Consider the following 89,043-nt stretch of genomic DNA (forward strand, 5'->3'; position numbering starts at 1 on the left):
TCGCCGAACTCGCCCTTCAGAGTCTTCTTGCTCGTGCCGTTGCGGGTGTTGCCGCTGGCGTTGGCCACGGCGTCATGGCGCTCGTGACCCAGGTGCTCGGTCAGCTCTGCTTGCAGAGCCTTCTCCACCAGCAGTTTGGTCAGTTGCTTGAGTAAGCCGTTCTCGCCAATCAGGTCTTCAGGCTTCTTGTAATCGGCCAGCAGGCTGGTCAACAGTTCTTGCGGTACTTCGTGCTTCTTGGTTGTCATTGTGTTTGCGGACAAGCAGGCTATCGCCTGCGATGGATTGTCCGTTTACACAAAATTCTGTACACCCTCTGCCATTGACTGCTCAGTTCCAAACCCTAGCGAATACAGAGCACTACGAACAGAGTTATCGGACATCGGCCTTTCATGGTCACGCTGTCCTGAAAAAACATAAATGCCACGCCCCGTAAAAGCTTGCAGGTTTCGCAGCAGCTCTACAGCCTGCATCGGCAGCGGAACCACATGTGGTTCACCCTGCTCTTTTTCTACCTTTGTTCGCTTCATCTTCATGCTAGGAATCGTCCAAAGCGCGGCGTCAAGGTCCACCTCTGCCCATTCCATTGTGCGAAGGTTTCCAGGACGCTGGTATAGCAAAGGTGCCAGCAAAAGCGCCGTTCGCACGGTGTGACTGCCTTTGTAGACATGCATCGCGCGCAGCAATTCACCAAATCGCTTTGGCTCAACAATTGCGGGAAAGTTTGTTCCCCGGTACGGAGTCAGTCGGTTCTTCAATCCGACGGTGATATCGCGCCGGGTGTTCCCCGCTGTGGGCAACCAGTAGCGCCAAATCTGACGGCACAGCATCAATGCACGATCTGCCGTTTCCAAGGCCCCCCGCTCTTCAATTTTTTGCAGTGTCGCAAGCAGCTCCATTGGCTCAATACTGGACATTTGCCGGTCGCCAATCCAGGGAAATAGATCGCGCTCCAATTGCCGTTTGGTACGCTCGGCATGGGTATCACTCCATTGATCAACCTGCCGGCCATGCCATTCGAGCGCAACAGCCTGAAAGGTATCTCCACCATTTCGAGATCCCTTCAATTTTTCGAGCTTGCGTTCTTGAATGGGGTCAACGCCATCTGCCTTTTTCAACTTGGCGATATCGCGAGCCTTGCGCGCATCAGCCAGGCTCTGAGCAGGGTAGCTCCCCAGCGCCATCCGCCCTTCCTTGCCGTCAAAGTAGGTTTTCCAGAACCAACGCTTGGAACCGGATGGACTGACCTCTAGGTACAGGCCAAGAGAATCGGTGAAGCGCGCTCGCTTCTTATCTGGGGGCAGGTGGCGTTCTTGCATTGTTTATCAGTCAACATGTCCAAAGCTCCAAGCGGGGAACAGGCAAACCGGGGAACAAACCCCGTTATATGCACTTTACAGGGTTTTGTTCCCCGATACGTTCCCCGGTCAGCGCTTGGCTGCCATGGGACCTCATTGGACTAGATTGGATTGCAAGTTATTGATTTTTCAAAGAAAAAAGGCGTTCACTGGACTTCAGTGAACGCCTTTGGACAGTGTGGTGGTGGAGCTGGCGGGAATTGAACCCGCGTCCGCAAGCCTTCGCCGGGCAGATCTACATGTTTAGCACTCTGTTTTGAATCTCGCCTCCTGGATCGCGCAGATGCACGCTATCCAGCAAACCAGCCCCCTATTGTCTTGCCACGCATTAAGGAGCCCAATGCGCGACCAGCTGATGTAAATTCCCTTGCAGCCGGGAGGTATTGCTACCCCCTTGCCCAGCCCATCAGCGTGCTGTTGCAAGGCTCACCGGATTTAAGCGGCGAGTGCGAAACGTTCGTCGTTTGCAGTTAGTTTTTTGAATGGAGATTAACGAGCATCAATCAAGCTCGACATGCACCACGCCGGTCCCGAACCCACGTCGAAACCAGGACAGCCCCGTAAGCCTATAGTCTACCTTATTCCTAGCAATGTCAGAAGCTCAAGCGGGGCCGCGATCTGGGCGTCGGCATTCCACATCTCCGTCTCATGTTGGCTGCCCAGATAGCCATAGCAGGCTGCCACGGTCTTCATGCCGGCAGCCTTGCCAGCAAGAATGTCTCGCTCGTCATCTCCCACATAAACGCATAGCTCAGGCTCGATACCCAGGCGGGATGCCGCCTCAAGCAGTGGTGCTGGGTGGGGCTTGGCGTGTGGTGTGCTATCCCCGGACACAATGGCTCCAGCACTCGCGAACAAGGACATGTTTCGAGTCAAGGGATCGGTAAAGCGCATGGATTTGTTGGTGACCACACCCCAAGGCATGGAGCCAGCTTCGAGCTTGGCCACGAGTTCAGCGACCCCCTCAAAAGGGTAAGTACGCTCCGTCATGCAGCACTCGTAGTTTTGAAAAAACTCTTCGCGCATGTCAGAAAACTCTACTGAGTCAGGCGTAATCCCAAAACCCACGTCCAACATGCCACGTGCACCAGCACCGGCCATAGGGCGGTAGTTTTCAAAGGGCAGGGATGGCAGACCGCGGTCCAAACGCATCTTGTCCACTGCTGCCCCAAGATCGGGCGCGCTATCAATGAGCGTGCCATCGAGATCGAAGAGCACGGCCTGAACATGACCCCACATGGTTTACTCCTCGGGCCTGCGCGCAGCCAGCATGTAATTCACCGAAGTATCAGCACCAAGCCAATAGCGTCCTGTGATCGGGTTGTGCTGCATTCCCTTGCCGGAGTGCAGCTCAAGACCAGCTTCGCGCACAAAGTGCGCCAGCTCGCTGGGGCGAATCAGCTTCGCATACTCATGCGTCCCTTTGGGAATCATCTTGAGCAGATATTCAGCAGCCACGATGGCCAACCCAAAGGCCTTAGCATTGCGGTTGATTGTGGAAAAAAATACCCATCCGCCTGGTCTGACGAGCTGCGCACAAGCTTTGACGACGGAGGCTGGATCAGGGACATGTTCAAGCATTTCCATGCAGGTCACCACATCGAAAGAAGCCGGCCTTTCCACAGCCAGGCGCTCCACGCTGAGTTCGTGATATTGAATATTGGGCGTACCTGCCTCCAGAGCATGCAACTGGGCCACACGCAATGCCTTGGATGCAAGGTCTATGCCCATGACCTCGGCAGCTCCCTTGCGTGCCATGGAATCGGCCAAAATCCCCCCCCCACAACCTACATCAAGCACACGCTGACCTTGCAAGGATGCAAGGCCGTCGATCCAGTCCAGCCTCAAGGGATTGATCTGATGCAAGGGTTTGAATTCACTCTCAGGATCCCACCAGCGATGGGCGAGGCTGGAGAATTTTTCTAATTCGGCCGGATCGGCATTAATGGCATTGCTCATGTCTTGATTGTGCGCGATTGCACAAAGGTTTCAGGCATAAAAAAAAGCCCCGTTGCCGGGGCTTTCCAGAAAGCAATCTCTACGATTACTGAGCAGCGCGGGTACCGACCACTTCGATATCCACGCGACGGTTCTGTGCGCGACCTTCCTTGGTCTTGTTGTCGGCGACGGGCTGCTTCTTGCCCTTGCCTTCAGTGTAGACGCGGTTCTTTTCGATGCCCTTGGACACCAAATAGGCCTTCACGGCTTCGGCACGACGCACCGACAGCTTCTGGTTGTAAGCATCAGAGCCCACGGAGTCGGTGTGACCCACAGCGATCACGACCTCCAGGTTGATGTCCTTGACCTTGGAGACCACGTCGTCCAGCTTGGCCTTGCCTTCGGGCTTAAGCACAGCCTTGTCGAAGTCGAAGAAAGCGTCAGCCGAATAGGTAACCTTGGTCGAAGCAGGTGCGGGCGTGGGTGCAGGAGCAGGAGCTGGTGCAACAGTTGCAGGAGCAGGAGCCACGGCAGGAGCAGCCACGGGCTTCAATGCGCCGTCGCAGTCAGCAGCAGCGGTAGCAGGCGTCCAGTTGGCATCGCGCCAGCACAATTCATTGGTACCGTTCTTCCACACCAGCTCGCTGGTGCCGTTCTGCCAGTTGTCGATGGTCTTGCCACCATCAGCAGCCTTCACTTGTGCACCAGCGGCAGTTGCAAGGGCGGCAGAGGCAAACAACATCGCCACTTTGTTCAGTTTCTTCATGGTTCTCCTCTTGGGGAAAAAGCCGCAGCAGGGCTGCGAATCTGTGGACGTCATTAGTGACCATCACCAAAAACGCTGTTTTGATTGTGCCATACGTAACATGCTATCGGGCTGCGAAGACTATCTCAGCAAGTAGGACAGCAGCGGAATTGCCAGGATATGTTGCTAGGCTGCTACAGGCCATTGGTCCTAAAATGGTCATTTCTCTGCCATCCAAGTATCGCAAGACATGACCCAGTTTGCCAAAGAAACCCTGCCCATCAGCCTCGAGGAGGAGATGCGCCGCAGCTATCTGGATTACGCCATGAGCGTGATTGTGGGCCGCGCCCTGCCCGATGCACGCGATGGACTAAAGCCCGTGCATCGCCGCGTGCTCTATGCCATGCACGAGCTCAACAATGACTGGAACCGCCCTTATAAGAAGTCGGCGCGTATTGTGGGTGACGTCATCGGTAAATATCACCCGCACGGCGACAGCGCGGTGTACGACACCATTGTGCGCATGGCCCAGGATTTCTCCTTGCGCCACATGCTGGTCGATGGTCAGGGCAACTTCGGCTCCGTGGACGGTGATAGCGCGGCGGCCATGCGCTATACCGAAATCCGCCTATCCAAGATAGCGCATGAAATGCTGGCCGACATCGATAAAGAAACGGTAGATTTCGGCCCCAATTACGACGGCAGCGAACGCGAACCTCTGGTATTGCCCACGCGACTGCCGAATTTGCTGGTCAATGGCTCCTCGGGCATCGCCGTGGGCATGGCCACGAACATCCCGCCGCACAACCTCAACGAGGTTGTCGATGCTTGCCTGCACTCGCTGCAGAATCCCGGCGCCAGCGTGGACGAGCTCATGGAGATCATCCCCGCACCGGACTTTCCCACGGCCGGCATCATCTACGGCATCAATGGTGTCAAGGAAGGCTATCGCACGGGGCGCGGCCGCGTGGTCATGCGCGCCAAATGCCATTTCGAGGACATCGACCGCGGCCAGCGCCAGGCCATCATCGTCGACGAGCTGCCCTACCAGGTCAACAAGAAGACGCTGCAGGAGCGCATGGCCGAGCTGGTGCACGAAAAGAAGATCGAAGGCATCAGCCATATCCAGGACGAGAGCGACAAATCCGGCATGCGCCTGGTGATCGAGCTCAAGCGCGGCGAGGTGCCCGAGGTCGTGCTCAACAACCTCTACAAGCTCACCCAGTTGCAAGACACGTTCGGCATGAACATGGTGGCCTTGATCGATGGCCAGCCCAAGCTGTGCAATCTCAAGGAGCTGATCGAAGTCTTTCTGCAGCATCGCCGCGAAGTGGTCACGCGCCGCACGGTGTTCGAGCTGCGCAAGGCGCGCGAGCGCGGCCATGTGCTCGAAGGCCTGGCCGTGGCGCTCGCGAATATCGACGACTTCATCGCCATCATCCGCAACGCGCCCACACCGCCCGTGGCCAAGGCCGCCCTGATGGAGAAATCCTGGGACAGCCAGCTGGTACGCGAGATGCTCACGCGTACGCGCGCCGATGGCGGCTTGGTGAATGCCGACGATTACCGTCCCGAAGGTCTGGAGCTGGACTACGGCATGCAAGGCGATGGCCGCTACCGCCTGTCCGAGACCCAGGCCCAGGAAATCCTGCAGATGCGCCTGCAGCGCCTGACCGGCCTCGAGCAGGACAAGATCGTTGCCGAGTACAAGGACATCATGTCCGTGATCGAGGACTTGCTCGACATCCTGGCCAAGCCCGAGCGCGTGTCCGTGATCATTGGCGATGAGCTCACGGCGCTCAAGGCCGAGTTCGGCCAGAACAAGAAGGGCGAGCGCCGCTCCAGCATCGAGTACAGCGCGCAAGACCTGTCCACCGAGGACTTGATCACGCCCACCGACATGGTGGTCACGCTCAGCCACACCGGCTACATCAAGAGCCAGCCCCTGTCCGAGTACCGGGCGCAAAAGCGCGGCGGGCGCGGCAAGCAGGCCACATCCACCAAGGAAGACGACTGGATCGACCAGCTCTTCATCGCCAACACGCACGACTACCTGCTGTGCTTCTCCAACCGCGGCCGTCTGTACTGGCTCAAGGTCTGGGAAGTGCCCGCGGGCTCGCGCGGCTCGCGCGGGCGCCCCATCGTCAACATGTTCCCGCTGCAGGATGGCGAGAAGATCAACGTCGTGCTGCCGCTCACAGGCGAGTACCGCAGCTTCCCCGCCGATCACTATGTGTTCATGACCACCTGCATGGGCACGGTCAAGAAAACCGCGCTGGATGAGTTCTCCAACCCGCGCAAGGCCGGCATCATCGCCGTGGGCCTGGACGATGGCGACTACCTGATCGGCGCGGCGCTGACCGACGGCCAGCACGATGTGATGCTGTTCAGCGACGGCGGCAAGGCCGTGCGCTTCGACGAAAACGATGTGCGCCCCATGGGCCGCAATGCGCGCGGCGTGCGCGGCATGAACCTGGAAGAAGGCCAGAGCGTGATCGCCATGCTGGTGGCCGAGGACGAGTCGCAATCCGTGCTCACCGCCACCGAGAACGGCTACGGCAAGCGCACCTCCATCGTCGAGTACACGCGCCACGGCCGCGGCACCAAGGGCATGATTGCAATCCAGCAAAGCGAGCGCAACGGCAAGGTCGTGGCCGCCACGCTGGTGCGCGCCGATGACGAGATCATGCTCATCACCGACACCGGCGTTCTGGTGCGCACGCGCGTTTCCGAAATCCGCGAACTCGGCCGCGCCACCCAGGGCGTGACACTGATCTCGCTGGACGAGGGCGCCAAGCTCGGCGGCCTGCAGCGCATCGTGGAAAACGATGCCGAGGTGGACACCGAGGCCGACAGCGCCGAAGAAGCCCCGGACGCCGGCAATGCCGCAGGAGCCGAGGGCTCCGCCAGCGCCGCAGCACCGACCGATCCCGAGGTCTGAAAAGCCTCCACCCCATCGCCCCTGCCTCAGCGCAGGGGCATGTATTTTGATAGCATCAAGCGCTTGCCATATCGGCGCCTGCCCGTGATCTGACCGAGAATTCCAATGAATCGTCCCTTTAACTTCTCCGCGGGCCCGGCCGCGATTCCCGTCGAAGTGCTGCAGCAGGCAGCCGCCGACATGCTGGACTGGCAGGGCTCGGGCATGAGCGTCATGGAGATGAGCCACCGGGGCAAGGAATTCATCAGCATCTATGAGCAGGCCGAGGCCGATCTGCGCGAGCTGCTGGCCGTGCCGCCCGAATTCAAGATCCTGTTCATGCAGGGCGGCGGCCTGGCCGAGAATGCCATTGTCCCGCTCAACCTCTCGCGCGCGGGCGCCGTGGACTTCGTGGTCACCGGCGGCTGGAGCCAGAAATCGGCCAAGGAAGCGCGCAAGTACGCAAGCGAAGTGCGGCTTGCCGCCAGCGGCGAGCAGGCCGGCTTCACCAGTATTCCCGCACCGTCGAGCTGGCAGCTCGCGCGCGGCACCAGCTATGTGCACATCTGCAGCAACGAGACGATTCACGGCGTGGAGTTCCAGGAGCTGCCCGACCTCAAGGCCCTGGGCTGCGATGCGCCCCTGGTGATCGATTTTTCCTCGCACGTGGCCTCGCGCCCCGTTGACTGGAGTCGCGTCGGCCTGGCCTTTGGCGGCGCGCAAAAAAACCTGGGCCCGGCGGGCCTGACCCTGGTCATCGTGCGCGAAGACCTGCTCGGCCACGCCCTGCCCACCTGCCCCTCGGCCTTTGACTACCGCGTCGTGGCCGACAACCAGAGCATGTTCAACACACCGCCGACCTGGGGCATCTACATCGCCGGCCTGACCTTTCAATGGCTCAAGCGCCAAAAGGAAGGTGAGCTCACGGGCATCGCTGCCATGCAGGCACGCAATATTGCCAAGGCCGAGCTGTTCTACAACTTTGTGGACCAGTCGCAGTTCTACCTCAACAAGGTCGCAGGCAACTGCCGCTCGCGCATGAACATACCGTTCTTCCTGCGCGACGAATCGCGCAACCAGGCCTTTCTGGACGGCGCCAAGGCGCGCGGCCTGCTGCAGCTCAAGGGCCACAAGTCCGTGGGCGGCATGCGCGCCAGCCTCTACAACGCCATGCCCCTGGAGGGCGTACAGGCCTTGATCGCCTATATGCGCGAGTTCGAGCAAAGCCAGGCCTGACATCCCGGGGCCAAGCCATCAAACACAAAACATGAGCTGCCAGCGCATGCAGGGCAAGGATCTCCGCAGTATTTCATCTTGCAACCCTTGAACAACGTGCGCGGCACGCTACGCATTTGAGAGACTCATGAGCACAGAACCCCAAGCCAGCAGCGATTTGCTGCAACTGCGCACGCAGATCGACTCCCTGGATCACCAACTGCTGGACCTGGTCAACCAGCGCGCCCGCGTGGCCGAGCAGGTGGGCGAGCTCAAGAAGCGCGAAGGCTCGCCGTTCTTCCGCCCCGACCGCGTGGCCCAGGTGATCCAGAAGATCGAAGCCGCCAACCCCGGCCCGCTCAAGAGCGCCCACGTCTCGGCCATCTGGCGCGAGATCATGTCCGCCTGTCTGGCGCTGGAATCGCCCCAGCGCGTGGCCGTGCTCGGCCCGGCCGGCACCTTCTGCGAGCAGGCGGCCGTCGAATATTTCGGTGGCGCGGCCGATCTCATGTACTGCGCCAGCTTTGACGAAGTCTTTCATGCCACGGCCGCAGGCAGCGCGCAGTACGGCGTGGTCGGCATGGAGAACTCCAACGAAGGCGTGGTCACGCGCTCGCTGGACATGTTTTTGCACACGCCCTGCCATGTGGTCGGCGAAGTCAGCCTGCTGGTGCGCCACAACCTGCTGCGCTCCAGCAACTCGCTTGAAGGCATCGAGGTCGTGGCCGCCCACCCCCAGGCCCTGGCCCAGTGCCAGGGCTGGCTGTCCAAGCACTTGCCGCATGCCGAGCGCCGCCCCGTCTCCAGCAATGCCGAGGGCGCACGCCTGGCCGCGCTGCACCCCGAGATCGCGGGCCTGGCCGGCGAGCGCGCAGCCCAGCAGTTCCACCTGCACGTGGTCGCGCATGCAATCCAGGACGATGCCTACAACCGCACACGCTTTGCCGTGATCTGCCTGCCGCACACGCTGGCCACGCCCGAGCCCAGCGGCCGCGACTGCACCAGCCTGGTCGTCTCCGTGCCCAATCAGCCAGGCGCCGTGCACGATCTGCTGGTGCCGCTCAAAAAACACGGCGTCTCCATGACCCGCTTCGAATCGCGCCCCGCACGCACCGGTCAGTGGGAGTATTACTTCTACATCGACCTCGAAGGCCACCCCAGCCAGCCCCATGTGAGCGCGGCCCTGCAGGAGCTGCGCGGCCTGTGCGCCTTCTACAAGGTGCTGGGCTCCTACCCGGTGGCCAAGTGATGCAGGCTTTCGAACAACTGGGCGTGATCGGCTGCGGGCTCATGGGCGGCTCGTTCGCGCTCGCGCTCAAGCAGGCCGGCCTGGTCAAGCGCGTGGTGGGCTACAGCAAATCGCCGTCCACCACCCAGCGCGCGCGCCAGATGGGCGTCATCGATGTCGAAGCGCCTTCGGCCCTGATGGCGGCCTCGGGCTCGGACCTGATCCTGCTGGCCGTGCCCGTGGCGGCCACCGAGCCCACGCTCAAATCCATCAAGCACCTGATCACGCCCAAGACCCTGGTCATGGACGTGGGCTCGACCAAGACCGATGTGGTCCAGGCCGCACGCCTGTCGCTGCGCGACCGCCTGGGCAGCTTTGTGCCCGCCCACCCCATCGCCGGCAAGGAGCTTGCGGGCGTGGAGCATGCGGATGCGCAGCTCTACCAGGGCGCCCAGGTCATTCTCACGCCCACGGAGCGCACGCTGACCAGCCACCTCAAAAAGGCGCAGAAGCTTTGGGAAAAGCTGGGCTGCAAGGTACGCGCCATGTCGCCCGAGGCGCACGATGCGGCTCTGGCTGCGGTCAGCCACCTGCCCCACCTGCTGGCGTTTGCGATGATGCAAAGCCTGCTGTCCCAGACCAGCGGCGACGAGATGCTGGCCCTGGCCGGCCCGGGCTTTCGCGACTTCACGCGCATAGGCGCGGGCGACCCGCGCCTGTGGAGCGACGTGCTGCTGGCCAACCGCGAACAGGTTCTGGCCCAGTCGCGCCACTTCCGCCAGGCACTGAGCGAGCTCGAAGCCCTGATCGAGGACGGCAACCACCAAGGCCTGGAAGACCGGGTCACCCTGGCCAGCGCCGCACGCGCCCAATGGCGCATGAGCGGCCACTGAAAACATCCCCGCTGCGCAGGCGCGCCTGCGGACATATAAAAAGAGAGCTGCTACCGCAAGCTACAAGGTGATTTCAATACGAAATCAACCTTTAATCCAATGAGAGCAAGTGGTAGGCGCTCTCTTTTTTGAATAGTGCAAACCACTGCAACCCATCAACTGCCATGTTCAGCACCGCTTTTCTAGATCTTCCCGCACTTGCCCAGGCCCAGGGCGAGGTCAGCCTGCCGGGCTCCAAAAGCATCTCCAACCGCGTGCTGCTGCTGGCGGCGCTCAGCCAGGGCACCAGCGTCATCCACGACCTGCTCGACTCCGACGACACGCGTGTGATGCTGGCCAGCCTGCAGCAACTGGGCTGCAGCGTAAGCCCGGCCAGCATCACGCCCGGCCAGCCCGTGCACATCACCGGCCTGGGCGGGCAGCTGCCGCCAGACACGGCCGCCCGCCTCTTTCTGGGCAATGCCGGCACGGCCATGCGTCCCCTGACCGCAGCCCTGGCCGTGCTGGGCGGCAGCTTCGAGATGACGGGCGTGCCGCGCATGTACGAGCGCCCGATCGGCGACCTGGTGGACGCGCTGCGCCAGCTGGGCTGCCGCATAGACTACCTGGGCAACACGGGCTTTCCGCCGCTCAGCATCGGCGTGCCCGATTTCAGCCAGCTGGGCGATGCGCCCATCCAGGTGCGCGGCGATGTCTCCAGCCAGTTCCTGACCTCGCTGCTCATGGCCCTGCCCCTGCTGGCCACCGGGCGCGACATCCACATCGAGGTCGTGGGCGAGCTCATCTCCAGGCCCTACATTCACATCACCCTGGCCTTGCTGGCACGCTTTGGCATTGCAGTCAGAAACGAGGACTGGCAGCGCTTCGTGATTCCTGCAGGCAGCCGCTACCAATCGCCTGGCGAGCTGCACGTGGAGGCCGACGCCTCCTCGGCCAGCTACTTCATCGCCCTGGGCGCCATCGCCTCGGAGCCGGGCCTCAGAATCCTGGGCGTGGGCGAAAACTCCCTGCAGGGCGACATACGCTTTGTGGAAGCCGCCCAGGCCATGGGCGCACGCGTGGAAAGCGGACCCAACTGGCTGCAGGTCGGCCGTGGAGCCTGGCCGCTCAAGGCCATCGACCTGGACTGCAACCACATTCCCGACGCGGCCATGACCCTTGCCGTGATGGCGCTCTACGCCCAGGGCACGACCCGCCTCACCAATATCGCAAGCTGGCGCGTCAAGGAAACCGACCGCATCGCCGCCATGGCCTGCGAGCTGCGCAAGCTCGGCGCCGTTGTCGAAGAGGGCCAGGACTGGATCAGCATCACGCCGCCTGCCGGTATCGCCGATTGGAAGGCCGCCACGATCCACACCTACGACGACCACCGCGTGGCCATGTGCTTTTCCCTCGCGGCCTTCAACCCGGCGGGCCTGCCCGTGCGCATCGAAGACCCGAAATGCGTGGCCAAGACCTTTCCCGACTATTTCGAGGCCCTGCTGTCCGTCTGCAGCACGGCGCGCGAACGCATCCCCGTGATCTGCATCGACGGGCCCACGGCCTCGGGCAAGGGCACGATTGCAGCCGCCGTGGCCCAGCGCCTGGGCTACCACCTGCTGGACTCGGGCGCGCTCTACCGCATCACGGGCCTCGCGGCCTCGCGCGCGGGGCTGGCGCTCGATGAGGCCCATGCACCGGCCATTGCCGAGCTCGCGCGCGCGCTGCCCGTGCGCTTCGCGTCCGGGCGCATCTGGCTGGGCGACGAAGACATCAGCCAGGCGATTCGCACCGAAGAGGCCGGAATGAACGCCTCGCGCGTCTCTGCACTGCCCGCCGTGCGCAGTGCGCTGGTGGACCTGCAGCTCTCGTTTCAGCAACTGCCCGGCCTCGTGGCCGACGGCCGCGACATGGGCACCGTGATCTTTCCCCAGGCTGCGCTCAAGGTCTATCTCTGGGCCTCGGCAGCCTGCCGCGCCGAGCGGCGCCATAAGCAATTGATATCCCAGGGAATATCAGCTAGAATTGACGCCCTTCGGGCGGACCTTGAGGAGCGCGATGCGCGGGATATGAACCGCAGCGTGGCGCCGCTCAAGGCCGCCGAAGATTCCTTGCAACTAGACAGCTCTGCGCTTTCCATAGACCAGGTCGTGGAGCGCGTGCTTTCCTGGTGGCAGGAACGCCAGCCTTTCGGCCGGGCCTGACGGCCCGGCTGGAGAGCCGGCAAACCGTCCTTCGAGTCCAGGCATGGAAAGACCCCCTGCCGGATTCGCAGGTTTATTGACCCTAACCCCGTGGGCACGAGCCCTCAAACCCTCCGCAGGCAGTCTTAGAAACGCTTGGCAATGGTGCCAACGGAAACCTGCTTGCGGTCAAGGAACTACATGTCTGAATCTTTTGCCGCCCTTTTTGAAGAGTCGTTGACACGCACCGAAATGCGTCCCGGCGAAGTCATCACCGCAGAAGTCGTGCGCGTCGAGCACAACTTCGTGGTCGTGAACGCTGGCTTGAAGTCGGAAGCCTATGTGCCGATCGACGAATTCAAGAACGACCAGGGCGAAATCGAAGTCCAAGTGGGTGACTTCGTGTCCGTGGCCATCGGCTCCATCGAGAACGGCTACGGCGACACCATCCTGAGCCGCGACACGGCCAAGCGCCTGGCCTCCTGGCTGGCTCTGGAAAAGGCTCTGGAATCCGGCGAGTTCGTGACCGGCACGACTTCCGGCAAGGTCAAGGGTGGCCTGACCGTTCTGGTCAACGGCATCCGCGCCTTCCTGCCCGGTTCGCTGATCGACACCCGTCCGATCAAGGACCTGACTCCCTACGAAAACAAGACCCTGGAATTCAAGGTCATCAAGCTGGATCGCAAGCGCAACAACGTGGTGCTGTCGCGCCGCGCCGTGGTGGAAGCCTCCATGGGCGAAGAGCGCGCCAAGCTGATGGAAACCCTGAAGGAAGGCGCCATCGTGCAAGGCGTGGTCAAGAACATCACCGAATACGGTGCGTTCGTGGACCTGGGCGGCATCGACGGCCTGCTGCACATCACCGACATGGCATGGCGCCGTGTGCGTCACCCCTCCGAGGTGGTCACCGCTGGCCAGGAAATCACGGCCAAGATCCTCAAGTTCGACACCGAGAAGAACCGTGTCTCGCTGGGCCTCAAGCAAATGGGTGACGACCCCTGGATGGGCGTGGCTCGCCGCTACCCCTCGGGCACGCGCCTGTTCGGCAAGGTCACCAACATCGCCGACTACGGTGCGTTCGTGGAACTGGAGCCCGGCATCGAAGGCCTGGTGCACGTCTCCGAAATGGACTGGACCAACAAGAACATTGCTCCGACCAAGCTGGTTGCCCTGGGCGACGAAGTCGAAGTCATGGTGCTGGAGATCGACGAAGACAAGCGCCGCATCTCGCTGGGCATGAAGCAGTGCAAGGCCAACCCCTGGCAGGAATTCGCGCAAAACACCAAGCGCGGCGACCGCGTCAAGGGCCCGATCAAGTCCATCACCGACTTCGGCGTGTTCGTGGGCCTGGCTGCCGGCATCGACGGCCTGGTGCACCTGTCCGACCTGTCCTGGAACGAAACCGGCGAAGCCGCTGTTCGTAACTACAAGAAGGGCCAGGAAGTCGAAGCCATCGTGCTGGCCGTGGACGTGGAGCGCGAGCGCATCTCCCTGGGCATCAAGCAACTGGACAGCGATCCCTTCACGACCTTCGTGACCGTGAACGACAAGGGCCAGACCGTGAGCGGCAAGATCAAGACCGTGGACGCGCGTGGCGCCGAGATCGATCTGGGCGAAGACATCATCGGCTACCTGCGTGCCTCGGAAATCTCGCGCGACCGCGTGGAAGATGCTCGCTCGGTGCTCAAGGAAGGCGACGAGATCACGGCCGTGGTCGTGAACGTGGACCGCAAGACCCGCAACATCCAGCTGTCGATCAAGGCCAAGGACCAGGCAGACCAGCAAGAAGCCATGGCTTCGCTGTCGGCTCAGTCGGCCAAGGAAAACGCTGGCACCACCAGCCTGGGCGCCCTGCTGCGTGCCAAGCTGGACAACTCCGACAAGTAATCAGCCCCGGCTGATTGCTGACTGCTAAAGTCGGATGCGACGGGCGCCTTCCGGGCGCCCGTCGCCATTTCAAATCTTTGCTTCTTGAATAGCCCATGACCCGATCCGACCTCGTAGAAGAACTCGCCGCCCGATTTGGCCAGTTGGGCCAGCGCGATGCCGAGCTTGCCGTCAAGACCATTCTGGACGCTGTCAGCGATGCACTGGTGCGCGGCAACCGCATCGAGATCCGGGGTTTTGGCAGCTTCTCGGTCAATCATCGTCCCGCCCGCATGGGCCGCAACCCGCGCAGCGGCGAGGCCGTTCATATTCCGCCCAAGCGCGTGCCCCACTTCAAGCCCGGCAAGGCCTTGCGTGAAGCCGTGGACCTGCAGCCAGGCCAGACAGAAGCTCCTGCCGGCACCTGATCCAATACCCCTGAAAAGCAGCCATGACCCGCATGGCAGCATGCAAGGCTCTAGAATTGGCCGAGCCATACAAGGGAATGCATGAAATATTTTCTGTGGCTGCTCAAGGCGGCCATTTTTTTTACGCTGTTCGCTTTCGCACTGAACAATCAGCAGGACGTGACCGTACACTTTTTCTTCGGTACCTCCTGGACCGCAGCCCTGGTACTGGTGGTTCTGGCGGCCTTCACCCTGGGGCTGATGGTCGGCGTGCTGGGCATGGTTCCGCGCTGGCTCAAGCTGCGCAATGCCACACGCTCTGCCCCCGCCGAACATGCCTCCTCCGCGGCCAAGCCCGCCACCTCTTTGTCCGACGACTCGCATGGAATTTGACCTCAGCTGGATGCTGCTGGGCCTGCCCCTGGCCTTTGTTCTTGGCTGGCTGGCCTCTCGCTGGGATCTGCGCCAGATACGCGCCGAGAACCGCCAGGCCCCCAAAGCCTACTTCAAGGGCCTGAACTTCCTGCTCAACGAGCAGCAGGACAAGGCCATCGATGCCTTCATCGAGGCCGTGCAAAATGACCCCGACACCTCGGAGCTGCATTTTGCGCTCGGCAATCTTTTCAGGCGCCGAGGCGAATACAACCGGGCCGTGCGCGTGCACGAGCACCTGCTGTCGCGCGGCGACCTCTCGCGCAGCGACCGCGACCGCGCCCAGCACGCACTGGCCCAGGACTTTCTCAAGGCCGGCCTGCTCGATCGCGCAGAAGACGCCTTGCGCCGCCTTGAGGGCACGGGCTTCGAGGCCGAAGCCCGCCTGGCCTTGCTGGCGATCTACGAACGCTCGCGTGACTGGCCCCAGGCCTCGGGCATCGCGCGGCGCATGCAGACTTCGGGCCAGGGGGACTTCAGCGCCCGCCTCGCCCATTATCTTTGCGAAGATGCCGACGCCGTACTCGCCCAGGGGCAGCAGGCAGAAGCCCTGGAGCGCCTTGAACAGGCTGTGGCCACCGCGCCCCAGGCAGCGCGGCCGCGCCTGGCCCTGGCCCAGCTCCAGCACCGCATGGGCCAATCGGACCAGGCCCTGCAAAGCCTGCAGGCCCTGGCCGAACAGGCCCCAGCGGCCCTGCCTCTTGCAGCTGGCCTGCTGGTGGACCTCAGCGCTGCCACGGGCCAGCGTGAAGCCATTCATCAACTGCTCAACAGTCACTATCAGCAGTTGCGCTCCCTGGACCTGCTTCAGGCCCTGGTGACCCTCGATGCCCGGGAGCAGGACGCCAATGCACCCGGGCGCACACGCCTGATCCAGCACCTGGAGCATGAGCCTTCACTGGTGGCTGCCGCCCAATGGCTGACCGAGGAGAAGCTCGCGCACGAGGAGCACCACCCAGCCATACAACGGGCCCTCGACCACGCCGCCAAGCCGCTCACGCGCTACCGCTGCGCAGCCTGTGGCTTCGAGGCACGCCAGCATTTCTGGCACTGCCCGGGCTGCCAAAGCTGGGACAGTTATCCTGCGCGGCGCGTTGAAGAACTTTGACGCTGGCACAAAGCCCTGCCCGATGGCGGCCTCGTCAAGGCCTGCGTAATATGCATCAGGGCCGCAGCGGTTGCGGCTCTTCTTCTTTCAAGGAGCCAACTATGTTCGCAAGACTGATAGCAGGTTTGGTCGCTTTGATCTGGTCGGCCATGGCCCTGGCCGCCGTGGACGTGAACAAGGGTAGTGCCGCAGATCTGGACTCGGTCAAAGGCATCGGGCCAGCCATGTCCAGCCGTATTTTGGAAGAGCGCAAGAACGGCCAGTTCAAGGACTGGACAGACTTCATCAGCCGCGTCAAAGGCATTGGCGACGCCTCTGCAACCAAGCTCTCGGCCCAGGGGCTGACGGTGAATGGCGGCAGTTACCAGGGAGATGCCACAAAGGTCGCCAAGCACAGCAAAGCCAGCAAGGCAGATGCCAAACCTGCCGCGGTCAAGGACAGCAAGGCCAGCGCCAAGCCCGCTCCGGCACCCAGCGGCAAGACAGGAGCGAGTAGCTGAGCACATCGCCAGCTCCTTCTTGACCAACCCGCCCAGGCGGGTTTTTTCATGCCTGATACCGGAAGTTAGGATACTTTCCCGTCTTGGCACAGAGATTTTTTATAGACTTAATTCATTGAAGGCACACGCCCATAGCCCGCAACACGCTCAGGTTTTTATAGCAGTGCGACAAAGGCTTGCCCGTAGAATCAATCGCCCATGCCCTTGATTACCCTCATTCTTTTGCCGTTTGTCGGCAGTCTTGTCGCCGCCTTGCTGCCAGCCAACGCACGCAATGCCGAGTCCACCCTCGCCGGTGCGATTGCCTTGCTCTGCGCGATACAGGCTGGCCTGTTGTTCCCCGAGATCGCCGACGGCTCGGTCATCAGGCAGGAAATCGAGTGGCTGCCCGCACTGGGGCTGAATCTTGTGGTCCGCATGGACGGCTTTGCCTGGATGTTCTCCATGCTGGTGGCCGGCATTGGCTCGCTGGTCGTGCTGTACGCGCGCTACTACATGTCGCCGGCCGACCCGGTGCCGCGCTTTTTCTCGTTCTTTCTGGCGTTCATGGGCGCCATGATGGGCGTGGTGCTCTCGGGCAACATCATCCAGATTGCGTTCTTCTGGGAGTTGACCAGCCTGTTTTCGTTCTTGCTGATCGGCTACTGGCACCACCGCAAGGATGCGCGGCGCGGTGCACGCATGGCGCTCACGGTCACGGGCACGGGCGGCCTGGCCATGCTCGCCGGCATGCTGGTACTCGGCCACATTGTGGGCAGCTACGACCTCGACAACGTGCTCGTTGCCGGCCAGCAGGTGCGCGATCATGCGCTTTATCTGCCTGCATTGGTGCTCATCTTGCTCGGAGCCTTGAGCAAAAGCGCGCAGTTCCCGTTTCACTTCTGGCTGCCCCACGCCATGGCGGCGCCCACGCCGGTGTCGTCCTATCTGCATTCGGCGACCATGGTCAAGGCCGGCGTCTTCCTGCTGGCACGCATGTGGCCGGTGCTGGGCGAGACCGATGCCTGGTTCTGGCTCGTGGGCGGCGCCGGTACGGCCACGCTGCTGCTGGGCGGCTATCTGGCCATGTTCCAGCATGACCTCAAGGGCTTGCTCGCCTACTCGACCATTTCACACCTGGGTCTGATCACCCTGCTTCTGGGTCTGAACAGCAAGCTGGCTGCCGTGGCTGCCGTTTTCCACATCATGAACCACGCGACCTTCAAGGCCTCGCTGTTCATGGCGGCAGGCATCGTCGACCATGAGAGTGGTACGCGCGACATCCGGCGCCTGTCGGGCCTGCGTCACATGATGCCCATCACGGCCACGCTGGCCTGCGTAGCCAGCGCGGCCATGGCCGGAGTGCCGCTGCTCAACGGTTTTCTCTCCAAGGAAATGTTTTTTGCGGAAACCGTGTTCCTCGATGCCGCCCCGTGGGTACGCACGGCCCTGCCTGTGGCGGCCACCGTGGCCGGCATGTTCAGCGTGGCCTATTCGCTGCGCTTCACGGCCGACGTGTTCTTCGGCCCCAAGGCCATGGATCTGCCCCATACCCCGCACGAGCCCCCGCACTGGATGCGCGTACCCGTGGAGTTGCTGGTGCTGGCCTGCCTTGTGGTCGGCATCCTGCCGGCCTGGGCCATGGGCAGCTTTCTGGCAGCCGCAGCCACGCCCGTGGTCGGCGGCACCCTGCCCGAGTACAGCCTGGCCATCTGGCACGGCTGGAACATGCCGTTGATCATGAGCCTGGTGGCCCTGATAGGCGGGGTCATGCTCTATGTGATGCTGCGCTGGCAGCGCCAGATGGGGCATATCGAAGAGGTCCCTTTCCTCGGTTCATTGAGCGGCCAGCGCGCCTTCGAGAACCTGCTCGCACGGCTGTCGCTGCTCGCGCGTGCCGGCCGCAGAGGCCTGTCCACCATGAGGCTGCAGTGGCAGATGCTGTGGCTGCTGGGCCTGACCGTGCTGGCCGCCGTCCTGCCGCTGTGGCTGCAGGGCATGGAGCTCGGCGGGCGCGGGCTGCTGGCCACTTCGCCGGATTTTGTGCTGCTGTGGGTCGTGGGCTGCCTGTGCGCCCTGGGCGCGGCCTGGAAGGCCAAGTACCACCGCATGACGGCGCTGATCATGCTCGGCGGTGCCGGGCTTTGTGTCTGCCTGAGCTTTCTGTGGTTCTCGGCCCCGGACCTGGCCCTGACCCAGCTCGTGGTCGAGGTCGTGACCTCGGTGCTCATGCTCCTGGGCCTGCGCTGGATGCCCAAGCGCGACAAGACCGTGATGCCCCAGCCCTCCACCCTGCTGCGCGCACGTGCACGCCGTCTGCGCGATCTGCTGCTGGCACTGATTGCAGGCGTGGGCATGGCCTGGCTCGCCTTTGCGATGATGAACCGCCCCTTCTACGACGGCGCCTCCACCTTCTTCCTCGAACGCGCACTCAGCGAAGGCGGCGGCACCAACGTGGTCAACGTCATGCTGGTGGACTTCCGCGGCTTCGACACCTTTGGCGAAATCGTGGTCCTGGGCATTGTGGCCCTGGTGATCTATGCGCTGCTGCGGCGCTTTCGACCGGCACGCGAGACCCTGGACCTACCCGAGCAGCAGCGCTTCGTGCCAGGCGATCTGCGCACCGACCTCGTCAACCCGCGCAATGCCGGCGACACCGCCATCGGCTACCTGATGGTGCCTGCGGTTCTCGTGCGCCTGCTGCTGCCGTTTGCGGCCCTGGTCGCGGCCTACATCTTCATGCGCGGCCACAACGAGCCCGGGGGCGGTTTTGTCGCCGGCCTGGTGTTCTCCTCGGCCCTGCTCATGCAATACATCATCTCGGGCACGCAGTGGGTCGAAGCCCACCTGCCGCTGTTCCCGCGCCGCTGGATAGGCGTGGGCCTGCTGTTCGCGCTGGGCACGGGCCTGGGCTCCATCGTTGCCGGCTACCCCTTCCTGACCAGCCACACCTTCGATTTGACCCTGCCGCTGGCCGGCGAGGTGCATATCGCCAGCGCCCTGTTCTTTGACATCGGCGTGTTTGCGCTGGTCGTCGGAGCCACCTTGCTCATCCTCACGGCGATAGCCCACCAATCGGTGCGCAGCCACCGCTACCACGCCAGACTCATGGAAGAACAACAACAACAGGCCCAGGAGGCCGAAGCGGCCGTGCAGCAAGCCACGGCAGCGGCACTTGCACGAGGAGGCCTGTAATGGAGATCGTTCTGGCCATTGCCATCGGCGTGCTCACAGGCTCGGGCGTGTGGCTGCTGCTGCGCCCGCGTACCTACCAGGTCATCATGGGTCTGTCCCTGCTGTCCTATGCCGTCAACCTGTTCATCTTCAGCATGGGCCGCCAGGGCCTGGCGATCAACAAGGCACCGGTGCTGATCAACGGCATTCCCCAGGATCTGGCCCATTACGCCGACCCCATGCCCCAGGCCCTGGTGCTCACGGCCATCGTGATCGGCTTTGCCATGACGGCACTGTTCCTCGTGGTGCTGCTGGCCTCGCGCGGCACCACGGGCACTGACCATGTGGACGGAGCCCATTCGCGTACCGAGCAGGAGATGTCATGAGCGAATTCACCGCCCGCCTCATGCCGCACCTGATGCTGGCACCGATTGCCCTGCCCATGCTCACGGCAGCCTTCATGCTGCTGCTGCGCGAAGAACACCAGCGCCTGAAGCTGGGCCTGGGCCTGTTGTCGGCCATTCTTGGCCTGGCAAGCTCGATCCTGCTCATGGCCTGGGCCGACCAGGCCGGTGCCACGGTCAACCTCGGTGTCTACCTGCCCGGCAACTGGCCCATGCCCTTCGGGATTTCGCTGGCGCTGGACCGGCTCACGGCCCTCATGCTGGTGCTCACCCACAGCCTGGCGCTGGCGGCCCTGGTCTTTTCCAGTGCGCGCTGGCATCGCGCGGGCGTGCACTTTCATCCGCTGTTCCAGTTCCAGCTCATGGGCCTGAGCGGAGCTTTTCTCACAGCCGATCTGTTCAACCTGTTCGTGTTCTTCGAGATCATGCTCGCTGCCTCCTACGGCCTGCTGTTGCATGGCTCGGGCCGCACGCGCATCCAGGCCGGCCTGCACTACATCGCCATCAACCTCGTGGCCTCGTCCCTGTTCCTGATCGGCGCCTCCATGCTTTACGGGCTCACCGGCACGCTGAACATGGCCAACCTTGCCCAGGCCATTCCCCAGGTCGGCAGCGCCGACCGCGGCCTGCTGCATGCGGCAGCCGGCATTCTGGGCACGGCCTTTCTGATCAAGGCTGCGATGTGGCCGCTGAACTTCTGGCTGGTGCCCGCCTACAGCGCGGCCACGGCCCCGGTCGGGGCACTGTTCGCGATCATGACCAAGGTCGGCATCTATGTGATCCTGCGCCTGTGGACCTTGCTCTTCAGTGCAGAAGCCGGCCCCTCGGCGCTGTTCGGCAGCGCCTGGCTGATTGCGGGCGGCATGCTGACCATGGCCTTTGGCGCCATCGGCATGCTGGGCTCGCAGCGCCTCACGCATATCGCGGGCTTTGCGGCCATTCTGTCTTCGGGCACCTTGCTGGCTGCGGGCGGTTTTGGGCAGAACGCGCTCATGGCCGGCCTGCTGTACTACCTGCCCAGCTCCACGCTGGCCGTGGGCTCGCTCTTTCTGACCGCCGACCTCATAGACCGCTGGCGCAGCAACGGCCTGAGCGGCGAGCCCTATGAGGACGATGAGGCACCGTTCCTGAATGCCGAGCTGCTGCCCTCGGAAGGCTTCAACCTCGACGACGATGAGGAGCTGCTCATAGGCCGGGCCATGCCTGCAGCAGCCGCCTTCATCGGCATAGGCTTTGTGCTGGCCACCCTGGTCATCACGGGCCTGCCGCCGCTGTCGGGCTTTGTGGGCAAGTTCGCAATGCTCACGGCCTTGCTCAACCCACTGGGCCTGGGCACACCGGCCGGCATGGAGGCCGGCTGGGTCGGCTGGCTTTTGCTGGCCCTGATGATCATCACAGGCCTGCTGGCCCTGCTGGCCCTGGTGCGGGCAGGCATACGCCACTTCTGGTCCTCCGATGAGCAGGACACGCTCTCCCTGAGCGTGGCCGAAGGGCTGCCGATTGCGGTCCTGCTGGGCTGCTGCGTGGCCCTGACCCTGCAGGCCGGGCCGGCCATGCAATACACACAGCGTGCGGCCGATGCCCTGCTTTCGCCCGATGTCTATGTGCGCGCCATCATGGAGACCAAGCCCAGACCCAACCCAACCCCGTCGCTCAAGGAGGCGCCATGAGACATTTGCTGCCCGCCCCCTTGCTCTCGGTTGCGCTGGCCTTGCTGTGGCTGCTGCTCAACCGCTCGGCCAGCGTAGGTCATCTGCTGCTCGGCGCCCTGCTGGGGCTGCTGCTGCCCTTGCTGCTGCGCGGCCTGCGTCCCCTGCCGGTGAGCGTAAGCCACCCGCTCACCATCCTGCGCCTCGCGTTTCGGGTGATGCGCGACACCTCGGCCTCCAACTTCAGCGTGGTGCGCTTTTTGCTGTTTCCGCGCCTGCGCAAGCACCAGGCGGACTTCGTCCACATTCCGCTGGAGCTGCGCGACCCCAACGGTCTGGCCGTGCTGGCCATGATCGTCTGCATTACACCGGGCACGGCCTGGGCCGAGATCTCACGCGACCGCTCCATGCTGATGCTGCATGTGCTGGAGGTCGATGACCGCGAGCAAATCGTCGCCCATGTCAAGAAGTACTACGAGCGCCCGCTGATGGAGATTTTTGAATGAAGCCCTGGTTTTACTGGATCTTGGCGCTGGCCCTTTTCCTGCTGATCGTGGCCATGGGCTGCTGCGTGCTGCGCCTGCTCAAGGGGCCACATGCGCAGGACCGCATCCTGGCGCTGGACTGCATGTACCTCAACGGCATGCTGGCCATGCTGGTGCTGGGCATCATGCACACCAGCAACAACTACTTCGAGGCGGCCCTGCTCATCGCGCTGTTCGGCTGCGTGGGCTCCACGGCCATGGCCAAGTTTCTGCTGCGCGGCGAGGTGATCGAATGATGGAACACGACCTTCCGCTGTGGGCGCAGGTGCTGGTGGCCGGCCTGGTGCTGGCAGGCGCCATCGTGGCCCTGCTGGGCTCCATGGGCCTGCTGCGCCTCAAGAGCTATTTCGAGCGCGTGCACTCGCCCTCCATCATCGCCACCATGGCCTGCTGGCTGATCATGCATGCGACCTGGATTTATTTTTCCATGCAGGGCCAGGGCCTGTCGGTTCAGGCCTTGCTGATCGCCGTCTTCGTCGCCGTGACCGTGCCCATCACCACGATCTTTCTCATGCGCGCCGCTCTCTTGCGTTCGCGCCGCGCGGGCCAGGACGTTCCGCCCACACTGAGCTCCATCGTGCTCAACGAGCCCGTCGAGCACCCCGACGCATAATCGCGCATCGCCACCACGCCAGCTCCTGCCATGCTCAATGTCTTTGCAATCTGTGCGGGCGCCTGCCTGGGCGCCCTGGGCCGCTGGGGCCTGGGCCTGTGGCTGAGCACGGGGCCGGGCCTGCCCTGGGGCACGCTGGCCGCCAACCTCATAGGCGGCTATCTGATCGGCGTTTGCGTGGCGCTGTTCCAGGCCATGCCCGAGCTCGATCCGGCCTGGCGGCTGGCCCTGGTCACGGGCTTTCTGGGCGCGCTGACCACCTTCTCCAGCTTCTCGGCCGAGGTGATCGGGCTGCTGCAGCAGCAGCGCTGGGCCTCGGCCCTGGGCTGGACCAGCCTGCACCTGGGCGGCTCGCTGATCATGACGGTCGCAGGTCTGGCCAGCTGGCAGCTGCTTGCGCGCGCCAGCTCTTGATTCATCATAAAATCAGCCTCAATCGCTTACCCAGCAAGCGCCTACAGCTACTTTTTAGATAGCAATCACCGGCCCACAGGCTTGCTGGCAAACCACTGCGCGACGCCCTCAGCCAGACGTTCGAAAACGCTGTCCAGGGTCGGGGCCCGGGCTCCGAACAGTGCGCGCACCACCTCGGCGTTCTCGAACAGGCCGTGCCAATAGCAGCCGGCCACCAGGGCCTGGGGCCCATGCCAGAAGACGCCCGGCACAGGCTCTTCGACCAGGCTGCCCGCAGCCACCATGTCGGGCCGGACCGAGGTCTGGCCATGGCGAATCTCATAGACCCTGGCCCCGGCTCCTGAAAGCGGCTGCAGCACGCCGCCCAGCGCGGGCAGACGCAGCCTGGCGGAGCGAACGGTTTTTTGCTCCGCAAACACCGTGGTCAGAGGCAGCAGGCCCAGACCTGCGGCATTGCCATCCACGCCATGCAGGTCGATCAAGGCCTCGCCCAGCATCTGCAGGCCGCCACAGATGCCGAACACCCGGCCTCCGGCCCGGGCATGGGCACAGACGGCTGCATCCAGGCCCTGGGCACGCATCCAGCCCAGATCGGCGGCCGTAGCCTTGGAGCCCGGCAGAACAATCCAGTCCTGCGCCTTCAGGCCTGCGAGCTGGGCCGGGCTGCGGGCCCAGATCACACGCAGCCCCGGCAGATGCAGGAGCGGCTGGAACTCGTCGAGGTTGCTGATGCGCGGGTAGGCCACAATCGCCATGGTGGTGTGCACGGCCTCGCCTGCACCGCCCGAGCCTCGGTCGTCGAACACGCCATCCTCCTCGGGCAGGCCATGCTGCCACTGCATGGGAATCGTGGCCACCGTGGGCACGCGCGTGCGCTCTTCAAGCATCTGCGGCGCGGGCGCAAGCAGGCTGGCATCGCCACGGAACTTGTTGAGCACAAAGCCCTGGATCAAGGCCTGCTCCCCGGGCGGCAGCAGGGCCCAGGTGCCATAGAGGTGGGCAAAGGCTCCGCCCCGGTCGATATCCGCCACCAGCAGGCAATGCGCGCCGCAGTGCCGCGCAACACGCATGTTGACCACGTCGCTGGCATGCAGATTGATCTCGGCCGGCGAGCCTGCGCCCTCGATGACCACCACATCGTTCTCGGCGCGCAGACTGTCCAGCGCCTGTGCGATCTGCGGCCACACCTGCAGGCTGCGCCCGCGCCAGGGCAATGCCGTGAGCTCTTCGCTGACCCGCCCCAGCAGCACCACCTGGCTGCGCATGTCGGCCTCGGGCTTGAGCAGCAGCGGGTTCATGCGCACATCGGGCGTGCATCCGGCCGCCAGGGCCTGCAGATACTGGGCCGTGCCGATCTCTCCCCAGCCGCCCTCGGGCGTGGCCACGACGCGCGCGTTGTTGCTCATGTTCTGAGCCTTGAAGGGCGCCACCCTGTAGCCGCGCGCCCGGTACCAGGCGCACAAGGCCGTGGCCACCCAGCTCTTGCCGGCGCCGCTGCTCGTGCCCAGCACCATCACGCACAGGGCCGGTCTGTGCCCGGCCGGGGGCAGGGGCAGATTCACGGCCCGGGATTCTTCAGCGGTCATAGAGCTTGCTTCCAGTAGTTCATCCAGGCCTGCTCCAGGGCCAGCTGGGATGCGGGCGCGAGCACGCCCAGACGTACATGGCCGGGCAAGCCGAAGCTTGTGCAGTCACGCAGCTTGAGGCCTTGCTCACGCAGATAGTGCAGGCCTTGCGGCATGCGCGCCTGCTGCACATCCGGCAGACGCGCCACGAAATAGTTCGCCTCATGGCCTTGCAACACCTCCCAGCCCAGGCAGGCGCACAGGGCAAGCTGCTGGGCTTTCCATTCCCGCAGGAGCTCTCGGCTGTGGGCCAGCCACTGCTGGGTTGCAGCCTCGGTCCAGGCCTGCAGCATGGCCACGCCATGCGCGCCCACGGGCCAGGAGCAGGCCAGCGCCACAAGCGCTGCGATCTCCGCATCGCAGGCCGCCTGCGGTGCCAGCACATAGGCTGCGCGCACGCCCGTCAGCCCCAGGGCCTTGTTCGGCGTCCAGATCTGCCAGGCCCGGCCCATGGCCTCGCGCCTGAGCCGGTCATCGATATCCGCGCCCAGCCTCAGCGGGACATAGGCACAGTCCAGCACATACCAGCTGCCAGGTCCTGCCGCCTGCTGCCACAGCGGCCAGACATCCTCGTCCCGGCCCAGGGGGCTGGCAGGTGCACACGCCCAGTGCAGTCCAGGGCCGGGCGGCGCTCCGTTGCCTCGCGGCAGGGTCTTCAACCCCCAGATGCGCGCCGCATGCGCATAGTCGCCATAGTGGTGCTGCGGCAGGCTCACGCCCGCCGCGCCCTCGCGCCGCGCATGGGCCGTGATGCGGTGTATGAACTCGCTTGCACTGGCTGCCACCAGCACCTGCCGCGCCTGCACGCCATGAAATGCCGCCAGACGCGCACGCAGCTCGGTGTAATGCGGATCAGGGTAGTGCGCGGCATGCGCCTGCCCCAGGGCCTGGAGCACCAGCGGACATGGGCCACAGGCATTGCTGTTGGTGGAAAAATCATGGACTGGCGTGCCCTGGGCATCGCTGCCGCCATGAACGGGCAAAGAAAACTGCATCAAAACCTCGCCGCCAATGGGATCACAAGACCCGAAACCAGCACCAGAGCCAGGGCGACGCAGCCGAGCAGCCGCACCACGCGGCTGGCATGGCCTACGGCCTGCTGCAGCTGGAGCGACTGCGGCACACAGCCCCCGGGGTTGAGCACATAGACGCCGGGCTTGCCCAGGCGCACGCCCAGAATCCGGGCCATGGCCCCCATGGGCCAGCCGCCGTTGGGCGAAGGCGTGCTGTGCGCATCGCGGCGCAGGCCTTGCCACTTGGCGCCGGGCGCCACCACAAGCAGCAAAAGCGCCGTGATGCGCGCGGGAATCCAGCTGAGCACATCATCGGCACGTGCCGTCCATTTGCCTGCCCATTGCCAGTAGCGCCGCTGCGCGCCCTGGCCGCGCCAGCCCGGATAGCCCCACATGGCATCGGCCGTGTTCGCCAGGCGGTAGAGCGCAGCCCCGGGCAGGCCCGCAACGGCAAACCAGAACAGCGGAGCGACCACGGAGTCGTTGAGGTTCTCGGCCAGGGTCTCGATCGCGCTTTCACGCACCTCGGCGGCATCGAGCGCGGCCGTATCGCGGCTCACCAGCCAGCGCAGACGCTCGCGCCCCTGGCTCAGGCCTTGCTGCAAGGCAGCCTCCACGGCCAGGACTTCGTGCTTGAGCATGCGCCAGGCAAACAAGGGCTTGAGCAGCACGGCCATCACCAGCGCCTGCAGCCACCAGGGCCGGGACGCAAGCAAGGCCTGGAGCAGGCCATAAACTCCTGAAACAATAGCTGCAAGCGCGCACCAGGCAAGGGCTGCAAGCCAAAAACTCTTGTAATCACGTCGCTGTACGGCCTCTGGATCGGCAGGAGCCACGCGCTGCCCCAGAGCCTGCAAGACCCGGCCCATGGCCACCACGGGATGCAGAAAGGCAGGCGGCTCGCCCCAGAGCGCATCCATGGCCAGGGCCAGCACCACGGCCAGAGCCAGGGCCTCGGGGCCCCAGGGAAGAAACATCATTGCCCGGCCTTTTCGTCCCAGTAGTCTTCGAACAGCATGCTGTCCAGAGGAGCGCGGCCAGCCCATTTCTCCTGCTGCAGCATGGGCTCGGCGTAATAGGCGGCGACCGGCCCCAGGCACAGGACGGCCAGCGGCCGGCTGCCTGCGGGCATGCGCAGCAAGGCGGCCAGGGCATCGGGCTCGAAGAGCGACACCCAGCCCATGCCCAGGCCTTCGGCACGCGCAGCCAGCCACAGGTTCTGTATGGCGCAGGCCGCGGACGCCACGTCCATCTCGGGCAGGGTGCGGCGGCCGAACACATGGGCCTCGCGCCCCGGCGGCATGGCCAGCACCAGCAGCTCGGCCGCATCGAGCACGCCCTGAACCTTGAGTTTCATGAATTGCGGCTCGCGCTCACCCAGCGCCTGGGCCGTGCACAAACGCTCCTGCTCCACCAGCGCATGAATCTGCTCGCGCAACTGCGGGCTGCGCACGCGCACAAAGCGCCAGGGCTGCATAAAGCCCACGCTGGGCGCGTGATGGGCTGCGCGCAGCAGACGCAGCAAGACCGCCTCATCGACCGATCCACCGCAGAAATGCCGCATGTCGCGCCGCTCGTGAATCGCCCGGTAAACGGCTGCGCGCTCGGGCTCGCTGAAAGGCCGGGCGGGTATCGTGTCGTGCGCTGCGGGGGCAGAAGGCGGGGTCGGTTCTTCGCTGCTCATGCGGGGATTGTCGGCCAAGGCCTGCAAGCCCATCCGCCTGCGCCGAGTATTCCCGGTCAGGGCATGGCCATCAAAGGCCTCTTTGCGACAGCATCAATCCTCGATGCCGCGCTGGGCGGGAATGCCGGCCTTGAAGGCGTGCTTGACCAGCTCCATGCGCGTGACAGTATCGGCCATCGCAATGATCTCCTCGGGGCAACGCCGCCCCGTGAGCATCACATGCACGTCGCGCGGACGCCTGGCCAGAGTCTCCAGCACGGGCTCCAGCGGCAGCCAGCCGTAGATCAGCGGGTAGGTGATCTCATCGAGGACCACGAGAAAGTATTCGCCCGACTCTATGGCCTGGCGGGCTCTTTCCCAGCCTTCGCGCGCCAGCTGTGCCGAGCGCTCCTGGTCCTGGCTCTTCCAGCTGAACCCGTCCCCCAGCCCTTCGATGGGAATGCCCAGTTGCTCGAACACACGGTGCTCGCCGAAACGGGCCGTGGGCACCTTCATGAACTGAAACACCTTGACCGCCTTGCCACGCCCGTGGGCGCGTACGGCCAGACCGAAGGCGGCCGTGCTCTTGCCCTTGCCATCGCCGGTGTTCACGAGAATCAGGCCGCGGCGCTCGCCCTCGGGCTTTTCATAGGGTTTTTCGGTTGGGGCTTGTTCTATCTGCATGGCTTGTCACCTCGGGTCACGGACTGGGTCCTGGCACTTCACTGCGCCCAGGTCCTGAACCCGCTGCCCAGAAAGCTGCCAGCCGCGCGGCGCCCAGGGCGGCTGCTGAGGCCGCCCCTAGACATGCTGCGGCCCGCCACTTTAACCGAGATCAGCTGCCGCATCGGCCGATGCCCCCAGCCTGAGCCGCAAGGCATGGACTGCGCTGTCCACCGTGGTGAAGACCGGCAGGCCGCTGGCCTCCTCGCAGGCCTTGCGGGCACGCGCCAGACTGAACTGGGCCAGCGCGATGCGCGTGCAGCCCTTGCCCGCGAGAAACCGGGCCTGCTCGGCCACGAGCCGGTCATGGGTAACCGCATCGCCACGGTGCAAGGCCTCGAGAGCTCCGGCAGCCAGCGCCGGCATCAACTCCACATCGGGGCCGAACTCCTTGGGCATGGAGCTCAGCGTAGGGCCAAAGCTGGCGATCAGGCCCAGCGGCCCCTGCAGGCCCGCACAGGCCTGCGCGATCATGGCCTCGTTGGGTTTGAGCACCGGGATGCGGGAATGCTGCTCGGCCACGGTCTCTATGCAGGGGCCAAAGGCCGAGCAGGTGAACAGTATGGCATCGGCCCCTGTCTCCACCACATACCGGGCCAGATGCTGAAAGCGCTGGTGCATGGCTTCATCAAGCCCACGCCCACTGCGAACCAGATCACTGGAGAGGCTGTCGTCCAGCAGGTTCATGCGCTGGGCCTGCGGCCAATGGCGTGCAAACGCCTGATTGATCGGATCGACGGAGTGGTTGAGGGCATGGATGAGGGCGATTCGGGTCATGAAAAAAAGCAGGCTGAAAAGCCATTCGAATAAACAAGAGTGGACAAGAAACGATGGATCAGGAAATCGGGGCAGTTGCGGCATCGATGGCTTCGGCCAGTCGGCCGGCCATGGTGACCAGCTCGTTGCGCGAAGCCACGAAGGGCGGAGCCAGCAGCACATGGTCGCCCGCCAGCCCGTCGACCGTGCCACCCGCGGGATAGCACAGCAGGCCGCGCTGCATGGCCTCGGCCTTGATCCGGGCATGCAGCTTGAGCGCGGGATCGAAAGCGGTCTTGCTGGCCCGGTCCGCCACCAGCTCTATGCCCCAGAAAAAGCCGCGCCCGCGTATATCGCCCACATGTCTGTGAGCCCCGAGGGACAGGCTCAGCATGCGCTGCAGGAACAGGCCATCCGAGCTCACTTTTTCGAGCAGGCCGTCGCGCTGGATCACGTGCTGTACCGCCAGTGCCGCCGCACAGGCCACGGGATGGCCCAGATAGGTATGGCCATGCTGGAAGAAACCGCTGCCGCGCGACATGGCATCGACAATGTGCTTTTGCGCGAGCACCGCGCCCACGGGCTGGTAGCCGCCCCCCAGGCCCTTGGCCACGGTGATCAGATCGGGCACCACGCCCTCCTGCTCGCACGCATAGAGCGCGCCCGTGCGCCCCATGCCGCACATGACCTCGTCCAGGATGAGCAGCACACCATGGCGGTCACAGACCTCGCGCACGGCCTTGAAATAGCCGGGAGTCGGCATCAGCACGCCGGCTGTGGCCCCGCCCACGGTCTCGGCGACAAAGGCAATCACGCTTTGCGGCTCCTGCGCCTGTATGGCCTCTTCCAGCTCCCTGGCCAGGCGCAGTCCGTATTGCTCGAAGCTCTCGTCCTCGCCCTGATCGCGATACGCATAGCAGGGCGAGACATGCGAAGCCTGGATCAGCAGCGGCGCAAACGGCGCTCGTCGCCAGGCATTGCCCCCGACGGCCAGCGCCCCCAGCGTATTGCCGTGGTAACTCTGGCGCCTGGCAATGAAATGCCGGCGCTGCGGCTGGCCGATCTCCACGAAGTACTGACGCGCCATCTTGAGCGCGGCCTCCACGGCCTCGGATCCGCCGCTGACCAGGTAGGCATGGCTGGTTCCCTCGGGCGCCCCCCGCACCAGGGCTTCGGCCAGGGCCTCGGCCACTTCGGTCGTGAAAAAGCTGGTGTGCGCATAGGCGAGCTTGTCGATCTGGGCATGCATGGCTGCAAGCACATCCGGGTGGCCATGGCCCAGCGAAGACACGGCCGCTCCGCCCGAGGCATCGAGGTAGCGCCGGCCATGGACATCGCGAATTTCCACGCCCCTGGCGGAAGCCGCAACCGGCGGCTGCTGGTGCAAATGGCGGTGGAACACATGGCTCATAACACACCTTATTCAGATCAATTGTTCCAAAAAATTATTTGTTGAAACAATTGATCCGTCAAGTCACAATTCCGTGAAACAGATCTTTCCTGACGTTATCTTTGTCAACAATCCCATGCCCATCTGTGAAGACATACGCCAGCGCTATCCGGACCTGCCCGCCGCCCTGCAGCAGGTTGCGAGGTTTATCCTCGAGCATCCTGGCGAAGTCGTCACATCCTCCATGCGCGGCCTGGGCATGCGCGCAGACAGTGCTCCTGCGACCCTGGTGCGCTTTGCCCAATCGCTGGGATTCGAAGGCTGGCCCCAGCTCAAGCAGGCATTTGCCCAGGATCTGGGCCTGGCGCAGGACAAGGCCTATGGCAGCAAGGCCCTGGCCCTGCTGCAGCGGGCCAGCCATGAGGACCTGGCCGCCGAGAACTTTGCCCAGCAGCAGCGCAACCTGGAAACCACCTTGCACAACCTGGGCGACAAGCTGCAGCACGCCTGCGGATTGCTCGAACAAGCGGCCAGCGTTCATGTCGCAGGATTTCGGGCCAGCTTTGCGGTGGCCTTTTCCTTTGTCTACCTCTACCGGCTGCTGCGGCCCAGCGTGCATCTGATGGACGGCCATGGCGGCACGCTGGAGATGCAATGCCGCGCCTTATCGGCCGGTGACAGCCTGCTGGTCATGGGTTTTGCGCCTTACTCACGCGAGGCACTGATGGCAGCGCAGGCAGCCCAGGCCGCGGGCTGCCGCATTGTGGCGCTGACCGACAGCCCGGCCTCGCCCCTGGCCCTGCTGGCCGACGTCACCCTGCTGTTCTCGCTGCACAGCCAGTCCTTTTTTCCCTCCACCACCGCCGCCATGGCCTTGTCCGAAGCCCTGGCCGAGATGCTGGCCAGCCGCGCAGGCCAGGATGTCGTGGCCCGCATAGACCAGGCCGAGGCCCAGTTGTTCCACTCCGGCGCCTACCTGCAGCGGCCCAGGCCCAGGAGTTCAAGACCAGGCCCGCGCAAAGAAGAAGGCTAACGTCCCGGGCCCAAGGTTTGCCTGTGTTCGAGCCCTTGCCGGACATCCCGGGTTCTGGGCAGGGCCAGCCATTGGCCGTCGATGGAGCAAATGCGCAGCCGGTGCTCGAACACCTCCTCCAGAGCCGCATGCGTGCCCTGGTCGCTGCAAGCGCCCTGGTGCAGGACGCGCCCCTGGTTCAGGATGACAAGCTCCTGAGCCTGCAAGGCCATGGAGATCTCATGCAGCACGCTGATCACGGTGTGCCCGCTCTCGACCAGTGCCTGCACGCATTCAAGCCAGTCGGCCTGGTGCGGCGGATCGAGGTTGGCCAGGGGCTCGTCCATGAGCAGGACCTCGGCCTGTACGGCGAGGGCTCGCGCCAGCAGCACGCGCTGGCGCTCCCCGCCCGAGAGGCTGCCCACGCTGCGCCGGCGCCAGTCCCAGCCCTGGGTTTGATGCAGGGCCTGCTCCACGGCCTCGTGGTCGGCGCGGCTGGGCGCGGCCAGCCAGCCCTGGTGCGGCAGCCTGCCCAGCATCACCAGGTCATAGACCGCCATATCGCCGGCCACGGGCTGGTTCTGGCCCAGCCAGGCCAGACTGCGCGCACGTTCGCGTCCCGGCCACTGTTTCAGCTCACGGCCCAGCAGCTCGATCTCGCCGCTCTGACTCTGGCCTGCGACATCCATGCCGGCCAGAGCCCTGAGCAACGTGGATTTGCCCGCACCATTGGGGCCAACCATGGCCGTCCAGCGCCCGGCCGCAAAGCCCAGCGAGACCTTGTGCAAGATGCGCTGGCCGTGCAGACTCAGGCTTACATCCCTGGCCTGCAAAGCCATGCCCGGCCGGGCGCTTGCATTCTTGCGGCTCATGCTGCCTCCCCGCTGCGCAGTCCATGGCGGCGGTGCATGAGCCACAGCAGATAGCTGCCACCGAGCACGGCCGTGAGCACGCCCACGGGCAGCTCCTGGGGCGCGATCAGCCAGCGTGCAAGCAGGTCTGCACCCAACAGCAAGACCGCGCCCATGGCCGCGCTCAGCACCAGCAGCCAGCGATGCAAGGCCTGAACCAGGGAACGCACCAGATGCGGCGCGGCCAGGCCAACAAAGGCAATGAGCCCGGTCTGGGCCACGGCCGTTCCCGTGGCCAGGGCCAGCAACAGAATCAGCACCATGCGCAGCGGCGCCAGCGGCAGGCCCAGGCTGTGGGCCGTGGCTTCGCCCAAGGCCAGGCCATCGAGCACACGGCTCAGACTCCAGGCCACGCCGCAGCTCAGCAGCAGCACGCCCAACATCAGTGCGCAGGCGCTCCAGCTCACAAAAGAGGTGCTGCCGAGCATGAAGGACTGCATGGCCTGCATGATGTCGGGGTTCATGAGCAGCACCAGCGAAGCCGTGGCCCCGAGCACCACGCCCACGACCACACCTGCCAGCAGCAGACGCATGGTGTTGTGCGCGCCCTGGGCCAGCACCAGGGTCAGCAAGACGGCCAGGGCTGCGCCTGCAAAGGCCGCGCCGGTCACACCCAGACGTGCTAGGCCGGCCAGTGCAAATGGCGACGCCCCCATGGCCGCCATGCTCAGGGCCACGCCCAGCGAAGCCCCCGAGGCACTGCCCAGCAGATAGGGGTCGGCCAGAGGGTTGCGGAAAACCCCTTGTGCCACGGCGCCGGCCAGGCCCAGCAGGCCACCGGCCAGCCAGGCGCCGGCCGTGCGCGGCAGCCGGATGTCGGTCACGATCTGCCAGGCCAGAGGATCGCCATGGGCTTTCCATACGCTGTCCCAGCCGGTGCTGCCTATGCCTGCACCCAGCAGCATCAAAAGCAGGCTCAGCAGCAGCAGGGCCAGGGCCATCCAGGGCGCCGCAAGACCGGTTTGAAGCGTACAGGGCCTGGCTCGGCACTCGCTCATTGCACTCCTCCTGGCTGCTTGAGGCCCTGGCCCTTGTCGCTCAGGCAGCGAGCCATGAGCCAGGCTCCTTCGGCCATGCGCGGGCCCGGTCGGATGAGCACATCCGACTCCTCATGCTTGAAGCGGCAGATGCGCCCTGCCTTGACGGCACGCATGCTGGCCCAGCCAGGATAAGGCAGGCCCGACTGTCCCAGACTGCGCTCTCCGCCCATGATGAAGTCCGGGTTGGCGCGCACCACGTATTCGGGATTGATGCGTGGAAACGACCCCAGGTCCGCCCCAACGATATTGCCCACGCCCAGGCGCGTGAGCGTCTCGCCGATGAACGAGGTCTGGCCGGCCGCATAAGGGCCTCGGCTGGCCTCGAAGTACACCTTGCTGCCGCGCAGCCCTTGCGGAACGCTCAGGGCAGCTTTCTGAATTTCGGCCTCTATGCGGCCCCAGACGCGATCCGCGCCCTGCTCGGCTGGCAGGTCCAGCAGTTGGCCCAGGGTCTGGAGCACGGCCCTGGCATCGGCATGGGTGCGCGGCTCCAGCGCCACGACCTTGAGGCCCAGGGCCTCCATGCGCGTCACCGCCCGGGAGGCCATGGAGACCAGCACCACATCCGGCTTGAGCGCCACGATGGCCTCGATGTTCGGATCGAGCCCTCCACCGACCACCTTCAGGCTCTTGATGTGCTCGGGCCAGTTGGAATAGCGGTCCACACCAACCAGACGCTCGCAGGCGCCGAGTGCACACACGCTTTCGGTCAGAGACGGCAAAAGGCTCACGATGCGCTGGGGTGGACGCGGCAATTGCACGGCCACACCGCGGCCGTCGGTGATTTGTACGGCCTGGGCCAATGTCGGACCAAGCGCCAATGCCCCGGCCAGCACCCATGCCTGGCATTTTTTAAACAGCTTCATGTGAATCATTCATCGCAAAATTCGCGGCCCATCAAGCCGGCGGAAATCCAGCCAGAGGCCGCGAGCAGGATCGAATACCGCGTTTTGCGCAGCGTACAAAACCGGCGCAACCCAAGCCCAGAGACAGCCAGCAAGGGCCGCCCCGCAGCGAGGCTGTCGTCCCCTCCCGCAGAGAGAGGGGGAAGGCGCGCAAGCGACTCAAGACTTCATGGCGCAGCGCACAAAATCGGCACTGCCAAAGCACGGAGACAGCGAGCAAGGGCTGCCGCGGAGCGAGGCTGTCGTCCCCCTCCTGCAGAGAGAGGGGGAAGGCGCGCAAGCGACTCAAGACTTCATCGCGCAGCGTACAAAACCGGCACTGCCAAAGCCCAGAGACAGCGAGCAAGGGCCGCCCCGCAGCGAGGCTGTCGTCCCCTTCCCGCAGAGAGAGGGGGAAGGCGCGCAAGCGACTCAGGGGGTGTTTCATTTGAGCCCCAGCGCCAGCCCCGCACACATCAGCGTGACCGATTCACAGCGTCTGGCCACCTGCTGGTTGAGCTGGCCCAGCGCATCCACAAAGGCACGGACTTCGGAGCCCAGGGGAATCACGCCCAGACCGATCTCGTTGCCGACCAGGATCACAGGACCCGGGGCCTGCTCAAGCGCTTCCATAAAAAGAGCACATTGCGCTTGCCAGTCCTGGGCTAGAGTGCTTTTTGATGCCAAATCATCAGCAGGCATCAGCCAATTCGTCAGCCAGAGCGTGAGGCAGTCTATGACCAGCAGCCGGTGCGGCGCGCTGTTCTGGGCAAGCAGGCCGGCCAGGTCGCGCGGCTCCTCCAGAGTCCCCATGCCGGGCACGCGCCGGGCACGATCGACCTGATGACGCTTGATGCGCGCGCGCATCTCTTCGTCCCAGGCCTGGCCGGTCGCGATGAGTTGGGCCTCGCGCCGTGGAGTGCCCTTCCCCCCCCCTGCCAGCCAGGCCTTGGCCTGCATTTCGGCGCGGCGCGACTTGCCACTTTTTTGCCCACCCAGGATCAGTTCGCGGCGCCAGGGGCGGCCATCGATGTTCTGTTCGTTCAGCATGAATTGCTCGCTCTCAGTGCGCGCCCAGCAGGCCCGCCACGGCGCGTGGCTGCGAGGCAAACCAGGCATGAAAAAAGCTCGCATGCACGCTGCCCAGCCGGTAGAGCGCCTCGCCGCGCCCGGGTTGGGGCTGCTGCCCGGGACGGCTGCTGCGTCCGACCTCGGCCAACGTGGTCTCCATGCGGCTGTAGTGAAAGGTGTGGCCGCGCAGAACGCCCCAGGGTGTCTCAAGCTGCTGCATGCCAAGGCCTGCAAGCTTTGCCTGCATCAGGGCCTGCGCCGGCAGCAGCCCCCAGAGCTGAGCCGTGCGGCCCTCGGCATCGGTCAGGGTCTCGCACAGCGAGAGCATGCCGCCGCACTCGGCCCACACAGGCTTGCCAGCCGCCACGTGGCGCTCCAGATCCTCGCGCAGCACGGTATTGGCGGCCAGGGTTGTCACATGGAGCTCGGGATAGCCGCCGGGCAGCCACAGCGCATCGCATGCTGGCAGGCCCTGCCCTGCCAGCGGCGAGAAAAAGGCCAGCTCGGCCCCCATGGCGCGCAGGCAGTCGAGATTGGCCTCATAGATGAATCCAAAGGCCGCATCACGTGCAATCGCGATGCGTCGCCCGGCCAGCCAGGGCTGGATTTCAGGTATCTCGGTGCTGCCTTTCGCATCGCTGCCTGGCGCAAGGAAATCCACACACCAGTCCTGCCAGCTCGCCTCACCTTGCGGGGCCAGCCAGGGCCTTTGGCCCAAAGGCGTGGCCTGCAGCGCATCGGCAGCCGCATCCAGACGCTGCAGACCGTCATCAATCTCCCGCGCTGCCACCAGGCCCAGATGACGCTCGGGCAGCAGCGACTGCTTGCCCCGACCGACCCGCACAAGCGCGCCCTGCCACAGGCTCTGATCACGCAGACCGCTCATCAGCAGATCCGCATGGTGGCTGCTGGCCACGCGGTTGGCCAGCAGGCCTGCCCAGCGCAGCCCCGGGCGATAGTGCTGCAGCCCATAGGCCAGGGCACCAAAAGTGCCGGCCATGGCTGCCGCATCAAGAACCGCCAGCACATGCAGGCCCAGGAGTTCGGCCAGGTCGGCCGCGCTGGGATTGCCGTCGAACATGCCCATCACGCCTTCAATCAGGATGAGGTCCGCCTCGCGGGCCGCAGCATGCAAACGCGCGCGCGCATCCGTCTCGCCCGTCATCCACAGGTCGATGTTGTGCACGGGTGTGCCGCAAGCCAGTTCATGCCAGTGAGGGTCAAGAAAATCCGGCCCGCACTTGAACACGCGCACGCGCCGGCCCTGGCGAGCATGCAGCCGTGCGAGGGCCGCCGTGAGTGTGGTCTTGCCCTGGCCCGAGGCCGAGGAGGTGATGAGCAGCGCAGGACAGCGAGCCAGATGCATAACAAAAATCCCAGAGGGCCTCGATTATTCGTGGTGCTGCGCTTCACGAGCAGCAGCAGAAAAAAGGGGGAGCCCAGGCCGAGGCCGTGGCTCCGTCACACGAGAGCGCGGCGCAACAACACAAGCGCTCAGTGGGCGCTCCATTTCAGGCCCACATAAACCACACGTCCGGCCGTGGCGTAGTCTCTGGCGAGCGTGTAATCCTTGTCCAGCAGATTGTCCACGCGCGCGATCAGACTGAGACCGCGACTCAAGGTGCGCGAGGCCGAAAGATTGAACAAGGTATAGCCGCCCAGCCGGTACTGGTTGTCCACCTTGTCGTAGCGGCCCGAGGCGGTCTGCATCTCGCCCGTCCACTGCCAGCCGCCCCACCCGCCCTCGGCACTCAGGTTCGCAAAGCGTTTGGAACGGCGCGCCAGCAGCTTGCCCGTTTCCTCGTTGCGCGGATTCTGGAAGTCCAGCGACGCATTCCAGCGCAGGCCTGCGAAGCGCGTGCTGCCAGCCAGGGTCAGGCCTTCGAGCCTGGCACTGGAGACGCTGGAATAGTGCTTGCTTGCCGAGTCGTATTCGATGAGGTTGCTCAGATTGTTGCGATAGGCCACGGCCGAGAAGCTGTTTCCGCCCTGACTCCAGCGCAGGCCCAGTTCGAAGTTGCGGCCCTGCTCGGGCTGCAGATCGGGCGAGCCATAGGTCTTGTGAAAGCGCTGGTACAGCGTGGGCGCACGAAACGAGTTCGCAGCCGAGGCTGTGGCCTTCCAGCCCGGGGCAAATGCGTAGCCATAAGCCGCGCTGCCGGTGTTCTTGCCGCCGAACTCGCTGTCGTCATCATGACGGGCATTGAGCTGCAGCGTATGAGCTGCGCACACATAGCCCCAGCCCAGGGCCAGAGCATTTTGCGAGCGCGTGCGCCGCATCTGGTCCAGATCACGGTTGTCCAGTCTGTCCTCGCGGCGCTCCAGATTGGCGGTCAAGGTATGCGCGCCCTGAACCCATTGGTTTTGCAGCAGATAGCTGCGCACCTGGGTTTCCGTGAGACTGGAGTTCTTGGGCAGGGTCACGGTTTCGTAGCGGTTGTCCGCCTGGCTCAGGCTCAGGCGCGTGCTGTAGCTCGCACTCCACTGGGCCGCCCATTGCAGGCCCATGCTTTGCAGCCGGCGCTTGCTGCGGTCGTCGAGCTGGCTTGTGTCGTAGCCGCTGTTGGACTGGCTGCTCAGTGCCGTGGCCTCGAGCCGGTGATCGCGGCTCATTTGCAGCCCCAGCTTGGCGTTGGCCGCATGCAGGCGATAGTCGTCATCGTCGGGATTGGCACCGGCCGAGGTCTTGGAGTTGAAGCCATCAGTGCGCTCTGTCTGCAGGCCCAGTGCATAGTCCCAGGCGCCTTGCGCGCCCGACAATCCGGCTTCGGCCCTGAGCGTGCCGCGGTTTCCAAGACCCAGCCCCAGGCTGGGGTGAAAGCCTGTTTCACCCTTTTTGGTGAAGATCTGGATCACGCCACCCATGGCGTCCGAGCCATAGACCGCCGCCGCCGGTCCGCGCAACACTTCAATGCGCTCTATGAGCGGCAGGGGAATCGTCTGCCAGTCCATGCCGCCGCTGCCCGACTGCGAGTCCACGCGCACCCCGTCCACAAAGACCGCCGTGTGCTGGGTGTTCGCGCCCCGCAGAAAAATGCTGGTGCTCGAGCCCATGCCACCCGTGCGCACAATCTGCACTCCGCCCTGCCTTGCAAGCACCGAAGCCAGATCGTTGAAGCCGCCACGCTCTATGGCTTCTTTGTCGATGACGGAGACATCGGCCAGCAGGTCGGGCAGCGGCTGGGCGACACGTGTGGCCGTGACCACGGTTTCCGAGAGATGCGCCTGGGAACTGGAGGAGTGGTCCTGCGCCAGGGCCGGGCCGGTCGCCGCGCACAGTATCAGCAGGGCGCTGAAAGGCGTGTCTTTTTCAAACAAACTCATGAGGAAGAGAAAACGAGCGCGCCCTGACCAGCCTCCCCGCCGATCGTGGGCATTCACAGCACCGCAGCGCATGCATGCGCCTGGGCACCCCTGTGTTGGCCGGTATCCGGGCTAGGCGATGACCTCATCCCAGCCTTCCCGGCGCAGCAAAGCGCCAGTGACCTGTCATGGGCTGAGGCGGAGGCTCGCTATGGCTGCGTCATCCGCTCGCTGACCGTTGCGGGGGCAGCGCAGGCGCGGCAGCCGCTGCACGGCCCTGCCTTCCTGCTTCCCGTTGAACTGGGCCGCCTGAACGGCGGCGCCGAGCACCAACGCGGCGCATTGTATCGGGGTCGGACATGACAGGAGCGCGGACGGCTTTCCCAGGCATGGTCGCGGCAAGAAACGGTGCCGTGCCACCGATCAGAGGCACTGGATACACGCCCGAAACCTGCAAAGCGCCCCCTGCCAGGACTGGCTGAGGATTTCGATAATCCCAGCGCCTATCATGGCAAATGTTTTTTAAGCAAAATAGGCAGCCAGCGCATATGGGATGAGCGCTGAGCGCTACGATTTTAGAAAAACCGCCGTCCTGTCCTCGAATACCCGAGCACCATGCTGCTGCCTTGCCCGGCATGTGCTCATGCTTACAAGCTATTGCCCCGATACTACAAGGCCGCAAGCCCTACAATGCCAGAGTCTATGATCCCCCAGTCTTCCCTAGACCTCATCGCAGAGCGCGTGGAGCTGCTACTGGTTCGTCATGAGGAGTTGCTGCGCACCAATGCCTTGCTTGAAGAGCAGGTCGCAGCCCTGACCCAGGAGCGTGATTCGCTGCGCTCGCGACTCAATGCCGCCCGGGCTCGCGTAGATGCGCTCATCGAGCGCTTGCCATCCAACCAGGTGTGAGCCACGCATGTCCATGAAGCAGATCGAAGTACAAATACTGCAGCAAAGCTATGTGCTGACCTGTCCCGATGGTCAGCAGGAGCGCCTGCTCGAAGCCGTGCGCCGGGTGGACATGGCCATGACCCGCATACGCGATGGCGGCAAGATGCGCTCGCGCGAACGCGTGGCCGTTCTGGCCGCGCTGAACATGGCCTTCGACCTGCTGGATCGTGACGAGCAACAGGCCCAGCTTGCCATGGCCCAGGCCGAGATGCAGACCGTGGCTGCAGAGAGCACGCTTCAGGCGACGATTCTTCAGCCTTCGCCTGAAGAAGTGGCCGAGCAGCAGCGCCAGCAGCAACTGGCCGAGCAATTGGTGCTGCGCCTGGATCAGGCTCTGAGCAGCGATAACCGGCTGATTTGAGCCTCGAAATACTCGCACTTTCGACATTGGAATACCGCATTCGTCTTAGAATGAAGTCGTCTGCAAGACCGCCGGGCTTTATAGTTCCTTGAACCAATGCTCATATGAGCCCGGGCTTGGTACATTGCCCTGCAAGCGTGATCGTCTCGCGTCAGACGAACCCAAGACTTGGCTGCCCTCGCCCACCTGAACCCCCGGTTCAGGATGACGGTCCGGTGGTTTTTGCAGACACCTCTATCGACCCGGCGCCCCACGGCTGCCGGGTTTTTCTTTGCCCGCCCCTACCTCTTATGCTTTATCTGGAATTGGCCTTGCTGGGACTTTGCTCTGGTTTCTTGGCCGGCCTGCTCGGTGTGGGCGGCGGCATGATGCTGGTGCCATTTCTGACCTATTTTCTGAGCCAGCAAGGGCTGGGGCCAGACCTGGCCGTGAAGATGGCCATTGCCACGGCCATGGCGACCATCGTCTTCACATCGGTCTCGAGCTTACGCGCCCACCATGGCCGTGGTGCCGTGCGCTGGGACATCGTGCGCAGCCTGGCCCCGGGGATACTCACGGGCGGACTGCTGGCCAGCCTGGGAGTCTTTACCTTGCTGCGCGGCAAGTATCTGGCCCTGTTCTTCGGGCTTTTCATAGGCTTTACCGCCTTGCGCATGCTGAGCGGCAGCAGCCAGCCCAAGGCCAGCCGGGAGCTGCCAGGGCCGCTGGGCCTATACGGAGCTGGCACAGGCCTGGGCTTCATCGCCGGGCTGGTGGGCGCAGGCGGCGCCTTCATCAGCGTGCCCTTCATGACGCGCAGCTCCGTGCCTCTTCACCAGGCCATAGGCACGAGCGCGGCCCTGGGTTTTCCGATTGCCCTGGTGAATACGCTGGGCCTGATTTTCTCGGGCGCAGGCACCATCGGCAGGCCTGCATACTCCCTGGGCTATCTGTGGCTGCCCGCATTGCTGGGTCTGGCCTGCTGCAGCGTGCTCACCGCCCCCATGGGCGCAAAGCTTGCCCACAAACTGCCCATACAAAAGCTCAAGCGCATTTTTGCGAGCCTGCTGCTCAGCCTGGCCTGCTACATGCTCTGGAAGGGCTTGGTTTCCGAAGGCTGAGCTCCCCCTTGTACCTCGGCTGCCTGGGCGGCCTTTTGCACTGCCTGCTGCCAGTTGGCCAAGGCTCCTTGGCCCTGCTGCTGAGCCTGCAGACACTGGGCAAACTGGTCACGCGGCAGGCCTGGCGCGCACAAAAAGCCCTGAAAGTAATGAGCCTGCATGCCCTTTATGGCCGAGAGCTGCTCGACAGTCTCCACACCTTCGGCCACGATTTCCAACCCCAGGGACAAGCCCATTTTGGTAATCGCCCCAACAATGGCCCTGTCCCCGTCATCATGAGGCAGCCCACGTACAAAGCTCTGATCAATCTTGATCTTGGAGATTGGCAGCTTCTTCAGATATGCCAGACTGGAGTAGCCGGTGCCGAAGTCATCAATCACCAAGCCAACGCCCAACTCGGCTATCTGACAGACACGCAGCGCCATTTCCTGAGCTTCCTGCAGCAAAATGCTTTCCGTGAGCTCAAGCTCAAGAAGCTGGGGGTCGAGTTCATAGCGCCTCAACAACTCGGTCAAACGCTGCACAAAGCCTGATTGACGAAACTCCAGAGCAGAGACATTCACCGAAACCTTGATGTCCATGGCCTGCGCCTGCCAGCGCGCAGCCTCGCTGACGGCCTGCTCCAGAACCCAGGCCCCCAGGGCAACAATGTAGCCAGACTCCTCCGCCAAAGGAATGAAGACACTGGGCGAGACTGCCCCAAACTCGGGATCGTTCCAGCGCAGCAAGGCTTCGGCGGCGACGATGCGATCGCTGCCTATGTGCACCTGAGGCTGGAAGTACACCTGCATGCGCCGGTTCTCCAAGGCCTGACGCATCGCATGTTCAAGTTTCATGCGCGACAACAGGCCGGTGCTCATTTGTGGCTGGTAAAAACAGAAGTCACCGCGCCCACGCTCCTTGACGCGATACATGGCCGTATCCGCCAATCGGATCAATTCATCCAAAGCCATGCCATCTCCTGGATACTGGGCAACGCCGATACTGCATTGCACGGAAAAGCCCAGGCCATCCAGCAGAAAAGGCCGCTCCATGGCTTGCAGAATGCGCCTGGCCACATTGGCTGCAAAATCTTCGTTGCAGGCCTGCAGATAGAGAACGAATTCATCGCCCCCAAGCCGGCACAACATGTCCACGGGCCTCAGGCAGTCGCGAATGCGCTGGGCCACCAGTCTCAGCACGCGGTCGCCAAACTGATGGCCCAGCGAGTCATTGATGATCTTGAAGCGGTCCAGATCGATAAAGAGGATGCAAAAAGACTCCTCCCTGATCCTCGCATCACCTATCACCATCTCCACATGGCGCGTAAAACTGAGTCTGTTGGGCAGACCCGTGAGTGCATCGCTGTAAGCCAGTTGTTCTATGCGCTGCTGAGCTTGGCGCTGCTGGGTCAGATCACGCATGAAACCAATGCTTTGCACGATCTCGCCCTGGGTACTGCGTAGCGGCACCCAGGACAGGCGTACCGCGCAGCGCCCTCCCCCGAACTGGCGCAGCCACAGGTCCCCCTCCCAAAAACCGCCCTTTTGCCATAGCAAAGTGGCATGCACATCCAGCGCCTGAGTCTGAGCAGCACCACGCTCGAACAGTTCGACCACCGCCATGCCGAAGGCACCCAGCCCTCCCAGAAGCCTGTCGCAAGCGGGGTTGGTACGAACCACGATCTGTTTGTGATCCGCGATAAAGATGCCATCCAGGCTGGACTCGAATACGCGAGCCGCAAGCGCAAGCCCGGCCTGGGTCTGAGCCTCTGCAGTAATGTCTCGAAACGAATGTATGCGCCCTATGGGCAAGCCGCGCCTGAACTGGGGGACACTGCGTCGCTCAAGCACCGTACCATCGCGCAACTCAAAGACATCACAGGCCTGGAGCATAGGGGCCATCGCAAGCTCGGTGAGTTGCCTGACATAGGCGTCCGGATCACGGACCTGGGCAACAAGATGCGACAAGATCGCAGCGTCATTGCGCTTGAGCAACAAGGTTTCGGGAATATGCCACAGGCTTGCAAAGCGGTGATTGAAGGCTCGGATGCGTCCCTCCTGATCACAGGCCAGAATGCCATCGGCTGTCGATTCCAGCGTGGCCCGCAGCTCGCCCAGAAGTTGCTCGAACTCCGCTTCCTGACGCACCTGTTCACGCCTGTCCAGCATGCTGACCATGAGCAGCGAAGCCTCATTGCCCAGCGTCCTCACGCGCATCTCCACTGCGGCCAGCTGTCCTTCAGCGCGCTTGATTTCGGTAACGAACTGAGCCCCATCAGCCCAGTTGCCGGGGTCGGCCCAAAACGCATGCAATTGAGGCGTTGCGGCAAGCTCATGCACACAAAGTCCCAAAGCCGCCCTGGGCGAATAACCGGTCAAAACCTCACTGCCTTGATTGGCATGCAGGACTTTGAGGCTTTGCGCATCCAGCAACCACAGCGCCTCCTGCAAGGCATCAAGCAAGTCAGGCCAGGCTTTGTCCAGAGCCGCCTTGGTCACGATCGGGCCTTTGACATATCGAGCTTTGCGGCTCTCTCAAAGTAGTAGCAAACATGCCGCCTGGGTGACAAATAATCAAGCACCTCGCACGGCACTTGCCCGGGTGCCAATCCTCTTCTGATACACAGTCCTGTGCCTTGTTCAAGGTCCAATAGGAGCGCATCCTCCACAGGCCTCTGCGTCTGATACAGCATGACCACAGGCTTCAGCGGTTTTTGCACATTGACCGACATCACCATGGCCTGGCTTCCATCACTGAGCTCGACCAGAGATCCTGGCGGGAAAACCCCCATCATCTGGATGAATGCTGTCAGCACCGGTGCAGCAAACCTGTGCTTATGACTGCTGAACAATTGAGCCAATACTTCGTGAGGTGTTTGCAGAGCAACAGCCGCATGTCCTGGATTGCACAAGCGCTCATAGCTGTCGACCAGGGCCAGGATCTGGCCCATCAGATCCATATCCTCTTCCAGCAGATGCAAAGGAAAGCCCGAGCCATCAGCCCACTCATGATGCTGAGCTATGGCTGTAGCCACCTGTGCCGAGAGCCCCAGGCGCATGGCGATGCTCACCGACTCCCCGACATGCCCTTGATAGCGCTTGCGCTGCTCCTCACTGACTAGCGACTGTGCTACCGCCAAGCCGTGCAGATGGCTCGCACCCACAGCTAGCTTTCCCGCATCATGCAGCAAGGCCGCAAGCCCCAACTCACTTAGTTGAACCTCGGTCAAGCCCATGGACCGACCCAGCAGCATGCTGAGCACGGCCACATTCACGACATGCGCATTCTGACCATACCCGACCGCATCAGACAGCAAATGAATTGAAAGCTCGTGTTCCCCCAACAACTCTGCCAGACATTCCTGGATCAAAGCTTCACATGGCTGCCTAGCCTCTTGATCTCCTCTGGCCAGCATCTGAGCCAGACCTTCATAGACCAGCTCTATTTCCTCGAAACGTGCATCGAAATAGGCAATACGGCTACGCCACTGGCGTACATCAAGACCTTTGCGAGCAGCATTCCGACCATGCTCTGAACCGCTGCCGCCCGCCCCCTCGGACAAGCTGCGTTGTGCCTCAGGTGATGCATCATTGCTGAAAGTGGCCCTCCCGGCCTGTCGCCCCCGCCCAAACAGCTGTGGCCAGTTATCGCTTTTGCCGGGAATGCAGCGCACGGATTGCAGGCCAAGAGATCTCAAAGTCTCCAGTTGAGCCTGGCTTGCGATCTTGAAGCTATTGGCAGGGAAAGGATGGTTCATCCAACCCACATCCAGTTGGATGAACATGCCCAGACGCAGGTCTTGGATATCGAGAAGAACGGAGTTGTTTACTCGCGGCACAGGCCAGGACGGATTGAGGGTTTGGCATTTCGGCCAAAGAAGCCTGCATTATCCCCAGTTCCTGACACTTTTTTGCAAAGGAGCGACCCGCAGATAGTCACGTCAACCCTAGGTCCAGCAACATTCCTTGATTCGTCTTCAGCCAGCAGGAAGAGCGAACATACGCTTCAACACCTGATGCAAAAGCCCCATGCCAGGCTTTTCTCTGACCAGTGCAAAGCACCATTGAACACAGGAAAAACCTTTTCTTTCAAGATCAGAAGTGCTTCAGCGGCACCACAGGCTGGGTGTGTAGATCAGGTCCATCCACAAGGCCCAGACCGCCACAGCGACCAGCATGAGGCCCGCCAAGCGCGTTCCCCACTCGGCCCTGGCACCATTCATCCGATCCCGGCTCCAGCGCCACAGCAAAGGAGCTGAAATCAGCCAGAGAGCACTGCCCAAACCGAAGGCGGTCATGACCAAGGCGCCTTGCACAGCGCCACCGCTGAGGGCCGCCACGAGTACCGCCGAATACAAAAGCCCGCAAGGCATTAGAGCCCAGGCATAGCCAGCAACCGCCAGGCCTGCAGGCGCCTTGAGCATGGGCTGCACCTTCTGCCAAGCGGCCCGCCCTGCAGATTCCAGCCAAGCCGGCTGGCGCGCCTGAACCAGCATGGCAAGCCCCCAGGCCATGACGAGCACATGCATCAGGGTCCACAAAGGCTGCAAGGCCGTGGTCTGACTGGTCAGCCAAGACAGGCTTTCCATTGCCATGGCGGAAACGCCCCCCAGACTTGCATAGCCGGCAAGACGCCCACTATGGAACAGGGCTTGCCGAAACCACATGCGGCTTGCCTGACCAGGCAAGGTTACAACGGCCTCCTTGGGCAGCCCTCCCGAAGCGACTATCGAGCATGGCGCCGCACACATGGCCAGGCAATGGGGGCCGCCGACCAACCCCATGATCAGGGCCGTGCCCAACAAGGAAAGCAACATGACTGACGCAACTAAATGATCCGAGAAAAGCGCGCCCTGTTTTGATCTGCCTGAAAGTAACGATCAAACACCATGGCTACAGCGCGCACGAAAAACCACCCCAAGGCCGTAACCTTAAAGCCTTCTTCGTTGATCTGCAGCAACCCCTGGCTTTCAAGATTTTTCAGAGCCTCCATCTCGGAAGGAAAGTACTCTCGGAAATTCAGCAGCCAGGCCTGCTCCATGGGCTCGAACAGAATCGCCCCCTGGCACATCAGTCCCATGATCACGGCTCGGCGCACCATGTCGTCGCGAGACAAGGCCAAACCTCGCACCACGGGCAGTTGCCCTGCGTCAATGGCGTCGTAATACTCCTCAAGGGTCTTTGCATTTTGGCTATAGCTCGCACCAACCTTGCCTATGGCCGAGACGCCAAGCGCGATCAGGTCACAGTCAGGCTGGGTACTGTAGCCCTGAAAATTGCGATGCAGCCGCCCCTGACGCTTGGCAACGGCAAGAGCATCGTCAGGCAAGGCGAAATGATCCATGCCGACATACACATAGCCGGCCTGCATGAACGCCTCAATGGAGCGCGACAGCATGGACAGTTTGGCCTCGCCACTTGGCAAGTCGGCGTCGGCGATGCGCCGCTGTGGCTTGAAGCGCTGCGGCAGGTGTGCGTAGGCATACAGAGCGATGCGGTCCGGCTTCAGTTCATTCACCTTGGCCAGGGTGCGCTCGAAGGACTCAGGAGTTTGTTTGGGCAAACCGTAGATCAGGTCCACGTTGATCGACGCAAACCCCAGCTGGCGTGCCGTGGACACCAAAGAGAAGACCTGCTCCGCCGGCTGCACGCGATGCACTGCAACCTGCACCTGTTCCTCGAAATCCTGAACACCGAAGCTCAAGCGGTTAAAGCCCAGCTCTTTGAGTACAGCCAGGCGCTCATCGGTCACGGTACGCGGATCGACCTCGATCGAATATTCGCCACCAGGCTCCAGCTTGAAATGCTCGTGCAGCAACATTTTGAGGCTGCGCAACTCGTCATCCGACAAAAACGTGGGAGTCCCTCCACCCAAATGCAATTGACTTACAAGCTGCCCCTTTCCGCAGTGGGCAGTATGCAATGCCAGCTCCTTCTCTAGGTAGCGCAAATAAACTGCGGCGCGGTCATGGTGTTTTGTGACTATTTTGTTACAAGCACAGTAATAGCAAAGAGACTCGCAAAATGGCACATGCACGTACAACGACAAGGGCGTAGCCCGCGCGGCCGCACTGGCTTTGCGCTGCTGCAATGCCAGAACATAGTCCTTGGCGCCAAAAGCCTCCACAAATCTATCGGCCGTCGGGAACGATGTATATCGGGGTCCTGGGACATCGAAGCGCTTCAATAGCTCAGGGGTGACTGCTGTCATGTATTTTTTCCTCTATTGGACACAATGTGCCCGAGACCCCCATCCACTGCCTTGATTCACATCAAAAATCAGGCTATCGTCACCTGCGACAATTTGACTCATTTATTCAATTACTTTTCATCTGCTCACCTGCACGATAAAAACTGCGCGTACTGCTGATTTCTGCCCATGATTCTCCAAACCATCAAAGCCTCTTGTTCCACCTGCAATCTGCGCGAGCTGTGCTTGCCCGTGGGCCTGGATGCCGAGCAAATGCAGCGCATCGACGACATCGTGGCCACCAGGCGCAAGATCAAACGTGGAGGTCTTCTGTTTCGCAACGGCGAGGCCTTTACCTCGCTCTATGCAATTCGTACAGGCTTTTTCAAGACCTGCGTCGCTACCGAGGATGGCCGCGATCAGGTCACGGGCTTTCAGATGGCCGGCGAAATCATTGGACTAGACGGCATCGTCAATGAACACCACACCTGCGATGCTGTGGCTCTCGAAGACGCTGAAGTCTGCGTCATGCCTTTCGACAAGCTTGAACAGTTGTCACGTGAAGTCACGGCCTTGCAAAACCATGTGCACAAGGTCATGAGCCGCGAGATCGTGCGCGAGCACGGCGTCATGCTGCTCTTGGGCAGCATGCGTGCCGAAGAGCGCCTTGCAGCCTTTGTGCTGAATCTTGTCCAGCGCCTGCATGCTCGCGGCTTTTCCAAGTCGGAACTGGTGCTGCGCATGACGCGCGAGGAGATCGGCAGCTACCTGGGTCTCAAGCTCGAGACCGTAAGCCGCACCTTCTCCAAGTTTGCCGAGGAAGGGCTTATCGAGGTCAAGCAGCGCCATTTGCGCATTCTGGATACCGATGGACTCAAGTCCATAGTCAACGGCCAGCACTGCCAGGCGTGAACTGAACCGGCATGCGGCAGGGCAGCACCTATCAAAAGGAGTGCTTTCCTGCGCCACCCCTTGGTGGTTAAGGCAGTAGCTCCTGCCTCGCAGACCCCAGCGTCAGCGCCTTATCTCCTGCAGCACCGGAAGGCTCAAGCTCCCCAGCCAGTTGGTCATCAGACTGGAGAGTGCCGTCATGAGCCAGAAGACAAAGAAAGCCAGTGTATATGCACCCTGGCGTGACCACCCCATATCCGCCACCCAGTGCAAATCCAGCGGATCAACAAAGGCAAAGACCAGCATTTCCATGACTGCCGCAGTCAGAAAGGCCGGCCAGACAATCCACATCCAGCGTTGAGCCAACATAGGAGATCTCCTGGTGTTGTTGCGGTGATAAATCATTGTCCCGCGCTGCTATGCCTGGGGACCCTACGGAAAACCCGCGCTCAAACGGGGCCGCCCGGAAAATCTTCCGCACTTTGTTCGATGAAGAAAATCCTGAGATACAATAGCAGTCTGTTCTGTGAACTTTAGTGCTTCACAAAAACGCAGAACAGACATGCGGGAATAGCTCAGTTGGTAGAGCGCAACCTTGCCAAGGTTGAGGTCGACGGTTCGAGACCGTTTTCCCGCTCCAGTTTCAAAAGGGAAGCCAGGGCTTCCCTTTTTTATTGCTGCACAGATCGTTTCAGCGGCTTGCACGATGCATGCAAGTCGCCTAACGTGAGCGCATGGCCCCGATGGTGAAATTGGTAGACACTGCGGACTTAAAATCCGCCGCTTCCGTAACAGGGGCGTGCCGGTTCGATCCCGGCTCGGGGCACCAATCCGATCAGACAACTCTGCCACAGACTCAGACAAGCCGCGCTTGCAGGGCCGCGCAGGGCAAACATGAGAGAATCCCAGCTTGGCTTGGGGGCCAGTTTCGAGTCAGATGTGCTGATTCTGAAATGGCGACTGAACCCAAGCAGTTCGGCCGATCCGGCTGACGCAAGCCCTATCCTCTCACACGAGAACATGCCACATTACAACGCTCCTTTTGAAATCCACGTCCATGGTCAAGTCCTGCTTCGCGCGGATGTCACATACGAGCAGCTGCAGGATGCCTTGAAGCCGTTGTGGAAGTACGCAGGTGCCCGCTCGCTGGCCGATGGAGCGGGCAGCGCCTACGAGGAAGAGCCCGGCATCCAGTTCGACACCAAGGAGCACTTGCTGCAGATGTGCTGGAGCGTGAGTGGCGATAATGACTTTCGTCAATCCCTGGACGATATGTGCATGGGCATCAACGAACTCGCCGAACAAGGCGCGGCCATTGAAGTCACTTTCTACGATACCGAATTTGACGAAGAGGATGAGCCCGAGGAAGCTGAATCTCGCGATGACTTTCTCATGCTGTTCGTAGGCCCGACACCTGCGGCGATCATGCAAGTTCAGCGTGACCTGCTGGTGCAGGATGTGGTGAACCTGATGGAGCGTCACTTCGATGGATCCGAGCTCGGTGGCGTGGTGCAGGAGATCGACAAGCTGTTCTCCCAGCGCTTTGATGCCCTGGTGAGCTCGCTTGAACTCGGCAAGCCTCCGCGTGGCCTGGGCGGATCCGGTACGGGCGGTCATGGTGGTGGTCGCCGTCCTCGCCACCTGCACTAATCCTTTGTGCCCGGGCTGATGACCGGGCTGCACATGGCTTTGCACAGTTCCCCAAAATACAGCGGTGCACTGAACAACACTGCGCCAGGCGGCAAGCCCCCCTGCCATCCGGCCCTGCCCTACCTGTCAGCCTATCCAGCGCCGCTGCGCGAACAAGCCCGTCAATGGCTTCAGCAGGACAAGCTTGAGCCCTGGCTGCTGGACAAACACCCCCAGCCCCACGACCTGCGCACCGACAAGGCCTTGTACGGCTATGTCGCCGAGCTCAGAAGCAGGTATATGCGCAATGCGGCTCAACTGCAGAAAGTCCTCTACGACAGCAAGCTGCATGTGGTGCACAACGCCCTGGGCCTGCATACACGCAAGGCACAGGTACACGGAAGCCGGATCAACACCCGGCACGAGATACGCATCGCTGCCCTGTTCAAGCAGACACCCGAGGCTTTCCTGCGCATGATCGTGGTGCATGAGCTGGCCCATCTACGCGAACCCGAGCATGACAAGGCGTTCTACCAGCTTTGCACGCACATGCTGCCCGACTACCACCAGTTGGAGTTCGAGCTGCGCCTCTACCTCAGCTGGAGCGAACATGCAGGGCGCAGCCTGTGGCAGCCGGATCAGGCTGCGACTGCAGGCTCGGGCACGACAACCGCCGAACAGTCCTGAGCCGGCAGCTCCAGCCAGCGTCGAGCCGCAGACTGCAAGGCTGCCAGCGAGCCCGTGGTCATCAAGTGCATCCGCCCCTGGGCCTTGCCCTCCCCCTCGGCGGCCAGGGCCTGGATTTGCAGCAGCACTCGCCGCGTCTGGCGCGCAACGGCAGCCCCGGTATCGATGAGCTGTATGTCCGGCCCCAGCAGGGCGCGCAAATGCTCTCGCACGAACACATAGTGTGTACAACCCAGGACCAGGGCATCGATCTCCCCCGTCTTGTGCCCAAAATGGCCTAAAGCGCTTGTGTAGCGTGCGCAGAGCGCTCTTATTTCAGTAGTCTCTGGAGACAAGGGCTCGGGCTCTTCCGTGCTTTGCTCTATGGCCTTGGCCAGGCCATCGCAGGCCTGCACATGAAACTGTCTGCCTCCGCCATGCATGGCCAGCAGCTTCGTAAAGCGCGCACTGCTGACCGTGCCGCGCGTTGCCATGACCCCTACATGACCCGTCTGGCTACTCAAGGCTGCGGGCTTGATCGCAGGCTCTACGCCTATCAAGGGCAGGTCGGGCATATGGGCGCGCAGCATTTCCACAGCCGCAGCGGTCGCCGTATTGCAGGCGATCACCAGCGCCTTGATGGCGTACTGCTCCCGCAGATAGTGGGCAATGGCACGAGTGCGCTGCTGCACGAAAACATCGCCGCGCGCATCACCGTAGGGAGCATTGCCACTGTCGGCAAGATACACAAAGCTTTCATGCGGCAGCTCATGGCGCAGCGCCTGCAATACGCTAAGCCCGCCAATACCGCTATCAAAAACGCCAACCGGCGATGTCGAAAAAATCATAAGAACCCACAGAGCACAAGCCAGACCCACAGTATGCGGCCAGCCTCAGAGCTGGCCACAGTTCTCAGAACGTGTTTACGATCTCCTCGGCGCCGCGCCAGTGTCTGTGCGGGATGGAATACAAGGCGCGATACCGCAGCAATAGCCGTGCTATTGCGAGGATTCGCAACGCTGTAGACCGCCCGCAAAGGCACTGGCCCAAAGGGTTGGAGCGAAATCGGGCGATTTCCTAGCGCTAAAGCTTGCTTGCACCCCGGTGCAAGCTGCGCCCCATCGCTTTGAACTCATCCCGATTGCGCTCCAACGCGGCAGCGTAGAGATCGTAAACACGTTCTCAACGCTGCCGCCCCGTGTTGAGCGGCAGCCCGCACTGCGCACAAAAGGCATCGTCGCGGCCGACCTCATGACCTGCCGGGCACTGGCTTGGCTCCTGCAGATCGGGCTTGTGCATGACCGAGTAGAAGATGCAGAAAGCAGCACCATAAAACAGCATCCAGTGGCCCGAGGCCAGCCGGGCCTCCGAAAACCCGCCTGCGGGACTACCACCGGCCAACTGGAGCACGAAATTGAGCAAGGCATAGGCCAGCAGACCATAGGCAGCACCGCGCATCCAGGGCGGGCAGCCGGCCAGCACCTGACGCCAGGAAAGATTCATGCGCTCACTCCGGGTCGCCCGCCTGGCGATCAGTACGGCCGGAAACCAGACCACGAACACGCCCATGGTCAAGGTGGACATGATGTTTTCCCTGAAAGGCTCCAGCACCAAAGGAAGGCCGACAAAAAGCGCCGCCAGATGCGCAAGAAAACTCGTCACCAGACCAGCGCCGGCGAGCAGCATCAAAACAAGCAGCAAGAGATTCATATTCTTCTTCAGGGCAAGCCAAGGATCGCAAGTATCGACCTGAAATCAGGCGGAATCTGCAGGCGCCGCCGAAACCCCGGCCACCCACTGGCTGCGGTTCAGGCGATACAGGCAATGCCGACGCAGCGCATGTCCATCAGGCAAGGCGGGATGATCGAAATCCTGCACCTCGCGCTCCATGCCCAGGCGCCGCATGACAGCCTGCGAGCGCAGATTGGACAAAGCCGTGAACGCAACCACAGACGGCAGCTGCAACACCTCGAACGCATAGGCCAAGGCGATGCGCGCGCCCTCGCTCGCCAGCCCCTGCCCCCAGAAAGGCCGGGCCAGGCGCCAGCCTATTTCCACACAGGGCTGAAAGGGCAAGGCATCCTCGGGCACATGCAGGCCTATGAAGCCCATGAACCGGCCGCTGGTCTTGTGCTCGGCCGCCCAGAAACCCCAGCCACGTGGCTCGATCAAGCCACGGATCTTGTCAGCCATGGCATGGCTTTGAGCACTCGACAGCACGGCAGGAAAATGCTCCATCACATGAGGGTCGGCATTGAGTTGCGCAAACGGTTCATAGTCCGCATCGCGCCATTGGCGCAAAACAACACGCGGCGAACAAAGCTCGACAGGCATCAAAATCTCTCTGGATACGAAATCACGCAAGACTACAGCCAATCCCGATCTCCATTTGGGATGGCGCGGCATCTCTCTCCAAATCAGCGCCGCACAATGCGCTCTTCAGACCCCACCGCCCAAGGCGAGGGTGATGAAGTGCAAGGTGAAGAGACAAGGCGCGATTCCGACCCTGCCGGCAACCATGGATTTGCCGGGCCTTTGTCCTGTACCACGGCCTTTAAGACGAGGGCTCCACTTTCATAATGGGCTGCACCTTCCTATCCAGCCCCGCCATGAGCCCTCATCCACCCATAGCCCACAACACGGAAGACGTGCTGCTCAGTCTGTGTAACTCGGTCTCCCACGTACTGACTCTGGCCACACAGTGCCAGATACGCTATTCGGGAATGGTTCAGCGCATCAACAAGACCAGCCTCAAGCCAGACATAGGCTGCTTCGTTCTTGTCGATGGCGGCTTCTCGGGCCTGGTCATCATCAACTTCTCGGCCGATGCGGCCATGGAGCTCTACCGCAGCTATATGTTGAGCATGGGCATGGGCGAGTCCGACCTCGCGAGCTCCTACACCTCGGATGATGTGAGCAACGTCATGGGCGAGCTCATGAACCAGGTCGTGGGCGACTTCACAAGCAAGGTGCAGCGCGAGCTGCAGACCTACATCACGCAAAGCCAGCCCAAGATGATCCGGCTCAACAAGCAGGTCAACCTCAGCGTGGACGCCAACCTGGACAGCCCCGAAGCCCGGCGCGTGACCTTCTACACCGGCAACCACAACATTTTTTACCTGGAGCTGGCCATGGACCGCACGGAGTTCATCAAGGCCGTGGACTTCGTACCCCAGGACAGGCCCGATCCCGACGCCCTCATGGCCCAGGCACGCCCCGCAACACGCCCTGGGGCCCATGCCGCAAGCCATGGCAATGACAGCCCTGATACCGACGAGCTGCTCAAATCCCTGGGCATGTAGGCCTCATCTACGACCTGCATTCCGAACACTGCCAGCGCCGGGGCCCAACCCTGCGGCCAGTGTTTTTTATCACCTTGGCGACCACGGAGATTTTTGGGTCACCCATATAATTTGAATGCCAACTATTTGAAGATCACATAAATTTCATGCCTCAGCACGACAAGAAGCAGTCCTCCTCTGCGCAGGACTTGCAGCGCCACTTCATGTTCACGCTGGGGCAGGTCAACAAGCAGTGGCGGCGAACGCTTGATCAACTGCTGGCACCCATGGGGCTGAGCCAGGCACTGTGGATGCCGCTCATGCACCTGGCTCGCAGCCCTCAGGCCATGCGGCAAAAGGACCTGGCTCACTCCCTGGGCTTGGACAGTTCGTCCGTCGTGCGCCTGGTCGACGGCCTCGCCACCCAGGGCTGGATAGAGCGGGTGCACGACAGCGACCGCCGCGTCAAAAAGCTGCAGCTCACGCCTGCAGGCCGGGCCCAGGCCGAGACCGTTCAGCAACTGGTACAGCAGACGCGCACCCAAGTGCTGGGCAGCATCCCGGCCGCTGAACTCGCGGCTTCATTTGCCATCATGGAGCGCCTGCTCCAGGCCATGGCCGACCTTTCTCCCGTGGATGAAGCACACGATTCTTCGCAACCGCGACCCCAGCGCTCCCTCAGACCGCACCCTCACACGAACTAGCCCCCTCGCTCAGCCCCCGGTTGTCGACCTGCCTTCAGTCCGTGCCCCCCCAGCTCTCCCCCCGTTCTTCATGCAAAGCACCCCCTCTCGCCGGATGCCGCTGTGGCTTCTGGTCATCGTCACCATTGTCGGCACCCTGGCCATGCACATGTTTCTGCCGGCCCTGCCCGATGCCGGCCTGGCTCTTTCGGCCAGCAGCGGCCAGATGCAGCTCACCATCACGATCTACATCCTGGGCCTGGGTCTGGGCCAGCTGATTTACGGCCCGCTGTCCGACAGCCTGGGCCGACGCCCGATGCTGCTCACAGGCCTGGGCCTATTCTCGCTGGCCAGCCTGGCCGCCGCTGCGGCGCCATCAGCCTCCTGGCTCATCGGCGCACGCCTGTTCCAGGCCCTGGGCGGCTGTGCAGGCCTGGCCCTGGGCCGTGCGATCGCACGTGATACGGCCACGCCCGAGACCGCAGTCAGCAGCTTGGCCCTGCTCAACCTCATGATGATGCTGGGCCCCGGCATAGCACCGGCCCTGGGCTCGGCCATAGATCAGGCCTGGGGCTGGCGCGGCATTTTTGCGTGCCTGGCGGTGGCAGGGAGCATTACCGCAGCAAGCGTCTACAAGCTGCTGCCTGAAACAGGCCGCCCCACAGGCCGGCTTGACTGGCGCCTGGTACGCGACGACTACCGACGCCTGTTGTCCTCGCGGACATTCGTGGGCTTTGCCATTGGCGGCGGCTGTGCCACGACCTCGGTGTACGCCTTTCTTGCAGCCGCGCCCTTCATCTTCATAGACCAGTTGCACACCAGCAAACACGAGGTCGCCATCTATCTGGGCATTCTGATGGCCGGCATGGCTGCAGGCAATGCGCTGGCACGCCAGATGGTGCGCAGCATCGCGCTGGATAGGCTGATGCTCGGCGGCAATCTGCTGAGCCTGGTCGGGGCCATGGCCTTTCTGATCGCAGCCCTGCTGCACCAGCTCACACCTTATCTGGTCGTAGGCCTGATGCTCATGTTTGCCCTGGGCGCAGGCTTGGCCAGCCCCACGGCTTTGAGCCGCGCGCTGAGCGTACAACCCGATCTCACGGGATCGGCTGCCGGCGTCTATGGCTGCACGCAAATGGCTGTGGGCGGCCTGTGCACGCTGGGCGCCAGCTTTGGCAGCGATCCTGCACTGTCGGCAGCGCTGGTGCTGGCCCTGGCCTGCACCCTGGGCCAGTTGAGCTTCAGGGCTGCGCTACGCGCATCCGTACATCCAGGGGTCTCGCACTGAAAGCGTGAGCCCATCGACCATCACGATTCAACAATGCCGAGGACTGAAAGCAAACGCTGCTGCGCTCTATGGCCTTGTACCAGCACCAGTTGCCGCAGTCAGCGTTGCCAAGCAAAACACGCAGACGCGGCATCAGCCGCATCCAGACCTGCTCAATAAGCGACCATATGATCGCCGGGAATGCGATGTCTACAGATTGCCCACCATCTGCTCGGGCACCACCCAGGCGTCGAACTGTTCCCCCGTCACATGGCCGCTGGCAATGGCCGCTTCGCGCAGGCTTGTGCCTTCCTTGTGCGCTTTTTTGGCGATGAAGGCCGCCTTGTCGTAGCCGATGTGGGTGTTGAGCGCGGTGACCAGCATCAGCGAGCGGCCGACCAGCTCGGCAATGCGTTCGCGGTTGGGCTCAATGCCCACGGCGCAATGGTCGTTAAAGCTCACCATGCCATCGGCCAGCAGGCGCACGCTCTGCAAAAAATTGTGCGCCACCAGCGGGCGGAACACATTCAGCTCGAAGTTGCCGGAGGCTCCGCCAAAGTTGATGGCCACATCGTTGCCAAACACCTGGGCGGCCAGCATGGTCACGGCCTCGCTCTGCGTGGGATTGACCTTGCCCGGCATGATCGACGAGCCCGGCTCGTTCTCGGGAATGGACAACTCACCCAGGCCGCTGCGCGGGCCGCTGGCCAGCCAGCGCACATCGTTGGCAATCTTCATCATGCTGGCGGCCACGGTCTTGAGCGCGCCATGGGCATGCACCAGCGCATCGCAGCTGGCCAGCGACTCGAATTTGTTGGGCGAGGTCACAAAGGGGTAGCCGGTGAGCTGTGACAGCTCGGCTGCCACGCCTTCGGCATAGCCCTTGGGCGCATTCAGCCCCGTGCCCACGGCCGTGCCGCCCAGGGCCAGTTCATACAGATGCGGCAGCGCGGCGCGCACATGGCGCTCGCCATGGGCCAGCTGGGCCACCCAGCCGGAGATTTCCTGGCCCAGGGTTAACGGTGTGGCATCCTGCAAATGGGTACGGCCGATCTTGACGATATCGGCAAAGGCCTCGCTCTTGGCCTGCAACGTGGCGCGCAGCTTGGCCATGGCCGGCAACAGCTTTTGCTCCAGGGCCGTCACGGCGGCCACATGCATGGCCGTGGGGTAGACGTCGTTGCTGGACTGGCTTTTGTTCACATCGTCATTCGGGTGCACCAGGCGGCCTTCGCCGCGCTCACCACCCAAGATTTCACTGGCACGGTTGGCCAGCACCTCGTTGACGTTCATATTCGTCTGCGTGCCCGAGCCGGTCTGCCAGACCACCAGCGGGAACTCATCCGGATGCTTGCCGGCAACCACCTCATCGGCGGCGGCATTGATGGCTTTGGACTTTTTTTCATCCAGCAGGCCCAACGCGTGGTTGACGCTGGCCGAGGCTTTTTTCACCTGGGCCAGCGCATGGATGATTTCACGCGGCTGCTGCTCGCCGCTGATGTCGAAGTTCTGCAGCGAGCGCTGCGTCTGCGCGCCCCACAGCTTGTCTGCGGGCACGGCGATGGGGCCGAAAGTGTCTTTTTCCTGGCGGGTGGCGGTCATGAATCAAGGCTCCTGAACAAAGAAGCGGCACTGCTGGCTACGCAAAGGCCTGGCTGCCTGGCCGCGAACAAGTTCAGCATGGTAATGCCTTGAACAAGAACTCTTCTCACTTGAGACGCAAACGCCTTCACAAAGTGATGCCGCCGGTGGCTGCCTGTCCAGCCATACCCCTCGACTCTTCTACAAGACTGGCCTGTCTTGCTGCGCCCGCAGGCGCTCAGAGCCGATAATCGGCCCACCCTGTTTTCCCAATAAAGAAGCTTCACGATGACCACTCCCATTCGTCAGCAGGACCTGATCGATTCGATCGCGGGCGCCCTGCAGTACATCAGCTACTACCATCCCGCCGACTACATACAGCACCTGACCCGCGCCTATGAGCGCGAGCAAAGCCTGGCGGCCAAGGACGCCATGGCCCAGATCCTGACCAACTCCAAGATGGCGGCCACGGGCCACCGCCCCATCTGCCAGGACACGGGCATCGTCAACGTCTTCCTCAAGGTGGGCATGGACGTGAAGTGGGAAGGCTTTACCGGCAGCCTTGAGGACGCCATCAACGAAGGCGTGCGCCGTGGCTACAACCACCCCGACAACACGCTGCGTGCCTCGGTCGTGGCCGATCCGCACTTTGCGCGCAAGAACACCCGGGACAACACGCCGGCCGTGATCTTCACGCAGATCGTGCCCGGCAACACCGTGGACATCACGGTCGCGGCCAAGGGCGGCGGCAGCGAGAACAAATCCAAGATGATCATGATGAACCCCAGCGATTCGCTGGTGGACTGGGTGCTCAAGACCGTGCCCACCATGGGCGCGGGCTGGTGCCCTCCCGGCATGCTGGGCATCGGCATTGGCGGCACGGCGGAAAAAGCCGTGTTGCTGGCCAAGGAAAGCCTCATGGAAGACCTCGACATGTACGAGCTGCAGGCCAAGAGCTCACGCGGCGAAAAGCTCGACCAGATTGAGGAGCTGCGTCTTGAGCTCTACGAAAAAGTCAACGCCCTGGGCATCGGCGCCCAGGGCCTGGGCGGCCTGGCCACGGTGCTGGACATCAAGATCAAGATGTACCCCACGCATGCAGCCAGCAAGCCCGTGGCCATGATTCCCAACTGCGCCGCCACGCGCCACGCCCACTTCGTGATGGACGGCTCGGGCCCCGTCTACCTGGATGCACCCAGCCTGGACCTGTGGCCCAAAATCGACTGGGAGCCCGATTACAACAAAAGCAAGAAGGTCGATCTCAACACCCTGACCAAGCAAGAGGTCGCGAGCTGGAAGCCCGGTGACACCCTGCTGCTCAACGGCAAGATGCTCACCGGCCGCGATGCGGCCCACAAGCGCATCCAGGACATGCTGGCCAAGGGCGGGAAGCTGCCCGTGGACTTCACCAACCGCGTGATCTACTACGTGGGCCCGGTGGACCCCGTGGGTGACGAGGCCGTGGGCCCCGCAGGCCCGACCACGGCCACGCGCATGGACAAGTTCACCGACATGATGCTCGAGCAGACCGGCCTGATCGCCATGATCGGCAAGGCCGAACGCGGCCCCGTGGCCATAGAGAGCATCAAGAACCACAAGAGCGCCTACCTCATGGCCGTAGGCGGCGCCGCCTACCTGGTCTCCAAGGCCATCAAGAACGCCAAGGTCGTGGGCTTCGAGGACCTGGGCATGGAAGCCATCTACGAGTTCGACGTGGTCGACATGCCCGTCACCGTGGCCGTGGATGCAGGCGGCACCAGCGCCCACATCACGGGCCCGGCCGAATGGCAAAAGCGCATTGCCAGCGGCGAGTTCAAGGGCATCGAGCTGGCCTCGGCCTGAGGGCGTGAACACGCTCTGAGTGGCCGCAGCCCAGTGCGCCAGCCTTTCGGGCCCACGCGCTGGGCCCGGCCCGCGCAAGGGCTTGAGGTCTGGGCGAGAATGCCTGCATGGACTTGCAGACTGCCCCCCTCGCACCGCCAGCCTTTGCCCAGCGCCAGAGCTTTCATGCCCTGGGCCCGGGCTTTCATACCGAGCTCAACCCCAGCCCCGTGCCCGAGCCCCACTGGCTCGCCCGCAGCGACGACGTTGCCGACCTGCTCGGCTTTGATGCCGCATGGATGGCCGGCGACGAAGCCCTGCAGGTGTTTGCGGGCAATGCGCTGCTGCCCGGCAGCCGGCCGCTGGCCAGCGTCTACAGCGGCCATCAGTTCGGCGTCTGGGCCGGACAGCTGGGCGACGGGCGGGCCATCCTGCTCGGCGAGACCGACAACGGGCTTGAAGTACAGCTCAAGGGCGCAGGGCGCACGCCCTACTCACGCATGGGAGACGGTCGCGCCGTGCTGCGCTCATCGATCCGCGAATTTCTTTGCAGCGAAGCCATGCATGCGCTGGGCATTCCCAGCACGCGGGCACTGGCCCTGGTGGGCTCGCCCCTGCCGGTACGCCGCGAGCAGATAGAGACGGCAGCGGTCGTCACGCGCGTCGCGCCCAGCTTCATCCGCTTCGGGCATTTCGAGCATTTCGCGGCGCGCGACATGCAGTCCGAGCTCAAGGCCCTGGCCGACCAGGTGATCGACCAGCACTACCCCGAGTGCCGCAGCGCCAGCAGCCTTCAAGCCAATGCCTACGCCAACTTCCTGCAGGCCGTGAGCGAGCGCACGGCACGCCTGCTCGCCCAGTGGCAGGCCCAGGGCTTTTGCCACGGGGTCATGAACACCGACAACATGAGCATTCTGGGCCTGACCATAGACTACGGCCCGTTCCAGTTCCTAGACAGCTTCGATCCCGGCCATGTCTGCAATCACAGCGACAGCCAGGGCCGCTACGCGTTCAACCGCCAGCCCCAGGTGGCCTACTGGAACCTGTTCTGCCTGGGCCAGGCCTTGCTGCCACTGATAGGCGACGAGGAGCTCACGCTGGCCGCGCTGGAGTCGTACAAGCAGGTCTTCCCGCAGGCCTATGCCGCTCAGATGCTGGCCAAGCTGGGCCTGCCCGAGGATGCGCCCGGCACCTCGGTGGACGAAGGCAGATTTGCGCACCTGGTCAACCCCTTGCTGCAACTGCTCTCGGACAACCGCGTCGACTACAGCATCTTCTTCACGCGGCTGACCCAGGCCGTTCAAGACCTGGCCCGCAACCAGGCGCAGAATCCGCAGGTCCCGCAGCAGGCCGACTTCGAGCCCCTGCGCGACATCATTCTCGACCGCGCGGGTTTCGATGCCTGGGCGCTCCTTTATTCAGAGCAGCTTGCGCTTTTCACACCTGCGTCAGCGGCCAGTTTGATGCAAAAATCCAATCCTCGCTTCCTGCTGCGCAACCATCTTGCGGAAACGGTGATACGCGCAACGCAGGAAGGCGACTTCGGCCCGCTGACTCAGTTGCAGGCCGTGCTGCAAACCCCTTTCGACGCCCATCCCGAGCACGCGGACTGGGCCGACTTCCCGCCCGACTGGGCCTCCTCCCTAGAGATCAGCTGTTCATCATGAGCTATCCCGTACAGAAAACCGATCAGCAGTGGCAGGACTTGCTTGAGGCCAAAAATGCCGAGCCACACGCCTTCGAAGTCACGCGCCGCGCCGCCACAGAGCGCCCGTTCACGGGCAAGTACGAGCAGTTCTGGGCCGACGGCAGCTACCACTGCATCTGCTGCGGAGCCAAGCTGTTCGACTCCCCCACCAAGTTCGACGCCGGCTGCGGCTGGCCCAGCTTCGACCAGGCCTTGCCAGGCGCGATTACCGAGATCGTGGACCGCAGCCACGGCATGCTGCGCACGGAAACCGTTTGCAGCCAATGCGGCGCGCACCTGGGCCATGTGTTCCCGGACGGACCCACGCAGACCGGGCTCAGGTATTGCATGAACTCGGCATCGCTGGAGTTCAAGTAAGCGCCTGCTGAAAGCCGCAGCGCAGGCTCCAAGCACCCTGCCCCCACACATCCCAGGACCCTTTTCCAGAGCAATTCCGTGAGCCACGACGCCCAGCAAATTCTTTCCGTTCTCGACGACTGCGCACAGTCCTTCAGCTTTCCCATGCTGGACAACGGCTATGTCTACCCGGCCGCGAGCCGGCTGAGCCTGTTTCGCTCCGCGCAGGACTGGTGCCTGGTCGTGGAGATCTTCGGTTTCTCCCCGAGGGCCGGACTGCCCGACGTCCAGATCCAGACCATGGGCAGCCGCGTCAAGCTCCAGCGCGGCCCCGAGGATTTTGCAGATTCTCTGGCCTATGCCAGCTACCTGGACAACAGCGCGCACAACGAATCGGCCTTTGTCTACCCGGTGGACGAAGGCGACTGGATCGATCCCGAGGACGGCGAGATGCTGGCCTCCGATGCCAGCACCCTGACACTCAGGGGGAAAAGCCTGGCCCTGCCGCCGCTGCAAGCCTATGCGGATGCAGGCATAGAGCTGGAGCAGGCACCGCGCGTGCAGGTCTTCGAGCTCGCGCGCTACCTGGCCCATGTGGAGCGCGATGCCGTGCTGGCCACACGCGAGGAGCGGCGCCTGTGCGTGCCCGACGAGCTCGAGGAGGTGCTGGTGCTGGATGCATGGCTGCATCCCGACCTGGCCGGTGACGAGCTGCCCAGCAGTAGCCACTGCCTGCAGATGCTGGCCCAGGTGCTGGCCGGAGCCCCGGCATCGACCTACAGGCCCGAGCAGGCGCCGAATACGCACTGGTCCCACTGGCCCGATGGCGGAACGCTCTGAGCCACGCCCATGAGTCTTCCCCGCAAAGGCAGGCGCCGCATCGTGGTCGACGGCAGCGCCTATCTGTGGCGCATCAGGCAGCGCCCCACCTACACCCAGGGCCTGGCCTCGGCAGGGCTGAGCTTTGCCGTACAGCAGGAGAGTTCGCCTGCTTGCACCCTACTGGTGAGCCTGCAGACCCCGAGGCCGGACAACTGGATGGGACTTGAAGGAGCAATCGTCACGTCAGCGCTCGTGGCCCGGACGATACGCCTGGCTCTGGCCCAAGGCTGGCGCCCGGAGCGCAGCGGCAGCGCGCTGTGCCTGCAGTTGGACGATAGCGGCAGGCCCTCTGGCCCCGTCTCAAGCCCGGTTGAGCGCCCATGAACCACCGGCAGGCCCTGCAGGACAGGCGAGTCGCGCGCAACACCTGCAGGCCAAGAGCCTGCGCGCGCTCCAGCCCCCAGCAAGAGCAGGCCCCGCAATGGCCTGCATGTCTGAAGGCCCAGGCATGCAGCACCCGGCGTGTGGCCACAGCGCCTCAGCGCCGGTACAAGGTGGCCGAGGGCGATTCGTCAAAGCGCTTTCTATAGGCGGCGGCAAACAGGCCGAAGCTTGCATACCCCCATTGCGCAGCCAGGTCGCGCACCGTCGCCCCCTGAGGGGCGAGCAGCAGCTCGGCACGCACGCCGCTCAGCCTGAGCTCGCGCAAGGCCTGCATGGGCGTGCAGCCTCGGAACTCGCGAAAGGCTGCGCTCAGCGTGCGCACGCTGACGCCCGCAACCGCGGCCAGCTCGCTCAGCGTAGGCGCCTGGCGTGCATGCTCGCGCATGTACTGCTCGGCGGCCAGCACATGCCGGGGCGCCAGGCGGTGCACGGTGGCGGCTTCAGGCTGGTCCAGTTGCTGGCGCCACAGCGTGAGCAAATGCATGCCCAGAGTCTCCTCAAGATGCCGGCCCAGCGGGCCCTGCTCCACGGCTTCGGGCATTTGCGTGATGCAGCGGCAGGCATAGGAGAGCAGCGCAATCCAGCTCGACTGCGCGCCACCGAAGCGAAATTTGCAGCTCCACATGCGTTCGTCGGCAGGCCGGCCGAACCAGCGCTCGTAAAGCCCGGCCATGGCCTCGTGCGCAAAGGTCAGGTTCACCTGCAAATGCTCGGCATCCGCATCCAGCCGGTAGTGGGTGCGCGAGTTGTCGACCAGAAAGGCTTCGCCGATGCCGGTATCGCTATAGCTCTTGCCACAGGACCAGTGGCGTATGGCACCACGCAGCGTGGTCAGCACCATGCCCAGGCCGGCCTCGGCCGAGAACTCCCGCAGATGCACGGGAATGCCGTAGCTGAAGCGGCTGAGCGTGAAATGCCCTATGCGCACCGCATCCAGCACCGAGTCCGGCCTTCTGGCCGGCCCCTGGGGCGACGCCTCGTAAGGCATGTAGACCTGGCGGCACCAGTGCTGGACTTCATCCCAGTCGGAGGAAGCCACCAGCCGGTGTCGCAGGCTGGCAGCTCCCTGGGCATCGGTGATCAGGACATTGCGTATCGCGTCCATGCAATCGTCTCCTTGCGGTGCTCTGCGACCGCAAGGCGCGGCGAACTCAGCGCAGGTGATGGTAAATGGCCGACTCGAATTCCACAAACGCCGGGTAGGAGACTGCATCCTGGAACGGCAGGATCTGCGTGGCCCAGAAGCCGCCTATGCCCGTGCTCTTGTCTATCCAGTAATAGCAATTGGCAAGGCCCGCCCACATCAGCGAGCCTGCAGCGCGCCCGCTCGGCGTGGGCTCGCGGTTGGTCATGAAGCTATAGGACCAGCCCTTGGGCGTGCCTGCAAAGAATTCGCCCGAATTGCTCAGCGAGGCAATGGCGCCGGTCCAGCCGCCCGCGCTCAGCCCCATGGGCAACAGACCGTCGCGGGCCATGGCCTGCACGGTCTCAGGCTTGAGCACACGGCCATGGGGGCCGGCGCCATCGTTCAAGATCATGCGGATGAACTTCATGTATTCGCCCACGCTCGCATACAGTCCATGGCCGCCCATGTCCATGGGCGGCGGCTCGGGCAGCACCAGATCGGGCAAGGGCGTAAGCCGGCCATCCGCCGCGCGGTCGTGAATCGTCACCCGCCGCGCACGCATGGCGTCCGTCATACCGAAGCCGATCTCCTGCATGCCTAGCGGCGCGAAGATGCGCTCGGCCATGACCGCACCCAGGCGCTTGCCACGCAGCTTCTCGACAATCAGGCCCAGCCAGTCGATGTTCACGCCATAGCTCCAGGCCTCGCCCGGATCGTGCAGCAGCACGCTGCGTATGGACTCGGGGCTGCAGGAAACCACGGTGGGCAGGCCTTTGGCTTCGCGATACCGGAGGTCGTCGGCGCTGAAGAACTCGTAGGAAAAGCCGGCCGTGTGCAGCATCAGGTCATTGACCGTGATCTTGCGCCTGGGCGCGCGCGTCACGGGCTGGCCCTGGGCATCAAAGCCCTGGAGCACTTCGATGCGATCTATCTCGGGCAGATACTTGCCGGCCTCGTCCTCCAGCGTCAGCAACCCCTCCTCCACGAGCTGCATGATGCAGGTGCCGGTCAAGGCCTTGGTGGTGGAGAACAGCGCAAACACCGCGTCCGTGCCCATGGGCAGATCGCGGCCCAGCTCACGCGTGCCCGCCGCACCTTCATAGAAATTGCCGTCACGGTCCGTGGCCATGGCCACCACACCGGGCACTCCGCCATGGCGTGTGGCAGTCTGGGCAAGTATGGCGTCAAGTGCGATCCTGACATTCATCTTCATTGCATGTCTCCTTGATTGTTATGCGCCCCTGAAGGCCGTGGCCGCAAGCGCTGCAGCCATGCTCCATGGACAGCGCAAATCTAGTCCCCGGACCTGACTCCGGCGATCTGTATCCGGCAAGCCCCTGTCTCCATCCGGCAGAAAATGCCATCGCAGATGGCGCCCTGCGCATGTTTTGAGCTTGGTTCATACTCGCGGGCCTGGCAGAGAAAAAACAAGCACAAAACAAACATGAGCACAGCAGCATCGAGCACCGCGCCTTCGGGCATGCGCCAGGCAGACTGGATCAACGCCCTTGTCGTCATCGTGATCTGGGGCCTGAACTTCGTGGTCATGAAATGGGGCCTGGACACGATCTCGCCCATGCTGCTGTGCGCGCTGCGCTTCATGGCGGCCTCACTGCCGTTCCTGCTGTTCGTGCGCCCGCCCAAAAGCGTTTCCTGGGGTCTGCTCGCGGCCTACGGCCTGGTCCAGGGCGTGGGCCAGTTCGGCCTGCTGTTCACGGCCATGCGGCTGGGCATGCCGGCCGGCATGGCCTCGGTGGTGCTTCAGACCCAGGCCTTCATCACCATGCTGCTGGCCGCAGCCCTGCTGGCAGAAAAGCCCCAGCGCTGGCAGTGGCTGGGACTGTTCGTGGCCCTGGCCGGCCTGATGCTGATAGGAGCCACCCATGGCAGTGGCGCAGCCGGCATGTCACTGACGGCTTTCATCTGCACCCTGGGTGCGGCCGGCATGTGGGCGGGATCAAACCTGCTCACGCGCCTGGCCGCGAAGAACGGGCCTTACGAGCCCGTGTCCTTCATCGTCTGGTCCAGCCTGTTCCCCATCCTGCCTTTGCTGCTGCTCTCGGCCTGGCTCGATGGTACGGATTCCATGCAGCAGCAACTGCTGGCTCTTGGCTGGCGCGAGATGGGCGTGATCGCCTATCTGGCCCTGCTCTCGACCCTGCTCGGCTATGGGCTGTGGACGCGCTTGCTGCAGCGCTATGCGGCCAGCACCGTGGCCCCGCTATCCCTGCTCGTGCCCGTGATCGGCCTGCTCTCGGCCATGCTGCTGCTGGGCGAGCTCCCATCCTGGCTGCAATGGCTGGGCACGCTGGGCGTGCTGCTGGGCATGGTCGTGAATCAGTTTGGCGGCAAATGGGGCAGATCGGGCCGCTGAGCCTGGCTGCCCTGCAAGAAGGCGCGCTCCACCAGTGAGGCCAGTTCGGCCCGGGCCACGCGGCCACGGCGTTCGGCGTCGGCCAGGCCGAGCAGTGTGGAAATCCAGATTTCTGCCAGCGCAGCTGCGCTGAAGTCGATGCGAAACACGCCCTGCTGCTGCCCCCGCAGGAAAAAAGCATCCAGCTGCTCGTCCCAGTGCGCGCTTTCGTCCACAGCGGCGTCCACTTCCTTCCAGTAATAGGTCAGAAAACCGACGAATTCACGCTGCTCCAGGTTCAGTGCTGTCAGGCGCTGCAGGGCCTGCAGCGGGTGATCTTCCTGCAGCCTGGCCTGGGCCAAGGCGGCCGACATGGTCTGCATGCTGTGGGCCAGCAGCCTGGCCACCAGATCTTCGCGCGTGCGGCTGAAGCGGTAGAGCGTGGCCTTGCTGATGCCTATGGCCTTGGCCAGCTCCTGCAACGAAGCTCGGGGATGGTTGGTCAAGGCCAAAGCCAAAGCCGGCAGTATGGATACCTCTTGGGCGGGGCTGCTTGCAGTCATGGAATGGTTCTCACCTCCGTTTGAAACGAAAAAGATTCAACTCGAGCAATATTGTGCCTTTCAGAAGGTGTGACTTCTGTCTCCGAGGTAAAGATTGACCTCACAATAAATGAACCTTTTTCGATTCATTTGGATTTTTGAAATACTATCCAACACTTTCAAGAATTCAAAAGATAGCGTCATGTCTATGCGACACCCCGGTCTGTGGCGGCCTGTGGCCACGGCGGCATTGCTGGTCCTGCTGGCCGGCTGCGGCAAATCTCCCGAAACCAATGCCTCCGGCGCCGCACCCGAGCCCGTGGATGTGCTGGCGGTTCAAACCCAGGCCTTTACCGTCAGCAGCGAGCTGCCGGGCCGTGTGGAGCCGGTGCGTGTGGCCGAGGTGCGCGCCCGCGTGCCCGGCATTGTGCTGAGCCGCCATTTCCGTGAAGGGGCCGACGTCAAGGCCGGCGAGCTGCTGTTCCGCATCGACCCAGCGCCCCTGCGCGCCGCGCTGTCGCGCGCCCAGGGCGAGCTGGCACGTGCCGAGGCGGCCCTGGCCGAGGCCCAGGCCCTGCTGCGCCGCTATGAGCCCCTGGTGGCCATCGAGGCGGTGAGCCGCCAGGACTTTGACAGCGCCCAGGCGGCCCAGCGCAGTGCCAAGGCCGCGCGCCAGTCGGCCCTGGCCGAGGTGGAGGCCGCCCGGCTCAACCTGGACTACACCGAGGTCAAGGCGCCCATTGCCGGCCGCATAGGCCGTGCGCTGGTGACCGAGGGCGCGCTGGTGGGCCAGAACGAGGCCACACCCATGACCTTGATCCAGCAGATCTCGCCGGTGTATGTGGACTTCCAGCAGCCTGCGGCCGAGGCCCAGCGCCTGCGCGTGGCCATGGCCGAGGGCAAGCTCCAGGGCGCCTCGGGCAAGGATGCGCCAGTAAGCCTGATCTTGGAGGGCACCAGCGTGCAGCGCCAGGGCAAGCTGCTGTTCTCCGACATCAGCGTGGACCGTGCCACCGGCCAGCTGTCGCTGCGCGGTGAGTTCGACAACCGCGACGGCCTGCTGCTGCCCGGCATGTATGTGCGCGTGCAACTCCACCAGGGCCAGGACCCTGCCGCCATCCTGCTGCCCCAGCGTGCCGTGCAGCGCGGTGCCGACGGCAGCGCCCATGTGCTGGTGGTCGACCAGGAACAGAAGGCCCAGATCCGCCCGGTGCGCACCGGTGCCATGCAGGGTGCGCTGTGGCAGATCACCGAAGGGCTGGTGCCCGGTGACCAGGTCATTGTGGGCCGCATGGCCAAGATCCAGCCCGGCAGCAAGGTCGCTCCCGCGCCTGTGAAGCCCAAGGCCGCGGACGCTGCAGCATCGGAGGCCGCCGCCCCCGAAGCCCCTGCGCCCGCCGCAACGAAATAAAGCGATATGTCCCAGTTTTTCATCAACCGCCCCAATTTCGCCTGGGTGGTGGCCATCTTCATCACCTTGGCGGGCCTGCTGTCCATCACCGCTTTGCCGGTGTCGCAGTTCCCGAACGTGGCGCCGCCCCAGATTTCGATCTGGTCGTCCTACCCGGGCGCCTCGGCCACCACGGTCATGGAATCCGTGACCAGCGTGATCGAAGAGGAACTCAACGGCACCAAGGGCCTGCTGTACTTTGATTCGTCCAGCGACTCCACGGGCCAGTCCGAAATCTCGGCCACATTCGCACCGGGCACCGACCCGGCCATGGCCCAAGTGGAGGTGCAAAACCGCATCAAAAAAGCCGAGGCACGCCTGCCTGGCGCGGTGATGCAAATGGGCCTGCAGGTGGAGCAGGCCAGCGCCAACTTTCTGCTGATTTACTCGCTGACCTACAAGGGCGACGACACGGGCAAGAACGAGGTGGCCCTGTCCGACTACGCCGTGCGCAGCGTGAACAACGAAATCCGCCGCATTCCCGGCGTGGGCAAGGTGCAGTTCTTCAGCGCCGACGTGGCCATGCGCGTGTGGATCGACCCGCAGAAACTGCTGGGCTACGGCCTGTCGGTGGCCGATGTGAATGCCGCCATTGCCGCGCAAAACGTGCAAGTGCCCGCAGGCAGCTTTGGCGCCCAGCCGGGCTCGCCCGAGCAGGAGTTGAGCGCTTCCATCGTGGTGCATGGTGCCTTGAGCTCGCCCGAGGAATTCGGCCATATCGTGCTGCGCGCCAAGGGCGACGGCGCCACCGTGCGCCTGGCCGATGTGGCCCGCCTGGAAGTGGGCCAGCTGGACTACACCTTCTCCTCGCGCGAAGACGGTCGCAAGGGCGTGGCCGCCGCCGTGCAGCTGGCGCCCGGCGCCAATGCCCTGGCCACCTCCAAGGCCGTCAAGGCGCGCCTGGCCGAGCTGTCCCAGAACTTCCCCAGCGACATCCAGTATTCCGTGCCCTATGACACCTCGCGCTTTGTGCAGGTGGCCATCGGCAAGGTGATCCAGACCCTGATCGAGGCCGTGGTGCTGGTGTTTCTGGTGATGTGGCTGTTTCTGCAGAACCTGCGCTACACGCTGATCCCCACCATCGTGGTGCCGGTGTGTCTGGCGGGCACGCTGGCCGTGATGTATGGCCTGGGCTTCTCGGTGAACATGATGACCATGTTCGGCATGGTGCTGGCCATTGGCATCCTGGTGGATGACGCCATCGTGGTGGTGGAGAACGTGGAGCGCCTCATGGCGGAGGAGGGCTTAAGCCCACGCGAGGCCACCATCAAGGCCATGCAGCAGGTCTCGGGCGCGATTGTAGGCATCACCCTGGTGCTGTCTGCGGTGTTCATACCGCTGGCTTTCATGAGCGGATCGGTGGGGGTGATCTACCGCCAGTTCTCGCTGTCGCTGGCCGTGTCCATTCTGTTCTCGGGCTTTTTGGCGCTGACCTTCACGCCGGCGCTGTGTGCCACATTGCTCCAGCCCATTCCCCAGGGCGCGCACCATGCAAAGCGCGGCTTTTTCGGCTGGTTCAACCGCCGCTTTGCGCGGCTGACGGAGCGCTTCAACCTGCTGAACCAGAAGCTGGCCCGGCGCGTGGGCCGCTCTATGCTGCTCTACGCCGCCCTGGTCGGCCTGCTGGGCGGCATGTATGTGCGCATGCCCGAGTCCTTTGTGCCGTATGAGGACATGGGCTACTACATCGTCAGCCTGCAGCTGCCCCCAGGCGCCACCGAGTCGCGCACCGCAGCCATGGTGCGCGATATGGAAGCCTATCTGCAGGAACGCCCCGCCACCGAGCAGGTGGAGTTCTTGCTGGGCTGGAGCTTCTCTGGCTCGGGCCAGAACGCGGCCATGGCCTTCATCACGCTCAAGGACTGGTCGCTGCGCACACCCGCGCAGGCCTCCTGGCATGAAGTCGAAGCCTTTAACAAGCGCTTTGGCAGCATCCAGGACGGTACGGCCATGGCGGTGGACCCACCGCCCATTGATGGCCTGGGCAATTCCGGCGGCTTCTCGCTGCGCCTGCAGGACCGTGCCAATCTGGGCCGCGAAGCCTTGGTGGATGCCCGCAACGAGTTGCTGAAAAAAGCCAATGCCTCGCCCGTCATCGCCTACGCCATGATGGAAAACCTGGAAGATGCGCCCCAGCTGCGCCTGGATATAGACCGCCGCCAGGCCATGGCCCAGGGCGTGGACTTCACCGCCATCAGCACGGCGCTGTCCACCGCCTACGGCTCGGCCGTGATCAACGAGTTCCCCAACGCCGGCCGCCTGCAGCGCGTGGTGGTGCAGGCCGATACCGCGGCGCGCATGAAGCCCGAAGACCTGCTGCGCCTGTATGTGCCCAATGACCAGGGCCAGCAGGTGCCACTGGCCTCGTTTGCCACGGTGAAGTGGGAAATGGGCCCGGTGCAGATCTCGCGCTACAACGGCTATCCGGCCTTCCGCATCTCGGGCGACGCCAAGCCCGGCTACACCACGGGCCAGGCCATGGCCGAGCTGGAGCGCATAGCTGCCGGGCTACCCCAGGGCATTGGCTATGAATGGACCGGCCTGTCCTATCAGGAACGGGCTGCAGGTGCCCAGGCACCCAAGCTGTTTGCGCTGGCGATTCTGGTGGTGTTCCTGCTGCTGGTGGCCTTGTACGAAAGCTGGAGCATTCCGGCCTCGGTGATGCTCATTGTGCCCATTGGTGCCCTGGGCGCCGTGGCGGCGGTCTCGGCCGTGGGCCTGGCCAACGATGTGTACTTCAAGGTGGGACTGATCACCATCATCGGCCTGGCAGCCAAGAACGCGATCTTGATCGTGGAGTTCGCCAAAAGCCTGCATGAGCAGGGCCTGAGCCTGCGGGATGCCGCCTTGCAGGCCGCACGCCTGCGCTTTCGGCCCATCATCATGACCTCGCTGGCCTTCATCCTGGGCGTGGTACCGCTGGCTCTGGCCTCGGGTGCCGGCGCCTCCAGCCAGGCCGCCATCGGCATTGCCGTGATTGGCGGCATGCTGAGCGCCACCTTGCTGGGCGTTGTTTTTGTACCGGTGTTTTTTGTCTGGGTGCTCTCGCTGTGGCGTGGACGCACCAAGGAGGACGGCAAAAAGCCCGCCCTCCCCGAGCAAGGAGAGTCCGCATGATGCGTGACCTGATCTCATCTGCCCTGCCCTCTACCCTTCCGACTGCGCCAGCACCTGGCCGCCTGGCCTTGCTGGTGGCCGCTGCGGCCCTGGTCGCGGGCTGCTCCATGGCCCCTGTCCACCAAAGACCGGCCGCGCCGGTGCCTGCAGTCTGGGCATGGGCCGGTGACAGCAGCGCTACGGCCCCTGCCGCCGCCACCCTGGCCTGGCAGGACTTTGTGACCGATGCCCTGCTGCGCCAGCGCATAGCGCAAGCCCTGGCCCATAACCGCGACCTGCGCCAAGCCCTGCTGGATGTGGAGGCCGCACGCGCCATGTATGGCGTGCAGCGGGCCGAGCGCCTGCCCGGCGTGGAGGTACAGGCCTCTGGCAACCGCCAGCGCCTGCCCGGCGACCTCAGCGCCGCAGGCGCATCCACCGTGCAAAGCAGCTACCAGGCCGGCGTGGGTCTGGCCGCCTTCGAGCTGGACCTGTTCGGCCGCGTGCGCAGCCTGTCTGAAGCCGCGCTGCAGGAATACCTGGCCAGCGAGGAAGCCGCACGCAGCGTGCAGATCAGCCTGGTGGCCGAGGTGGTGCAGGCCTCGCTGCTGCACGACAGCGCCCGCCAGCGCGTGGCGCTGACCCAGCGCACCCTGGCCTCGCGCGAAGCGGCGCTGCAGCTGGTGCAGCAACGCCGCCAGCATGGCCTGGACACGGCCCTGGACCTGCACGAGGCCGAAAGCCTGACCGAGCAGGCCCGTACCGAGCTGGAGCGTTCCGAGCGCCAGTACCGCCAGGCCGGCAATGCGCTGACGCTGCTGCTGGGCCAGCCCCCACAGGACCAGGAACAGGCCGCAGACCAGGCCATGGACCAAGCCCTCTCCACCTTGCCCCTGGTGCAGGACATAGGCCCGGGCATGCCGGCCGATTTACTCACCCACCGCCCCGACATCCGTGCTGCCGAGCACCTGCTGCAGTCCCGCAACGCCAGCATTGGCGCGGCGCGCGCGGCATTCTTTCCGCGCATCTCGCTGACCGGCGCCTTGGGCAGCAGCAGCGCCGAGCTGTCCCATCTGTTCCAGGGAGGTCAACGCAGCTGGTCCTTCATGCCCCAGCTGCAGCTGCCCATTTTTGACGGCGGCCGCAACCAGGCCAATCTGGACCTGGCCCAGGTGCGCAAGGACATGGCCGTGGTGGCTTACGAAAAAAGCATCCAGACCGCTTTCCGCGAAGTGGCCGATGCCCTGGCCGCTACCGACACCTTGCGGCGTGAAGAAGCGGCCCAGCGCAAGCTGGTCACCAGCAGCGCCCAAAGCCTGACCCTGGCCACGGCCCGCTACCGCGCCGGTGTGGACAGCCATTTGCGCTATCTGGATGCCGAGCGCAGCCACTTTGCCAGCCAGCTGGCCCTGATCGATGTGGCCACCGAGCGCCAGATTGCGCTGACTACGCTGTACAAGGCTTTAGGCGGCGGCTGGAAAAAGGATAGAACACCCCCCTGAGGCGCTGCGCGCCTTCCCCCCGCTCTTCGCGAGCTGCCTGCTGATTTGTTCAGGCCCGCCCGGGCTTACCGGCCATGCCCTGTCTGCCGCCGTGCCAGCGCCTAACGCGTCGCAACGGCAGGCAGAGCATCCTGCCTCATGGCTCGCACAATGGCGGCCAGCATCAGGCCATAGGCCGGCACGAACAACAGCAGGCTGACCAAAAGCTTGATCACATAGTCCACGGCTGCGATCTCCACCCAATGGGCTGCCATGAAAGCATCGGTGCTGCGCCAGAACGCAATGCCGAAGAAGGCCACGGTATCCAACGCCTGCCCGAATACCGAGGCCGCGACCGGCGCCAGCCACCAGTTGCGGCTTTGCTGGCGTATGCGGTCAAAGACCTGGATATCGAGCAACTGGCCCAGCACATAGGCCGCAAAGCTGGCGAGCGCGATACGAAACACGAAAGTGTTGAACTCTCCCAGGGCTTGCCAGCCGTTGAAGTGTCCTTCATGGAACAGCACGCCCACCACATAGGAGGCCAGCAGCGCGGGCAGCATGGCCCGCGTGATTACGCGGCGAGCCTGGACCTTGCCGATGAGCCGCACCGTCAGGTCCGTGGCCAGAAAGATGAAGGGGAAGCTGAACGCCCCCCAGGTGCTGTGAAAGCCCAGCAGGTTGATCGGCAACTGCACCAGGTAGTTGCTGGCGATGACGATGGCGATATGAAATACCACCAGGGCGCAAAGGTAGAACGGCACGCGCGAAGCCTGTGCCTGCATGGAAGTCATGAGCATCCTTTTTGATCAATGGGGGTGAGGGAACCCATGGAACGGCAGCCAGGCAAATCCTGGAGCCGCAGATTGCGAAGGCGCAGATTGTAGGCTTGCTGGCAATGGCCTTGCACAGCCCGTGAAAACCAGGCTTGGGATTTTTCAATCGGATCTGTCACAAAACACCATCACTCCACGTCTTAACGGCATGTACCCCTCATCCCGCCCTGAACCCTCTGCGAACCGGCATCTGCCCATCTTCGAGCAGCAGCGCTCGCGCCTCATGGGAATTGCCTATCGCATGCTGGGCTCACGCGAGCAGGCACAGGACGTGCTGCAGGACGCCTGGCTGCGCTGGAGCGCCACGCCGCTGGAAAGCGTGGACACCGCCCAGGCCTGGCTGACCAGCACGGTCACACGCCTGTGCGTGGACAGCCTGCGAGCCACGCGCAGCGAGCGCCAGGCCTATAGCGGGCCATGGCTGCCGGCACCCTGGTTGGAGCCGGACAGCGCTCCTGCTGCCGATGCGCGGGCCGAGCTCGCCAGCGACCTGTCGATTGCCCTGCTGGTACTGCTGGAGAGCCTGACACCCGACGAGCGCGCGGCCTTTTTGCTGCACGACGTGTTCGACAGCGACTATGCCGAGGTCGCCAGCGTGCTCGGCAAGACCCAGGCCGCCTGCCGCCAGCTCGTGCACCGCGCGCGCAGCCATGTGCGCCAGCGCAAGACACGCTTTGCGGTCACGCCCGAAGCCTCGCGCGCACTCATACAGCGCTTTGTCGAAGGCATGCGCACGCAGGACCACGCGGCCCTGCTCGCACTTTTTTCCCAGGATGCACTGTGGACTGCCGACGGCGGCGGCAAGGCGCCTGCGGCCAGCAAGAGCCTGCACGGACCACGCGCACTCTCGCGCCTGGCTGCGGCCGTGTGGCGCTTGTACCTGCAGTTCCGCCGCTTCGAGGAAGTCGATGTCAATGGCGCCCCAGGCCTGGTACTGCGCGATGCCCAGGGAGCTGCCCTGTCCGTCATGGGCTTCGAGACCGACGGAGTGCATATCCATGCCGTGTATTCGCAGCTCAACCCCGACAAGCTGCGCAATCTCTAGTGTCCTGAAGCAAAAGTGCATTGAACAAGCCTCCAGTCCAGAGCACCGTCTTGTCATTCCGCCAACCCTCAAAGGAGAAATCATGACCCATGCCCAGCGCATAGACCTCCCCCGCAACCACGCTGCAAGCTATGCGGCCATGCTCGGCCTGCAAAAGCATGTGAATGCAGGCAACCTGCCCATACGGCTGCATGAGCTCGTGAAGATGCGCGCCTCGCAGATCAACGGCTGCGCCTTCTGCCTGGACCTGCATGCACGCGTGGCACGCGAGCACGGCGAAACCGATCAGCGCCTGCATCTGCTGAATGCCTGGCGCGAAAGCGGCGCCTTCGATGCGCGCGAATGTGCAGCCCTGGCCTGGACCGAGGCGCTCACGCGCGTGGAGCAATCCCAGATGCCGGACAGCATCTACGAGGAGGTCAAGGCCCAGTTCAGCGAAGCCGAGATCGTCGAGCTGTCCATAGCCATCGTCACCATCAACAGCTGGAACAGGCTCATGATTGCGTTTCGCACGCCGCCTGCAGCGCATGTCCCAGGCTGACATAATTTATAAAAATCGGGCTCCAGCGCTTACCTGGCATGCGCAAGCAGCTATTTTTTCGATAGCAAAACAACGATTACCAGAGCTGGCCCTCGAATCTGCGCACCAGAAAGTCGAGCAAGGCCCTGAGTGCCGGAGCCATATGCTTGCGCGAAGCGTAGAGCGCATACACCGTGAGCGCAGGCGGCTGCCATGCTGGCAGCAGCAGCTCCAATCGACCAGCCTGCAGCAAAGGCCGCACCAGGTAGGCCGGCAACAGCGCGATACCTGCACCGGCTTCGGCTGCGGCCATGAGAGCCGTGGCGTCATTGGCCGTGAACTGCGTGGGCACGTCGACCACCTGCTCGCGCGCCTCGTTGCTCTCGCGCGCAAAATGCCATTCGCTGCGGCCGAAGTTGGCATGGCCCAGACAGCGGTGGTCTTGCAGATCGCGGGGCTCCTCGGGACTCCCGGCACGCTCCAGATAAGCAGGCGACGCGACCAGCAATGACTCGCAAATCGCCAGCGGCCGTGCGATCAGGGCCGGATCGGGGTCGGCACTGATGCGTATCGCCAGGTCGATACGCTCGGCCACCAGGTTCAGCGCGCCTTCGCTGACGTTCAGATCCAGCTTGAGCCGGGGGTGCAAAGCCAGAAAGTCGCCCAGCACGGGCGCCAGCTGGGCGTAACCAAACGACATGCTGCAGGTGAGCCGCAACTGACCGCGCAGCTCGCCGTTGGCCGGAGCTGTTTCCTGCTCCACCTCGGCAGCCAGGGCCAGCATTTGCAGACAGCGGCGCAGGCATTGCTCCCCCGCATCGGTCAGCGTCACACTGCGCGTGCTGCGCTGCAGCAAGCGCGCACCCAGCCATTGCTCCATATGCGCCACATAGCGCGTGACCATGGCACGCGACATGGTCAACCGCTCGCTGCTCGCCGTGAAGCTGCCGGTCTGGGCCACATCGGCGAAAACGCGCATGGCAGTCAATCTATCCATGGTATTTGATCGATTCAAGAAACAATAAAGCGCATTTTCAACGGTTTATCTGAATCATTTCAAGCAATAAATTCTGGGAATCGATATTTTTGATTCAGGACCTCGCCCATGACTTTGCGTCTCAAAACCAGCAGCCTTGGCTGCGCCCTGGCGCTCACCCTCGGTACGGCCCAGGCGGCAGCCCCGCTGGAGCTCAAGACCTATCAGGCCGATCACAACAGCTTCAGCGTCACCTCCACGCTGGTCAGCGGCCCCACGCAAGCCATCGTCGTGGACAGCGGCTTCACACGCGCCGATGCCTTGCGCATCGCCGCGAATGTGCTGGACAGTGGCAAACAGCTGACCCATGTACTGATCAGCAATGCCGACCCCGACTATTACTTCGGCGCCCAGACCCTCAAGCAGCTGTTTCCGCAAGCAAAGTTCGTGGCACCGGTGGCCGTGCGCGAAAAAATCCAGGCTGGCCTCGACGGCAAGCTGGCTTTCTGGTCGCCCAAGATGGGAGCCAATGCACCCCAGGCCCTGCCTGCAGGCAGCCTGCTGCCCGAGCCCCTGCAGGAAGGCTCACTCAGCGTGGACGGACAGGCGCTGGAAATACGCGGCACCACGGGGCCGCTGGCCCACAGGCCCTATGTGTGGATTCCGTCGCTGCAGGCCATTGTTGGCAACGTGTCCGTTTTCGGCAACATGCATGTATGGACGGCAGACACCCGGACAGACACCGAGCGCCGGGCCTGGATTGCCCAGCTCGACGAAATGAAGGCCTTGAAGCCACGCGTGGTCGTGCCCGGCCACATGCAGCCCGGCACGGCCCTGGATGGCAAGAGCATTGACTTCACACGCGGCTATCTGGTGCGCTTCGAGACGGCTCTGAAAAAAGGCCACACCAGCGCAGACGTGATCAAAAGCCTGGAGCAGGCCTATCCCAAGCTCGACGGCCGTGCCTCACTGGAGCTGGGTGCCAAGGTCGGCAAGGGCGAGATGTCCTGGTAGGTCTTGCGCTTACTTGAGGCTTCCCGAGAGAAAGCGCGCCAGGCGCTCGCTCCTGGGCGAGCTCAGCACCTGGCGGGCATCGCCCTGCTCCTCGATCAGGCCCTTGTGCAAGAAGACCACGTGGTTCGAAACCTCGCGTGCGAATCCGATCTCGTGGGTCACGACCAGCATGGTGCGCCCCTCATGGGCCAGCAACTGGATCACGCGCAGCACCTCGCCCACGAGCTCAGGGTCGAGTGCGCTCGTAGGTTCGTCGAACAGCATGACTTCAGGCTCCACGGCCAGGGCCCGGGCAATGGCCACGCGCTGCTGCTGGCCTCCGCTCATATGGTTGGGCCAGCTGTCCTCGCGCCCCTCCAGGCCCACAAGCCTCAGGTATTTGCGGGCACGCTCCACGGCCTCATCCTTGCCAATGCCCAGCACATGAATGGGCACCTCGACAATGTTCTGCAGCACCGTTTTATGCGCCCACAAGTTGAAATGCTGGAACACCATGGCCAACCGGGTGCGCATGCGCTGCAACTGGGCGGGCTCCACAGCCTCGAGCTCGCCTGTGCGCCCGGCCTTGAGCCTGAGCTCCTCGCCCGCTACCACAATGCGGCCTTGCTGGGGCTTTTCCAGCAGATTGATACAGCGCAGCAGCGTGCTCTTGCCCGAGCCCGAGCTGCCCAGGAGGCTGATCACGTCTCCGGCCCTGGCAGCCAAGCTGACCCCCTTGAGCACCTGGTTGTCTCCATAGCTTTTATGGATGTTCTCGGCCTGTAGCTTGTATTCGGTAGAGCTCATAAACATTCAATGCGTGCGCGGAACCAGATACGCCAGAAAGTGCTTTTCCAGCAGACGAAAACAGCCTATGAGTGCAAAGGTCACGCACAGGTAGAGCACGGCTGCGGCCAGGTAGGCCTCGAACGGCAAATAGAAATCTGAATAGATCCGGCTGGCGACGGCCGTGATGTCCGTCAGTGCAGGCACGGCACTGGCCAGCGTGGTCGCATGCAGCAGCATCACGGCCTCGTTGCAATAAGGGGGCAGAGAGCGGCGCAAGGCTCCGGGGAGAACCACTCGCGCCATGATCTTCCAGCGGCCCATGCCCATGGCGCGCGCCGCCTCGACCTCACCCTGAGCCGTCTCGCGTATAGCGCCAGCCACGATCTCGGCCGTATAGCCTGCGGTATTGAGTGCAAAGGCCAGCAAGGCACAAAAGAACGGCTGCTTGAAATACGTCCAGGGCCAGATCTGGTCCCAGCGCGCCTGAATCCACTCAAGCTGGGCCAGTCCGTAATAGATCAGATAGACCTGGATCAGCAGCGGCGTGCCGCGCACAAAGTAGGTAAAACTGCCCAGCAGCCTCTCCAGCAGCCAGTTGCCGCTGGTCAGCCCCAGGGCCACGAGCAAGGCCAGCACGCCTCCTGCGACCAGGCTGGACAAAAGCAGGCTCAACGTCGTGAGCAGACCTTGGCCATACATCAACAGGTGCTGGGGCTCAAAGATCACGTCCCAGCTCATAGGCCCACCTTTTCCGAGCCAAGGCTGTAACGGTTGTTCAAGCGCTTGAGCACCCAGAGCGAGATGCTGGTGAACACCAGATACAACGCAGCCGCAAACAACAGAAACACAAACGGCTGGCGCGTGGCCGCACTCGCCTGCTTGGCCAGATACGTCATGTCCTGCAGGCCGATCAGGCTCACCAGGGCCGTGGCCTTGATCAGCACCAGCCAGTTATTCGTGTAGCCAGGCAGGGCATAGCGCAACATCTGCGGCAGCGTGATGCGAAAAAAAGTCTTGCCCGGCCCCATGCCGAAAGCCCAGGCAGCCTCCATCTGCCCGCGCGGTATCGACATGATGGCGCCCCTGAACGTCTCGGTCATGTAGGCACCGTAGATGAAGCCCAGCGTGACCACACCCGCAACAAAAGGATTGAGATCCAGCGTGTAATCCAGCCCCATGGATTCGAACAGGCTGTTGATGCCAATGGCTGCGCCATAAAACACCAGCAGCATGAGCACCAGCTCGGGGATGCCGCGCACCACGGTGGTGTAGAGCGTGGCCAGCCAGACCAGGGAGCGCCGCCCCGAAAGCTTGGCCGTGGCGCCCAGCAGCCCAAGCATGGTGGACAGCATCAAGGAAGCCAGGGACACGGCTACGGTCAACAAGGCTCCTTGCGTAATCGACAAAAGGTATTCACTCATCGGCGCACCGTTCTCATGAGGCCCCGCCGCCCGGGAAGGCCGGGCCCGTCAGGATTCAGTTGCCGTAGGGGTCGAAGTCGAAGTACTTCTTGGCAATGCTGCTATAGCTGCCATCGCTGCGTATGGTCTTGATGGCTGCATCGATCTGCCCCTTCAAGTCCTTCTGCCCCTTGCGCATGCCTATGCCTATGCCGTCGCCGTAGTACTTGGTGTCGTAAAGGTCCGGGCCCACGTAGCCGTAGTCCTTGCCCTCGGGCTTGCGCAGAAAGCCGCCATGCACCTCAACCTTGTCGGCCACGGTGCCGTCCAGCCGCCCCGACTTGATGTCCAGATAAACCTGATCCTGGGCCTCATAGGGCACGATGTTCGCGCCTGCGGGCTTGAGCTCGCCCAGAGCCCATTTCTCCTGCGTGCTCCCCTTGAGCACACCGATATTCTTGTCTTTGAGCGAAGCCGGTCCCGTGTAAGGGGTGCTTTTCTTGACGACCAAGATGCTGGGCGTCTTGTAATAGCGGTCGGAGAAATCGATGACGCGCTTGCGCTCCTCGGTAATCGATAGCGAGCTAACAATGACGTCGTATTTACGCGCCTGAAGGCCTGGAATCATGCTGTCCCAGACCTGCTCCACAAAAACGCATTTGCGCTTGAGCTGGGCGCAGACTGCATTGGCGATATCCACGTCGAAACCGGCGGGCTGGCCGTCCGGAGTCTTGTAGGTGAAAGGCTCGTAGGTCGGGTCTATGGCGACCCTCAGATCCGCGGCCTGCGCCACCGAGGCACAGACTCCAAGCAATGCAAGACTCCAGAACTTTCTCACCATGCCAGTTCTCCTTGTGTGTGCTTTGACACCTTCCGACGCTTGCACGATGCATGCCAGAATGCGGCTCATTCTAGGGGCTTGAACTGGATACGAACTGGGTTTTGTACGGCTACTCCTACAAGCCCACATGTGCTTGAAGCTGCCCTCGCTCTTCGCTGCACATAGACCTTTTCAGGGGAGAAACCACGCCTCCGCGAAAATCTCGAAGTGCCTCGCACATCTTCTTGAGGTAACGATTTCAGACAATAAAACAGGCAGTGTGCATTGCGCCGGGACTCACACCAAGGCGCAGCCGATTTGCGCAAGCAACGCCCTTCGGCTTCTTGCCTGCGACTTTCTGCCGATAGGGCTCAGCATGCGCCGCCCTGCTTCTTTTCAAAAGTGGCCATCACCTCTCCGCGCCCAGGTGTGATCCACCTGGTGCGGTATGTAATGGCGTGGATGATGGGGTTGTGTTTTTCGGCGGGCATCCGCACCGCCACGCACACCCTCCAGGCACAAGAAACAGGCAAGAAAAAAGGCCATCTTCATAGAGAAAATGGCCTTTTTTGCTCAAGATGCGCGACTCAGTGTGAGCCGGCATTTTTCTTCTGTGGTGCGCGGGGGGCGCACCAAATAAACATAAATATCAATCACTTACAAAAACATGAGTGATATATGAGTTATTGAACTGCGCACTAGTGTCCTGAGTTAGAAATTCATTGAATTTATTGTCTGTCGATTGATCAATCGTGTAATGTGGCAACACGACGAGGTGATCATGAGAGGCAGACCCAAAGCGCAACTCGTGCTGAGCAACGCAGAGCGCGAGCAACTCACGGCATTGACCCTGCGGCGCAAGACCGCGCAGGCGCAGGCACTGCGTGCGCGCATCGTGCTGGGCTGTGCCGCTGTGCTTGCGCCTTGATTTGATGGTCATAGATTTCTCCAGATTCGGCCTGCTGTCAGGCCATTTTTACGGGAAGAAATTTCGCTTAGCCAACTGTTCAAAAAACCGGGGCCACTTTTCCATGCAAAGCGGATAACGATTTTTATCTATTTTTTCATCCAAAATACGACACCTATCCAAGTATCAATAAGATAAATTAAGATAATTGAATATTTGCATAAATATATTTCACGCTTCGAAGAATTTTATTATAAACACGGAGAATTTAAATTATTTTATAAAGAGAGCTAATTCCACCTCGCTAAACGAAGTGTGGATATATGCATCACATTCCGATTGTGAAATGATTTTTAAAGAGATATGAAGTATAGAAAAAGATATTTAATTATTTTTGCTTTCGTGATTTGGATGATTGCCGCCATTTGTGCTATGTATTTACCTCTAAACATGGCGCATCAAATTAATGAATACAATCCAATTCCTTTTGTTTGGAAGAAAATTAGCGGATGGCGTGGATTTGTAAAATCTGATTTCGAAGAAATATCGTCCATTTATTATTCTATAATATGGTTTGATTTTCCAATATTTTTCATATTAATTTGGAGTTGGTTGAAAAGAAATTTGGCTATTGAAGCTGGTGGATTGCTTGCAAAGAAAAAATTAAATATTTTGGATAAGATAATTATCATTTTTTATATACCTTTATTTTCATTGATTATTTATGGGGTAATTATAGGAAATGAAGGGCAAGGCTTGAGATATTTTGATTTAGGAAAATCGAAATTTGACTTGGCATTTTTTGGGATAATAGCTCCTTTGGCTGCAGCAATTGGCTCTGCATTTATATTTTTTGGTATTTTTAGAATATTCAACCTAGAAGATAAACATGAGTAATTCCAGTCCATCTTCAAATTATATTATTTCCGCTATTTCAGACCTATGGGCCTAAATTAGCTCTAATGTATCTCTTGCATCTATTTACTTGAATGAATCTTCTGCCATATTAGATCGGGCAATTCAAGAGAAAAATGCTGTACGAACGGGATGGCGGCCTCAAATCTGAAGTGCAACACCCTTCAGAATTGAGGCCACTTTGATAGCCAGAACATGCGAACAGCTCACCGAAGCAGAGCGCCACGCAATAGCTCTGGGCCTGCAGCAAAAGCAAAGCATCCGAGCCATCGCCAGAGCACTGGAGCGCAGTCCAAGCACCATCAGCCCGCAGCGCCCCCATCAAGCACACAACCGAGCTACCCCTGATGAGGCGTACTTTGCAGCTTTGCCGTTTGCACAAATGCAGGCGGCATAACCCCGAGGATCTCGCTTAGCAACTGGGTTGAGTTGTTCAAAGGAGTGGGACCACTTCTCTATGAAGTTTTTTGAAAACCGCACGAAACCGCTCAAAAAAAGGCCCTAACCCACACGTGGAACTTCTATTTTTCCGTCCACATGAGCTATAGGCACAGCGATTTGGAGGCGATAGGCTGCTCTCGGCCATGAACAGCCGGTGACATTTAGGCAAAGCGGACGCTCAACGTGGAGCTAACCGGCCGCCGGGGCGCGTAGCGCGGAGGGAACCTGAAAGCGTAGCTTGCAGGCGGTCCGTGTTGAGCGCAGGGTTAGATTTCACTGGCTGAGGATTGCGGCGGATGCAAGGACTTGAATTTGTGCGCTCTCTGATGGAGCAGTAGTGAGGGTGAACAACATTTTTTTCGTAGTGTTTGGAACCGACCACTCGTAGGCGATGGTTTGAGTTTGCCCATTCGCTGCGGTCTGCGCTTGTTCGTTCCTTATTTGCCTTGCCACTAGCGGAGATGGGGCGTTTGCGACCAGACCGGTGAACTGCTTCTTTGCTGCTTCGGTATTTGCCCGGCGGACATGTACTGCACAGAGATTCTTTCCACTTGGGAGAGCAAGCACAAAGGTTCCGAATTTGTCCGGAACCGGCCAAGCCTCCCCAGGGGCGCCTGCGAGAAAAATTGCAGCCTTTTCCGGAGGAAGCTTTGGCATAGGCTTAAGCTTTTCGCGAAGCCCATCAAGGCTCGACAAATTCTTCAAGCAAAGTGATGCGTAAATATTGGCGAATGAATTTGCTTGGTCTTCACCTTCACCGGCGTGGCAAACACCTGATGTCAAGGAAAGCGCAAGTAGCGTAGCGATAAGCTTGAGCATGAGAGAACCTTGTGAAATCTAACGTTCGACGTAAGCGGACCCCGGAGGCTGGCGTAGCCAGCCGGAGTGGGTCCGCTTGATAGAGGGGTTAGGGCGCATTTTGCTCGTGCTCAGGTGAGAGCGCCCATGGTGCGTAGCGCTGAACGTGTAGCTTCTTACTGCCGATGGCCTTCTTGCACACCTCGAGCGTGCGCGCTAGGTCCAAGTGCATGGCTAGACGCAGCTGGTCTTTGAATTGCTCCGAGAACTGACCGCTTGAGAGGCGGCCAGTGATGCACTCAAAGAGTTGTGTACGGTGAGTTCTGCCAAGCGAGCAATGCTTCAGGCGCCGACTAATCATTGCCCGTGCGCGGCCATGCCAGAGGCCCTGCGTATCTGCAAGCATGAACTGGACAGCGCGCTCGATGATGAGCGGCTCTGGCACAAGAAGCCCATCGGCGAGCTCGTGCAACTCGCGCTTCGTAAGGGTGGCGAACTCAGCGTGTGGACGGACAAGAAACAGGCAAGAAAAAAGGCCATCTTCATAGAGAAAATGGCCTTTTTTGCTCAAAATGCGCGACTCAGTGTGAGCCGGCATTTTTCTTCCGTGGTGCGCGGGGGGGGACTCGAACCCCCACACCATTGCTGGCGTCAGGACCTAAACCTGGTGCGTCTACCAATTTCGCCACCCGCGCTGGTTCTTGGGGGTCGAGGCTGGCCTCGACCCTGGTCAGGGCGCTGATTCTAGCCGCAATTGCGCGGCCCGAATCCAAACACCGGCTCCTGCCCTTCAATCCCCTGCGGATTGGGGTTCGCGGCGCACGCGAAACACGGCTGCGTACATCGCCGGCAGGGCCAGCAGCGTGAGCACCGTGGCCACGATCAGCCCGCCCATGATAGCCACGGCCATGGGGCCCCAGAACACGCTGCGCGACAGCGGCACCATGGCCAGCACTGCGGCTGCGGCCGTGAGCACGATGGGGCGCAGGCGGCGCACGGCGGCCTCGATGATGGAGTCCCAGGCCGGCAGGCCGCGCGCGCGGTCGGACTCGATCTGGTCGATCAGGATCACCGAGTTGCGCTGGATCATGCCCATCAAGGCCACCACGCCCAGCAGCGCGACGAAGCCGAAGGGCCTGTCCAGCAGCAGCAGGGCTGCTGCCACGCCGGGGATGCCCAAGGGGCCGGTGATGAAGACCAGCAGCGAGCGGCTCACGCTGCGCAGTTGCAGCATGAGCAGGGTGAAGCTGATGAACAGCATGATGGGCACGCCCGCGACGATGGCCCCCGAGCCCTTGGAGCTTTCCTCCACGGCGCCCGCGACCTCGATGCGGTAGGCCGCATCGCCTGCGGCATGCCAGCCGGACTCCAGCGCACGCAAGCCCGGCAGCAAGGCCTGGGTCAGCGTGGCGCCCTGCAGGCCTTCGCGCACATCGCCCTGCACGGTGATGGCGAACTCGCGCTTGTCGCGCCACATCACGCCCGGCTCCCAGGCCATGACGGGCTTGGCGATCTGGGTCAGCGGAATCGAGCGGCCCGAGGCCGTGGGCAGGTAGGCGTTGGCCAGATCGGTGATGGCGTCGCGCTCGGACAGCGGCGGGCGCAGCACGATGTCCATGAGCTTGTCGCCCTCGCGGTACTGGCCCACGGTGGCGCCGCTGAGCATGGTGCGCGCGGCCTGGGCGATAGCCTGGCTGCTCACGCCCAGGGCGCGGGCCTTGTCCTGGTCCACCTCCAGGCGCACGGTCTTCACGGATTCGTTCCAGTTGTCGTTCACGCCGCGCATGTCGGCATGGGCCATCATGGCCTGCTTGACCTCATCTGCATGCACGCGCAGGCGCTGGGGATCGGGGCCAGAGACACGGAACTGCACGGGATAGGGCACGGGCGGCCCGTTGGGCAAAAGCTTGACGCGCGCACGCGCCTCGGGAAACTCCTGGGCCAGCAGCGCCGGCAGGCTTTTGCGCAGGCGCTCACGCGCCGCCAGGTCCTGGGCCACGATGATGAACTGCGAGACGTTGCTCTGCGGAAAGATCTGATCCAGCGGCAGGTAAAAGCGCGGCACGCCCGACCCCAGCCATTCGCTGACCGTGCTCACGCCCTCGATTTGCTGCAGGCGCTGCTCCACGCGGATGCTCACGGCCTCGTTGGCCGACAGGGCCGTGCCTTCGGGGAACCACAGATCGACCAGCACTTCGGTGCGGCTCGAATCCGGGAAGAACTGCTGCTGCACGCGCGCCATGCCCGCCAGGCCCAGCACGAAGACCGCCACCGTGATCGCAATCGTGATCCAGCGGTGCGTGACGCACCAGTTCACGGCCTGCCGGAAGCGGTTGTAGAACGGGCTGTCAAAGACTTCGTTGTCGGCCGAGGAGACGCTCAGCCCGCTTTCCTCCAGCGGCACTTCGCCCGAGGCCACCTCGGGCGGCAGCTGGGCTGCGTGCGGCGGGCGCTTGAGCAGCAGCAGGCCCAGATAGGGCACGAAGTACACCGAGACCACCCAGCTGATGACCAGGGCGATGACCGTGACCGCGAAGATCGCGAACGTGTATTCGCCCGTCATGGACTGGGCCATGCCGATCGGCAGAAAGCCCGCCGCCGTGATCAGCGTGCCCGTGAGCATGGGCTTGGCCGTGATCTCATAGGCAAAGGTCGCGGCGCGGTATTTCTCGTAGCCCTCCTCCATTTTGCGCACCATCATCTCCACGGCGATGATGGCGTCGTCCACGAGCAGGCCCAGAGCAATGATCAGCGAGCCCAGGGAGACCTTGTGCAAGCCTATGTTCCAGTACCACATGGCCAGAAAGGTCGCGGCCAGCACCAGCGGAATGGTGATGGCCACGACCAGCCCCGGGCGCGGGTCTATGTACCAGCGCCGGTACCAGGGCCCTGACGGAGTGCCATGGCGCTTGTGCAGGCCCAGGCTGATGAAGCTCACGGCCAGCACCACGACCACGGCCTCGATCAGCACCTTGACGAATTCGTTCACCGAATCCGAGACCGAGCGCGGCTGGTCCTGCATGTTCGCCAGCTCCACGCCCAGCGGCAGGCCGCGCTCTATCTCTTCGGCGGCCTCGCGCAGCGCACGGCCCATGCGGATGATGTCCCCGCCCTTGGTCATGGCCACACCCAGCGCAATCGCCTCGCGGCCCTGGTGGCGCACCTTGACATTGGCCGGATCGGCATAGCCACGGCGGATCTCGGCAATATCGCCCAGACGCAACTGCTGGCCCGAAGCCCCGCGTATGGGCATGGCGCGCAGGTCTTCGACGGCCTCGAACTGGCCGGCCACGCGCACCTGCAAATCCTCATCCGGCGTGCGCACCTGGCCTGCGCCTTCGACCGCGTTTTGCTGTCCCAGTTGGGCCAGCACCTGGTTCATGTCCAGGCCCAGCTGGGACAGGCGGCGCTGGGACAACTCGATGTAGAGCTTCTCGTCCTGCACGCCGAACAGCTCGACCTTGGCCACATCGGAGACGCGCAGCAGGCGCTGGCGCACGTCGTCGGCCATGGTCTTGAGTTCGGCATAGCTGAAGCCGTCGGCCTGCAGCGCATAGATCACGCCATAGACATCGCCGAACTCGTCGTTGAAGAACGGCCCCTGCACGCCCTGGGGCAGGGTGTAGCGCATGTCACCTATCTTCTTGCGCACCGTATACCAGAGCTGGGGCACCTCGCCGGGGCGGGAGTTGTCCTTGACCTGGAAGATGATCAGCGACTCGCCGGGCTTCGAATAACTGCTGATCTTGTCCGCATACGGCACCTCCTGCAGCGTGCGCTCCAGCTTGTCCGTGACCTGCTCGGCCACCTGCTGGGCCGTGGCACCCGGCCAGTAGCTGCGCACCACCATGGCGCGGAAGGTGAAGGGCGGGTCCTCATCCTGGCCCAGCTGGAAATACGAGGCAAAGCCCAGCACCAGCAGCACGGCCATGAAGTAGCGCGTCAGGGCCACATGGTCCAGGGCCCAGCGCGAAAGATTGAAATGCCCGCCGCTCGCAGCAGGTCTTGGGGGCTTGGGCGCGCTCATGGGGCAGCCTTTTCGACGGCTGCTTCCTTTTCAGGAGCTGGCTGCGCTTGTCCCTGCTGGGCTGCAGGGGTATTTTTCTGATACTTGTCCTGGTAGATGCCGACTTTTTGCCCGGGGTTGAGCACATGCACGCCCGTGGCCACGACCTGCATGCCGGGCTCCAGGCCCGAGAGCACCACCACCTCGTTGCCGTCGGCCGGCCCCAGCTCCACGGGCTGCAGCCTGACGCTGGAGCTGGCCGCATCGAACAGCCATACGGCCGTGCCCTGGCCCTCGCCCCCATGCTGGCGCAAGGCGCTCAGCGGCAGCTTGATCAGGGCCGGCGCGCTCTGGCCGTCCACGGGCCGGGCGCGCACCGTGGCGCCCAGCGCAGGCGCCCCCTGCTCGGGCAGGGCCACCTTGACCTGGTAGGTGCGCGTGACCGGATCGGCGCTGGCCGCGATCTCGCGCACCCGGCCCATGACGGGCTCGGCCTCGGCCGCCCAGAAGCTCACGTTCACGTCCTGGCCCAGGCTCAGGCTCGCGCGCCGGTCCTCGGGCACGGCAAACACCGCATCGCGCGGACCGTCCTTGGCCAGGCGCACCACGGGCGTACCCGCCCCGACCACCTGGCCGGGCTCGGCATCGATGCCCGTGACCACGCCGGCCGCATCGGCCAGCAATTGCGCATACGAGGCCTGATTGCTTTGCGCGGCCAGCTGGGCCTGGGCCTGGTCCAGGCTCGCCTGGGCGGACTTGAGCGCGGCCTCGCGGCGTTCGAGCTCGGCCCCGCTGATGAAGTTCTCGCTCTTGAGCGCCGCATAGCGGCGCACATCGGCGGCGGCCAGATCGCGCTGGGTCGTGGCCGCCGCCACCTGGGCGCGCGCGGCATCGGTGCTCAGGCCCAGATCGCGCGCATCCAGACGCGCCAGCACCTGGCCGGCCTCGACATGCTGGCCCGGCTCCACGCTGCGGCTCACGATCTTGCCGCCCACGCGAAAGCCCAGGCGCGACTCCACCCTGGCCCGGACCTCGCCCGCATACTCCAGCCGCGCCCCCTGGGTGCCTGGCGCCACGGTCAGCAGCTTGACTGCGCGCAGCGGCTCGGGCACAGCCTCGGTCCTGGAGCAGGCCTGGAGCAGCAGCGCAGCCGCACAGACCGATGCCAGGGCCCAGCAGCGCGGCAGGGCTGTCATGCCCGGAAAAGAGGGAGACGGGGGAGAAGAAGGCATAAGAGAAGATTGAAAGGCAGGGAGATGGCTGCGGCGCCAGGATCGGCCAAGGCTAGCCGAAATGGCGGCCCCGGATGAGCGCGGGTAGCAATCTAGGAGAAGGGCTATTGCGCGTCAAGCCGGGCCTTGCTGTCCGCGCAGCCTGGTTAGAGCGTGTTTACGATCTCCTCGCGGCGCGCCAGTGTCTTTGCGGGATGGGATACGAGGCGCGACACCGCAGCAATAGCCGTGCTATTGCGAGGATTCGCAACGCTGTAGACCACCCGCAAAGGCACTGGCCCCAAGGGTTGGAGCGAAATCGGGCGATTTCTTCGGAGGGTGTACAGAATTTTGTGTAAACGGACAATCCATCGCAGGCGATAGCCTGCTTGTCCGCAAACACAATGACAACCAAGAAGCACGAAGTACCGCAAGAACTGTTGACCAGCCTGCTGGCCGATTACAAGAAGCCTGAAGACCTGATTGGCGAGAACGGCTTACTCAAGCAACTGACCAAACTGCTGGTGGAGAAGGCTCTGCAAGCAGAGCTGACCGAGCACCTGGGTCACGAGCGCCATGACGCCGTGGCCAACGCCAGCGGCAACACCCGCAACGGCACGAGCAAGAAGACTCTGAAGGGCGAGTTCGGCGAACTGTCCATCGAGGTGCCACGCGATCGCCACGG

Annotated in this window: 82 protein-coding genes, 3 tRNA genes, 1 other RNA gene, 2 pseudogenes and 1 riboswitch; of the genes and pseudogenes, 46 read left to right on the top strand and 42 right to left on the bottom strand. The window is 62.8% G+C overall.

Annotated features, from left to right (window positions below; translation table 11 throughout):
- The 6 genes from G486_RS22255 to ompA form a co-directional block, all read right to left on the bottom strand.
- The coding region (locus tag G486_RS22255) for a transposase (RefSeq protein WP_034387583.1) at positions 1–248 on the bottom strand (248 nt) is incomplete at its 3' end.
- A 45-nt stretch (positions 249–293) separates the two neighbouring features.
- Positions 294–1,319, bottom strand: coding sequence for a tyrosine-type recombinase/integrase (locus G486_RS22260; protein ID WP_245587314.1), 1,026 nt, complete (start codon positions 1,317–1,319; stop codon positions 294–296).
- 221 nt (positions 1,320–1,540) lie between these two features.
- Positions 1,541–1,918: a transfer-messenger RNA gene (gene ssrA / locus G486_RS23585) on the bottom strand.
- A gap of 13 nt (positions 1,919–1,931) precedes the next feature.
- A complete protein-coding gene (locus tag G486_RS0112760) occupies positions 1,932–2,597 on the bottom strand; it encodes an HAD family hydrolase (RefSeq protein ID WP_027015890.1) in 666 nt (221 codons plus the stop codon).
- Between the two features lie 3 nt (positions 2,598–2,600).
- Positions 2,601–3,317 (bottom strand): bifunctional 2-polyprenyl-6-hydroxyphenol methylase/3-demethylubiquinol 3-O-methyltransferase UbiG, encoded by a 717-nt coding sequence (gene ubiG / locus G486_RS0112765; RefSeq protein ID WP_027015891.1) that lies wholly within the window; start codon positions 3,315–3,317, stop codon positions 2,601–2,603.
- An 85-nt stretch (positions 3,318–3,402) separates the two neighbouring features.
- On the bottom strand, positions 3,403–4,062 hold the full coding sequence (ompA, locus tag G486_RS0112770) for an outer membrane protein OmpA (protein WP_027015892.1): 660 nt from the start codon (positions 4,060–4,062) through the stop codon (positions 3,403–3,405).
- Positions 4,063–4,291: 229 nt separating this feature from the next.
- Here ompA and gyrA point away from each other — a divergent pair, with 229 nt between their 5' ends.
- From gyrA to crcB, 17 genes are all read left to right on the top strand, one after another.
- Positions 4,292–6,982: a DNA gyrase subunit A gene (gene gyrA / locus G486_RS0112775; protein WP_027015893.1), complete on the top strand. Its 2,691-nt coding sequence runs from the start codon at positions 4,292–4,294 to the stop codon at positions 6,980–6,982.
- A 105-nt stretch (positions 6,983–7,087) separates the two neighbouring features.
- Positions 7,088–8,197 carry a 3-phosphoserine/phosphohydroxythreonine transaminase gene (gene serC, locus G486_RS0112780; protein WP_027015894.1) on the top strand — a complete coding sequence of 370 codons (1,110 nt, stop codon included), beginning with the start codon at positions 7,088–7,090 and terminating at the stop codon, positions 8,195–8,197.
- A 127-nt stretch (positions 8,198–8,324) separates the two neighbouring features.
- Positions 8,325–9,425, top strand: coding sequence for a prephenate dehydratase (gene pheA / locus G486_RS0112785; RefSeq protein WP_027015895.1), 1,101 nt, complete (start codon positions 8,325–8,327; stop codon positions 9,423–9,425).
- Positions 9,425–10,297 carry a prephenate dehydrogenase gene (locus tag G486_RS0112790; protein ID WP_027015896.1) on the top strand — a complete coding sequence of 291 codons (873 nt, stop codon included), beginning with the start codon at positions 9,425–9,427 and terminating at the stop codon, positions 10,295–10,297. The genes pheA and G486_RS0112790 overlap by 1 nt, the downstream gene beginning before the upstream one ends.
- A gap of 164 nt (positions 10,298–10,461) precedes the next feature.
- A complete protein-coding gene (locus G486_RS0112795) occupies positions 10,462–12,480 on the top strand; it encodes a bifunctional 3-phosphoshikimate 1-carboxyvinyltransferase/cytidylate kinase (RefSeq protein ID WP_027015897.1) in 2,019 nt (672 codons plus the stop codon).
- A gap of 180 nt (positions 12,481–12,660) precedes the next feature.
- Entirely contained in the window at positions 12,661–14,346 is a 1,686-nt protein-coding gene (rpsA, locus tag G486_RS0112800) for a 30S ribosomal protein S1 (RefSeq protein ID WP_027015898.1), read from the top strand.
- A gap of 95 nt (positions 14,347–14,441) precedes the next feature.
- Positions 14,442–14,753 (top strand): integration host factor subunit beta, encoded by a 312-nt coding sequence (locus tag G486_RS0112805; protein WP_027015899.1) that lies wholly within the window; start codon positions 14,442–14,444, stop codon positions 14,751–14,753.
- Positions 14,754–14,834: 81 nt separating this feature from the next.
- On the top strand, positions 14,835–15,125 hold the full coding sequence (locus G486_RS0112810) for a LapA family protein (protein ID WP_027015900.1): 291 nt from the start codon (positions 14,835–14,837) through the stop codon (positions 15,123–15,125).
- The gene (lapB, locus tag G486_RS0112815) at positions 15,115–16,272 is read left to right on the top strand and encodes a lipopolysaccharide assembly protein LapB (protein WP_027015901.1); all 1,158 of its coding nucleotides are present in this window, start codon (positions 15,115–15,117) and stop codon (positions 16,270–16,272) included. Before G486_RS0112810 ends, lapB begins: the two co-directional genes overlap by 11 nt.
- A 101-nt stretch (positions 16,273–16,373) precedes the next feature.
- Positions 16,374–16,772: a ComEA family DNA-binding protein gene (locus tag G486_RS0112820; RefSeq protein WP_027015902.1), complete on the top strand. Its 399-nt coding sequence runs from the start codon at positions 16,374–16,376 to the stop codon at positions 16,770–16,772.
- A gap of 198 nt (positions 16,773–16,970) precedes the next feature.
- On the top strand, positions 16,971–19,946 hold the full coding sequence (locus G486_RS0112825; RefSeq protein ID WP_027015903.1) for a monovalent cation/H+ antiporter subunit A: 2,976 nt from the start codon (positions 16,971–16,973) through the stop codon (positions 19,944–19,946).
- The gene (locus G486_RS0112830; protein ID WP_027015904.1) at positions 19,946–20,311 is read left to right on the top strand and encodes a Na+/H+ antiporter subunit C; all 366 of its coding nucleotides are present in this window, start codon (positions 19,946–19,948) and stop codon (positions 20,309–20,311) included. The genes G486_RS0112825 and G486_RS0112830 overlap by 1 nt, the downstream gene beginning before the upstream one ends.
- Entirely contained in the window at positions 20,308–21,999 is a 1,692-nt protein-coding gene (locus G486_RS0112835; RefSeq protein WP_027015905.1) for a monovalent cation/H+ antiporter subunit D, read from the top strand. The genes G486_RS0112830 and G486_RS0112835 overlap by 4 nt, the downstream gene beginning before the upstream one ends.
- Entirely contained in the window at positions 21,996–22,484 is a 489-nt protein-coding gene (locus G486_RS0112840) for a Na+/H+ antiporter subunit E (protein ID WP_027015906.1), read from the top strand. Before G486_RS0112835 ends, G486_RS0112840 begins: the two co-directional genes overlap by 4 nt.
- Positions 22,481–22,759: a K+/H+ antiporter subunit F gene (locus tag G486_RS0112845; RefSeq protein WP_027015907.1), complete on the top strand. Its 279-nt coding sequence runs from the start codon at positions 22,481–22,483 to the stop codon at positions 22,757–22,759. Before G486_RS0112840 ends, G486_RS0112845 begins: the two co-directional genes overlap by 4 nt.
- Positions 22,759–23,136: a monovalent cation/H(+) antiporter subunit G gene (locus G486_RS0112850; RefSeq protein WP_156920020.1), complete on the top strand. Its 378-nt coding sequence runs from the start codon at positions 22,759–22,761 to the stop codon at positions 23,134–23,136. Before G486_RS0112845 ends, G486_RS0112850 begins: the two co-directional genes overlap by 1 nt.
- Before the next feature lie 30 nt (positions 23,137–23,166).
- Positions 23,167–23,550, top strand: a complete 384-nt coding sequence (gene crcB / locus G486_RS0112855) for a fluoride efflux transporter CrcB (protein ID WP_027015909.1) — start codon at positions 23,167–23,169, stop codon at positions 23,548–23,550.
- 65 nt (positions 23,551–23,615) lie between these two features.
- On the opposite strand, the gene G486_RS0112860 is transcribed toward crcB, so the two are convergent.
- The 7 genes from G486_RS0112860 to G486_RS0112890 all read right to left on the bottom strand — a co-directional run bounded on the left by G486_RS0112860 (position 23,616) and on the right by G486_RS0112890 (position 30,741).
- Positions 23,616–25,136, bottom strand: a complete 1,521-nt coding sequence (locus G486_RS0112860; protein WP_034387586.1) for a cobyric acid synthase — start codon at positions 25,134–25,136, stop codon at positions 23,616–23,618.
- Positions 25,133–26,170, bottom strand: a complete 1,038-nt coding sequence (locus tag G486_RS0112865) for an aminotransferase class I/II-fold pyridoxal phosphate-dependent enzyme (RefSeq protein WP_027015911.1) — start codon at positions 26,168–26,170, stop codon at positions 25,133–25,135. Before G486_RS0112865 ends, G486_RS0112860 begins: the two co-directional genes overlap by 4 nt.
- Positions 26,170–27,168: an adenosylcobinamide-phosphate synthase CbiB gene (gene cbiB, locus G486_RS0112870; protein ID WP_027015912.1), complete on the bottom strand. Its 999-nt coding sequence runs from the start codon at positions 27,166–27,168 to the stop codon at positions 26,170–26,172. The genes G486_RS0112865 and cbiB overlap by 1 nt, the downstream gene beginning before the upstream one ends.
- The gene (bluB, locus tag G486_RS0112875; RefSeq protein ID WP_034387605.1) at positions 27,165–27,872 is read right to left on the bottom strand and encodes a 5,6-dimethylbenzimidazole synthase; all 708 of its coding nucleotides are present in this window, start codon (positions 27,870–27,872) and stop codon (positions 27,165–27,167) included. The genes cbiB and bluB overlap by 4 nt, the downstream gene beginning before the upstream one ends.
- Before the next feature lie 93 nt (positions 27,873–27,965).
- Complete coding sequence (gene cobO, locus G486_RS0112880; RefSeq protein WP_027015914.1) at positions 27,966–28,535, bottom strand: cob(I)yrinic acid a,c-diamide adenosyltransferase; 570 nt, start codon at positions 28,533–28,535, stop codon at positions 27,966–27,968.
- 141 nt (positions 28,536–28,676) lie between these two features.
- The gene (locus G486_RS0112885; RefSeq protein ID WP_027015915.1) at positions 28,677–29,351 is read right to left on the bottom strand and encodes an aspartate/glutamate racemase family protein; all 675 of its coding nucleotides are present in this window, start codon (positions 29,349–29,351) and stop codon (positions 28,677–28,679) included.
- A 58-nt stretch (positions 29,352–29,409) separates the two neighbouring features.
- Positions 29,410–30,741, bottom strand: coding sequence for an aspartate aminotransferase family protein (locus tag G486_RS0112890; RefSeq protein WP_027015916.1), 1,332 nt, complete (start codon positions 30,739–30,741; stop codon positions 29,410–29,412).
- A gap of 115 nt (positions 30,742–30,856) precedes the next feature.
- Here G486_RS0112890 and G486_RS0112895 point away from each other — a divergent pair, with 115 nt between their 5' ends.
- Positions 30,857–31,753, top strand: coding sequence for a MurR/RpiR family transcriptional regulator (locus G486_RS0112895; protein WP_027015917.1), 897 nt, complete (start codon positions 30,857–30,859; stop codon positions 31,751–31,753).
- Here G486_RS0112895 and G486_RS22265 read toward each other — a convergent pair.
- From G486_RS22265 to G486_RS0112925, 6 genes are all read right to left on the bottom strand, one after another.
- Complete coding sequence (locus G486_RS22265) at positions 31,750–32,604, bottom strand: ABC transporter ATP-binding protein (protein WP_051303489.1); 855 nt, start codon at positions 32,602–32,604, stop codon at positions 31,750–31,752. The two genes, G486_RS0112895 and G486_RS22265, sit on opposite strands and share 4 nt — an antisense overlap.
- Positions 32,601–33,584: an iron chelate uptake ABC transporter family permease subunit gene (locus G486_RS0112905; RefSeq protein WP_027015918.1), complete on the bottom strand. Its 984-nt coding sequence runs from the start codon at positions 33,582–33,584 to the stop codon at positions 32,601–32,603. The genes G486_RS22265 and G486_RS0112905 overlap by 4 nt, the downstream gene beginning before the upstream one ends.
- A 53-nt stretch (positions 33,585–33,637) precedes the next feature.
- A complete protein-coding gene (locus G486_RS0112910; protein WP_027015919.1) occupies positions 33,638–34,549 on the bottom strand; it encodes an ABC transporter substrate-binding protein in 912 nt (303 codons plus the stop codon).
- Positions 34,550–35,011: 462 nt separating this feature from the next.
- Complete coding sequence (locus G486_RS0112915) at positions 35,012–35,617, bottom strand: bifunctional adenosylcobinamide kinase/adenosylcobinamide-phosphate guanylyltransferase (protein WP_034387608.1); 606 nt, start codon at positions 35,615–35,617, stop codon at positions 35,012–35,014.
- Between the two features lie 13 nt (positions 35,618–35,630).
- Complete coding sequence (locus G486_RS0112920; RefSeq protein ID WP_027015921.1) at positions 35,631–37,004, bottom strand: cobyrinate a,c-diamide synthase; 1,374 nt, start codon at positions 37,002–37,004, stop codon at positions 35,631–35,633.
- A gap of 128 nt (positions 37,005–37,132) precedes the next feature.
- A complete protein-coding gene (locus G486_RS0112925; protein WP_027015922.1) occupies positions 37,133–38,962 on the bottom strand; it encodes a TonB-dependent receptor domain-containing protein in 1,830 nt (609 codons plus the stop codon).
- An 80-nt stretch (positions 38,963–39,042) separates the two neighbouring features.
- A riboswitch (cobalamin riboswitch) is annotated at positions 39,043–39,290 on the bottom strand.
- Positions 39,291–39,643: 353 nt separating this feature from the next.
- Here G486_RS0112925 and G486_RS0112935 point away from each other — a divergent pair.
- From G486_RS0112935 to G486_RS0112945, 3 genes are all read left to right on the top strand, one after another.
- Entirely contained in the window at positions 39,644–39,850 is a 207-nt protein-coding gene (locus G486_RS0112935; RefSeq protein WP_027015923.1) for a hypothetical protein, read from the top strand.
- A gap of 13 nt (positions 39,851–39,863) precedes the next feature.
- The gene (locus G486_RS0112940) at positions 39,864–40,253 is read left to right on the top strand and encodes a cell division protein ZapA (RefSeq protein ID WP_027015924.1); all 390 of its coding nucleotides are present in this window, start codon (positions 39,864–39,866) and stop codon (positions 40,251–40,253) included.
- Between the two features lie 290 nt (positions 40,254–40,543).
- A complete protein-coding gene (locus G486_RS0112945; RefSeq protein WP_027015925.1) occupies positions 40,544–41,353 on the top strand; it encodes a sulfite exporter TauE/SafE family protein in 810 nt (269 codons plus the stop codon).
- Here G486_RS0112945 and G486_RS0112950 read toward each other — a convergent pair.
- The 4 genes from G486_RS0112950 to hemN all read right to left on the bottom strand — a co-directional run bounded on the left by G486_RS0112950 (position 41,317) and on the right by hemN (position 47,545).
- A complete protein-coding gene (locus G486_RS0112950; RefSeq protein WP_027015926.1) occupies positions 41,317–43,833 on the bottom strand; it encodes a bifunctional diguanylate cyclase/phosphodiesterase in 2,517 nt (838 codons plus the stop codon). The genes G486_RS0112945 and G486_RS0112950 overlap by 37 nt on opposite strands.
- Entirely contained in the window at positions 43,830–45,173 is a 1,344-nt protein-coding gene (locus G486_RS0112955) for an HD-GYP domain-containing protein (protein ID WP_281171910.1), read from the bottom strand. Before G486_RS0112955 ends, G486_RS0112950 begins: the two co-directional genes overlap by 4 nt.
- Before the next feature lie 267 nt (positions 45,174–45,440).
- Entirely contained in the window at positions 45,441–46,151 is a 711-nt protein-coding gene (locus G486_RS0112960; RefSeq protein ID WP_027015928.1) for a sulfite exporter TauE/SafE family protein, read from the bottom strand.
- A gap of 11 nt (positions 46,152–46,162) precedes the next feature.
- Entirely contained in the window at positions 46,163–47,545 is a 1,383-nt protein-coding gene (gene hemN, locus G486_RS0112965) for an oxygen-independent coproporphyrinogen III oxidase (RefSeq protein ID WP_027015929.1), read from the bottom strand.
- Positions 47,546–47,713: 168 nt separating this feature from the next.
- On the opposite strand from hemN, the gene fnr reads away from it, so the two are divergent.
- A complete protein-coding gene (gene fnr / locus G486_RS0112970; protein ID WP_027015930.1) occupies positions 47,714–48,436 on the top strand; it encodes a fumarate/nitrate reduction transcriptional regulator Fnr in 723 nt (240 codons plus the stop codon).
- A gap of 102 nt (positions 48,437–48,538) precedes the next feature.
- Here the strand turns inward: fnr and G486_RS22270 are convergent, their stop codons facing one another.
- Positions 48,539–48,784 (bottom strand): hypothetical protein, encoded by a 246-nt coding sequence (locus G486_RS22270; RefSeq protein WP_051303490.1) that lies wholly within the window; start codon positions 48,782–48,784, stop codon positions 48,539–48,541.
- Between the two features lie 195 nt (positions 48,785–48,979).
- Between G486_RS22270 and G486_RS0112980 the strand changes: the two genes are divergently transcribed.
- From G486_RS0112980 to G486_RS22275, 4 genes are all read left to right on the top strand, one after another.
- Positions 48,980–49,055, top strand: a tRNA-Gly gene (locus G486_RS0112980).
- Between the two features lie 97 nt (positions 49,056–49,152).
- A tRNA-Leu gene (locus G486_RS0112985) sits at positions 49,153–49,244 on the top strand.
- Between the two features lie 191 nt (positions 49,245–49,435).
- Positions 49,436–50,065 carry a DUF6806 family protein gene (locus G486_RS0112990; RefSeq protein ID WP_027015931.1) on the top strand — a complete coding sequence of 210 codons (630 nt, stop codon included), beginning with the start codon at positions 49,436–49,438 and terminating at the stop codon, positions 50,063–50,065.
- Between the two features lie 33 nt (positions 50,066–50,098).
- On the top strand, positions 50,099–50,731 hold the full coding sequence (locus G486_RS22275; protein ID WP_084455262.1) for a M48 metallopeptidase family protein: 633 nt from the start codon (positions 50,099–50,101) through the stop codon (positions 50,729–50,731).
- Here G486_RS22275 and murI read toward each other — a convergent pair.
- From murI to G486_RS0113010, 3 genes are all read right to left on the bottom strand, one after another.
- Positions 50,683–51,558: a glutamate racemase gene (gene murI / locus G486_RS0113000; protein WP_027015932.1), complete on the bottom strand. Its 876-nt coding sequence runs from the start codon at positions 51,556–51,558 to the stop codon at positions 50,683–50,685. The genes G486_RS22275 and murI overlap by 49 nt on opposite strands.
- 334 nt (positions 51,559–51,892) lie before the next feature.
- Positions 51,893–52,294, bottom strand: coding sequence for a hypothetical protein (locus G486_RS0113005; protein ID WP_245587317.1), 402 nt, complete (start codon positions 52,292–52,294; stop codon positions 51,893–51,895).
- 171 nt (positions 52,295–52,465) lie between these two features.
- Positions 52,466–53,044 carry a GNAT family N-acetyltransferase gene (locus G486_RS0113010; protein WP_034387591.1) on the bottom strand — a complete coding sequence of 193 codons (579 nt, stop codon included), beginning with the start codon at positions 53,042–53,044 and terminating at the stop codon, positions 52,466–52,468.
- 275 nt (positions 53,045–53,319) lie between these two features.
- Between G486_RS0113010 and G486_RS0113015 the strand changes: the two genes are divergently transcribed.
- From G486_RS0113015 to G486_RS0113025, 3 genes are all read left to right on the top strand, one after another.
- Positions 53,320–54,012 (top strand): DUF3334 family protein, encoded by a 693-nt coding sequence (locus G486_RS0113015; RefSeq protein WP_027015935.1) that lies wholly within the window; start codon positions 53,320–53,322, stop codon positions 54,010–54,012.
- A gap of 146 nt (positions 54,013–54,158) precedes the next feature.
- Entirely contained in the window at positions 54,159–54,695 is a 537-nt protein-coding gene (locus G486_RS0113020) for a MarR family winged helix-turn-helix transcriptional regulator (RefSeq protein WP_027015936.1), read from the top strand.
- 70 nt (positions 54,696–54,765) lie between these two features.
- The gene (locus tag G486_RS0113025) at positions 54,766–55,962 is read left to right on the top strand and encodes a multidrug effflux MFS transporter (protein ID WP_027015937.1); all 1,197 of its coding nucleotides are present in this window, start codon (positions 54,766–54,768) and stop codon (positions 55,960–55,962) included.
- A 189-nt stretch (positions 55,963–56,151) separates the two neighbouring features.
- Here G486_RS0113025 and fumC read toward each other — a convergent pair whose 3' ends face one another.
- Positions 56,152–57,543 (bottom strand): class II fumarate hydratase, encoded by a 1,392-nt coding sequence (gene fumC / locus G486_RS0113030; protein WP_027015938.1) that lies wholly within the window; start codon positions 57,541–57,543, stop codon positions 56,152–56,154.
- 267 nt (positions 57,544–57,810) lie between these two features.
- On the opposite strand from fumC, the gene G486_RS0113035 reads away from it, so the two are divergent.
- The 5 genes from G486_RS0113035 to G486_RS0113055 all read left to right on the top strand — a co-directional run bounded on the left by G486_RS0113035 (position 57,811) and on the right by G486_RS0113055 (position 62,593).
- Positions 57,811–59,364: a fumarate hydratase gene (locus G486_RS0113035; protein ID WP_027015939.1), complete on the top strand. Its 1,554-nt coding sequence runs from the start codon at positions 57,811–57,813 to the stop codon at positions 59,362–59,364.
- 107 nt (positions 59,365–59,471) lie between these two features.
- Positions 59,472–61,010 carry a protein adenylyltransferase SelO gene (locus tag G486_RS0113040; protein ID WP_027015940.1) on the top strand — a complete coding sequence of 513 codons (1,539 nt, stop codon included), beginning with the start codon at positions 59,472–59,474 and terminating at the stop codon, positions 61,008–61,010.
- Positions 61,007–61,408, top strand: coding sequence for a peptide-methionine (R)-S-oxide reductase MsrB (gene msrB, locus G486_RS0113045; protein ID WP_027015941.1), 402 nt, complete (start codon positions 61,007–61,009; stop codon positions 61,406–61,408). Before G486_RS0113040 ends, msrB begins: the two co-directional genes overlap by 4 nt.
- 78 nt (positions 61,409–61,486) lie before the next feature.
- Positions 61,487–62,227: a DUF7003 family protein gene (locus G486_RS0113050; protein WP_027015942.1), complete on the top strand. Its 741-nt coding sequence runs from the start codon at positions 61,487–61,489 to the stop codon at positions 62,225–62,227.
- A 9-nt stretch (positions 62,228–62,236) separates the two neighbouring features.
- The gene (locus tag G486_RS0113055) at positions 62,237–62,593 is read left to right on the top strand and encodes a hypothetical protein (protein ID WP_027015943.1); all 357 of its coding nucleotides are present in this window, start codon (positions 62,237–62,239) and stop codon (positions 62,591–62,593) included.
- A gap of 154 nt (positions 62,594–62,747) precedes the next feature.
- Here the strand turns inward: G486_RS0113055 and G486_RS0113060 are convergent, their stop codons facing one another.
- Entirely contained in the window at positions 62,748–63,758 is a 1,011-nt protein-coding gene (locus G486_RS0113060) for an AraC family transcriptional regulator (protein WP_027015944.1), read from the bottom strand.
- Between the two features lie 46 nt (positions 63,759–63,804).
- The gene (locus G486_RS0113065) at positions 63,805–64,992 is read right to left on the bottom strand and encodes a serine hydrolase domain-containing protein (protein WP_027015945.1); all 1,188 of its coding nucleotides are present in this window, start codon (positions 64,990–64,992) and stop codon (positions 63,805–63,807) included.
- A 231-nt stretch (positions 64,993–65,223) separates the two neighbouring features.
- Between G486_RS0113065 and G486_RS0113075 the strand changes: the two genes are divergently transcribed.
- The gene (locus G486_RS0113075) at positions 65,224–66,153 is read left to right on the top strand and encodes an EamA family transporter (RefSeq protein ID WP_027015946.1); all 930 of its coding nucleotides are present in this window, start codon (positions 65,224–65,226) and stop codon (positions 66,151–66,153) included.
- Here G486_RS0113075 and G486_RS0113080 read toward each other — a convergent pair.
- Positions 66,117–66,695, bottom strand: a complete 579-nt coding sequence (locus G486_RS0113080; RefSeq protein ID WP_027015947.1) for a TetR/AcrR family transcriptional regulator — start codon at positions 66,693–66,695, stop codon at positions 66,117–66,119. The genes G486_RS0113075 and G486_RS0113080 overlap by 37 nt on opposite strands.
- 181 nt (positions 66,696–66,876) lie before the next feature.
- On the opposite strand from G486_RS0113080, the gene G486_RS22285 reads away from it, so the two are divergent.
- The 3 genes from G486_RS22285 to G486_RS0113095 are packed head-to-tail and all read left to right on the top strand — an operon-like array spanning position 66,877 to position 72,722.
- Positions 66,877–68,085, top strand: coding sequence for an efflux RND transporter periplasmic adaptor subunit (locus G486_RS22285; RefSeq protein WP_051303492.1), 1,209 nt, complete (start codon positions 66,877–66,879; stop codon positions 68,083–68,085).
- Positions 68,086–68,091: 6 nt separating this feature from the next.
- Positions 68,092–71,241 carry an efflux RND transporter permease subunit gene (locus tag G486_RS0113090; RefSeq protein WP_027015948.1) on the top strand — a complete coding sequence of 1,050 codons (3,150 nt, stop codon included), beginning with the start codon at positions 68,092–68,094 and terminating at the stop codon, positions 71,239–71,241.
- Positions 71,241–72,722 (top strand): efflux transporter outer membrane subunit, encoded by a 1,482-nt coding sequence (locus tag G486_RS0113095; protein ID WP_051303498.1) that lies wholly within the window; start codon positions 71,241–71,243, stop codon positions 72,720–72,722. Before G486_RS0113090 ends, G486_RS0113095 begins: the two co-directional genes overlap by 1 nt.
- Positions 72,723–72,823: 101 nt before the next feature.
- Here the strand turns inward: G486_RS0113095 and G486_RS0113100 are convergent, their stop codons facing one another.
- On the bottom strand, positions 72,824–73,495 hold the full coding sequence (locus tag G486_RS0113100) for a 7-cyano-7-deazaguanine/7-aminomethyl-7-deazaguanine transporter (protein ID WP_027015950.1): 672 nt from the start codon (positions 73,493–73,495) through the stop codon (positions 72,824–72,826).
- A gap of 190 nt (positions 73,496–73,685) precedes the next feature.
- On the opposite strand from G486_RS0113100, the gene sigJ reads away from it, so the two are divergent.
- Together sigJ and G486_RS0113110 are read left to right on the top strand one after the other, a co-directional pair.
- Positions 73,686–74,582 (top strand): RNA polymerase sigma factor SigJ, encoded by an 897-nt coding sequence (gene sigJ, locus G486_RS0113105; protein ID WP_027015951.1) that lies wholly within the window; start codon positions 73,686–73,688, stop codon positions 74,580–74,582.
- Positions 74,583–74,664: 82 nt separating this feature from the next.
- Positions 74,665–75,123 (top strand): carboxymuconolactone decarboxylase family protein, encoded by a 459-nt coding sequence (locus G486_RS0113110; protein WP_027015952.1) that lies wholly within the window; start codon positions 74,665–74,667, stop codon positions 75,121–75,123.
- 76 nt (positions 75,124–75,199) lie between these two features.
- On the opposite strand, the gene G486_RS0113115 is transcribed toward G486_RS0113110, so the two are convergent.
- Positions 75,200–76,099: a LysR family transcriptional regulator gene (locus G486_RS0113115; RefSeq protein WP_027015953.1), complete on the bottom strand. Its 900-nt coding sequence runs from the start codon at positions 76,097–76,099 to the stop codon at positions 75,200–75,202.
- A 108-nt stretch (positions 76,100–76,207) separates the two neighbouring features.
- Between G486_RS0113115 and G486_RS0113120 the strand changes: the two genes are divergently transcribed.
- Positions 76,208–77,092, top strand: a complete 885-nt coding sequence (locus G486_RS0113120) for an MBL fold metallo-hydrolase (protein ID WP_027015954.1) — start codon at positions 76,208–76,210, stop codon at positions 77,090–77,092.
- A gap of 9 nt (positions 77,093–77,101) precedes the next feature.
- On the opposite strand, the gene G486_RS0113125 is transcribed toward G486_RS0113120, so the two are convergent.
- The 4 genes from G486_RS0113125 to G486_RS0113140 are packed head-to-tail and all read right to left on the bottom strand — an operon-like array spanning position 77,102 to position 80,101.
- Positions 77,102–77,878 (bottom strand): ABC transporter ATP-binding protein, encoded by a 777-nt coding sequence (locus tag G486_RS0113125; RefSeq protein WP_027015955.1) that lies wholly within the window; start codon positions 77,876–77,878, stop codon positions 77,102–77,104.
- 6 nt (positions 77,879–77,884) lie between these two features.
- A complete protein-coding gene (locus tag G486_RS0113130; RefSeq protein WP_027015956.1) occupies positions 77,885–78,598 on the bottom strand; it encodes an ABC transporter permease in 714 nt (237 codons plus the stop codon).
- Positions 78,595–79,281, bottom strand: a complete 687-nt coding sequence (locus tag G486_RS0113135; protein WP_027015957.1) for an ABC transporter permease — start codon at positions 79,279–79,281, stop codon at positions 78,595–78,597. Before G486_RS0113135 ends, G486_RS0113130 begins: the two co-directional genes overlap by 4 nt.
- A 55-nt stretch (positions 79,282–79,336) precedes the next feature.
- Positions 79,337–80,101, bottom strand: a complete 765-nt coding sequence (locus G486_RS0113140; RefSeq protein WP_034387600.1) for a transporter substrate-binding domain-containing protein — start codon at positions 80,099–80,101, stop codon at positions 79,337–79,339.
- Between the two features lie 297 nt (positions 80,102–80,398).
- Here G486_RS0113140 and G486_RS24305 point away from each other — a divergent pair, with 297 nt between their 5' ends.
- The 4 genes and pseudogenes from G486_RS24305 to G486_RS23595 form a co-directional block, all read left to right on the top strand.
- Positions 80,399–80,755 carry a hypothetical protein gene (locus G486_RS24305; protein WP_169728594.1) on the top strand — a complete coding sequence of 119 codons (357 nt, stop codon included), beginning with the start codon at positions 80,399–80,401 and terminating at the stop codon, positions 80,753–80,755.
- Positions 80,756–80,861: 106 nt separating this feature from the next.
- Positions 80,862–80,990 (top strand): annotated as a pseudogene (locus G486_RS24310) (IS630 family transposase); the annotation flags it as partial.
- A gap of 360 nt (positions 80,991–81,350) precedes the next feature.
- On the top strand, positions 81,351–81,884 hold the full coding sequence (locus G486_RS24025) for a hypothetical protein (RefSeq protein WP_156920024.1): 534 nt from the start codon (positions 81,351–81,353) through the stop codon (positions 81,882–81,884).
- Between the two features lie 199 nt (positions 81,885–82,083).
- Positions 82,084–82,209, top strand: a pseudogene (locus G486_RS23595) (helix-turn-helix domain-containing protein); the annotation flags it as partial.
- Between the two features lie 407 nt (positions 82,210–82,616).
- Here the strand turns inward: G486_RS23595 and G486_RS24030 are convergent.
- The 5 genes from G486_RS24030 to G486_RS0113165 all read right to left on the bottom strand — a co-directional run bounded on the left by G486_RS24030 (position 82,617) and on the right by G486_RS0113165 (position 88,379).
- Positions 82,617–83,162 (bottom strand): NMCC_0638 family (lipo)protein, encoded by a 546-nt coding sequence (locus tag G486_RS24030; protein WP_156920025.1) that lies wholly within the window; start codon positions 83,160–83,162, stop codon positions 82,617–82,619.
- A gap of 88 nt (positions 83,163–83,250) precedes the next feature.
- Entirely contained in the window at positions 83,251–83,712 is a 462-nt protein-coding gene (locus G486_RS0113150; RefSeq protein ID WP_156920026.1) for a hypothetical protein, read from the bottom strand.
- Between the two features lie 37 nt (positions 83,713–83,749).
- Positions 83,750–83,836 (bottom strand) — tRNA-Leu (locus G486_RS0113155).
- 95 nt (positions 83,837–83,931) lie between these two features.
- The gene (locus G486_RS0113160) at positions 83,932–87,168 is read right to left on the bottom strand and encodes an efflux RND transporter permease subunit (RefSeq protein ID WP_027015960.1); all 3,237 of its coding nucleotides are present in this window, start codon (positions 87,166–87,168) and stop codon (positions 83,932–83,934) included.
- On the bottom strand, positions 87,165–88,379 hold the full coding sequence (locus tag G486_RS0113165; protein WP_027015961.1) for an efflux RND transporter periplasmic adaptor subunit: 1,215 nt from the start codon (positions 88,377–88,379) through the stop codon (positions 87,165–87,167). The genes G486_RS0113160 and G486_RS0113165 overlap by 4 nt, the downstream gene beginning before the upstream one ends.
- Positions 88,380–88,762: 383 nt before the next feature.
- On the opposite strand from G486_RS0113165, the gene G486_RS0113170 reads away from it, so the two are divergent.
- Positions 88,763–89,043, top strand: a 281-nt coding sequence (locus tag G486_RS0113170) for a transposase (RefSeq protein WP_211233785.1), incomplete at its 3' end; no start/stop codon positions are given.

It is taken from the genome of Comamonas composti DSM 21721, assembly GCF_000429845.1.
GTDB classification, from domain to species: Bacteria; Pseudomonadota; Gammaproteobacteria; order Burkholderiales; family Burkholderiaceae_C; genus Comamonas; species Comamonas composti.

Coding starts and splice junctions, on each gene's coding strand:
- G486_RS0113160 (WP_027015960.1), bottom strand. CDS start 87,168: ATGAGCGCGCCCAAGCCCCCAAGACCTGCTGCGAGCGGCGGGCATTTC.
- fnr (WP_027015930.1), top strand. CDS start 47,714: ATGATTCTCCAAACCATCAAAGCCTCTTGTTCCACCTGCAATCTGCGC.
- G486_RS0112940 (WP_027015924.1), top strand. CDS start 39,864: ATGAAGCAGATCGAAGTACAAATACTGCAGCAAAGCTATGTGCTGACC.
- bluB (WP_034387605.1), bottom strand. CDS start 27,872: ATGAGCAGCGAAGAACCGACCCCGCCTTCTGCCCCCGCAGCGCACGAC.
- G486_RS0113060 (WP_027015944.1), bottom strand. CDS start 63,758: ATGGACGCGATACGCAATGTCCTGATCACCGATGCCCAGGGAGCTGCC.
- ompA (WP_027015892.1), bottom strand. CDS start 4,062: ATGAAGAAACTGAACAAAGTGGCGATGTTGTTTGCCTCTGCCGCCCTT.
- G486_RS0113095 (WP_051303498.1), top strand. CDS start 71,241: ATGCGTGACCTGATCTCATCTGCCCTGCCCTCTACCCTTCCGACTGCG.
- G486_RS0113010 (WP_034387591.1), bottom strand. CDS start 53,044: ATGCCTGTCGAGCTTTGTTCGCCGCGTGTTGTTTTGCGCCAATGGCGC.
- cbiB (WP_027015912.1), bottom strand. CDS start 27,168: ATGATGTTTCTTCCCTGGGGCCCCGAGGCCCTGGCTCTGGCCGTGGTG.
- G486_RS22260 (WP_245587314.1), bottom strand. CDS start 1,319: ATGCAAGAACGCCACCTGCCCCCAGATAAGAAGCGAGCGCGCTTCACC.
- G486_RS0113115 (WP_027015953.1), bottom strand. CDS start 76,099: ATGGATAGATTGACTGCCATGCGCGTTTTCGCCGATGTGGCCCAGACC.
- G486_RS0112830 (WP_027015904.1), top strand. CDS start 19,946: ATGGAGATCGTTCTGGCCATTGCCATCGGCGTGCTCACAGGCTCGGGC.
- G486_RS0112850 (WP_156920020.1), top strand. CDS start 22,759: ATGGAACACGACCTTCCGCTGTGGGCGCAGGTGCTGGTGGCCGGCCTG.
- hemN (WP_027015929.1), bottom strand. CDS start 47,545: ATGACAGCAGTCACCCCTGAGCTATTGAAGCGCTTCGATGTCCCAGGA.
- G486_RS0112925 (WP_027015922.1), bottom strand. CDS start 38,962: ATGAGTTTGTTTGAAAAAGACACGCCTTTCAGCGCCCTGCTGATACTG.
- serC (WP_027015894.1), top strand. CDS start 7,088: ATGAATCGTCCCTTTAACTTCTCCGCGGGCCCGGCCGCGATTCCCGTC.
- rpsA (WP_027015898.1), top strand. CDS start 12,661: ATGTCTGAATCTTTTGCCGCCCTTTTTGAAGAGTCGTTGACACGCACC.
- G486_RS0113130 (WP_027015956.1), bottom strand. CDS start 78,598: ATGAGCTGGGACGTGATCTTTGAGCCCCAGCACCTGTTGATGTATGGC.
- cobO (WP_027015914.1), bottom strand. CDS start 28,535: ATGCAGATAGAACAAGCCCCAACCGAAAAACCCTATGAAAAGCCCGAG.
- G486_RS0113120 (WP_027015954.1), top strand. CDS start 76,208: ATGACTTTGCGTCTCAAAACCAGCAGCCTTGGCTGCGCCCTGGCGCTC.
- G486_RS22270 (WP_051303490.1), bottom strand. CDS start 48,784: ATGTTGGCTCAACGCTGGATGTGGATTGTCTGGCCGGCCTTTCTGACT.
- G486_RS0112935 (WP_027015923.1), top strand. CDS start 39,644: ATGATCCCCCAGTCTTCCCTAGACCTCATCGCAGAGCGCGTGGAGCTG.
- G486_RS0112835 (WP_027015905.1), top strand. CDS start 20,308: ATGAGCGAATTCACCGCCCGCCTCATGCCGCACCTGATGCTGGCACCG.
- fumC (WP_027015938.1), bottom strand. CDS start 57,543: ATGACCGCCACCCGCCAGGAAAAAGACACTTTCGGCCCCATCGCCGTG.
- G486_RS0112865 (WP_027015911.1), bottom strand. CDS start 26,170: ATGCAGTTTTCTTTGCCCGTTCATGGCGGCAGCGATGCCCAGGGCACG.
- lapB (WP_027015901.1), top strand. CDS start 15,115: ATGGAATTTGACCTCAGCTGGATGCTGCTGGGCCTGCCCCTGGCCTTT.
- G486_RS0113040 (WP_027015940.1), top strand. CDS start 59,472: ATGGACTTGCAGACTGCCCCCCTCGCACCGCCAGCCTTTGCCCAGCGC.
- G486_RS0112885 (WP_027015915.1), bottom strand. CDS start 29,351: ATGACCCGAATCGCCCTCATCCATGCCCTCAACCACTCCGTCGATCCG.
- G486_RS0112840 (WP_027015906.1), top strand. CDS start 21,996: ATGAGACATTTGCTGCCCGCCCCCTTGCTCTCGGTTGCGCTGGCCTTG.
- G486_RS0112795 (WP_027015897.1), top strand. CDS start 10,462: ATGTTCAGCACCGCTTTTCTAGATCTTCCCGCACTTGCCCAGGCCCAG.
- gyrA (WP_027015893.1), top strand. CDS start 4,292: ATGACCCAGTTTGCCAAAGAAACCCTGCCCATCAGCCTCGAGGAGGAG.
- G486_RS0112820 (WP_027015902.1), top strand. CDS start 16,374: ATGTTCGCAAGACTGATAGCAGGTTTGGTCGCTTTGATCTGGTCGGCC.
- G486_RS0113090 (WP_027015948.1), top strand. CDS start 68,092: ATGTCCCAGTTTTTCATCAACCGCCCCAATTTCGCCTGGGTGGTGGCC.
- G486_RS0113135 (WP_027015957.1), bottom strand. CDS start 79,281: ATGAGTGAATACCTTTTGTCGATTACGCAAGGAGCCTTGTTGACCGTA.
- G486_RS0112945 (WP_027015925.1), top strand. CDS start 40,544: ATGCTTTATCTGGAATTGGCCTTGCTGGGACTTTGCTCTGGTTTCTTG.
- G486_RS0112810 (WP_027015900.1), top strand. CDS start 14,835: ATGAAATATTTTCTGTGGCTGCTCAAGGCGGCCATTTTTTTTACGCTG.
- G486_RS0112910 (WP_027015919.1), bottom strand. CDS start 34,549: ATGAAGCTGTTTAAAAAATGCCAGGCATGGGTGCTGGCCGGGGCATTG.
- G486_RS0113005 (WP_245587317.1), bottom strand. CDS start 52,294: ATGTCCACCTTGACCATGGGCGTGTTCGTGGTCTGGTTTCCGGCCGTA.
- G486_RS0112990 (WP_027015931.1), top strand. CDS start 49,436: ATGCCACATTACAACGCTCCTTTTGAAATCCACGTCCATGGTCAAGTC.
- G486_RS24025 (WP_156920024.1), top strand. CDS start 81,351: ATGAAGTATAGAAAAAGATATTTAATTATTTTTGCTTTCGTGATTTGG.
- murI (WP_027015932.1), bottom strand. CDS start 51,558: ATGATTTTTTCGACATCGCCGGTTGGCGTTTTTGATAGCGGTATTGGC.
- crcB (WP_027015909.1), top strand. CDS start 23,167: ATGCTCAATGTCTTTGCAATCTGTGCGGGCGCCTGCCTGGGCGCCCTG.
- G486_RS22265 (WP_051303489.1), bottom strand. CDS start 32,604: ATGAGCCGCAAGAATGCAAGCGCCCGGCCGGGCATGGCTTTGCAGGCC.
- G486_RS0112845 (WP_027015907.1), top strand. CDS start 22,481: ATGAAGCCCTGGTTTTACTGGATCTTGGCGCTGGCCCTTTTCCTGCTG.
- G486_RS0113035 (WP_027015939.1), top strand. CDS start 57,811: ATGACCACTCCCATTCGTCAGCAGGACCTGATCGATTCGATCGCGGGC.
- G486_RS0113020 (WP_027015936.1), top strand. CDS start 54,159: ATGCCTCAGCACGACAAGAAGCAGTCCTCCTCTGCGCAGGACTTGCAG.
- G486_RS0112760 (WP_027015890.1), bottom strand. CDS start 2,597: ATGTGGGGTCATGTTCAGGCCGTGCTCTTCGATCTCGATGGCACGCTC.
- G486_RS0113055 (WP_027015943.1), top strand. CDS start 62,237: ATGAGTCTTCCCCGCAAAGGCAGGCGCCGCATCGTGGTCGACGGCAGC.
- G486_RS0113025 (WP_027015937.1), top strand. CDS start 54,766: ATGCAAAGCACCCCCTCTCGCCGGATGCCGCTGTGGCTTCTGGTCATC.
- G486_RS0112920 (WP_027015921.1), bottom strand. CDS start 37,004: ATGCATCTGGCTCGCTGTCCTGCGCTGCTCATCACCTCCTCGGCCTCG.
- G486_RS0112895 (WP_027015917.1), top strand. CDS start 30,857: ATGCCCATCTGTGAAGACATACGCCAGCGCTATCCGGACCTGCCCGCC.
- pheA (WP_027015895.1), top strand. CDS start 8,325: ATGAGCACAGAACCCCAAGCCAGCAGCGATTTGCTGCAACTGCGCACG.
- G486_RS22275 (WP_084455262.1), top strand. CDS start 50,099: ATGGCTTTGCACAGTTCCCCAAAATACAGCGGTGCACTGAACAACACT.
- G486_RS0113015 (WP_027015935.1), top strand. CDS start 53,320: ATGAGCCCTCATCCACCCATAGCCCACAACACGGAAGACGTGCTGCTC.
- G486_RS0113165 (WP_027015961.1), bottom strand. CDS start 88,379: ATGCCTTCTTCTCCCCCGTCTCCCTCTTTTCCGGGCATGACAGCCCTG.
- G486_RS0113075 (WP_027015946.1), top strand. CDS start 65,224: ATGAGCACAGCAGCATCGAGCACCGCGCCTTCGGGCATGCGCCAGGCA.
- sigJ (WP_027015951.1), top strand. CDS start 73,686: ATGTACCCCTCATCCCGCCCTGAACCCTCTGCGAACCGGCATCTGCCC.
- G486_RS0113125 (WP_027015955.1), bottom strand. CDS start 77,878: ATGAGCTCTACCGAATACAAGCTACAGGCCGAGAACATCCATAAAAGC.
- G486_RS0112790 (WP_027015896.1), top strand. CDS start 9,425: ATGCAGGCTTTCGAACAACTGGGCGTGATCGGCTGCGGGCTCATGGGC.
- G486_RS0112825 (WP_027015903.1), top strand. CDS start 16,971: ATGCCCTTGATTACCCTCATTCTTTTGCCGTTTGTCGGCAGTCTTGTC.
- G486_RS0112860 (WP_034387586.1), bottom strand. CDS start 25,136: ATGACCGCTGAAGAATCCCGGGCCGTGAATCTGCCCCTGCCCCCGGCC.
- G486_RS22285 (WP_051303492.1), top strand. CDS start 66,877: ATGTCTATGCGACACCCCGGTCTGTGGCGGCCTGTGGCCACGGCGGCA.
- ubiG (WP_027015891.1), bottom strand. CDS start 3,317: ATGAGCAATGCCATTAATGCCGATCCGGCCGAATTAGAAAAATTCTCC.
- G486_RS0113100 (WP_027015950.1), bottom strand. CDS start 73,495: ATGACTTCCATGCAGGCACAGGCTTCGCGCGTGCCGTTCTACCTTTGC.
- msrB (WP_027015941.1), top strand. CDS start 61,007: ATGAGCTATCCCGTACAGAAAACCGATCAGCAGTGGCAGGACTTGCTT.
- G486_RS0112905 (WP_027015918.1), bottom strand. CDS start 33,584: ATGGCCCTGGCCCTGCTGCTGCTGAGCCTGCTTTTGATGCTGCTGGGT.
- G486_RS0113110 (WP_027015952.1), top strand. CDS start 74,665: ATGACCCATGCCCAGCGCATAGACCTCCCCCGCAACCACGCTGCAAGC.
- G486_RS0113065 (WP_027015945.1), bottom strand. CDS start 64,992: ATGAAGATGAATGTCAGGATCGCACTTGACGCCATACTTGCCCAGACT.
- G486_RS0112890 (WP_027015916.1), bottom strand. CDS start 30,741: ATGAGCCATGTGTTCCACCGCCATTTGCACCAGCAGCCGCCGGTTGCG.
- G486_RS0113140 (WP_034387600.1), bottom strand. CDS start 80,101: ATGGTGAGAAAGTTCTGGAGTCTTGCATTGCTTGGAGTCTGTGCCTCG.
- G486_RS0113080 (WP_027015947.1), bottom strand. CDS start 66,695: ATGACTGCAAGCAGCCCCGCCCAAGAGGTATCCATACTGCCGGCTTTG.
- G486_RS0112805 (WP_027015899.1), top strand. CDS start 14,442: ATGACCCGATCCGACCTCGTAGAAGAACTCGCCGCCCGATTTGGCCAG.
- G486_RS24030 (WP_156920025.1), bottom strand. CDS start 83,162: ATGCTCAAGCTTATCGCTACGCTACTTGCGCTTTCCTTGACATCAGGT.
- G486_RS0112960 (WP_027015928.1), bottom strand. CDS start 46,151: ATGTTGCTTTCCTTGTTGGGCACGGCCCTGATCATGGGGTTGGTCGGC.
- G486_RS0112915 (WP_034387608.1), bottom strand. CDS start 35,617: ATGCTGAACGAACAGAACATCGATGGCCGCCCCTGGCGCCGCGAACTG.